The sequence below is a fragment of the Frankia umida genome (assembly GCF_023242945.1).
In the GTDB taxonomy this organism is placed as follows: Bacteria; Actinomycetota; Actinomycetes; order Frankiales; family Frankiaceae; genus Frankia; species Frankia umida.
This window is the reverse complement of the sequence record NZ_JALKFT010000008.1, coordinates 170,978-255,362: the sequence shown is the minus strand read 5'-3', so window position 1 is coordinate 255,362 and position 84,385 is coordinate 170,978. Positions and strand designations below refer to the sequence as shown.

Here is an 84,385-nt window from a genome sequence, read left to right as displayed (position 1 = left end):
CCGGCCTAGAACACGCTCAGACCGCGAAGCGGCCTTCCCGAGCGGGCCTTCACCCCCGGCCTGAAGACCGAAGCACTCGCCCGCAACTTGGTAGCCCCGTGGCCGCGCCGACCCACTCGTTCTCCGCCCGCTGGCCCCATCGGGCCAGTTCCACCACATCCACCACGCGGGCCAGTCCTGACCCGTCCATCGGCGGCACCGTCGGCGGCATGCGTGACGGCGCGTCGGGAGAGGTCGTGCCCTGTTGGCCCGTCCGGGCCAGGGAGAGACCCGCCACCGCCACCGCCAGTTCGAGTGCGGCGGACGACGACAGCCCGGCTCCCACAGGTATGTCGCTGGTCAACGCACCGTGCCAGGCAGTCAGGTCAACGCCCGCGGCGGCGAGCTGGACGACCATGCCTTCCACGTACCGGGCCCATCCGCTGGCCCGTGCGGAGGGTGGGGGGTCACGGGAGGCGGACGGGGCCGGGCGAGGCGTTGGACAGGGCGGCGACCTGGGCCATGGTCAGGCCGGACGGTGGCAGGGTCACCGCGCTGTCCCAGGAGGCCGACATCACCGTGCGCAGGCGGCCGGCGGCGTCCTCGGGGGTCATGTCGCGTGCGGGCTCGGCGAACATCTCGTAGCCGACGACGTGTTTGCGGATCGTCGGTGACCGTAGCAGCGGCGGGTAGACATGGGCGTGCAGCTGCCAGACGGTCTCGGGGCGCTCCGCCGCGCCGACCCTGGTCACGGTGGGATGCGGGCCGGGGGCGCCGTGCCATCCCATGGAGAACGGGAACGGGTAGTCGAACAGGGCGTCGTAGCCGGTGAGCAGGCGGCCGAGGACATGGGCGAGGCCGCTGCGCTGGGTGTCGTCCAGTTCGGCGAGGCGGGTGACGGGACGGCGCGGCAGCAGCAGGGTCTCGAACGGCCACATCGCCCAGTAGGGGACCACGACCAGCCAGTCCTCCTCGTCCAGGACGATCCGTTCGGCGGCGGCCGTTTCGGCGCGGATGTAGTCCAGCAGCAGCGACCGACCTGACCGGGCGTAGTGCTCGCGCTGGTGGGTGTCCTCGGCGGCGGCTTCGTCGGGCAGCGCGTCACAGGCCCAGACCTGGCCGTGCGGATGCGGGTTCGACGCGCCCATCGCCGTCCCGCGGTTCTCGAAGATCTGCACCCAACGCCACCGGCGGGAGAGCTCGGCGTCCTGCGCCGCCCAGGTCTCGACGACGGCGCGCACCTCGGCGTGGGACATGTCGACGAGTCCCCGGCCGTGATCGGGGCCGAAGCAGATGACCCGGCAGGTCCCGTGCGCGGGCGCGCTACGCAGCAGCCCGGACCCGGTGGGATCGACCGCGGGAACGTCGCTCGCCCGCGCGACACGGTCGACGCCAGCGACACCTTCCCGCCCGGCGGCGCCGTCGGACGTGCCGGGGCTGCCGGACGTGCCGGGGCTGTCGGAGGCGGCGGGGCTGTCGGAGGCGGCGAGGAGGGCTTCCCGCGCGACGACGCCGGGTGCCGGGACGGACCCGGTGGCGGAGCTGGTCGGCGCGGCCGATGGCGAGGTCGACGCCGGAGGCTGGGACGGGAGCGGGAGATCCTCGACGATGTGGCCGGGACCGGGGTCGGGGCCGGGGGGAGGCGTGGGGTTCGGTGCGGGCTGAAGCGCCGGGAAGTCGTTGGTGAAGACGTACGTGCCGCGGTAGTCGGGGTTACGGGCGCCACCGGCGCGTCGGTTGCCGGGGCACAGGTCGCAGTGCGGGTCGTGGGCGGCTGGCGACGGTAGGACGGGGGCATCCTGGCCGCCGTGCCACGGGCGGCGCACACGGCCCGGGGAGACCAGGACCCAGCGACCGGTGAGCGGGTTGAACCGCCGATGCGTGGTGTCGTCCATCGCTTGGACAGCCTGCCATGGCGGGCGCGGGCACGCGGGCCTGTGTGGACCACCCCGGCGGGTCGGCGCGGACGGTCCAGGCGCACCGGCCCGCCCGTACGACCCTCGAACGACTACCCCGGGAGTTCCCTCGACCACGATGTGCTCACCAGCTGACCGGATGGGCAGCCGTACCGCAACCGCGCGCCGAGGCCACGACCCCGGTGTGACACACCACGCAGCGCCGCCGGGCCGGTCCGGCGTGGGCCCTGCAACACGGATCACAGTGCACCCGGATCGCCGCCCGCCGGCCGACCGCACCCCCAGCCGGGTGGCACACCCCCAGCCGCGGGTGCGCCGGAGGAACCGGCCGGCGGCGGCACAGGTTCGGCAAAAACATAAACCTGAACTCAACTTCACCTCCTTACACTGGGGCCATGCTTCCCACCGACCTGATGACCGTCGGCGACCTGTCCGCACGAAGCGGCTTCGCGCCGTCCGCGCTGCGTTACTACGAGCGACAGGGCCTGCTGACCGCCACCCGCACCAGCGGCGGACAGCGGCGTTACGAGCGACACGTGCTGCGCCGACTCGCGTTCATCCGGGCGGCGACCGCGGTCGGCCTGAGCCTGGACGAGGTCGCCGCGGCGCTGGCCGCCCTCCCCGACTCCCGCACCCCCACCAAGGCGGACTGGACGGTGATCTCGCGCCGCTGGCGATCCCGGCTGGACGAGGAGATCGAGGCGCTCACCGCGCTGCGGGACGGCCTGGACGCCTGCATCGGCTGCGGCTGTCTGTCGCTGCGCCGCTGCCGGATCTCCAATCCGAACGACTGGGTCGGCGCCTACGGCTCCGGCGCCCGCGTCTTCCCCCCGGCGTTGCGCCGCGCGGGCCACGGCCACCACGGCGGCCACCGTCCGTCACCATTGCTGGGCGTCGAGCCGGCGGGCGAGCCGACCGGCGGGTGCTCCGACAGCGTCGTGGACGAACCGGCCTGCCACCCGAGCGATGAGTTGGACTGTGCGACCGCGGGCGATGTTCGGGCCGGCGCGACAGTCACCACGGCCGACGCGATACCTGACGGACCAGCTCAGGTGACTGAAACAGGCGAACCCGGCGGGATCCGCGGGGCCGGCGAAACGCCTTTTGTTGACCGGCGGCGGACCTGCACAAGCCAACAAGAAGATCACATTGCGAATTCGCCGCGACCTTGACACCGGACTGTCCAGGTCTCGAAACTTCCGGCCGGGATAGTAACCCGTACCCCCCGTCGGTGCACGATCTCCACGAGTCCGATAGGAACGAAGGTGGGGGTTCGGTCGTCCGAGGGTGACCGGTAACCGACGGACACACGTGAAACGGCCGGGCACAGGGACCTAGGAGGGGTCGTGGGGGATTCGTACGGCGCGGGGTGGTCGTCGGGAGGCGGGTCGGGCGAGTCGGGCGAGCACGCGGGCGACACAGGTCCGCTGGCCGCGTCCGAGGCGCCTCGCCCACTGCCCACGCGGACGTCCCGCCGCACCGGCCCGACCGGACCAGGCGGCGGGCTCGGCGCTGGACCGTCCGACAGTGGGATAGGGGGCGGGGCGGCCAGCCCACTGGGCACACTGACCGCGAGCGATCTCGGGGCGATCTCGGCGTCCGGGCCGGGCCTGGGCGGGATGCCTGGTGGTGGGCTGAACGGGATGGCGTCCGGGGGCCTGGGGACGGTGCGGACCCGGCGACGGCGTCCGATGATCGTCGGGCTTGGTGGCACGACCCAGCCCAACTCGCTCACCCAGTGGCTGCTCGCCGGCGCGCTGGGCACGATGGCGCAGGCCGGGGCGGAGACGCTGCTGTTCGGGTCCGGTGAACTCGATCTGCCGATGTACGCCCCCGAGCGACCCGAGCGCGGGCCGGGGGCACTGCGGCTGCTGGCCGCCGTCGAGCAGTGCGATGCGCTGGTCCTCGCGACGACCGCGCATCACGGCAGGGTCTCCGGTCTGGTCAGCAACGCCCTCGACTACCTCGACGATCTGCACGGCGCACCCCGCCCCTACCTCGACGGTCGGCCGGTCGGGCTGATCGTCACCGCCCCGAACGCCCATTCGGCGGGGACGGCGATGACCGCGTTGCGCTCGACCGTCCACTCCCTGCGCGGCTGGCCGACGCCCCAGGGCATCACCCTCGACACCTCGGCCTCCCCCACCATCGCCGACGCCGACGGCCGCCTCACCGACCAGACCACCGCGAACGCCCTGGAGACCCTCGTCGACCAGATCATGGGCTTCACCTACGCCTGGTCCCAGGTCATCTGAACCCGCCGCGGTCCTCGCCGCCCGCGGGCCCTGACGCGCCAGCGCCGGGGCCCGCGCCGGGTGCGCCGGTCGCACCGCGGAAGTTCACCCCCCTGATCGCGCGGGGATCGCGCCGGTCTACCGTGACGGAACCTCGGTGGCGCATCACCCGCTGCGTCATCCGGGGCTTCGCACCGTGGCCTCGGCGTGCCATCACATGGCGTGTGCGTAGCCCAGAGGTGCTACCCGCGACGCGACATCCGGTGCTCGACGCTCCTGTCGGGTTATCGAGGTAGTCAGATGTGTAGTCCCCGTAGGGGGCATCCCGGGCGCACGGTCGCTGCTCTCGGGCAGCGCGGCCAGGACACGAACGAGGAGGCGGCAGGGTGCGAGGACGATCCGGGCTGGGCAGGCTGGCCGTGACGGCGGTGGCCGCCGTTCTCGCGGCCACACTGGCCGCCTGCGGTGGCGGTTCCGGCTCGGACGGCTCGGCTGGCTCGAGTGGCTCGACGTCCGGTTCGGGCGGAGCCAAGGGCTCGCCGGTCAAGCTGATGATCATCGCGCCGACGGGTACCGCCGGCACCAACTATCCCGACATGGTCGCCGCGACGAAGGCCGCCGTGCGTGGCGTCAACGCCCGCGGCGGCATCGGCGGGCACCCGGTCGTCCTCGAGCACTGCAACGAGCGCAACGACGCCGCCACCGCGAAGAAGTGCGCCGAGCGGGCGGTGGACGAACACGTGCTGGCCGTGGTCGGCGAGATCAGCGGGTCCGGCGGGATCATGCCCATCCTGGCCAAGGCCGGCATCCCGTCGATCGGCTCGGCCGGTGTCTCCGCGGACGGTTCCGAACTCAGCTCGCCGATCAGCTTCGTCATCAGCCCCCTGACCTTCTACCCGGCGGTCTGCCCGAGCCTGCTCGCCAAGGCCGGCGCCACGCACATCGGTCTGGTCGGGTACGACCTCAGCGCCAGCGACCGTCTGATCACGATGGCCGTCGGTGGCGGCAAGGCGGTGGGCCACCCGATCGACCCGAAGATCCGTATTCCGATCACCACCAGTGACTTCGCACCGACGATCACCCAGCTGTCCCGCTCCGGCGCGGACGGTGCGGTCCTCGTCGTGTTCGACCAGGCCGCCTACGCCGTCATCGCGAAGTCCGGCCAGCAGGTCCGCACCTGCCACGCCGCCGGCACCCTCTCCCCGACCTTCCTGGCCACACTCGGCTCGGCCGCCGACCGTCTCGTCGTCGCCACCGCGTTCCCCGAACTCAGCCAGACCAGCCAGTACCCCGAGGTGGCCCGGATGGTCCGCGAACTCGACGCCGAGCAGGCCACCGGTGACGCCGACGCGGCCCCGGCCCTGCGCTCGAGCACGTCCACCACGGGCGCCTGGCTGTCCGTGCAGATCGCCGAGAAGGTCGGCAACCAGGTTTCCGGCGACCTGACCGCGGCGAGCCTGCTCGCCCAGCTGAACAGGACGAGGAACCTCGACCTCGGCGGCATCATCCCCCCGCTGGACCTGACGACTCCCACCCCGATCCCCGGAGCCGAGCGCATCTTCAACTCGACCCTGCGCGGCGCCCGCTGGGACAGTGCCTCGAAGTCCTTCGTCTCCCTGGGGAACGAGACCTACAACGGCCTCGACATCCTGCGCCGCGCCGCCGGCTAGCTCCCGCCCCGCCGCCGTCCTCGAACCGTCTCCTCCACCCGCACGGAGAGCACCGGGCGGCATCCCTCGCATCCCGCCCCGCAGGTGGATGGGTGGGTGGACGGTGACGTGAGGTGACGGTCAGGGTGTGTCGAGGGGCAGGTAGGCGCCGAGCAGCCGGTCGCGGTCGGCCTTCGCCTCGGCAGCCGTCCCGGACCAGGCCACCGTGCCGTGGCGCAGCACGTGGACCCGATCGGCGATGGCCAGGGCGCTGCGCACGTGCTGTTCGACGAGGACGACGGCGAGCCCGGCGTCAGCCGCGGCGCGCACGGCCCCGAGCAGACGTTGGACGATCTGGGGGGCGAGACCGAGGGACAGTTCGTCGGCGAGCAGGATCGTGGGCCGTCGCGCGAGGGCCCGGGCGAGGGCGACCATCTGCTGCTGCCCGCCGGAGAGCAGACCGGCCCGGCGGTCGAGGTGTTCGCCCAGTTCGGGGAAGATCCCCAGGGCCAGGTCGGGGTCGCACCGCCCGACCCGCAGGTTCTCCCGCACGGTCAGGCTCATCACGACCGAACGCTCCTCCGGCACCAGGCTCAGCCCCTGCCTGGCCCGTTCGTGCAGGGGCGCCCGGGACGGCTTCCCATCGATGTGGACGGCACCGCCCATCGGGACCAGGGCGCCGGCGAGGGCCAGCAGCGTCGTCGTCTTGCCCGCCCCGTTCGGGCCCAGCAGGGCGACGACCTCCCCCACCCGGACCTCCAGGTCAAGGTCCCGCACGACCGGCCCGGCCCCGTACCCCGCGGACAGCCCGCGGGCGGCCAGCATCACCGGCCGGCCGCTGATGTCAGCCCCGGCACCCCGGCCCCGGGACGCCTTCGCACCCGGGCCCGTGGCTCCGCGCGACAGCAGGCGGGCCATCAGACCTTCTCCACCCGGGTCGGCCTTGGCGACGAGAGCATCGCCGAGGAGACCGCACCCGACGAGGACGACGGACGGTGAGGGGTCGCCGGCTCGTCGGTACCCGGGTCGCCGAGATAGGCGGTGCGCACACGTGGGTCGGCGGCCACCCTGGCGGGTGGCCCCTCGGCGATCAGTTCGCCGGCGTCGAGCACCACGACCCGGTCGCAGACTCCCATGATCACATCCATGTCATGTTCGTTGAGCAGAATGCCGAGTCCCCAGTCGTCGGCGAGCCGGCGCAGCAGGGCTGCGACCTCGGCGCTTTCGGACTCGTCCAGTCCCGCGCACGGCTCGTCGAGCAGCAGCACCCCCGGTCCCGCGGCGACGGCGCGGGCGATCGCCAGCAGACGACGACGTCCGTAGGGCAGGTCGGAGACGGTACGCAGCAGATCGTCGCGCAGGCCGAAGGCGTCGATGGCGGCAAGCGCCGGCGCCGGCAGCGGACGTGACCGCGGCAGCACCAGATCGGTGAGATAGGCGGCGGCGTCGCGACGATCACTGGCAGCCTGGATGTTCTCCAGCACCGTGAGGTCGTCGAAGAGCTCGAGGTTCTGGAACGACCGGCTGATCCCGGCCCGGGCCCGACGATGCGCGGACAGCCGGTCCACCCTGATGTCGCCCAGTGTCATCGACCGCACGGTGGACGGCGTGTAGCCGGTGATCGCGTCGATCACCGTCGTCTTGCCCGCGCCGTTCGGGCCGATCATGCCGATCACCTGACCCGGTTCGACCCGCAGATCGACATCCCGCACCGCTGCCACCGCCCCGAACCGGACCGTGAGCCCCCACACCGACAACGTCGCCGGCTCCCCCGATCGGCCCCCCCGCCCCGACCAGCCCGCACCCGGCGACCCGGCCGTACTCACCGGGCCGGTGCCCTCGTCCGACCGGGGGGTGGGGCCGAGGGCGCGGTGCAGGCGGGTGGCGTCGGCGCGGCTGCGGCGTTCGGCGGCGCGCGGGACGAAGCGGTCGTAGAGCGCGGCGGCAGCGCGGGCGTTCTCCGGCGCCATCCCACCTCCGGAGCGGGACAGGACGACGACGAGGATGATCCCGCCGATCAGCGGCACGTACCGGTCCGGATGGGTCAGTACATGTCGCAACGCGCCACTGAGCAGGGCCGCGATGGCCGCACCGAGAACGGCGCCGAGCCAGAGCAGCGGGCGGCGGGCGCCTGGGCCGACCAGGCGGTGCCCCGCGCCCAGGCGGTACGCGGTGCGCGGATCGCGGTGCAGCGCCGCCATCCCGGCGAAACCCAGCAGGCCACCGACCGCGGCGAGCAGCACCCGAAGCAGCCATCCGAGCCGACTGATCCACCCTCCCAGCGCCATCCCCGCACGGGCCAGCAGGGCCCCGGGGGCGAGCAGCGCCCCGGTGAACGCGCCGCTGACCCACCCCACCCCGCCGACCACCGCGTAGGAGATCAGCAGGATCGACGGGAACGGCGCGAAGTTCCCATGGCCGTAGTCGATGTTGCCGTTCTCGCCGAACAGGTAGAACGCGTAGAGCACACCGCCGAATCCGGCGATCGCCGCCGAGAGCGCGAACGCGTACAGCTTGGCGCCGACCACGCTGATGCCCAGCGCCGCCGCGGCCCGCTCGTTGGTACGCACGGCGATGAGGCGGCGTCCGGCCCGGCCCCGGCGCAGGTTGGCCACCGCGAGCGCGACGAGCACGAACGCGACCACCGACAGGGTCGCGAAGCCCCGCGGATCACCCAGCGGGTCCAGCCGCACCCCCAGGAAACGCTGGTGGCCCACCACCGTCCCCTCCGGACGGGCCAGGTCACCGAACAGCGAGCCAAGCCCACCGGCCCCGTCGGGGGGTGGCGAGTGGTAGCCCCGTTGGAACAGCAGCGCGTCGACCGCCGCACCGAGGCCCAGCGTGACCACGGCCAGCTGGAGCCCCCGGGTGCGCAGTGCCGGGAGCGCGAACAGCAGTCCGACCAGCGCGGTCCCGGCGACACCGACGGCCATCGCCGCCTCCAGCGGCCAGCCACGGGTCGCCACCAGGCGTCCGGCGATCAGCGCGGCGATACCGGAGAAGGCCAGCTGCCCGAGCGAAAGCTGCCCGGTGAACCCGACCAGCACCACCACCGACAGCAGGATGAGCGCCCACAGGGCGTTCGCGTCGAGCGCGTCCACCCAGTCGGTGGGCAGCACCCACCACACCGCGGCGAGCGTGGCCGCGAGCACGACGGCGAGGGCGCGCGGATGGACCCGTCCACTGCCGAGCACCGGATGACGTTCGGCGACATGGCCCCGTTCGGGCAGGCCACGGCCACGCACCGCGAGGTAGAAGACGATGACGGCCAGCGGGATGGCCCGGTCGACGCCCCGCCAGAACGGGTGATGCGCCACCAGTTCGTACTGGGTCTCCACCTCGACCAGACCGAGGACGAGCCCGCCGACGAGCACCACCGGAAACGAGTGGAACCGTCCGATCAGGGCCACGGCGAGCGCCGGCACGATCAGCAGCAGCAGGTTCGCCGAGGACAGCGGGTTCTGCAGCGGCGCGAGCAGCACACCGGCGAGGCCCGCGAGGCCCGCGCCGACACCCCAGGCCGCGGCGGCCAGCGCGTCCACCGACCAGCCGAAGGTCTCCGCGGCCCGCGGGTTCTCGGTGGCGGCGGTCGCGGCGAGCCCCAGCGTGGTGAACCGGAACACCGCCCACAACGCCCCGACCAGCACCGCGACCGCGCCGAGCCGAACGAAGATGCTGACCTCGATGTCCGTGCCGGCCAGTTCCACGCTGCCGCGGGGCAGCACCGCCGGGGACGTTCGCACGGCGCCGGCGAACATCAGCGTCAACGAAGACTCGAGGATGATCAGTAGCCCGAGGGTCGCCATCAGCCGCAGCAGTGCCGTGGCCTCCCGCAGCGGGCGCATCACCAGGATGTGGAAGGCGACACCGATCGCCGAGGTCGAGGCCACCGCCAGCACCGCCGCGGGCAGCAGGGGCAGCCCCCATGGCCCGTGCAGCCCATGCAGGACGTAGGCCGACCAGGCGACCAGCGCGCCCTGCGCCATGTTGAGCACGCCGGCGCCACGGGCGATCACCACCACCCCGGCGGCGACCAGTGCGTAGAGCGCACCAGAACCAAGACTGAGCAGGGCGAAACCCATGACGTCGTCCACGACCGGTCCACATCTGCTCTGGACGCGTGCCTCCCGGCCGCGCCCTACCGTTATCCCCCGGCGGTTCCCCCCACCGCCGTATCCCGACCACGCCCGATCACACCAGGGCCTACCTGATCATGCCCGATCGCGCGTGGCCTGGTCGGGGCAGGTCGGCAGGAGACCTGGATTCCCGATCACGGCAACGGACGTGACGGTACGACCCTCCGAACGGGCCAGACAAGCAAACCGCCCACAACGGCGACCACGGACGGGGGCGCCCGGGCGGGCCATCCCCCGGATGGCACGCGCACCAGTTCGTAGGGTGTCGTCGCCCGGACCGGGGATGGTGATGCCGCTGTTCACCCGGTACACCTAGAAGGGACGGACGTGGCGCCTGCCCGGTCCGGCGGACGAGAGTGGGACGGATGACTGAGCTGGTGCCAGGCGCGAACGCGCCGCTGCCTCCGGGCCCCGTCCTGGTCCGCCTGCGCGGGCCGTTCGACCTGTGCGCGCTGGTCGTCTCGGTGAACGGCAAGGTCAGCGGCGACGACGACTTCGTCTTCTACAACCAGCCACGCACGCCCGGGGTCACCCTGGCCGACACCGAGATCACCATCGATCCGGCGGCGCTGCGCCCCGGCGCCGAACGCGTCGTGCTCGCGGCCAGCCCCAGGGACGACACCTCCTCCTTCGGCCAGCTACCGCCGCCCGTGGTGACCCTGCACAACCTGCGGGGGACCCTGCTGGTCCACTTCACCCCGCCGCCGCTGTCCCGCGAGACCGTTCTCACACTGGTCGAGATCTACCGCCGTGGGCAGGACTGGAAGGTCCGCGCCGTCGGCCAGGGCTACGCCGACGGGCTCGCCGGCCTCGCCCGCGACTTCGGGGTCGTGGTCGACGACGACGGTCGCGCCGCCGCACCCCCACCGGCCGCCCCGTCGCCCCCCGCGATCCGGCCGCTGTCGCCACCCCAGGCCCCGTCCCAGGCCCCGTCTGGTCCCGGGCCGGCGCCGACATCATCCGTTCGGATCCCACCCGGGATGGGGTCGCCGGGCGGGGCGCACCAGCCGGTGGGGTTCAGGTCCGGCGCGGCACCCGCCTGGCACGGTGGGGCGGCGTCGTTCGGCGACGGCCTCCCGCCGATGCTCGCCCAGGTCGTCACGCTGACGAACCTCGAACGCGGACGGGCCGGGCTCTCGGCGCTGAGCATCGACCCGGTGCTGACCGCGGCCGCCGACGGGCACAGCACCGACATGGCCAGACGCGGCTTCTTCGCCCACACCAGCCCCGACGGACGCACCGTCTCCGACCGGGTGACCGCGCTCGGTTACCGCTACTCCCGCGTCGCCGAGAACATCGCCGCGGGTCAGACGTCCGCCGAGGAGGTCGTCGCCGGCTGGATGGACAGCCCCGGTCACCGCGCGAACATCCTGCTGCCGCAGCTACGCGAGATCGGCGTCGGCTACGCCGTCGGCGGCGAACACGGCACCTACTGGACCCAGGTCTTCGGCACGAAGCTCTGACCGACCCCGACCCCAAGCGGTCCGGCCCAGGCCCAAGCGGTCCGGCCCAGGCCCGAGCGGTCCGGACCGGACCGGCCATGGCCAGGCCGGGTGACGAACGACGATCACCCGGCGATCGGACGTCCCCGCAGGATGACGAGCTCGGGGGCGGCGAGGACGCCCAGGTCGGCGCGGGGGTCCTCGGGGTAGACGACGAGGTCGGCGGGGGCACCCTCGGTGAGGGCGGGATGGCCCAGCCAGGCCCGGGCGGACCAGGTGGCGGCGGCGAGGGCCGCGTCGGTGGGAAGGCCGGCGCGGTGCAGTTCGGCGACCTCGGCGGCGACCAGCCCGTGGGGCAGGCTGCCGCCGGCGTCGGTGCCGACGTAGATGGGGATGCCGGCGTCCCAGGCGGCGCCGATGGTCTCGTAACGGCGGGCGTGCAGGTCGCGCATGTGCGCGGCGTAGGCGGGGAACTTCGCCTCGGCGCCGCGGGCGATGTTCTCGAAGGTGGCGATGTTGACCAGGGTGGGAACGATGGCGACGCCACGCTCGGCGAACAGGGGGATGGTCTGCTCGGTGAGTCCGGTGGCGTGTTCGACGCAGTCGATGCCGGCGTCGACGAGGTCGGCGAGCGCGGCCTCGGCGAAGCAGTGGGCGGTGACGCGGGCTCCGGCGGCGTGGGCGGCGTCGATGGCGGCCCTGACGACCTCCGGTGGCCAGCAGGCGGCCAGATCACCGAGGTCACGGTCGATCCAGTCGCCGACGAGCTTGATCCAGCCATCGCCGCGGGCGGACTGGGCGAGCACCTCGGCGACGAGATCGTCCGGCTCGACCTCGGCCGCGTAGTTGCGGATGTAGCGGCGGGTGCGGGCGATGTGCCGGCCGGCCCGGATGAGTCGCGGCAGGTCAGGACGCTCGTCGACCCAGCGGGTGTCGGCCGGGGAGCCAGCGTCCCGCAGGAGCAGGGCGCCGGCCGAACGGTCGGTGCGGATCTGCTGTTCGGCGGTGGGCTGGTCGACGGCGCCGTGCCCGTCGAGGCCGACGTGGCAGTGCGCGTCCACCAGGCCGGGTAGGGCCCAGCCGGTCACGGTCCGCACATCGCGGGCGGCGTCGCCGAGGGGTGCGGTGAGACTGATCCGCCCGCTGATGACCCACACCTCGTCGAGCGTCTCCGTCGGCCCGACGAGCACCGTCCCGCGGATGTGCAGCGTCGGTCCGTCCGCGATGGTGGACGCCCCATCGCTCGATGTCACCATCGCGCCTCCTCGGCCGACCGGGAGCCTGAGTCTGTCGGCTCCCAGTCTGCCCGCCCGGCAACCGAACAGGCCGACCGAGAGGCGCACCGAACACGGCGTCGCGTACAGGTCTAGACGTCGAGCTGGCCTTCGATGGAGCGCAGGCGATGACGGGCGAGGGCGAGATTCGAGCGGCTCTTGTCGAGCACCAGGTAGATGAAAAGGCCACGGCCGGAATGACTCTGCAACAGGCGGATGAGATGGTACTGGCGACCCAGGGTGATCAGGATGTCCTCGATCGTGTCCTGGAGGCCGAGGCTTTCCATCGTGCGCAGCTTTGCCCGGATCACCTCGGTGTTGCCGGCGGCGGCAATCTCCAGGTCGAGCGAATGGGGATTGCCAGCCGTACCGAGGGTCATACCGCTGGTGAAGTCGACGAGCGCGGCTCCGAGTGCGCCCCCGATCTCCAGCGTCTCCTTCAGTGCGATGTCGACACTGTTCATATCTCCTCCAGCTTGCCTAGGGTTGTTGGCTCGTCCGCCGTCGCCATCACCGGCAACCGTCACCAGGTCACGCGAACCGCGCGTCGACACACGTCCCCGCATCACAGTCCCTTGCCGACTAGAAAACGTCCGATCTCCGACTGCCAGGACGAAGTGTAGCCAACGACAACCGGAGCACACCAGACCGGAAGAAAAAGAAAAAGGGCGTGCGGACAGGAAGACAACACGCCCCTCCGGGCCGAATACGGAAAGTATCGTCCAACTATTGATCGACCAAAAAGAAAACCGGTCTCATGTGTTTCTCGAAGACCAATCAGATGCCTGATACAAAGCGGTAGTGGATTTCCGGGCAGCCCGTGGACGCCGATACCGAACCGTCCGGCCAGGGCCGACAGGCACCGTCTACGGGGTGATCGCCCGCTTCGTGGGTAGAAGCGCCGACATGGCCGATCGGGACGCACCGGAACGCCACACGACGGCGCCAGGACCAGTGCCGACATCGCCGCGGGCATCACGGGCGTCGCGGGCGTCGCGTCGGGTGCCACGGCGTGTGTCGCGTCGGGGGGCGTCCGCCCTGCTGGTGATCGTGAGCGCGGTGCTGCTGTGGACGGGCTGCGCGGACGGATCGTCCGCCGACGGATCCGCGGTGGCACCGGGAGCGGCCCCCCCGGCGGCCGGCGCATCCGGACGGTCACCGGCCGCGCGGCCAGCCGGGGACGGGAGCGGACGGTCCCGCGCGACCGCGCACGGCGATGATCCGGGGCCGGCGGGATCGACCGGGCAGCGGACCGACATGGCGCAGGAGCCGATGGGTGGGCGGACGTTGCTGCCGCACTACCGGATCGTCGCGCACTACGGATCGGTCGGCGGTGGGGCACTCGGCGTGCTCGGCGAGGGAACACCCGAGCAGGCGGCGCGACGGGTACTGGCCGCGGCGGCGCCGTTCGGCGCGGGTGATCGGCCGGTGCAGCCGGCGATGGAGCTGATCACCACGGTCGCGGCGGCCGCACCGGGTGCGGACGGGCTCTACAGCAGCACGCTGTCGGACGACGCGATCACGCCGTATCTGACGGCCGCCCGCGCGCACCGGATGCTGCTCATCCTGGATCTGCAGCCGGGCCGCGCGCGTTTCCTGGACCAGGCGAAGCGCTATGAGCGTTTCCTGCGGGAACCGGATGTCGGACTTGCCCTGGACCCCGAATGGAAGATGGGGCCGGGTCAGGTTCCCGGCCAGCGGATCGGCAGCAGCGATGCCGCCGGTATCAACGAGGTGTCCGACTGGCTCGCCGGGATCGTGCGCCACGACCGGTTGCCGCAGAAACTGTTCGCGGTGCACCAGTTCACCCAGTCGATGCTGCCGGACCGGGCGAACATCGTGGCCCGGCCGGAACTGGCCACCATCTTCCACATCGACGGCTTCGGCGCCCGCCCGGACAAGCTGGAGAAATACGCCCTGCTGCGCGCCGCGCCGCCGTTCTTCACCGGGGTGAAGCTTTTCCTCACCCAGGACTCGAACATCTTCAGCCCGGCGGAGACGCTCACCTTCACGCCCCCGCCGGACCTCATCACCTACCAGTAGAACATCGGATCAGCCGCGCCACCAGGGGCCGGTGATGGCGACGGTCAGGCCGTCCCCCTGGATGTTGGCGTAGAGCCATTTGCCGTCGGCGGAGAAGGTGGCACCGGCCCACTCGCTGTCGCTGCCGGCGTTGCGGGCCAGTGGGTAGGGGGTGCCGTCCGCGGACGGGGCGACCAGGTAGTTCTCGCCGTCGCCGTCCTCGCACAGCACGATCCCGCCGAACGGCGAGACGGTGATGTTGTCCGGCGAGTCGAAGCGTCCGCCGACCTCGAGGCGCAGCACCAGTTCGAGGGTGGCGCGCTTCGGGTCGAACCGCCAGACCTGCCCGGAGTGGTCGAGGGCCGCCCCCTCGGACACCTTCGCGTAGCTCGACACGAGGTAGATGACACCGCGCGACCAGAAGATGCCCTCGGCCTTCGGCACCCGGGTGACCTTGGCGTTGTCGAACTGGGCGCGCACCGAGACGGTGGTGGCGTCCGGGTCGGGCACGTCCACCCAGGTGACCGAGAGCCTGGTGCCGAGGTCACGCACGGCGGACAGATCCCGCACGGCCGGGACCTGCAACGCCTGCAGCTTCCCGCCGGCGCGCAGGCTCCCCGGCCCACCGTGCGCCCGCTTCGGCTGGAAGCGGTACACCAGGCCATAGGGCTTCGCGGCGTCCTCGGTCAGGTAGACGGTGCCATCGCGCGGGTCGATGGCGACGGCCTCGTGCGGGAACCGACCGAGCGCGGTCAGCGGCACCGGGGCGTCGTCACGCAGGCGGCCGAACGGGTCGACCTCGAAGACGTACCCGTGCTTCTTGGTGAGCCCCGCCTCGGACGCCGGGGTCGCCTCGGTCTCCTCGCAGGTCAGCCACGTGTTCCACGGCGTTCCGCCACCGGCGCAGTTGCGGTAGGTGCCGGCGAGGCTCGGGACGTGCCGCAGCAGCCGGTCCCCCGCGACGGTGAGGGTCGTCGTCCCGCCCGGGGTCGCCGGGTCGTAGACCAGCCCCGGGCGCTGCGGCACGATCGGGTCCTTCGTCCCCGGGGACAGCTCGTGGTTACGCACCAGGACGCTGCGCCCGATCCCCGCCGGGAACGCCCGCATCCCGTCGTGCGCGGCCGGCACGAGCCCGCCGCCGGGCCCGTCCAGGGTGTCCTTACCCGCCTTCGAGAACACCGTGTAGCGGAACCCCTTCGGCAGGTCCACCACCTTCTTCGGGTCCGCGACGAGCTCTCCGTACCCCTTGAACGCCGCCGGGGTCGCCGCGTTCGCCGTCCCCGCGAACACCGCGTCCACCGCACCGGCGAGCGCGAATCCAAGCCCTGCTGTCCCAGCTCCGGCCATCAGCTGTCGACGGTTGACTGACATGCGTCTCCTCCTCGTGGACGCCGCTGTCCCGTCGGCGCCCCGAGCGACGCTCACAGCCGAAGATGTCCGGAGATCAACGCCGACCGAAACGTCAGTACACGTCCAACCATCCGATCAGCGATCTCCCCGCCCGCCACCCGCCCCGCACCCCCACCAATCCGAACAAAACGGACGCACTCACACCCCACCGGCCACCGATCATCCTGGGCGCGGCCGCATGCCGAGGGTTGTTCGACCCCCTGCCGAGGGTTGTTCGGTGTGTCGAGGCCGAAATTCCCGATCAACCCTCGGCAGGAAGGGTGTTGGCTTCGGCGGCTCGGTGACGTGGCCGTTCAGGGTGCGCCGGGACGGGCGGCGAACTACCTGGTCGTGGTGATCTCGGAGCGGCGCCGGGGCTTCGCCGAGGGGCAGGGGCCGCGGGCCACCGAGGAGCCGGGGCCACCGACCGACGGCTCGTCCAGCGGGTCGAAGCCGCCGCCGTCCACCGACGGCAGGGGGCAGCCGGCGTCGGGGAGGTCGAGGCTCAGGGGGGCGGCGAGGGGGGCGTCGGAGTCGAGGGAGATCGCGGGGTCGGAGCCGGGGCCGCGCAGCAGACGGGTGCCGTCGGGGAGGTTGCCGGTGGTGGCGGCGTCGCGCAGGTACTCCCACAGGGCGCGTTGGAGTTCGACGGCGGCGCGGGTGGGTTCGACGTCGCGGCGGCGGGCCAGGCCGATGGTGCGTTGCAGGCCGGGTGGGGAGAACGGGGTGACCCGCATGCCCAGGCGCCGGGCGACCATGCTCGGGATGACGGCGCTGCCCAGGCCCGCGGCGACGAAGCCGAGCACGGCGTCCATCTCGCCGCCCTCGATGGCGAAGGTGGGGTCGAAGCCGGCCTCCCGGCAGGCGGTGACGGTGGCGTCGCGCAGGTCGTAGCCGCGGCGGAACATCACGAGCGGATGGTCGCGCAGGTCGGCGACGTACAGCGGCCGGCCGGTGACCAGTGGTGGCTCGTCCCGGGACGTCACGAGGACCAGGCTCTCGCGGATCAGCGGCGAGGTGGCCAGGGCCGGGTCGGAGCTCTGCAACGGCAGGATGATCAGGGCGAGGTCGAGGTCACCGCCGGCGAGGTCGCGGATCAGGTCGCGGGAGCCGCCCTCCTCGACGAGCAGGCGGATACCGGGGTAGCGCTGGTGGAACAGGCGTAGAACGTCCGGCAGGAAGCCGGTGCACAGGCTCGGGGTGGCACCGAGGCGGACCGTGCCGTGGCGTAGGTCCAACAGCTCGTGGACGCGCTGGCGAGCCGTCTCCGTGTCGGCGAGGATGCGGCGTGCGAGCGGCAGGAGCGTCTCGCCGGCGGCGGTGAGGCTGATGTTGCCGCGGGCGCGGTTGAACAGTGGTGCTCCCAGCTCCTGTTCGAGCGACCGGACCTGCTGGGAGAGTGAGGGTTGCGCCACATGCATGCGCTGCGCGGCCCGGGTGAAATGCCGGGTCTCCGCGACGGCGACGAAATAGGCGAGCTGGTGGAGCTGCACATCCGTCAGCGTAGCCCTCCATAGCGCCCGACTATGGACTCGAGCTTTATCATGTCTTGGACCTCTGCTGGCCACGGCTCTAGGGTGCGGGCGTGGCTGTAACAACCCCGACGCGACCGGCGCCCGCGGCACGCCCAGCGCGACCCGCTCGGTCCTCCTTCGCCCCGTTGAACTTCTGGCGTTCGACGATCGGCAAGAAGACCGTGATGGCCGTCACCGGCCTGCTGATGCTGGCGTTCCTGCTCGCACACATGCTCGGTAACCTGAAGATCTTCTATGGCCGTGATGATTTCGATCACTATGCCGACTGGCTCCGCACGATCGGGGAACCGGTCCTGCACGGAGCTTGGTATCTGTGGATCCAGCGGTTCGTCCTCACGCTGGCGGTCGTCCTGCACGCCGTCTCCGCCTACCAGCTCAGCCGACGCGATCTGAAGGCCCGTCCGGCCAAGTACGCCCACAAGCAAAGGGCGAAGGCCGGCTACGCCGTGCATGTCATGCGTTACGGTGGCATCACCCTGGCGTTGTTCATCATTTACCACATCCTTGACTTCACCTCGCTCACGTTGAACCGGCACGGAGTCGAGGGCGCCGCCTACGACAACGTCGTCTCGAGTTTCAGCGTGTGGTGGGTCACCGCCATCTACATCCTCGCGATGATCTTCCTGGGGCTGCACATCCAGCATGGTTTCTGGAGCGCGGCGCAGACGCTGGGGCTGAACCGGCCGAGTCGTGACCGGGCGGTGCACGGCATCGCCACGGGGCTCGCCGTGCTGCTCACCGTCGGATTCCTGATCGTTCCGGTGGCAGTCCTCGCCGGCCTGGTGGACTGAGAAGAAGGCTGATATGACGTTCTTCAAGCTCGGCGACGACATCGCCGACACGCGCGCGCCGGACGTCCCGATCGAACAGCGCTGGGACAAGCGCCGCTTCGACGCCAAGCTGGTCAACCCGGCCAACCGCCGCCGCCACTCCGTGATCATCGTGGGGACGGGCCTGGCCGGCGGGGCGGCGGGAGCGACCCTGGCCGAGCAGGGCTATCACGTCATCCAGTTCTGCTACCAGGACTCGCCGCGGCGTGCCCACTCGATCGCCGCGCAGGGTGGCATCAACGCGGCGAAGAACTACCGCAACGACGGCGACTCCGTCTACCGGCTGTTCTACGACACGGTCAAGGGCGGTGACTTCCGCGCCCGGGAGTCCAACGTCTACCGGCTGGCCCAGACCTCCACGCAGATCATCGACCAGTGCGTCGCGCAGGGCGTCCCGTTCGCCCGCGAGTACTCCGGTCTGCTCGACACCCGTTCGTTCGGTGGTGTGCAGGTCGCCCGGACGTTCTACGCGCGTGGCCAGACGGGTCAGCAGCTGCTGATCGGCGCCTACCAGGCGCTGTCGCGTCAGATCGACGCGGGCAACGTCGAGATGCACGAGCGCACCGAGATGCTCGACCTGATCGTCGTCGACGGCCGTGCCCGCGGCATCGTCGCCCGCGACCTGGTCACCGGGCAGATCTCCACCTACCTCGCGGACGCGGTCGTGCTCGCCACCGGCGGCTACGGCAACGTGTTCTACCTGTCGACGAACGCCAAGAACTCGAACGCGAGTGCGATCTGGCGGGCGCACCGGCGCGGCGCGTACTTCGCCAACCCGTGCTACACGCAGATCCACCCGACCTGCATCCCGCGGTCCGGCGAGTACCAGTCGAAGCTCACCCTGATGAGCGAGTCGCTGCGTAACGACGGCCGGATCTGGGTGCCCAAGAAGGCCGGCGACACCCGCTCCCCCGACCAGATCCCCGAGGAGGAGCGCGACTACTACCTCGAGCGCATCTACCCGGGCTTCGGCAACCTGGTCCCCCGTGACATCGCCTCGCGTGCCGCGAAGAACCAGTGCGACCTCGGTCGCGGTGTCGGCCCCGGCGGCCTGGGTGTCTACCTCGACTTCGCGGACGCCATCCGCCGCCTCGGCGAGGACAAGGTCCGCGAGAAGTACGGCAACCTGTTCGAGATGTACGACCGGATCACCGGCGAGGACCCGTACAAGGTCCCGATGCGGATCTACCCCGCCGTCCACTACACGATGGGCGGCCTGTGGGTGGACTACGACCTGCAGAGCACCATCCCGGGCTGTTTCGTCGTCGGTGAGGCGAACTTCTCCGACCATGGCGCCAACCGCCTGGGCGCCAGCGCGCTGATGCAGGGCCTCGCGGACGGCTACTTCGTGCTGCCGCCGATGCTCGGCAACTACATCGCCTCGAGCAAGTTCGACAAGGTCACCGAGGCCCACCCCGACGTCGTCGAGACCGTCAACGAGGCGACCGGCCGGCTCACCAAGCTGCTGTCGATCAACGGCGAGCGCACGGTGGACTCGTTCCACCGCGAGCTCGGCGAGATCATGTGGGACGAGTGTGGCATGGCCCGCAGCGAGGACGGCCTGCGCAAGGCGCTGGGCCGCCTGCCCGAGCTGCGCGAGGAGTTCTGGCGCTCGGTGAAGGTGCCCGGCACCGGGTCCCAGGTGAACCAGAGCCTCGAGCGGGCGAACCGGGTCTCGGACTTCCTCGAGCTCGGCGAGCTCATGTGCGTCGACGCGCTGCACCGCGAGGAGTCCTGCGGCGGCCACTTCCGGGTGGAGAGCCAGACCCCCGACGGTGAGGCCCGCCGCGACGACGAGCGCTTCGCCTACGCCGGCGCGTGGGAGTTCGGCGGCACCGGCGAGCAGCCCATCCTGCACAAGGAACCGCTGAACTTCGACTACGTCCACCTCGCCCAGCGCAACTACGCGTGACGGCGGGCGTGCACGACGTGGCAGCGACAGACTCCCCCTTCCTACCCGACCACGACAGCGAGAGCGCGAGGAGCGGAACGTGAAGCTCACCCTGCGGATCTGGCGCCAGGCCGGCCCGGCCGACTCCGGCCGCATGGTGGCCTACGAGGTCCCCGACGCCAACCCGGACATGTCCTTCCTGGAACTGCTCGACGTGCTCAACGAGCGGCTCACCCTCGAGGGCGACGACCCGGTGACCTTCGACCACGACTGCCGCGAGGGCATCTGCGGTGCCTGCGGTGTGGTCATCAACGGACAGGCGCACGGGCCGCGTGAGCGGACCACCACCTGTCAGCTGCACATGCGCGAGTTCTCCGACGGCGACGTGATCGACGTCGAGCCGTGGCGCTCGGTGGCGTTCGGCGTGGTCAAGGACCTCATGGTCGACCGGTCCGGCCTCGACCGGATCATCCGGGCCGGCGGCTACGTCAGCGTCAACACCGGCAGCGCCCCCGAGGCGCACGCCACCCCCGTGCCGAAGCCGATCGCGGACACCGCCTTCGACAACGCCACCTGCATCGGCTGCGGCGCCTGCGTCGCGGCCTGCCCGAACGGCTCGGCGATGCTGTTCACCTCGGCGAAGGTGACGCACCTCAACAGCCTGCCGCAGGGCGCCCCCGAGCGGTCCGAGCGTGTCCTCAACCTCGTCGAGGCCATGGACGCCGAGGGCTTCGGTGGCTGCACCAACACCGGCGAGTGCACCAACGCCTGTCCGAAGGGCATCCCCCTGGACAGCATCGCCACCCTCAACCGCGAGTACCTGCGCGCCTCCCTCGGCCGCAAGTAGGCACCCGCACGACCGCACCACCCGCACCACCCGCGCGGCTGACCGCCCCGGGGCCCGACCACCACACGGTCGGGCCCCGGGGCGGTCCCGTTTTCCACCCGGGTGGGGGTGCCGGGGAACTGTCGAGATGCGGGCACGACGGGAACGGACGGACAATAGGCAGGTGCAGGGGCGTAACGGGAAGGTGCCGGACCAGGTCGCCATCGTGGGCGGGGGGATGGTCGGGCTGTGTGTCGCGTGGTTCCTGCAGGAACGAGGGGTGCGGGTCGTCGTCTTCGACCGGGACCGGTTGACCTCGGGGGGCGAGCCGGCGGGGGCGGGGTCGTCGTGGGGGAACGCGGGCTGGCTGACGCCGGGGCTCGCCACACCACTGCCTGACCCGGCGGTACTGCGCTACGGGCTGCGGGTGCTGTGGCGCTCGGATTCACCGGTGTACGTGCCACCGGTGGCCGATGCGCGGCTGGCCCGGTTCGTCGCGGGGTTCGTCCGGCACAGCACGCATCGGCGGTGGCGCAGCGCGATGCGGGCGCTGGCCCCGCTGACCAGTACGGCACTCGAGGCGTTCGACGAGCTGGCGGCGGGTGGGGTGGACGCACCGACCCGGGCGGCCGCGCCGTTCCTCGCCGGCTACCGGGAACGCGCCGACCTCGACGAACTGCTGCGCGAGCTGGACGGAGTGCGCGCCGCGGGCCAGCTCGTCGACGTCGAGGTACTCGACCCCCTCGCCGCCCGCGATCTCGAACCCCTGCTGAGCGCGCAGGTCCGCCACGTCGCCCAGGTGCACGGGCAGCGGTACCTCGATCCGGGACGGTTCGTCGCGGCGCTCGCCGACGCGGTGCGTGCACGCGGCGGCATCATCCACGAGTCCACCCCGGTACACGGCGTCCACGCCGCGGGGGCGGGCTATGTCGTGGACACCGTCCCCACAGGGGACGGCTCCGCGGCGGACGGCTCCGCGGCGGGCGGACGGTTCGACGCGGTGGTGGTGGCGACCGGGGCATGGCTGCCGCGGTTGACCAGGTCCTTCGGGGTGCGGGTGCCGGTGCAGGCGGGGCGGGGATACAGCTTTCACGTGGCGACGCCGCGGCCGCCGGTCGGACCGATCTACTTTCCCGCGTCCAGGGTGGCCTGCACACCCGTCGGGGACGGGCTGCGCGTCGCCGGGATGATGGAGTTCCGCCGCCCGGACGCGCCGGCGGACCCGCGTCGCATCCAGGCGGTGGTCGAGGCGAGCCGTGGCCTGCTGGCCGGCGTCGACCTGGATGTACGCACCCACGAGTGGGTCGGCCCACGCCCCTGCACCCCGGACGGCCTGCCCCTGATCGGCCGGACGACCGCACCAGGCGTCTTCGTCGCCGGTGGCCACGGGATGTGGGGCATCACGCTCGGACCGGTCACCGGCAGACTCCTGGCCGAAGCGATCACCACGGGAACCCCCACCACGGACCTCGCCCCCTTCGACCCGCTGCGCTGAGCACCCCCACACCGCGCCACCCTCGCCGACCGCGGCCCGACCAGCATCGCGACCGAACAGCGACCCACGCGAGAATGGCCGCCCCCCGCATCAGTCGGGGGGCGGCCGGGTGGTCATCGCCGTGCGCCGCGGGACCGCAGGCTGCAGACGGCGCGACCAACGATCAGGGCCATGCCTGGCATGGCCGTCATGCGAGGGAGCCGACGAGCCGGGTGTCGGGTCAGGGACGCCCCGGGTCGGTACCAAGCCTGGTCAGCGACCGGGCTGGCAGGAAGCGCATCGGGTCAGGAACGGATCGGGTCAGGCTTCGGTGCGGGTGGCGGTGCCGGTGCTGGTGACGGCGATCCGGCGCCGACGGGCGGCTACCCGCAGCAGTGCTCCGCCGCCGAGCAGGGCGACGGCGATCGAGGCCATGGCCCCGGTCTGGACTCCGGTGAAGGGCAGGGTGCTGCCGGCCGGGGTCGCGGCCGCGCCGCCGACACCACCGACACCACCGGGACCGCCGCCAGCGCCGAACACACCGACGCCGACCCCCGCGACCACGCAGTTCGGACCGCCGTGGCCGTCACCATCCTTGTCCTTGTCCTTGTCCCAGTCCTTGTCCTTGTCCTTGTCGGAGTCCTTGTTCTTGTCGGAGAACCAGTCGCCGACCTGGGACAGCCAGTCCCCGTCCTTGTTCTCGGTGACCTTGTCCCCGGTCACCTTGTCCTCGTCGAGGCCGGCGGCCTGGGCCTCCTTCAGCCCGTCCTTTCCACCGTCCTTGACGTCCTTGACGTCCTTGTTGACGTCCTTGTTGACGTCCTTGCCGTCCTTGTTGACGCCGCCGAAGCAGCCTTCGTCGGCGACACCGCCGCCGCCGTGCTTGTCGTCGTCCCAGTCGTGGTGGCGACCGTCCTTGTCAAGGAAGCCACCGATGAAGTTGGCGACCCAGGCCGGGTCGAACGGCAGGCCCTCGATGCCGTTCTTGCCGAAACCGATGACGGTGACGGAGGCGTTGACGATGCGTGGGTCGATGTCGCTGCCGACCAGGTTCTGCTGGCCTGCGGTCGGGAAGTTCACCGGCACGGCGAAGCGTCCGGCCGCGTCGGCGATCACGGTGTTGATCAGCTCGCCGTTGATCTTGATGTTGACGGGGCGTCCCGGGATGAATCCGCAGCCGCTGAACACGACGCTCTCGCCGGCGAGCACCACGGACTTGCTGACGGAGCCCGGGCCGATCAGTCCCGAGCAGTTGGTGGGCGGGTAGGCCCTGTCGTCGCCGAGGATCGGCTTGTCCAGGATCGGCTTGTCCAGGATCGGCCTGTCGAGAGCCGGGCCGCCGATCAGCGACTGGCCGGCAGCCGCCTGAGCAGCAGCCGCCCGGGCAGCAGCCACCTGAGCGGGGTCCGGCTGGGTGGGGACCGGTTGGCCGAAGATGGGCAGGTGGACGTCCGGCGGGGCGACGACTGGTAGGTCGAGAGCCGATGCGGAAGCCGCCGGCAGGACGGCGAGTACCATGCCGCTGCCGGCCAGCACTGCGGCTCCGAGAGGTCGGAACTTCATACAGGCACTCCCTGCGGATGATCACGTCAAGTAGATGAACGATTGACGTGACGGAGAGTACGCAGGAACTACTCTCCGTGTCCATGACCTCAGGAGCTAGTTAGTAACTCTGCGTGACCATGGCGGGACGACCTGGACACCCTGGACGAGAAGTTCCTCGGGGACGGGAAGCGGCTGTGGACGGACAGCCACCACCGGCCCGGCATGCGGTTCGAGCACCTTGACCGTCAGGGTGCGGGTGACACCGCGGTCGAGAGTCAGATAGGTGGAGACGACCGGCAGGCCACTCTCGGTGCCGGCATCCATGCCGATGGCGTGGCCGTCCATCTGGGCGCCGGCGAACAGGCTGCCCCGTCCGGTGTAGATCGACAGCCAGATGTTGTTCTGCGCCAGGGGATTGCCGTTGGGGTTCGGCTCGTCCTCGCGGTTGCGGACGTAGGCCGACAGGCCGTCGGGGGCGGTGTTGGTCAGCTTGATCACGATGGTCACGGCGCCGCCGCCACCGGGCATTCGCTGAACCTGGTAACTGACTCTGCGTCGCAGCCAGTAGTCAAGCTTGCTCGCTGTCGCATTCTGCGTGACGACGGCGAGGTAGGGGCCGTCCCCGGTGGGCAGCGCGCCGCCCAACGCCGTCCCGGAAAGAACGTCCTGCTCGTCAGCGTGGTTGCTGGACACCAGCAGTCGTCCTTCGCGGGCGGCGCGGGACAGCGCGGTCAGCAGCTTCGGCGTGTTCCCACTGCCCGATTCCACCGCCGCGTAGGCGGCCTGGCCGACCTCGGCGAAGAAACGGTCGCGGCCGGCCACCGTCGGTATGCGCGCGTACACCTTCGACTCGACCAGATCGACCAGAGAACCGGCGGTCACCACCTCGCCGTCCGGCAACACCGCCGGACGACTCGCCGCCAGCAGATAGGCCAACGTGGTCGGATCGACACTGATCGTGCCGTCCACATCGATGCCGGTTCCGGCCCGGTACAGGCCGGTGTAGAGGCGGCCCGCGGTCGGGTAGTCGGGCGTCAGGTTCGCGTTCGCCCACACCCGGTCCGGCCAGAACGCGCCGTAGCGCGCCGCGAACGGGCCGTTCAGGGCCACCGCGGGGTTTGCCTGGGTCGGACCGCCGGGAAGCGATCCGTTACCGGCGATGTCATCCAGGGACAGCTCGCCTCGCCGCGCGGTGAGCAGGCCGAAACCGCCGATGATGCCACCGTTCGCCCGGGACTCGGCCGGGTTCTGCACGATCAACAGGTAGCGCCGCGTCCCCTGCGCACCCAGCATCGCCGGGCCGATCCGGGCCGCCAGCGCCACGCTGTCCAGGGCGTCGGAGAGGCTGGTGCCGCGCTGGATCACCTCGGCGCGGGCCGCGTCGACACCGCTGATCCGGCCCGTCCAGCCGCAGTGTGGGCTGGCCTGCGCGGCCGCCCGCAGCGCGTCGAGCGCCGCCGTCGCCCGCTGTGCCGGGACCCGGGCCGCGGCCAGCGCGTCCACGTTGATGCTCATCTGCCGCCGCAGCCGAGCCGGGTTGAGATCGTCACCGAGGTCGGCCACCGCGGGCAGTCCGGTCGCCGCCATCGTGTCGAACGCCCGCACGAGCTGGGCCGCCGAACGCAACGGGCAGCCCGCCCAGGGAACGTGCCCGAAGGCCGACCAGACCGGGTCGTCGGTCAGCGCACGCGCGGCCCGGGCCTTCTCACCGATCGCGGCGACCTGGGCGCTCAGCTGCGCCCGCGCCGGCAGGTCGCCCGCCAGCACCTGCTGCTGCAACACGGCGACACGCTCGCGCGCCTGGTCGAGCTGGGCCCGGACCAGCAGGGCGCGTACCCCCACCCAGCCGAGCAGCCCCACCACCACGACGCCGAGCACGATGGTGCCCCCGACCAGCCGGCGATGCCGAGCCCACCAGCCCGGCCCCGGCTCCCCCGGCCCCGTGGGGTCCTTCGGTTCGCCCGTGCGACGGTCGGCGCTGGGCTCCCGCGGCGTGCCGGGATCGTCCGTGGACGTCACCGGCGCCGCGGCCGCCCCGGGGACGGGGACCGCGGCGGGAACGGGGACGGGGATGGCTGAGGTGGTGTCCGGGGCGGTGTCCGCGCCGGGCTGACGAGGGATGGCCTGGGGCTCGCCCAGGTGGGTGTGCGGCGGCTCCAGGTCGGTGTGCAGCGGCTCCAGACGGGTCGCGCCCGGGTCGAGCACCCGCGTCGCTGGTGACGCGGGTGCTGGTGGTGCTGGTGGTGCTGGTGGTGCTGGTGGTGCTGGTGGTGCTGGTGGTGCTGGTTCCTGCGGTTCCCCCGAAGCCCGCGCCGTCACCGATCCGAGCCGGCGTCGGCGCCGGCCGGCCCGGTCGTGTGCGGGTCGCCGTCGGCGGCGTCCGGCCGGTCGCCTCGACCCGCAGCGGGCCGGGACCGCTCGGCCGACGTCGGCTTCGCCGCCACCCGGCCGGCCGGGATGCCGACCCGCGTGCCCGCGGCGGCACCGGCCGGCTGCTGCCTGGGCTGTTCGGCATCGATCGGTTCACGCGCGGACGGCACAGCGACCCCCGCCGCGGCACCTCGGCCACCGCCGGGCTGCCCCCCGCGGCCGGCACCACGCCGTCGTCCGCCAGCGGAACCCACCGCCGAACCGGCCTGGTCGGACCCGCGAGCCGCCCGCCCACCGGCCCGATGCTCGGCACCTTCCAGCTCGGCATCCTCCAGCTCGGCCGCGTCAGGATCGGCGGCCCTGGTGGTGTCGCTACCGGTGCTGTCGTCGGCGTCGAGGTAGGCGTCCCGCGTGCTGCGGATGCGGACGGCGGCCGCGTCCTCGGTGTCCGGGTGGGCGGGGGTGGCGTCCGGGTCGGAGCCGAACAGGGGGTAGCTCGTCCCGGACGGCCGCGACGGGCGTACGCCGGCCTCCGTGGCGGCCGAGCGACGGGCCCGTTCGGCGCCCCGGGTGTGCCGTCCATGCTGGACGTAGCTGCTGTACTGGCCGTAGTAGTGGGCGTCCGGACCCTTGGTCGGGACCATGTTCAGGACGGTGCCGACCACCCGGGCGTCGACGGCACGCAGCGCGTCGGCGGCCTGGCGCAGCTGCTCACGACGGGTCTTGCCGATCCGGGCGACGAGCAGGACGCCGTCGGCGCGGCTGGCCAGGACCGCCGCGTCGGTGACGGGCAGCAGCGGCGGGGCGTCGATGAGGACGAAGTCGAACCGGGCGTGCAGCACGTCGAGCAGATCGGCCATGTTGCGCGAGCCGAGCAGCTCACTCGGGTTGGGCGGGACCGGTCCGGAGGCGAGCACCTCGATGCGTCCGGAGCCGACCCGACCCTCGCCCCAGGGCTGTAGCACGTCGTCCAGGTCGGCGGCGCCGATGAGGACCGAGGTCAGGCCCGCGGCCGACTCGACGCCGAGGTAGGCGCTGAACGACGGGCGGCGCAGGTCGCCCTCGATCAGGCAGACCCGGTGGCCGCTCTGCGCCAGGCTGATCGCCAGGTTGCAGACGGTGGTCGTCTTGCCCTCGCCGGGTACCGCGCTGCTGACGATGATCGAACGCGGGTCGGCGTCGACGTCGACGAACTGCAGGTTGGTGCGCAGCTGGCGGAACGCCTCCGCGCGGGCCGAGTGCGGGCGGGCACTGGTGATCAGCGGATGCCGCGCGGTGTCCGCGTCAAAGATGATCATAGCGAGGTTCGGCAGGTCGGTGGCCTCCCGCGCGTCCTCCTGGCCGGTGAGGCTGGTGTCCAGGCGGAAGCGCAGGACGGCCGCGCCGACCCCGAGGATCAGTCCGAGCAGGATGCCCAGCGCGTAGTTGCGGGTGGGCTGCGGCGAGACCGGCGAGGTCGGCAGCTTCGAGCGCTCCCAGACACTGACCCGCACCGTCGGTGGACTCTCCGAGTCCGTGGGCGCCTCGATCTCGGCGACGGCGCGGGAGAACTCTGTCCCCACCGCGTCCGCGATGGCCTGTGCCTGGCGCGGGTCACGATCCTGGATAGTCGCCTTGAGCAGCACCGTGTCCGGCACCGCCGCTGCGATGATCTTCGAACGCAGCTCCTCCGGCGTGATGCGCAGGCGCAGTCTGTCGATGACCGCACCCGCCACCCGGTCGCTGGCGACCAGGTTGGCATAGGACTTCACGCGCTGCTGGGACAGCAGACCACCCTGATAGGCGGACGCGGCGCCGTCGGCGTTGTCCGGCGAGGAGACGACCATCGTCACCGAGGCCGCGTACACCTTCGCGGAGCGCCAGGTCAGCAGGCCCGCGAGCCCCCCGCCGAGAACCACGATGGCAAGTATGAGCATCCAGCTGCGGCGAAGGACGCGGACATAGTCGCGCAGTTCCACTCGTCGACCACCCTCCCGGGATGAACACCCCGACCACCCACCGTCATTGAGTACCCCCCCAACATACTCGGTGGGTAGTCATTCTTTTACTCTGCGTTACCCTTACTCTATGACCCCATGTGGAGACGTAGAGTAGACGGCGCGGTAGGTGCTCGGTGGACGGCGCACTTCGCGCGGCGCGTGTCGCGCCTGGAGCTGCGCCAGCGTGTCGGATTGCAGATCGCGCTCGACAGCCTGGCGATGGTCCTCGGACTCACCGCAGCGCAGATCGGACGGTTCGACTTCACCCTCGGCGCGCTGTCGAGCCTCGGCTTCTGGGTGATCTGCGCGCTGGCGGTCTGCCTGCTCCACTTCCTCGGCACCGCCCTGCACCTCTATCTGGGGCGCTACCGGTTCGGCGGCTTCGAGGAGATCCTCGGCCTGCTGGTCGCGGTGGTCGCGACGATCGTCGGACTCACGATCGTCATCGCCGCGTTCGGCTCGCCCCGGCCGATGCCCCTGAGCGTTCCGCCGCTGGGCGGCACGGTGACCCTGGTGGTGATGTTCGGGGTCCGGTACTCCTGGCGGCTCGTCGAGGAGCAGCTGTTGCGCCCCGACCGGGCCAGTGCCGAACCACTGCTGGTCTTCGGCGCCGGAGCCGGCGGCGAAAGCGCGCTGGCGGCGATGCTGCGCACCGCGGACAGTCCCTACTACCCCGTCGCGCTACTCGACGACGACCCGAAACTGCACAACCTGCGCCTGTTCGGCGTGCCCGTGCGCGGCGGACGGGAGGCGATCGCCGCCACCGCCGTCGCCAGTGGCGCCCGCACCCTGCTGGTCGCGATTCCGAGCGCGAACGCACACCTGCTGCGGGAGCTCACCAGAATCGCCGAGGACGCCGGGCTCGCCGTAAAGGTCGTACCCCGGGTCGCCGACCTGATCGACGGCCGGGTCGGCGTCGCCGACATCCGTGACCTCGACCTCGCCGACCTGCTCGGACGCCGCCAGGTCGCCACCGACATGACCGCCGCCGCGGGCTACCTCAGCGGCCGTCGGGTGCTCGTCACCGGCGCCGGCGGCTCCATCGGCTCGGAACTGTGCCGACAGATCTCCGCCTTCACCCCCGCCGAACTCATCATGGTCGACCGGGACGAGTCCGCCCTACGCGCCGTGCAGCTGTCGATCTCCGGGCAGGCGATGCTCGACGACGAGTCGATCGTGCTCGGTGACATCCGCGACGTCGACCTGATGACCCGGCTGTTCGAGCAGCGTCGCCCGCAGGTCGTCTTCCACGCCGCGGCGCTCAAGCATCTGCCACTACTCGAGCGCTTCCCCGGCGAGTCGGTGCAGACGAACGTCTGGGGGACGCTGACCATCCTGCGCACCGCCGCGGCCTGCGGCGTCGACCGGCTGGTGAACATCTCCACCGACAAGGCGGCGAACCCGGTCAGCGCCCTGGGCTACTCCAAACGGATCACCGAGCGTCTCACCGCGCACGTCGCCGCCGCCGCGACCGGCACCTTCGTCAGCGTCCGCTTCGGCAACGTGCTCGGCAGCAACGGCTCCGTACTGACCGTGTTCGCCGGCCAACTCGCCGGCGGCGGCCCCCTCACCGTCACCCATCCCGACGTCACCCGCTACTTCATGACCATCCCCGAGGCCGTCCAACTCGTGCTGCAGGCCGCCGCGCTCGGTGCGCCCGGCGAAGCCCTCGTCCTGGACATGGGCGAACCGGTCCGCATCGCCGACGTCGCCCGCCGTCTGGCCGCCCGCGAACCGCGTCCCGTCGACATCGTCTACACCGGACTGGTCACCGGCGAGAAACTGCACGAGGAGCTCTTCGGCGACGACGAGTCCGACCGGCGCCCGCACCACCCACTGATCTCCCACGTGGACGTGCCCGCGCTCGACCCCGCCGCCGCCCTCGCCCTCGATCCCTGGGCCCCCCGCACCGAGGTCCTCGCCGGTCTGGCCGCCCTGGCCCACCCCGCCATCACCCCCGCGCCCACGTCCGCCCCCACCCCGGCCGCCACGTCCGTCCCGGCTTCCGTTCCCGTCCCGGCCGCTGGGCTGATTCCCCGCCAGCCGACCCAGCAGCGCTCCGATCCGGCCCGTCCCACGACGCCGTCCTGACCGGCCACGGACTCCGCGTCACATCCGGCCTGGTTCGTCGCCTGAGAACGGCCGGCGGGCCCTCCCTGGTGAGTCCCGGCCTGGTGAAGTCCGGCCTGGCGAGCCCGGCCTGGTGAACCCGCCGGACGGAGACGTCCAGCGCGGACGGCGACGGCGCCAACGGATCGGGGGGACACCGCGCGCATGGCAGCGATAGGACCACCATGCGCGCACCTGCGGTTTCGCCATGACAGCCCGTGGCTGATCTCGTGGATGACAGGCGGAGGTCATCCACGAGAAGCGACCTACCGCGAGTCGGAACCCGGGGGTTCGGTGTCGGCGGTTTCGGCGGGATGGGCGGAGCGGGAGGAGTCGGCGGGATGGGCGGTGTCAGCGGAGCGGGCGGCGGGGACGGAGTGGGTGGGAGTGAGGCCGCGCTCGGTGTACCAGGCGACGGTGGCCTCGAGAGCGGTGGCGAGGTCGACGCCGTCGGCGTCGGGGAACAGCGCGCGCATCGTCGCGGTCGCGGCCTGCGAGTCACGGACGTCGCCGGAGCGCGGCTCGTCATGGCGGACCGGCAGGGCGCGACCGAAGATCCTCTCCAACTCGCGGACAACCGTGAGCAGTTCGGTCTGGGTGCCGAAGGCGATGTTGACCGGGTCCGGGTGGCTCAGGCGGCGTAGCGCCGCGTCGCACAGCAGGCCGGCGACCCCGGAGACGTAGGTGAAGTCGCGGGTCTGGTGGCCATCGCCGTGGACGGTCAGGGAGCGGCCGGCCAGCGCGGCCTCGATGAAGGCGGGGATGACCGCCGCGTAGGCATGTCCCATCGACTGGTACGGCCCGAACACGTTGAACAGGCGCACGGCGAGCACCGGCAGGCCGAAGCCGGCCCGGTAGCCCAGCGCGTAACCCTCCGCCGCGAGTTTGGAGGCGGCGTAAGGGCTGCGTGGCCGGCAGGGGGACGCCTCGACGCGGGGCAGGGTGCCGCCCGCGCCGTACACCGAGGACGACGAGACGACCACGACGTGGGTCTCGTCCCGCTGGGCGACGTCGAGGACGGTCAGGGTCCCCGTGGCGTTGACGGCGTGGGTGGCCATCGGGTCGAGCAGGGAACGTTCCACCGACGGCCGGGCGGCGAGGTGCACGATGCTGTCCGCGCCGAGGCAGGCCTGTTCGACCGTGGCCCGGTCGGTGATACTGCCGACGACCAGCCGCACGGGCAACCCGGCGAGGTTGGCCACCGCGCCCGTGCTCAGATCATCGAGCACGACCACCTCGGCGCCCGCCGCGAGCAGCGCCCTGGTCAGGTGAGCACCGATGAAGCCGGCCCCGCCCGTCACGACTACCTTCACCGATCATCACCCTTCGAGTTTGTAAGGATGCCAATAGTAGTCGGTTCGAGTCGGCGTCACCCACCACAACCACTCCGACACTCCGCTCCCCCCTTCGCCCCCTTTGCCACCCCCGCGCGACCGGCCGCCTACGCCTCCAGATTGACACTCTGCGTGTTGTGTTGATTGCAGAGAGTGTCGAATCTAGTGTGCGGCGAGTGCCAGGCCTTCCTCGACCACTGGTGATCGTGGGTGCCGGCGGATACGGCCGGGAACTGCTGGATGTGGTGGAGGCCGTCAACGCCACGCGCGCCCCGGCGCCCTACGCCTTCCTCGGGTTCCTCGACTTCCCCGGCGGCCTGATCGATGACGACGCCGCGCCGGACGAGGACTCGAAGGCCCTGGCCCGCCGCGGCGCGGAACGTCTCGGCGGCCTGGACCTGCTCGGCCGCCTCGACGCCGACTACCTGATCGGCGTCGAGGACGCCGCGGCCCGCCAGCGCATCGACCGGTACGCCTCGCTGAACGGACGGCGCCCGGCCACCCTCGTGCATCCCCGGGCGAACCTCGGCGGCGATGTCCGGCTCGGCCCGGGCACCATCGTGTGCGCGCTGGCCAGCATCACCACGAACGTGCGCACCGGCCGGCACGTCGTGGTCAACATCGCCGCGAGTGTCGCGCACGACTGCCGGCTCGGCGACTACGTCACCGTCGCGCCGGGTGCCCGGATCGCCGGCGGGGTCGCCGTCGGCACGCAGGCCTGGATCGGCGCCCAGGCGAGCATCGTCGGTCCGCGCCATGTCGGCGACCGGACCGTGGTGGGCGCCGGCGCCGTCATCACCGAGGACGTCCACGCGTCCACCACCACCGAAAACGCCAGCGGCACCAGGAACGCCAGCGGCACCGAAAACGCCAGCGGCACCAGGAACGCCAGCGATACCGGGGATGCCAGCGATACCGGGGACACCCCTGTCGCCCGGGGTCCCGGGGACGCCAGCGGCGTCGTGGACGGTCCGGCCGGGTCGTCCCGTTCGAACCGAGGGGTGCCCCCGGAACAGCGCGACGCGCCACTGGCCGGCTAGGCGGACGTTCGTGGATCCGGGGCTGGCGCGGTCAGGGTCCGAAGTGTGGTCGCTGGGCACGGTGATAGCCGCATGGGCGAGCACGGATCGGGGGGCGCCACCGCGCATGGCGGCGACAGGACCACCACGTGCGCGTCGGGTGGTTGCGCGGTGACAGTTCATCGAGGGCACGGACAGCGAAGATGGTCGAAGATCCACGAGAGGCGACCTGCGCCTCGTGCGCCCCGAAGGGCCGCCTGGGTGACCCCAATCCGTCGATTGAATGCCGTGAAAGGGTGGGTGACCGGGCACACGAGCGGCCTAGGATCGACTCGTGGATCGCTGGTTCAATCTGACAGGCTGCGACAACGTCCGCGACCTGGGCGGTCTGCCGACCGTCGACGGCTCCCTCACCCGCTATGGCGCCTGTCTGCGCGCCGACTCGGTGCAGATGCTCACCCCTGGCGACGTCAGCCTGCTGCGCGACTCCTTTGGGCTGCGCGCCGTCCTCGACCTGCGGGCCAAGGAGGAGGCGCTGCGCGAGGGGCGTGGTCTGCTCGCCGAGGAGGACGTCGCCTATCACCACCTGTCGTTCCTGCCCGGAGAATGGGTGATGCCGGACGATCCGCGTTTCCCCGCGATCGTGCGCGACCTCAGAACGCAGGACCGGGTGGAGCACTACCTGGACTACCTGCGCCTGGCCGGCCCCGCCGTCGCCACGGCGCTGCGGGTGCTGGCCCACTCGGATACCGGCCCCGCGCTGTTCCACTGCGCCGCCGGCAAGGACCGCACCGGCGTGCTGGCCGCGATGCTGCTGAGCATCGCCGGGGTCGAACGCTCGGCCATCATCGACGACTACACACAGACCAACGAGCGGATCGAACGGGTCAACGCCCGGCTGGCGGATCGGCCGTCCTACCAGCGCCAGATCAAGCCGGACAGCGCCGGGCAGCTGTCCTGCCTGCCAGAGGTCATGGTGGGCTTCCTGGCCGGGGTCGACGAAGGCTGGGGCGGTCCGGCCGCCTGGGCCCGCGCGTCCGGCGTCACCGAGGCGGAGCTCGCGGCCCTGCGCACCACACTGGTCGGCTGATCCGGTCCGGCGCGCCGCACCGGATCGCCTGGCCGGTGCCCGCACGAGCGATCATCGCCGTGGTGCTCACCGTCATGGCCCTGTCGACCTCGGTGGGTTGCGATGTGCTGCGCCGTAACCGGCACGTCCCCGCGGATCTGGTTCCCGTGTTCCAGGCCGCCGTCGCCCGCTACGGCGGTGGGCTCACCGCGGCTCAGCTCGCGGCGCAGGCCCGGGTGGAGAGCCGGTTCAACCCGCGCGCCGTCTCCCATGCCGGCGCCCAGGGGATCATGCAGTTCCTGCCCGCCACCTGGCGGGAGGTCGGCCTGGACGGCAACCAGGACGGGCGGGCCGATCCGATGGACCCGCACGACGCCATCCCGACCGCCGCCTACTACGAGTCGCGGCTGGCCAGACAGGTCGCGGGCCTGCCCGGGGACCGCATCTCGCTGATCCTCGCCGCCTACAACGCCGGCCCCGACGCGGTGCGCACCGCCGGCGGCATCCCCGACATCGGGGAGACCCGCCACTACGTCGCCCGCGTCCACGACTGGGCCAGCACCTACGCCGACCAGCTCTGACCCCCGACCAGCACCGACCCCCGACCAGCACCGACCGCCGGTCCCTCGCTCAGCCGACCCGCAGTTCCTGACCGGCCACCACGACCTCGTCCCCGGGGACGAGCTGACGCCCGCGGCGGCTCTCCACCTCGCCGTTGACCCGCACCACACCCCCGGCCAGCAGCCCCTTGACATCCGAACCGGCGTCGACCACGTCGGCGAGCTTGAGGAACTGGCCAAGCCGGATCGCGTCACCCTGAATACTCACGTCTCGCATCCCCCCAGCATCACCCATGGACGTCACCCCGCTGCCGGGGCCGCCCGTCCATCCTCGGTCCGTGCGCGCTCCACCGCGTACGGACTGGTCCCTCGACGTCCAGCGCGCCTGACAGCGGCAATCCGACCCGACCGGGCGCGGCTGAGGCATGCTGGCGAGCGTGGCAGGTATCCCCCCGGATGCGTCCGAGTCGCCAGCGCCCGACGATGCCAGACCGGCACCCGTCGAGCCGCCGGCCGGCGATGACCTTCCCGACCAGCGCACGGCGACGTCCCGCTCGCTCGGCGCCGGTCCGGCGAGCGAGCAGGCGGTGCGGCGGGTGGAGCTGGCCAGCGGGATGCTCGCCTCCCGCGCGGTCGCCCGGATGCACGAGGTGCTGCCGTGGTTCCCGGCGATGTCGGCACGGCACCGGGCCGGCATCCAGCTCGTCGTGCAGGCCGGGATCTCCTCGTTCGTCTGGTGGTGCCGGCGGCCGGAGCACGCGCGGGAGCTGTCCGAGGACGTCTTTCGGGTCGCGCCACGCGAACTGGTCAGGGCGGTGACGTTTCGTCGGCTGGTGGATCTCGTCCGGGTCGCGGTGGAGGCGATCGAGACCGAGGTGCCGAACCTGGTCGGGCCGGATGAGGAGCAGCGCCTGCTCGCGGACGTGCTGCGCTACTCGCGCGACATCGCCTTCGCCGGCGCGGTCGTCTACGCCCGTGCCGCCGAGGAGCGCGGTGCCTGGGACGCCCGGCTGGAGGCGCTCATCGTCGATCACGTGGTGCGGGGGGAGGCGGACCGGGCCCTGCCGTCGCGGGCCGCCGCGGCCGGGTGGCGCAACCCACCAGCCGTGACGGTGATCGTCGCTCGGGCCGGCAGCGACGCGCCGGAGGTGGTCGTCGACGAGGCGCACCGCCTCGCCCGGCTGACCGGCCTCGAGCTGCTGGCCGGTGTCCACCACAACCGCCTGGTGATGATCGTCGGGGGAACGTTCGCCACCGCGGACGACGGCATCGGACGACCCGAGGACGCCGCGGTCCTCATCCCGGCCGGGACCGCCAACGGCGGCGGCGCCGGCGCCGGCGCCGCCGCGGCGGGTGGCGGTGCCGGCGGTGCGGGCAGTGGTGGTGTCGGTGGCGGCGGCGGTGGCGCCGAGACAGGCGAGGCAGGCGCCGCGGCGGCCCGGCTCGCCGCCGCCGCCCGGCGGGGTACACCGAAGATCGAGGTGCGCACCGCGCTGGACGCGGCGCGGGCCCTGCTGCCGGTGTGTGAGCCGGGACCGGTCGTGGTCGGACCGGTGGCCACCGACCTCACCGGCGCGCCCCGCTCGGCGCGGATCGCGCTCGCCGCCACCGACGTGGTCGCGGCCTGGCCGGCGGCACCCCGACCGGTGCGGGCCCGGGCGCTGCTGCCGGAACTCGCCCTCGCCGGCGATGCCGACGCCCGCCGCTCGCTCATCGACGAGGTGTACGTACCGCTGCGCGACGCCGGCTCGCCGCTGCTGGAGACCGCCGGCGCCTACCTCGATTTCGGCTCCTCGCTGGAGGCCACCGCGCGCGCCCTCTACCTGCACACAAACACAGTGCGTTACCGTCTGCGGAAGGCGGCTGACGTCTGCGGTCTCGACCCCGCAGATCATCGGGAGCGGTTCATCCTGCATGTCGCGCTGGTCCTGGGGCGGCTGGACAGTATGTCATCTACAGGGCAGGTCTGACTTGTCCCACCGTCACGCACGCGGAGCACCGCACTGCGAAACCCGTCACATCCGGCGATTTCGCTGCTCTTTCCCGCGAAGGTGACCGATACGCGCAGCAGGAACGATGCACTTCGTCCTACTGATGAGTTTGTAGGACGTCTACAAAGCCCGGTCGACACATCGGTGAGTCGCCGCCAGCGACAAGTGGTCCTCGCGAAGGGTTAGGTAAACAGGTGCTCGCGATCCTCGCACCCGGCCAGGGTGCACAGACTCCCGGACAGCTTCGCGCCTGGCGCGATCTCCCCGGGGTGGAGGACAGACTGCGCTGGTGGTCAGCCGCGGCGGGCCTCGACCTGCTGGCGGCCGGCTGCGACGCCGGGGCCGAGACGATCCGGGACACCGCGATCGCCCAGCCACTGATCGTTGCCAGCGGCCTGGCCGCCGCCGAGCAACTCGGTCTGCCGCTTCGATCCCTGGCGGCTCCCGAGCACGGCGCCGCGATCCCGGACGTCGAGCTCGGCTCGCTGGTGCTGGCCGGCCACAGCGTCGGGGAGATCACCGCGGCGGTACTCGCCGGCGTGCTGACGATCGAGCAGGCGCTGGTGCTCGTGGCGCTGCGTGGACGGGCGATGGCCGAGGCATCGGCGCGCACGGCCACCGGGATGACGGCGCTGCTCGGCGGCGATCCCGAGGTGGTCACCGCCCGACTCGCCGAACTGGGCCTGACCGCCGCGAACCGCAACGGTGCTGGTCAGATCGTCGCCGCGGGCACGATGACCGATCTGGCCCGACTCGCCGAACAACCGCCCGCGGGGGTGCGGCTGCGCTCCCTGTCGGTGGCCGGCGCCTTCCACACCCACCACATGGCTGCGGCGCGCGAGACGCTGGCCGCGGTGGCCGGCGGGCTTCGTCCCGCGGCCCCGGAGGTGGCCATCGCGTCCAACGCCGACGGGGCGCTGATCGCCGACGGCGGCGAGCTGCTCACCCGGCTGGTCACCCAGGTCGCCGCGCCGGTGCGCTGGGACCTGTGCCTGGCCACCCTGCGCGAACGGGGGGTGACGGCGATCATCGAGCTGCCACCGGCCGGCACCCTGGCCGGGATCGCCCGCCGTGAGCTGCCCGGTGTGAAGATCCTCGCGGTGAAGTCCCCCGAGGACCTGAGCGCGGCCCGCGACCTCATCGCCGAGCACGCGGGCCCACCGGCCAGCGTGCCCGACGGGGTGCGACCACGCATCTCCGCCGAGGACGACGCGCTCGTCGGGAGGCAGGTATGACCGGCGCCAGGATGCTCGGGCTCGGGGTGTACCGCCCGGCCCGGCTGGTCACCAACGACGAGATCGCCGCGCGGGTCGACACCTCCAACGAGTGGATTCGTTCCCGCACCGGCATCGTGACCCGCCGGATCGCCGACGACGAGGAGACCACGGCCGTGATGGGCGCGGTGGCCGCCGAGAAGGCGCTGGCCTCCGCCGGTCTGACCGCCGACAGCATCGACCTTGTCATCGCCGCGAGCTGCACCTCCCCGTCGCAGATCCCCGGGGTCGGCCCGCAGATCGCGCACCGGGTCGGCGCGTTGCGAGCCGGCGCGTTCGATCTCAACGGCGGCTGCGCGGGCTTCAGCTACGCCATCTCCACCGCGGCTGACATGGTCCGCGGCGGCGGTGTGCGCCATGTGCTCGTCGTCGCCACCGAACGGCTCTCCGACTACACCGACTGGGATGACCGTTCCACGTGCATCCTGCTCGCCGATGGCGCCGGCGCGACCGTGGTCGGCGCCTCGGACACCGATGAGATCGGCCCGGCGGTGTGGGGCCACGACGGCTCCCGTCACGAGGCGATCCAGGTGCCCGGCGGCGGCGACAACCTGTTCCGGATGTCCGGCCAGTCGGTGTTCCGCTGGGCCATCTCGCTCGTACCGGCGGTGCGGGAGGTCTGCGAGCGGGCCGGCGTGGCACCCGAGCAGCTCGCGGGTATCGTTCCGCACCAGGCCAACCTGCGGATCGTCGAGGCACTCGCGACGGGCATCGGCGCCACGAACGCCGCCGTCGCCCGCGACGTCGTCGACTCGGGCAACACCTCCGCCGCGAGTATTCCGCTGGGGCTTGCCCGCCTGCTCGACGCCGGCGAGATCCGCCGCGGCGACCCGGTCCTGCTGTTCGGTTTCGGCGCCGGCCTGACCTACTGCGGTCAGGTCGTGCGCTGCCCATGACCAGCACCACCACCCTGACCCCGACCCACGTCCCGCGGCCAGCGCCCGCAGCGGTCGCCTGACCGCGAGCGCACCCGCCAGACCCCACTGCACAGGAGGCACCACCATGTCCCAGGACATCCTCGCCGGTCTCGCCGACATCCTCGAAGAGGTTGCCGGCGTCGACCCGTCGGACGTCACTCCGGACAAGACCTTCATCGATGACCTGGACGTCGACTCGCTGTCGATGGTCGAGGTCGTCGTGGCCGCCGAGGAGAAGTTCTCGGTGAAGATCCCGGATGATGACGTGAAGTCCCTCAAGACCGTCGGCGACGCCGTGTCGTACATCCAGCGGGCGGGTGTGGCGGCATGACCACCACCCCCAGGCAGGTCGTCGTCACCGGCCTCGGGGCAGTAACTCCCCTCGGTGGCGATGTCGCCACAACGTGGGAGGGGCTGCTCGCAGGCCGCTCCGGCGCCCGACGCATCACCGAGGACTGGATCGACGAGCTCCCGGTCCAGATCGCCGCGCCGTTGGCGGCCGAACTCCCCCTGGGCCGGGTGGAGGCGCGCACTCTCGACCGCAGCCAGCAGATGGCTCTGGTCGCCGCCCGGGAGGCGTGGGCCGACGCCGGCACCCCCGAGGTCGACCAGGAGCGCCTCGCGGCCTGCGTCGCCTCCGGCATCGGTGGGGTGCTGACGCTGCTCACCCAGCACGACGTGCTGCGGGAGAAGGGACCGCGACGGGTCTCCCCGCACACGGTGCCGATGCTCATGCCCAACGGCCCGGCCAGCACGATCGGGCTCGCGTTCGGGGCGAAGGCCGGGGTACATGCCCCGGTCAGCGCCTGCGCTTCGGGCTCCGAGGCGATCGCGCTCGGCCTGGACATCATCCGGGCCGGGCGTGCGGACGTGGTGATCGCCGGTGGCACCGAGGCCGCGATCGCCGCGCTGCCGATCGCCGGCTTCGCGCAGATGCAGGCGCTGTCCCGCCGTAACGACACCCCGCAGACCGCGTCGCGACCGTTCGACAAGGCCCGCGATGGTTTCGTGCTCGGCGAGGGCGCGGCGATCGTCGTGCTGGAGGCCGCCGAGCACGCGACGGCCCGAGGCGCCCGGGTACACGGCGTGCTGGCCGGCGCCGGGATCAGCTCGGACGCCTACCACGTCGCGGCGCCCGACCCCGAGGGCGCGGGCGCGGCCCGGGCGGTGCGAGCGGCGCTGCGTTCGGCGTCGCTCACGGCCACCGACGTCGTGCACATCAACGCGCACGCCACGTCGACCCCGGCGGGCGACCTCGCCGAGGCCGTGGCGCTGCGCTCGGCGATCGGCGACCACATCGACCAGGTGGCCATCACGGCCACCAAGTCGATGACCGGGCATCTGCTGGGTGCGGCCGGCGCGGTCGAGGCGATCGCCACGATCCTCGCGCTGCGCGAACGGATCATCCCGGCGACCCGCAACCTCGACGCGCTCGACGACGAGATCGCCCTCGATGTCGTCGCGGTCGACAACCGCACGATCACCCGTGGCGCGGCCCTGTCGAACTCGTTCGGCTTCGGCGGCCACGACGTCTGTCTGGCCTTCACGGTGTGAGGGGCCGTGCCGGGCGGAGCATCCCACCGCCCGGCACGGCCTGCCGCCGACGCCGCGGCCCACCGGCCCACAGCGCGACCGAGACCGCCGCGGCCCGCCCCGACCTCCTCCGCCACCCAGCGCTACCTATCGCCGTGACGCGGGCAGTTCCCTGTTGGCACGGCCACACCCAGCCCACGGGCGGGTGCCCATCGTCGCCGGACCGTGAACCGACGGGAACCGGCGAGCAGGCCCGGACGGTCGCCCGTCGACCTTCCGCCGATTCCAGTCCGACGCCGTCCAGGCAAGGAGACGCACGGTGAGTCTGTCCACACTCGACCGAGTCGACCCACGCACGCCCGAGGCTCGGCTCGCCCGGTTCTTCGACCCCGACACGCTGTCCGTGTTCGCGGCCACCGACCGCAGCGGCGTGGTCGCCGGCCATGGTCTGGTCCGCGGCAACGAGGTCGTCGCCTTCGCGACGGATCCGACGGTACAGGGTGGCGCGATGGGGCGCGACGGATGCGCCCGCATCGTCCACGCCATCGAGTCCGCGGTGCGCCTGGGCTGCCCGGTCGTCGGTATCTGGCACTCCGGCGGCGCGCGGCTGCAGGAGGGCGTCGCCTCGCTCGACGGTGTCGGGCGCATCTTCGCCGCCACCGTCCGCGCCTCCGGGCGCATCCCCCAGCTCTCACTGGTGCTCGGTGCGGCCGCCGGTGGCGCCGCCTACGGCCCGGCGCTGACCGACATCGTCATCATGGGGCCCGAGGCCAAGGTGTTCGTCACCGGCCCGGACGTGGTCCGCTCGGTGACCGGCGAGGAGTGCACCGCCACCAGCCTCGGCGGCCCGGAGGTGCACTCCAAGCGCAGCGGGGTCGTGCACGTGACGTGCGACTCCGAGGAACAGGCGATGGAGCGCACCCGGGAACTCGCCGAACTGCTCGCGGACCAGCGCGACATCGGCGAGGTGCCCGACCGCGAGCTCGCCGACCTGCTGCCCGAGAACCCGCGCCGGGCCTACAACGTGCGCCCGCTGGTCAGTGCGGTGCTCGACGGTGAGGGTGTCGAGCTGCACCCGAAGTGGGCGCCGAACATCGTGACCACCCTCGGCCGCCTCGGTGGGCGCACCGTCGGTGTGGTCGCGAACAACCCGCTGCGCCGCGGCGGCTGCCTGGACTCGACCTCCGCGGAGAAGGCCGCCCGCTTCGTGCGCATGTGCGACTCCTTCGGGGTGCCGCTGGTCGTGCTCGTGGACGTGCCCGGCTACCTCCCGGGGGTCGGCCAGGAGTGGGAGGGCGTCGTGCGCCGCGGCGCCAAGCTGCTCTACGCGTTCGCCGAGTGCACCGTGCCGCGGGTCACCGTGGTCACGCGCAAGTCCTACGGCGGTGCCTACATCGCGATGAACTCCACCTCGCTGGGCGCCACCGCCGTCTACGCCTGGCCGAACGCGCAGATCGCCGTGATGGGCGCCGAGGCGGCCGTCGGCATCCTGCACCGACGCACGCTCGCGGACGTGCCGGCCCAGCGGCGACCCAGCGTGCTCGCCGAGCTCACCGAGGAACACGAGCGCACCGTCGGCGGGGTGGACCGCGCCGTCGAGCTCGGCGTCATCGACGCGGTCATCACACCCGGCAACACCCGCGGTGTCATCGCCTCGGCCCTGGCGGGCGCCCTCGGCGACGCACGGGCGCACAAGAACGTGCACGGCAACATCCCGCTGTAACGGCCCACGGCTGCGACCTGGCCCGGACCCGAGTGGGCCCCGCCCGACCCCCCTGCCCCAGGGGCCGCGGCGGCCCGAGCACGCTCCGCCAGAACCAGCTCCACCACACCCCGACCCGCCAGGCCAGCGCCTGGCTCCACGGCGACGGCCTCATTCGTCCGCCAGTTGCACCCAGGTGCGCACGACACCGCCCATCTGACGCGGATTCATCCACAACGCCGCCCGGGCGAAGATCGGATCCGCCCGCCGCGCCCTCTCGAGGCGCGCGGGCTCCACCGCCGGCGCGATCGCCCGCAGATGCTCGAAGCTGATGTCGCCGGCGCGAAACGCGCCCCCGGTCGCCGGCAGGGCCCGCGCCGCCCGCGCGACCAGCAGAGCCGAAACCGTCGTCGGATGCACCAGCCGACATTCACGCCGCAGCCAGGCCACCGCCGAACGGGCACCGTCGGCCCGCCACAGCTCGCGCCGATCGAACTCGGCGAGCGCCCGCGCCCACAGCGCGTCGGTCGCGTCGACCAGCCGCCGCAGCTCGACGACCAGCGCCGCGACCTCCGCATCGGGGAGCTCGCTCACCTCGGCTGCGACGACGCCCACCAGCATCGCCTCGACGTCGATCATGGCTGACCACCTTCCCGTGGACCCGGCGCACGAGCGGGCCGACAGCCGCCGCCCACACGATCACCATCACCGGCCGCCGCCATCGACCCGAAACCGAACACATGTTCGGATGATAGGCCACACTTCCAGGCATGCCAAGGGATCCCGCGCGGCATAATATTTACCTGACATGAAATAACGATCGCGCCAGCGGCGTTCCCGCTGCTGGAGGTGCATGGATGGTGCCGCAGGTGGACAGTCCCGGTCGGCCGTCGAGTACGACGACCCCACCCGCCACAGCGACCCTGCGGGTGATCTCACCGCCGCAGGCCTGCCCGCCGCTTCCGGCGGACCCGCCGCAGGAGGCGATGCCCCCGGTAGCGGTGGCCCCGGTAGCGGTGGCCCCGCCACCGGTGCCGCCGGCCTGCGCGCCCCCCGCGGCACCGGCAGCACAGCGGGAGCAGTCGAACAGCACGTTCGCCGCCCTGCGCGTGCGTAACTTCCGGCTGTTCATCGCCGGCCAGCTCGTCTCGTTGTGCGGGACCTGGATGCAGACGATCGCGCTGGGCTGGTTGGTGCTGTCGCTGGGCGCGTCAGGAACGGCGTTGGGGCTGGTCACGGCCGCGCAGTTCCTGCCGGTGCTGCTGTTCGGGCCCTACGGCGGGGTGATCGCCGACCGGTCGGACCGGCGGCGACTACTGATGATCACACAGACCGGATCGGGGCTGGCCGCACTCACCCTGGGCATCCTGGACCTGACCGGTTCGGCCCGGCTGTGGATGGTCGCTGCCACGGCCATGCTCATCGGGCTGTGCAACGCGGTGGACAACCCGACCCGGCAGACCTTCGTGCAGGAGATGGTCGGGCCCGAGTATCTGCCCAACGCGATCACCCTCAACTCGGTGACCATGAACGCGGCCCGGATCATCGGGCCGGCGCTGGCCGGGGCGATCATCCTGGGCATCGGCACCGCGGGCTGCTTCCTGTTCAACGCCGCGTCCTTCGGCGCGGTACTGATCGCGCTGCGCCGGATGAACACCGCCGAACTGCACGCCCGCACGCCCGTGCACCGGGCCCCGGGGCAGCTGCGGGCGGGGCTGCGCTACGCGTGGCGGACCGGGACGCTACGCGTCCCACTGGTCATGATGATGGTCATCGGCGCGCTGTCCTACGAGTTCCAGGTGGTGCTGCCCCTGGTCGCCCGCGAGACGTTCGACGGCGACGCGGCGACCTACAGCCTGATGACCGCGGCGATGGGTTCGGGCGCGGTGGTCGGCGGGCTCGCCGTCGCCCGACGGCGACGAGTGGGCGTACGACCCCTCGGCCTGATCGCGGCTGTGTTCGGCGGCGTGCTGCTGCTGGCCGCGATCGCGCCGACGCTGCCCGTGGAACTCGCCGCCCTGGTGCTGGTCGGAGCGGGCAGTGTGGCGTTCATCTCGACCGGCAACGCCACCGTCCAGCTCGCCGCCGACCCGGCCATGCGGGGTCGGGTGATGGCGCTGTGGTCGGTGGCGCTGCTCGGGTCGACGCCGGTGGGTGGGCCGATCGCCGGTTGGGTGGCCCAGTCGTGCGGGCCGCGGGCGGGTCTGGCGCTCGCGGCGGTCGCGGCGTTCGTCGGCGCGGGCTACGCGCTGCTCTCCCTGCGTTCCCGCTCGTCGACGGACCCGGCGGCACCGGCCGCCCCTTCGGCCTGACGGGCACCGTCCACCTGACGGGCACCGTCGGCCTGGCGGGCGGCGGCGCGGCCGAGTTCCGGCAGTCGGTGCACCTCCCGGGTCTGACCACGGTGGGCGCTGACCGCGTTGGAGTGGTAACCCTCGAAGACGGACAGGAAATCCGGCTCCCGGTAGCGACGGCCGTCCACGGTGGGGCCGAGCCCGCCCTCCATGATGGCCTCGACGTCCTCACCAGTGATCGTCTTGTGTTGCTCCAGGGCATGGGTGAGCGCCAGGATCTCCCGCCGGTTGTCCTGCAGGACCACCTCGGTGCGCTCGTAGAGTTCCCGCAGCTTGGACTCGATCTGCTGGCCGAAGGGACGGTCCGCGTCCAGCGACAGGCTGCCCATCTGCTGTTCGAGCATCGCCAGCCGGGACGAGAGCGTGTCGCCCATCGCCGCGGACGACAGGTAGCTGGCGACCAGGGTGGTGGCACTGCGCAGGTCGCCGCCGACACCGACGGTGTTGTCCCCCTCGAAGAACATCCGCTCACCGACGAGGGAGGCGAGCGAGACCATCACCTGGATCTCGATCTCGGACTTCCACATGAACATCCGGTCCTCGACCGCGACATGGGCGACGAACCCGCCGACCCCGCCGCGCCGCTCGATGGTCGCGAGGTCGATCACCCGACCGCGCTGCATCCGGTAGGCGACGACGGCATGGCAGGCCTCGTGCAGGGCGATGCTGTGCCGCTCCTGGTCGATGTGCTCGTGGTCGTCGGCGAGGCCGTACTCCTTGATCACCCGGGCGCGCAGCATGTCCTGCCAGGTGATCGCCTCCCGGCCGTCCTTGACCGCCTGGACCAGCGCCTCGTTGACGGTGTCCTTGATCGTCGCGCCGGTGGCCTCGGGACTCATCACCGCCAGCCGGTCGACCTGCTCGGGGGTCAGTTCGTGGCGCACCTTCGCGAGGTATCCCTCGAAGGTGCGCACCCGCCCCTCCTTGCTCGGGTAGCCGACCTTGTACTGGCGGTCGATGCGGCCGGGGCGCAGCAACGCCTCGTCCAGGGACTGCGGCATGTTCGTCGCCATCATCACCAGGATGCGGTACTTCGGCGGTGGCTTCGGGCGCATCCCGAGGGTGCGCCGCACGACCCGGTTGAAAAAGCCGCGGGGCTTCTTCAGCCCGGACATCTCGGCCAGCAGCGCCTGCAGCGTGCCGTCGAACCCGCCGCCGCCCCCACCGACCACGAACTGCTCACGGGCCGTCTCGCGGCCGATCTCCGCCTGAGCCGCCGCGCTCAGGTACGACAGCCCGTTACAGCCCGGTCCGGCCGTGTGCCCATCGGCCAGCGACCGTCCAAGCGGGTGGGACGAACGGGACGGCGAGGTGGCGGCCGGCATGCCCTGGCGGGCGAACCAGGAGCGGGCTCCGGTGCCGACACCGCCACCACCGAAGTTGCCGCCGAGACCACCGCGGCTGCCGAGTGTGTCCGCCTCGTCAAAGAAGACGATCACACCGCCGTAGCGCAGCGCGAGCTTACGCAGCTTGCGAAACAGTGATTTGACCTTGAGCAGGCCCACACCGACGAACATCGCCGAGAACGCACCCGGATCGACGAAGACGAACGGCTTGCCCGTCTCACCGGCCACCGCCTCGGCGAGGAGGGTTTTGCCGGTACCGGGCGGGCCCCACAGCAGAATGCCGCCGGGCACATGGCCACCGCGACTTTCGATCTCCTCCGGGCGTTCCAGATAGAAGACGTTCTCCCGGACCCGGCTGACAACGTGGTCCTGGCCCCAGACATCCGCGAAACGGGTGGTGATGTCCTCGGGGAAGTACGTCTCGACGCCGCCCTTGGACAGGAACCAGAACATCACCACGAACTGGCCGACGACCAACAGCATCAGCAGGACGATCTGCAGCACCATGGGAATCGCGTGCCACAGATCGCTGGGGATGTTCACCAGCGCGTCGAAGACCGAGGTGTGCGACAACCGGGCGTAGACGAACAGGGCCAGGGCCAGACCCGCGATCCACTTGACCGCCCGGGACAACCGGAACCGGTTCCAGTCGTTGATCGTCAGGAATCGCCGCTCCAGCCGACCGAACACCCGCTCGGTCCAGAACACGTAGTAGGCCGACCAGCGTTCGCCGACGAACATGTGCACCTGGCGCAGCACTTCCATGCCGAGCAGGACCAGCACCCAGGCGCTCCGGCGGGCCTGGATGCGAAAACCGTCGCTCCAGGTCATCAGCGGATCGTCGGAGACCTCCGCGGCGACCACGAACAGGAAGACCGCGCCGAGCAGCAGCAGGAACTTCGACCGGTCCCACAGCGACAGCCGGCGGCGCCGGGGTCCCTGGGGGGACTCCTCGTCGCGCGAACCGGGGCCCGAGGCCGGCGGGCCGGCCAGCGAGGACGAGCCGCCCGAGGGCCGCGGGCCGGGATCGGGGAGATCAGGGAGATCGGTCAGGTCGGTGATCCGGTCTGCGTGGTCCATCACGCCCATCCCTACTGCCCCTGGTCCGTGGGCTTGATCGTGAAGGACTTGGCCACGTCGCCGATCTGTGCTCCGTGCTGGGCGTAACACAGCGACGAGCACGCGAGAATGAGCTGGTAGAGCACCGCCTGGCCGTTGTCGAGCAGGCTCGTCTGGTCGATCGTCACCAGACCGGCGTCGGTCCTGACCTGGTAGACCAGATGCACGCCGTGCACGCCGTCCTTCTTGTGCACGACCTCGTCGGCGAGCAGCAGGAAGCTCGGCTCGAGTCGGGCGCCGTAGGGATCGGTGCGCACCGCCTGTTCCTGGGCGGCCTGGGCGTCGTCGACCGAGAGCACGAAGTTGCGCAGGTCGTTGGTGGACACCGCGTTCGCCTCCTCGGGCAACAGGTGGCGCACCTGTGCGAACCCCTTGGGGGCGGCCGCGTCCGGAACCAGCAGCCGGGTGGCGTCAAAGCGGGCACCGGCGTCCAGGCCGACAACCCATTCGCGTGACATCAGTCCGCGCAGCATCTCCGGGCTGACGTTGCGGGCGTCGATCCCGAACAACGCCGGGCCGGGCATCTCCTGGTGGCTCCAGCTATTCGGGACCCGCAGAAACGCACCGTCCTTCTTGTTTGTCACATACTGGTAACTTGGCGAGCCGCAGCCGCCCGCCGCCAGCAGCACCGTCGCCACTACGCTGAGCAGCACGAAAGTGGCGTAAACGGATGTTCGGCGCGGACTGGTCGTCCGGCGTCGAGCCTCCACGGCAAACCTCCAGCCTGGCGAGGTTGAACACATGGTGCGCCGTCGGGCCATGGTCCTTCGCATTCCTGGAAAGTGTGGCCCAGAAGGCCGCCAGTGCGCACAACCTTCACCAGAAAGGGTGACCGGCCGTACCCTCCGCTGTCGTCGGGCTGGCGATACCCGGGGCGCACGGGCCGAATCCGATCACCATGGGTGGTCGGACGTACTCACCCATGCCGAGGGAGTGCGGGCGGGAGCACGCGAGGGAGCGGCTGACCGACAGGGGGTACCCGACAGGCGGGTACCCGGCACTGTCGGTGTCCGGCACACTGGTGGTATGGCGCACTATCGGCGCGGTCGTAAGGTTCCGGCGCTTCGTCCCGGCCGCCGTCATCTCGTCGGCGGGGTCACCGTGGTGGCGGTGTTCGCTCTGGTCGGGCTCTCCGCGTGGAACCCGGTCGTGGCGCTGCCCGCGCTCGGGGTGATCGTGGTGCTCGGGGTGGTCGACTGGGCGATCGTCACCGCCGCGCCCGGCAGTGCGGAGCTGCCCTCCGGCCCGGCCGCCTTCGTCGGCGACGAGCCGGACTGGGACGCCAGCATGGACACACCCACCCAGGTGCTGCCCCGGCTGACCTTCGGCTACGCGCGCGGCGGCGGCGACGGTGAGGCGTACGAGGAGCCCGACCACGACGCGGTGCACACGATGGCGATCGACATGCGTGGCTACCTGGACGAGGCCGGTCCCGGCCGGATGGGCTGAGTCGCCCAGCCGCGGGCCCGCGCCACGTCCGCGTCATCGTCGCAGTCCAGGCAGGTACGGGCGTCGGCATGGACGGCGGCCACCTCCCGTCCGGTGGACGGGGTTCGGCCGGCGAACAGGGCACGCACCGGTGCGCCGGCGGGATCGGCGGGCAGCGCCGCGCGCAGGCGGGCCGTGCGCCACACCGCGGCGAGGTACTGCGCCCGGCCAGCCGGATCGACCAGGACGGCGACGTCCACCCCGGGTTCGCCCGCCGCGCGGCGCAGCGCCCTCAGCACGTCCTCGGTGACGAACGGCAGGTCGGCGGCGAGAACGGCGACGAACGCGGTGTCGACGGCCACGAGCCCGGCGGCGATCGCGGCGAGCGGGCCGCCTCCGGGCGGGTCCTCACGACACCAGTGCACCGTGGTCGCGGATCCGGCCAGGTCACGGCGGGGGCCGACCACGATCCGGCGGCGTGCGGCGACGGTGGCCGCCAGCACCCGGTCCAACAGCGTCGCACCGCCGACCACGACGGCCGGCTTGTCCCGTCCGCCGAGCCGGCGGGCGGCGCCACCCGCGCAGATCAGCGCGCTCCAGTCGCCCGTGTCCACGTCCCCGGGCCGGCCGACCGTCATCGACCCACTGGCGTCATCGACCCACCAGCGTCATCGGTCAGCCGCCGATGGCGGACATCGGCCGGTCGGGTTGCTGGAAGTCGGGTGCGCCGATGCCATGACCGGCGTGTTTACCCCAGACCGCGGTCCGCCAGCGGCCGGCGATCTCCTCGTCGCTGGCACCGGCACGCAGCGCGGTGCGCAGGTCGCTCTCGTCCCGGGCGAACAGGCAGTCGCGCACCTGCCCGTCCGCGGTCAGCCGGACCCGGTCGCAGGCCGCGCAGAACGGGGCGGACACCGAGCCGATCACCCCGACCTGGCCGGGACCGCCGTCCACCTCGAACAGTTCGGCCGGCGCACTGCCGCGACCGGGCCGGGGCCGCAGCGTGAACTCGGTGCGCAGCGCGGCGAGGATCTCCTCGGCCGTCACCATCTCGGCGCGGCGCCAGCCATGCTGGGCGTCCAGCGGCATCTGCTCGATGAACCGCAGCTCGTACCCGGCCGCCAGCGCCCAGCGCAGCAGGACCGTGGCCTCGTCGTCGTTCACCCCGCGCAGCAGCACGCTGTTGACCTTGACGGGGGTGAGTCCGGCGGCGGCCGCGGCCCGCAGGCCGGCCAGCACATCCTCGAGACGGTCACGACGGGTGAGGGTGACGAAGCGGGACGCGTCCAACGTGTCAAGCGACACATTCACCCGGTCCAGACCGGCGGACCGCAGCCGCGCGGCGAGTTCGGCCAGGCGCAGGCCGTTGGTGGTGAGCGCCAGGCGCGGCCGGGGACGCAGGTCGGCCAGCCGGGCCACCAGGCCCACCAGGCCGGGGCGCAGGGTCGGCTCACCGCCGGTGAGGCGGACGTCGGTGACGCCCAGGTGTTCGACGGCGATACCCACCAGACGCACCACCTCGTCGTCGGTGAGCAGGTGCGGGCCCGGCAGCCAGGGCAGACCCTCGGCCGGCATGCAGTAGGTACAACGCAGATTGCACCGATCGGTCAGCGACACACGCAGATCGGTCGCGATCCGCCCGAAGGTGTCCACCAGCCGCACCAGCCCAGCGTATAGAGGCCCGCATCCCGGCTCGGGGAGGCGGTTCGGCCCTACGGCACCGCTACAGCCGCCGGTCGGGCGGCTCGCCGCGACCGGGCGGGCGCCGCCAAGGTCCACCGGCCTGAGACACTTGTCCTCTCGCACGCCATCGGTACGGGAGGGCTCGGTCATGCAGGTCTTCGGGGTTGACGTCGGGGGGAGCGGCATCAAGGGCGCGCCGGTCAACGTCGAGGACGGAACGCTCGCCGCCCCTCGGCACCGGATCGCCACGCCGCAGCCGGCGAGTCCGGACGCGGTGGCCGCCACCGTCGCCGAGGTCGTGAGCCACTTCGACTGGTCCGGGCCGGTCGGTGTCGCGCTGCCCGCGGTGGTGAAGAACGGTGTGGCGCTGACCGCGGCGAACATCGACGACACCTGGATCGGTACGGACACGGTGGCGGTGCTGTCCGCCGCCTTCGCCCAGGCCGGGATCGATGCCACCTCGGTGCCATCCCCGCCGGCGCCGGCCACCGCCGCGTCCGACATCACCACGGTCAACGACGCCGACGCCGCAGGCATCGCGGAAATGGCCTTCGGTGCCGGCCGCGACGTCAGCGGACTTGTGATCATGACCACGTTCGGGACGGGCATCGGCACCGCGCTGTTCCTGCACGGCCAGCTGCTGCCCAACACCGAACTCGGGCATCTGGAGATCCACGGGCACGACGCGGAGACCCGCGCCTCGGACGCCGCCCGCGAACGCGAGGACCTCTCCTGGGAGAAGTGGGCCAAGCGGGTCGGCCGCTACCTCGGCACGCTCGAGGCGCTGCTCTGGCCCGACCTCATCATCATTGGTGGGGGTGTGAGCAAAAAGGCCGACCGTTTCCTCGATGCCCTCGAGATCCGGACGAAGGTGGTACCCGCCCAGCTGCAGAACGAGGCCGGCATCGTCGGGGCGGCACTCGCGGGCCTCGGCGACCAGACCCGGCCACGTCCGAGCGCACGTCCCGCACGTCGACGTGGCCCCGCCACCCGCCCGCCGGGCGGTCGCCGTCCCTAGGACCATCCGGCCTTCGCCGGCCCAAGCGGACCGGCCCGACCCGGTCAGACTTCGCGTGTCGCCCGCCGACAGCCGCCCGAGTGGCCATATCGATGGCAGGCTGTCATCTACCGGGACGCACTCGCCGAAGGCGGGTTCCGGTGCGTCCTGTCGAGCTGCCCGCTGGGACGGCCCCCGCTGTGTGTCCCGCCTCGGGGGCGATCCGACGGGCACGGCTGTCCGCGCGGGCGGGGCACATCGGTGGGGCAGGGCACGGCTTCATGAGATCAGGAGGCGCCATGCGTGAGCTGCGGGCGGTCGCACTCAGCGAGGACGGCGGCTATCTCGTGCTGGCGGACGCGGCCGGGCGGACCGACGGTGAACAGTTCCGGGTGCCGGTCGACGACCGGCTCCGGGCCGCCCTGCGCGGTGTACGCCGCAGCGAGGTCCGCACCGAGAGCGCGCTGACCCCGCGCGAGATCCAGGCCAGGCTGCGAGCCGGTGAGACGGCCGCCGAGGTGGCCCGGGCCGCGGGCATCCCGGTGGAACGGGTGGAGCGGTACGAGGGGCCGGTGCTGGCCGAGCGGGCCCGTGTCGTCCAGGAGGCCCGCGCCGCCCTGCTGCCGAAGGATCCCGGTGGCGGCCCGGGGCGTCCCCTCGGCGAGGTCGTGGACGCCCGTCTCGTCGTCGCCCAGGACAACCCTGCCTCCGCGCAGTGGGACGCCTGGCGTCGCGTCGACGGCATCTGGCTGGTGCAGCTCACCTCGGAGAGCCGGTGCGCGCGCTGGACGTGGGACCCGGTCGTGCGTCGGGTACGTCCGCACGACGACGCCGCCCGCTCGCTGGTGGCCCCGGAGATCGTCGAACCACCGGCACCGCCCGTGGCACCGATCGCTCCCGCGGCGCCCGCCGGGCCCGCGCCACGAGCCGGCGCCCCGGCCCTGACCCTCGTTCCCGACCAGGGCCATCCCACGCAGGGCCATCCCAACCAGGGTTCGGGCAACGCTCCCGCCCGGCTGCCGGAACCCCCCGCTCCCCGCGCCCACCCCCAGCCCGCCGCCGCCCAGCGCTGGGAGTCGACCGCGGTCGACCCGGCCCAGCCCACCGCGCCCGCGGCCGCGTACGAGCCGCCCGCTTCGCCGCGCACCAACGGTTACCTCCCCACCGCGGCGGGCATGCGCCCCGCGGCCGGCCCCGCTGGCCCGCCGGTGGCACTGCCCGGGGCCGCGTCGACCGAGCGGCCCACGGTGGTCGCTCCCCGGCCAACCAGCCGACCGGCGGCGCCGGCGGCCTTCGGCGGCACCGGCGTGCGCCCCGCGGCCTCCGGCCCGGCGCCTGTCCGTTCGTATCCACCCGCGGCCGACGCGGGATACCCCACCGCCGGTGCCGACGGCCGCACCGAGGCAGCCGCCGGGCAGACCTATGGGCAGGCACCGACAGCCGCGCCGGACCTCACCCACGGTTATCCGCCGTCCGACAGCCACTACCCTGACCGCGCCCCGGCGGCCGCGGCCCACCCGGACGCACGGCGCTACGAGCCGACCCGTGGCGACGAGCCGACCCAGCGATACGAGCCGGCACAGACCTACGAGACCGCCGCGACCTTCGAGCCGTCCCAGGCGTATGAGCCGGCCCAGCCACAGCGGCCAGCCCAGACCTACCAGCCGGCCCAGACCTACCAGCCGGCCCAGACCTACCAGCCAGCCCAGACCTACCAGCCGGCCCAGCCACAGCGGCCGGTCCAGGCCCACGAGCCGGCCCAGACCTACGAGCCCGCCGCGCAGGTCCCGGTGGCTCGGCCGGTCGAGGGGGCGCGGTCGCCGGAATCCGAGTCCTCGTGGGCTCCGGCGGGTGCCCAGGACGCACCGGACGCGGCCGAGCTGTCAGCGTTCGAGGCCGCGACCCACACGGGGCCCGCGCAAGGCTCCACAACGCAGCCAGAGGCCGCGGCTGCCGAGGCCCTACCTGAGGAGCCGGAGTCGGCGGATTCGACCGCGGATGGCCAGATCAGCCGCCCCGAGCCGCAGGCGCCGCGGCGGACGGCCGCCAGTCGGGTCAGCTCACTGCCGCGCAACACCGGGCGCCGGGTGCCCACCGCCCCGGTGACCGCCCGACCGGCCGTCCCGAATCCGGCCACGCCGGTACCGGCCACCCCGGTACCCGCCGCTCCGGCCGCCAGCGCCGCACCGGCCGTGGTGGGCAAAGCGGCCGTCGCCGCCGCGACCCGCCCCAGCCAGCCAGCGGAGAACCCTCGGGCCGCCGTAGCCCAGGCCGGCCGGTCGACTGTGACTTCCACCACGCCGACGCCGTCGGGGTCGGTCAGCCCGGGCGCGGACCACGCCGCCGAGGCTCCGACTTCGACCGCCACGCCGGCCGCCGCCCACGCCGAGGAGCGGCTCGCGAGCGCCGCAACGGCCACCACGGCGGCGGGTTCGGCTGCGGCCGAACCGGCGGACGCCTCGGCGGATGACTCCCCCGCCGCGTCGGCCAGCGGCGATCCCGCGCCATCAGAGGCCCCGGCCCCGGCCGGCGGGCGCCGACAGGCCGGAAACCCCGCAGCCACCAGCCGGAAGCCTTCCGTTACCCAAAAAGACGGCCCGAGCACGGAAAGCGGGGACGACGCGAACACTGAGAAGCCAAACGGACCCGGTGCGTCACGAGGCCGTCAGAACAACGGCACCCGTGGGGGAGATCGCCCCGCAGGCGGTCGACGTGGACGCAAGTCAGTGCCAGCATGGGATGACATCGTGTTCGGTGCTCGACGGACCTGAACTTCCGGCGACGCCGAAGCGAGAACAGCCCGCGGGGGCAGAACCCGCCGCGGGCACCACGCCGCTCTGGATGCAAAGACGCCACGAGAGCCGGCTGTGAGTAAACCGTCACATGGTCAGCCGGAACGTCTGACCGCCTAACACAGTTGGAGTAGATGTGACAGGGACTACCACGAAGCCGACGCTGACCAACCTCGATCGTTGCGACCGGTGCGGTGCCCAGGCATACGTGCGGGTGGTGCTGCCGGGCGGCGGAGATCTTCTGTTCTGCCGCCACCATGCCAAGTCTCATGACTCCAAGCTGCGCGAGATGGCGGTCGAGTACCACGACGAGACCGACAAACTCACCGTTTCCTGACACCTCCGTCAGATTTCCGAAAGGGCATGTCACGGCGCCGTGACGTGCCCTTTTTACTGCCCGGAGCACGGGTCGGCGAAGCGGCCAGGCCGCGACTGACCGGGTTCCGGGACGGCGCCATCTCGCTGGCAGGCAGACTTCTGGGCCATCGTCCGGGTGCCGCGGGCCGGCCGGCACCCTACCAGGCCATACGGTGGCACTGTGGCCGTCAGCGGTAGTGGCCCGCCCACCTCGGTGGCGGATGACCGAGCACGCCGTGCCTCGGTACTGCTGCGGCGGGCGGCGAGCGCTGGTGCCACACCCGGGCTGGTGGCGCAGGCGCGCCGCGGCCGGGTGGCCGCGGAGGACAAGGTGCGCCGCAGCTCCATGTACCGACGCCTGGACGGGCAGCGGCAGCGGGTACCCCGCCGTCCGTTCCGGCTCGCCCGGCGCACCATGTCCAACGCCTGGCGGCACCGGGTACTGGGCCTGGCGGCCGAGGCCGGATTCTGGCAGCTGCTCTCGCTGCCACCCCTGCTGCTGTCGTTGCTCGGCGCCCTTGGCTATGTGGCCGAGGCGATCGGCCACAACTCCCTCGCCAGCATCCGCACCAGCATCCTCAGCGGTGCCGGCGACCTGCTCACCGAGTCCGTCGTCGACGAGGCGGTGCGCCCCACCGTCGACGAGGTGCTCTCCCGCGGCCGCCCGGATGTGATCTCCATCGGCTTCGTGCTGTCGTTGTGGACCGGTTCGACCGCCATGGCGACCTTCGTCAACACCATCACCATCGCCTACGGTCAGCGGGACCTGCGATCGGCGGTCCGCAGCCGGCTGGTGGCGCTGGGCCTGTTCATCGCGCAGGTGACCAGCGGCGTGATAATCCTTCCGGCGCTGGTACTCGGCCCGGAGATCATCTCCCACATCCTCGACGCCGAGCGGCACCCGGTCGTCGACCGCCTGCTGACCCTGCTGTTCTGGCCGGTGGTGGGCCTGGTCGCGCTGACCATGCTCACCTCGCTCTACCAACTGTCCCTGCCGGTGCGTCGCCGCTGGTGGCGAGCCCTGCCCGGAGCGTCCCTGGCACTGGTGTGCTGGCTGGTCGGCAGCTACCTGCTTCGGCTGTACCTGGAGTTCGTGTTCAGCCACGAGCTGGTGTACAGCTCGCTCGGTTCGCCGGTGGCGGCGCTGCTGTTCTTCTACATCACCGCCCTGGCCGTCCTGCTCGGCGCCGAGCTCAACGCCGCGCTGGACGAACGCCGCCGGCTCGAGGCCGACCCCGACCCCGACACCGGCCCGGATGCCGACCCGGGCACCGGGTCCGGTCCGTGCGGGCCGTCCGAACCGCCGAGGGCGATCGGACCGACCCTTCCGTAACGATTCAGTAGGTGCAGCCAGCTGGTGCGGCGCCGGCCGCCGGGGCGTCCGCGGCCACCACGGAGGCCGCGAGCGGACGCGTCCAGCCGACGGGCACGGCCGTGCGCGACCCCGTTCCCACGGCAGCCCCACCGGAACCGCCAGCCCCGGAACCACCGGGGACGACCGACAGTGCTCCCGTTGTGCCCTGTTCGGATGTCGAGCCACCGAAGGGCTTCAGAAACGTGGCGAGCGTGGCCGGATCGGGCAGCAGCACGCTCTGCCCCGCCCGGGTGGACGCCACCGCCGGCACCGTCGCGAAGACCACGCCACCGGAGCCGATGGACTGCATCCGCAGCGCCAGCAGGCGCAGATCCGCCAGCGACGTCCCGTCATCGAGGGTGAGCGCCGCGGTCGCCGCGTCCACCACATTGATCATCCGGGACGGGTTGAGCAGCGTGTCACTGGACGAGATCCGCTTGAAGATCACGCCGAGGAACTGCTGCTGGCGGCGAATCCGGTCGAGGTCACTTTCCGGCAGGCCGTAGCGCTGCCGGACGAAGGCGAGCGCTTGGGCGCCGTCCAACCGGTTCTCGCCGACCTGGCCGGAGAAGCCGGAGAAGCGGTCGTGCAGGTTGTCGAAGCCGCGGGCCTTCAACTCGGTCGGGAGCTCCCTGATACAGACGGTGACGCCACCCAGTGCGTCGGTCATGCCCTGAAAGCCAACGAAGTCGATCTGGACGTAGTGGTTGACCCGAATCCCGGTCAGCGTCTCGATCGTCGACACCAGCAGGGACGGCCCGCCGTAGGAGAAGGCCGCGTTCAGCTTGGAGCGCTGCGCCGCGTGGTCGGTGCCGCGGGCGTCGGTGTACGCGGGGATGGTCACCCACAGGTCGCGCGGGAAGGAGATGAGCGTCGTGGAACCGTTCGCGTCCAGATGCGCGAGGATCGTCGTGTCCGAACGCTGACCGTCGGTCTGGCCGAAGGCTCCGTTCGTGCCGGCCCGTGAGTCGGACCCCACCAACAGGATGTTCTGCGTTCCGCCGCCAGCCGCTGACGGACGGTCGGCACCGGAACCAAAGCGCAGCGCCACGTGGCTCACCCGGCCGTCGTAGTGGCGCAGCACCGACCACCCGGCGGTCGCCAACACCAGCACCACCATGGCCATCGCCGCGGCGACAACGGTGACGACGCGGCGCACGCCGTCCAACCGCTGGGCGGGTTCGGCGGCCGGTTCGGGTTCACGCGTTCCGGGCCGGTCGACGACGGGCCGGTCGATCCTGGTCGGCGGGATCGCGCCGGCCTGTCGGCTGTCGGGATACCGGTCGGCGTCGCCGACACGGCCATCCCAGCCGCGCTGGCCAGCGCGGCCGTCCCGGTCGCCGCGCGCATCCGGGTACCGCCGGGTGGGCGGGCCGGCGGCCGGCGGGCGGCGTTGTGGCTGCCGCCCCGCGGGCCAGTTCTCGGCGGGCGGAACCCGGCGGGGGTCACGTCCCGGCGGGGTGCGGGGAGCACGGTCACGCGCCCCGGGATCCCGGGGCGCCCCACCCCTGGGATCGGGCGCACCTCGGCCCGGGCGATCCCCTCGGTCGGGCTCGGGCGGGCCATCCCGATCCGGCCGATGCGGAGGCCAGGTCATGGCTGCGTTTCCTCCCTCGCCCACCGGGCCTGCTCAGCTGAGCCGGTGGCCATCCGTACCGGTGCGGGCGGCGCCGGCACGGGCACCGACCCTCGGTGCTGCGCTCGTTCGGCGGTGCCGGACCACGTACCAAGCGGCAGCGGACGAACGGAACACTCCAGGACACCTTCTCACCGATCCCGCGGCCAGGACACCATGTCCGCTGGGCCCGCCTGTCGCCTGACCGACGCAGGTGTGTCCGCCAGGCCAGATCGGCAACCTCCGGACCATCGCCCACGATCGGGCGGCGCTCTCCCACCACCGGCCCACGGCAACAGGAAGCGCGTATGCGCGGCGATGGGACGATTCGTACCGAAAATGCAGCACCCTGCCATCCGGGCCACGTCGACAGTTCCGACAACTAATATCGAGGACCAGATTTTCGCGGCACACCGGAACATCGTCCGCGCCGGAAGCCCACCCGTCCTCCCCCACCGCGCCCACACCACACCCCACGGACACCAGTCAACAATTGGCGACAGATAGTAACGAGATGAGAGATTGCTCTGATCTCCGACAACCCGCCGCAGGTCCGTGTTCACCAACCCGTGGTCGCCGACCGAATTGTGTGCCCTCGCGAGCCAGGAAGGGCGGCCACCACGATCACCGCGCACGTGAGCAGCCCCACTACCCAGGTAAGAGGAGCACTACCCCGGGAAGCCGCACCGCCCTACCGTTATCCGTATGAGTGGCCAGCCTGACGAAAGCACACCGGCGCAGCGCGGCACGGGGGTACCCGAGGCCGCCCCGACCGGACGTGACGAGAACACCAGCACCGCCAACGGAGCGGATTCGACATCATCTCCTGGCACCGGCCAGCCGGCCGTGGATCGCGATTGGGTGCCCGGCACCGGGCGGGAACCCGGTCAGGTCAGCCACGATGAGGAACCGCATGCGGCGTTCCAGCGATTTATGGCGACCAGCTGGGCCCCCCAGGACAACGCTCTGCCATCCCGCGATGACTGCGCTCCCTACGCGGCGAAACGCCGTGCCTTGTTGGGCACCCGGTTCCCGACGGATGCGCTGGTGGTACCGACCGGCGGCCTGCGCGTCCGGGCAAACGACACGGATTATCCTTTCCGTCCGGGAAGCGACTTCTTCTGGCTGACAGGTTGTCATGAACCGGACGCGGTACTGGTTCTGCTACCGAACGCGGCCGGCGACCACCAGACGACGCTGTATGTCCCCGGCCGGTCGGACCGCTCCAGCTCCGCGTTCTACGCCGATCGCCGTTACGGCGAACTGTGGGTCGGGGCCCGGCCAGGGGTGCGCGAGACCCAGGCGGCGTTGGAGATCGAATGCCGGCCCCTGTCCGAACTCGGCGACGTCCTTGCCCGGCTGGCACCACGAAACACCAGGGTGTTGCGGGGAATCGACCCGCTCGTCGATCGCTCGGTACTGCGCTGGTCGGCGGACGGCTCGTCGGTCGATCGCGATGCCCAGCTCGCCCAGGTGCTTTCCGAGCTTCGTCTGGTCAAGGACGACTTCGAGCTCCTGGCCCTCGACGACGCCGTCGCGGCCACGGTGCGCGGCTTCACCGAGTGCGTGGGAGAAATCGGCCATGCGATGACGCTGCCGAACGGGGAACGCTGGCTGGAGGGCACCTTCTGGCGCCGGGCCCGCGTGGATGGCAACGACGTCGGATACGGCTCGATCGTCGCGTGCGGACATCATGCGACAACGCTGCACTGGGTCCGCGACGACGGGCCGGTGCGGGCCGGTGAACTGGCCCTGCTGGACATGGGGGTGGAGGGACGTTCCCTCTACACCGCCGACGTCACCCGTACGCTGCCGATCACCGGCCGGTTCACGCCCGTGCAGCGGAAGGTCTATGACGTCGTACTACGCGCGCAGCAGGCCGGGATCGAGGCGGTCCGGCCCGGGGCGTCGTTCCTGGATCCGCACCGGGCCGCGATGCGGGTCATCGCCACGGCACTCGAGGACTGGGGGCTGCTGCCGGGCGGGGCGCAGGCGTCGCTGTCCGACGATCCGCAGGCGCCGGGGGCCGGTCTGCACCGGCGATACACCCTGCATTCCACCTCGCACATGCTGGGGCTGGACGTCCATGACTGCGCCCAGGCACGTGATGAGGCCTACCGGGAGGGGACGCTGGCCGCCGGGATGGTGCTCACCGTGGAGCCCGGCCTGTACTTCCAGCCGGACGATCTGACGGTCCCACCCGAGCTGCGTGGCATCGGGGTGCGGATAGAAGACGACATCCTGGTCACCGGCCATGGAAGCCGGAACATGTCGACCGCGCTTCCGCGAACAGCGGAAGCGGTCGAAAACTGGATGGGTCAGCACCTGCCGAACTGACGGAACGAACAGAGCCGGCGACAGCCCGCGTCAACCCACGCGGGCGGCGGCACATTTTCCTGCCACACCGGCCGTTCCTGCCACACCGGTCGAGCCGGTGTGGCAGGAACACACCCTGGAAAACCTGACTGGCAGGTCCAGGGCCAGCGAGGCGCGCGACCCGCGGTCGAATACCGCGGGCGCGACGGGTACTACGAGGTCCACTGCTTCGAGCCTCGACCCGGAAAAGTGGGCAAGGCCGGGATCAGTGAGCCTTGTCGTACGCCTCGACGATGTTGGAGGCGATACGGCCACGGTCACTCACCGTGTATCCGTTGCTGCGCGCCCACTCACGAATGTCAGCGGTGCGGTCGGTTCCACCGGTACGCCGCGAAGCGGTACGCACGCCACGGCGGGTGCCCGCCGCGCGACCGCCGGAACGGCGTGCCGCGGTGACGAACGGAGCCAGGGACTCGCGCAACTTCGTCGCGTTCTTCTCCGACAGGTCGATCTCATACTGCGCACCGTCGAGTCCGAAGCGGACAGTCTCGTCGGCCTCTTCTCCACTGAGATCGTCAATCAACGAGACGATGGTCTTCTGAGCCATGCCACTCTCCTTCAGGTCAGCGAACCGCAGAACTCACGCGTCTAGTATTACCACGAGAACACCAGGAACTGTCACGCGCGGATGGACGGAGTCGCGAACTCGGGCCACCGAACACCAAGACACGGTCTTGCGCTCGGCGGTGTGGCGCTCGGAGTGCGCAACCCAAAGCCGGGCGCCAACGCCGGCCCGATAGGAAGTGATCATGTTCTGCGAATCACACCTTCCGCGCCGAAACGCGGACCGCAAGCGGACAGTTGGGCGACCGTCGACCGCCCGGCGAGCATGCCCGCCGACCTTGGGACACCGATCGTGTTCGTCTACCGACTCCGCGGACGATTGCCAGGCAATCGACGGCCATGAGCCGGTCGGTACTTTGGGGCGCCGGCGCCGGGAGGGGAACCGACCGGTACGAATGCCTTTGGAGATCGGCGCGGTGGATGAGTACGCCTGATTCCGGCGCGGACCCTATGCCTGCGCGCACGGAGGAGTACCCACGGACGTGGGTGTTGGACGCCGCGAACGTGATTGGCGCGGGCGCCGATGGCTGGTGGCGCGACCGGCCAGGTGCCGCCCGGCGGCTGCTGGCCGCCATTTCGGCGTGGATCGACAGCCCGCCCGGCGGGAGCGGATCGCCGCGGGTGCTTCCCACTCGGATCGTCGTTGTTCTGGAGGGCGCGGCCCGCGCCGGCCACCCGGCCGGTCCGGTCGCCCGATCCACCGGCCCGGGCGACGCCAGCACCGGAAGTGACGTGACAGGTAGTGCGGACGTGACGGGTGGTGCGGTGGGGGCCGGCGGGAAATCCCCGACGGCTCCCGTGGCACGGCCGATCCTCGAGGTCGTCCACGCGTCCGGTCACGGGGATGACGCCATCGTGGCCGCCGCCCGCGAGGCCGGCCCGGAGGTCCTGGTGACCACGTCCGACCGTGCCCTCGCCGAGCGGGTGCGGGCGTTCGGCGCCCGGACCCACGGTGCGCGGTGGCTACGCGACACGATCGGCCTGTGAACAGATCAATCAGGACATATCAGGATTCTGACGGCGTCCCGGCGGACAGCGCCCGCGAGTTCACCGGGTATTCGCGATGGCCGGCCGCGGAGCCCTGTACGACGTTCAACGCCGCGGGGAGCACACAAACCCTGGCATCGGTCAGCTGGTGGCCATACGGCCTTGCTGGAGGCCTTTACCGTCATGGGAGCCGACGACTTCGACAGGGGTGCGACCGGGCGGCTTCTGATCACCCGTGGTCAACCGGGCGTCCCGTCATGGTGATACCCGAGACATCGGGGCGGTCCCGCCGCCAGCCGCGCCGGCACCGAGCGGAGGCCACGGCGATTCCCAGCCGGTGACGGCGCGATTCCCGGACGGCGACGGCACCACCGCGAGACGGTGCCGGCCCGGCTTCGGGGTCGCCGCAGGGCGGCTTCGGGGTGGGGACGGAACGGGCCTTCTCGGGATGGGGACCGAGCGGCTCTCAGACGGCGGCGGAGACGGCTCGCCGACGCGACGGTGGGCCAGCCGTCAACCGGGCGGAATAACGCCCGGCGGCCACGGAGACGTCCAGGGGAATGCCGAAGCAGTCCGACAGTCGTGCGGCGGTGAGCACCTCGGCCACCGGCCCGGCGGCCCGGACCTGGCCGCCGCGGACCAGCAGGGCATGCGTGACCCCCACCGGAATCTCCTCGACGTGGTGGCTGACGAGCACCGAGACCGGGGCGGCGGGATCGGCGGCGAAACGGGTCAGCCGGCGCAGCAGCGCCTCCCGGGCGCCGAGGTCGAGCCCGGAGGCCGGCTCGTCCAGCAGAAGCAGTTCGGGATCGGTCATCAGGGACCGGGCGATCAGCACCCGCTTGCGTTCGCCCTCGGACAGCGTGCCGAACCGCCGATCGCGTAGTTCCCGGCAACCGAACTGGGTGAGCAGCGTCGCGGCCCGGTCGAGATCGACCTGGTCGTACTCCTCATCGGCGCGGCCGAGCACCGACCAGCCCGCCGTGACCACCGCGTCGAGCACCCGCTCCTCGCGCGGAGGCGTCTCGACCAGCGCCGGACTCACCACACCGACCCGATAACGCAGGTCGAGCAGGTTCACGGTGCCCAGGCGATGGCCGAACAGCTCCACCGAACCGGCGGTGGGAAACAGCCGCCCGGAGGCGATCTGCAGCAGCGTCGTCTTGCCCGCCCCGTTGGGCCCGAGCACAACCCAACGTTGCCCGGCCGACACCTCCCAGCTCACGTCCCGCAGCAGGAAAGTCCCGTCGCGCACGACGTTGACGTGGTCAAGGCGCAGCACCGCGTCCGACATGACCCTCACGTTACGCGACCCGCTCCACCCCGCGGCGGCAGGTCAGCTCCGACCCCGCCACACCGGCCCGCACTCCCGATCGGACCACCTGCCCGTGCCCGACCGGGCCGCCCAGCCAGGCTGTCAGCCGGGCTGGGCTGTCAGGCCGGGCAGGGCGGGCCGCTCAGCCGGCTGCCGGGTCGACGAGATCGATCTCCGCCCACACCACCTTGCCGTCGGCGATCGGTCGCACGCCATGGCGCACGGCGAGCCGGGAGACCAGGTCAAGCCCGCGTCCGGCCTCGTCGTCGACGGCGGCGAGGCGCCGCCGGGGCAGCCGTCCACCGCCGTCCGCGACCTCGACGACCGCGCGCGACCCGAGCATCCGCAGCCGCACGCTCAGCGGCGGTCGACCGTGGCGAACGGCGTTGCTGGCCAGCTCCGAGAGCACCAGCACGACGACGTCCACAAGCTCCCGGTCGAGCCGGGACTCCTCCAGTGTCAGCCGGGCCTGGGCGCGAACGGCACGTAGCCCGTCCGGACCATCCACGTTGACGTCGAGCAGGGTGGGTCCGGCCACCGGGTCGGCGGCCAGCCGGGCGAACAGCAGCGCCACACCCGGATCGTCCGGCGCCGGCTGGCCACCGCGCCCCAGGCCAGCGCAGGCCGACTCGACCAGCGCGGCCAGCGCTATGTCGGCGCCATCACCCATGCGGGCCAGTACCGCGGCCAGATCCGACACCCCGGCGTCGGCGTCGCGTCCGCCCGCGCGGACCAGTCCGTCGGTGAACAGCGCGAGCAGATAGCCCTGGCCCAGTCGCACGGTGTACTCGGTGGGGTCGGCCGACACCCCGTTCTCGGCGCGAGCCGCGCCCAGCGGCCCACCGACGGCCATGTACAGCCGCGAGACCAGGCCGTCGGGTGCCACGACCAGGGGCGGCGGATGCCCCGCACTGGCCAGCGTCAACACGCCCGTGTCCACCTCGGCGATCGCGTACAGGCAGGTGGCGGACTGCGCGTCCGGCGCGTCGGCGACCACCGCGTGCAGCAGGGCCAGCACCTCGCCTGGAGGAAGATCCAGCCGGGCGCCGGCCCGGGCGGCGGCTCGCAGCTGGCCCATCGTGGCGGTGGCCGCCACGCCCTGGCCACGGGCCTCCCCGATGACCAGCGCGACCCGGCCGGCACCCAGATCGATCACGTCGGACCACTCGCCGCCGGCGTCGCCGTCCCCGCCGCCGGCCAGGTAGCGGGCCGCCACCTGCAACCCGGCGGGGGCGTTCGGGTGACCACCGCGCAGGGTGTCGCGCAGGCGGGCAGCGCCGCCGATCGCGGCCCGGTCACGCTCGAGGCGTTCCAGGGCCACGCCGGCGCGGGCCGCGAGTTCGCCGAGGAAGACCAGGTCATCGTCGGTGTGGGGGGGTTGGGCCGCGGTGCGGGTGAGGGTGATGACCGCCGCGGTCCCCGCCTGCCCCGGCACCGCCAGCGCGACGGTGGTGTGCGCGTCGATCTGGCGCAGCCAGCGGGCCGTGTCGGCCGGCGGCTCCCAGTCGTCGGTGGCGTGGGTGACGATCCGTGCGGTGGCGGTCGCGGCGACCTCCCCCAGCGGGTGGGACGCCACGGCGAGCGCGGCCGTCCAGGCCGCCCGGGCCGCGTCGGCACCGGCGCCGGCGCCGGTCTCCACCAGCAGCGGCACCAGCCTGGGCGGCACGTCCCCCGGGGCGGTCGCCGCGCTCTCGGCGCAGGCCGCACCCCCGACCGGGGCGGCACCGGTTCCACGTGTGTCCGGGCTGGCATCCGCGGTGACCAGGTGGATCGCGCAGACCTCGGCGACCTCGGCGGCGAGCAGCCGTGCGAACGCGCGCAGGACCGTGCGGGCGTCGCCGGCGGCGGACACGGTCGCGGTGGCCCGGGTCAGCAGGTCCAGCCGGTCGTCGGCGGACTGGCGGGCCTCGCGTTCTGCCTGGGCGACATCGAGCGCACCACGTCCGGCCTCGGCGGCCACGGCGAGCCGGTCGTACGCGCCGGCCCGTCCGACCGCCCGGGCGGCGGCGGCCGCGACCGCGTTCAGGTAGGCCCGCTCGGCCGGGGTGAACGTCCGCGATGTCGGGAACCCGAAGGTGACCACGCCGATCGGCGCCCCGTCGGCGGGGACCAGCGGCAGCAGCGCCCAGGCCTGCTCACCGGTGGCCGCGACCGAGTCGGCCAGCCCGGACACGGGCCAGCGCTCGAGTAGTTCCTGCTGGTCGGACAGGAACAGCGCCCGGCCGCCGCGGACCACCTCGGCGATGGGATGCACCGCGCCCAGCGCGACGTCCGGCCACGACCAGGCCCGGCTGCCACCGCCGGGTGGACGCAGAAAGCGCAGTTCGTCGTGGTCCGCGTCGATCAGGGCGACGCCACGCGCCTGCGCCTGCACGGCCTGGCCGCCGGCGTCGAGGATGGCGGTGACCACCTCGTCGACGGTGTCGGCACCGGCCAGCGCGACCGCGAACCGGCTGCCGGCCTCGAGGCGATCGTCGGTAGCCGCCACCTGCCGCGCGGCCTCGTCGGCCAGCCGCTGCGTCGCCGCCGCCTGATCTTCGGCGGTCTGCACCCGTTGGCTGGCCGCGGCCGTCTGGTCGGCGGCCTGCTCGGCCTGGCGTTCCGCGGCCACCGCACGGGATTCGGCGGTCCGCGCCCGTTCGTCGGACTGTTCGGCCCGCAGATCGGCGGCCTCCGCGCGACCGACCGCCGCCTCGGCGCGCTCGTCGGCGGCCTGCGCCCGCGTCTGCGCCTCCTGCACCCGCTGGTCGGCCGAACTCGCCTGTTCGACGGCGGATCCGGCCTGCTCCTGGGCCGCGGCGAGCTGTGCCGCCGTCTCCTGGGCCTGGCGCCGCACGGTCTCCAGCTGCCGTTGCGCCTCGTCCACCTGTTCCTGGCTGGACGTCGCCTGCTCCTCGGCGATGCTCGCCCGCTGCTCGGCCGCGTCGACCCGCTGCTCGGCGGTGTCCGCCCGCTGCTCGGCGGTGTCGGCCCGCTGCTCGGCGGCATCGGCCCGGCTCTCAGCCGCGTCCGCCCGGCTTTCGGCCGTCTGTGCCCGCCCGAGTGCCGCCTCGGCCTGCTGGCTGGCCTCGGCGCGGCTGGCCTCGGCGGCCCGCGTCGCGCTGAGATCACGCACCAGCCCCAGCCATTCGACCGGACGGCTCTCACCCAGGGCCACCGGCAGCACCCGCGCCAGCATCGTGGGCGCCGGAGCCGACGGTGTCGGCCCGCCCGTGGACGCGGCGCCATCAGCGCCGCCCGTGCCACCTGTGCCGCCCGCGGCGGAGTCGTCCGGCCGTACCGGGGCGGGTGCCAGCCGGAACTCGGCCTCGAACGGGGCGCCCTGCTCGAGTGCGCGCTGCCAGCGGCGGGCGACCTCGTCACGGTCGTCGGGATGCACACCCGCGAGCCATCCGGTACCGGCGAGTTCGCCCGGATGCTGGCCGGTCACCGACCGCCAGGCGGGCAGATCCACGTCGAGGCCGCTCTGGGCGGTCGCGTGGAACACATCGCCCCCGCCGGATTCGGCCACCGCCCGGTAGCGGGCCTCGGCCTGCCCACGGTCATGCTCGGCCGCCCGCACACCGGTCACGTCCACCGCGACGAAGGCGAGCCCGACCGGGCCGAGCTGCGGATCGCTCACCGGGAACCAGCTGGCCGACCAGGTCCGCGTCGGCGCGCCCGCCCCACCGGCGACACCCACCTCCAGGTCGATCACCGCCTCGCCGCTGCGCAGTGCCCCGGCGACCAGCGCGTCGAGTTCCTGGCCGGTGTCACCGAGCACCTCGCTGACGGTGCGTCCCAGATGCTCCCGGGCCGGACGGCGATCGAGGCGGGCCAGGCTGTCGTTGACCCGAACGAACCGGCCGGCCCGGTCCAGCAGCGCGAGCCCGACCGAGGCCCGGGCGAACAGGACGTCGAGCAGCGCGTACGCGGCGATGGCCGGGTCCACCGCGCCGGCGCCGCTGGCCGCCGCCGTCCCCCGCCCCGGACCGCTCCCACCGGCACCACCCACACCACCGACAGCGCCCACCGCCTGCCCACCAGCACCGAGGTCACCGCCGCCGAGGAGGTCAGCGCCGTCTCGCGACACCATCGGCCATCCCGGCGGCAGGACGGGCACATCCCGACCGCCGGCGCGGCCGGGCCCGGTGGGCGACGAGGCGGCCGACGAGGAGGAGGCGGCCGCCGCCGCTGACGCCGCGGCGGAGATCGAGGGCGCCGCCACCGGATCCGGCTCGGGGTTACCCACGGGCACCCGTCCGATCGACCCCGGACCGGGTCCCCCGGACCCGATCACATCCATGGCCCGAACCGGCCATCCGGGCTCGCGGTGGGGACCCCCGAATGCTCCGGAAGCCGGCCAGACGGGGGGCTGCTCGGAGTGCGGCGACGTCATGGGAGACGATTGTGGCCGGTGTGACCATGTTGTGCAGAACCGCCCCAGGTCGGCGCCGGTCCGGCGGCGGGCGGCAGCGCCTCGGGCACGGGGCGCCGCGGGTTGACGGTGGGCGCCGCGCCCTCCTCGACCGGCAGGGCCGGCGTCCAGAAACGACGTGGCCCGACGTCTGCCCGGGGTACCGACGGCCCGATGACGATCTCGGTGGACAGCACGGTCAGCCCCACCGTCGACACGACGACCGGATCGAGCGTGAGACTGACCACGTCGGGCAGATCGTCGGCCAGCCGCCCCACCCGCAGGAGCAGATCCTCGAGCGCCGCGACGTCCAACGGCTGCGCGCCGTGATAGCCGAGCAGTAGTGGTGCGGCCCGCACCGTGCGGACCAGTTCGGCGGCGTCCACGTCGGTCAGCGGCAGGATGTGATGCGCACGGTCACCGAGCAGATCGGTGGCGGGACCGGACAGACCGAAGGACACCAGCGGTCCGTAACGGGGATGTTCCTCCGAGCCGACGACGACCGGCACCCCCGCCGGCGCCATCGGCTGCACGGCCAGCGGCGACCCCGGGCCGAGCTGGGCCCGCAGCGACTCCCAGGCACCACGCACGGCGGCCGCGTCGGCCAGGTCCAGGCGCTGGCCGCGCAGGTCGGGCCGGTGGCGGTAGGGCTGGGCCAGCGACTTGAGCACCACCGGGTACCCGAGCGCGTCGGCGGCCGCCACCGCCTCCGTCGCCGAGGTGACCACCGGCGCCGCGAGCACCGTGATGCCGTAGAGGGCGAGCAGCGCCGCGGCCCGCTCGTTGGAGAGTCGCCGGGACGCGCCGGGCTCACCGACCGGCGCGGCGACCTCGGGCGCGGCGAGCACGGCCCGGACGTCCTCGGCGCGTGTCGGCAGGCCGGGCAGGGTCGGCACGACACCCCCGGGCCGGGACCGCCACTCGGCGTAGCCGACGACGCGGCGTAGCGCCGCCACCGCCGCCTCCGGGGACGGGTAGGCGGGGACACCGGTCAGGCTCTCCGGGAGCGCGACCCCGCGCATCGCGGCCAGCACCGGCACCTCGATCCGCCCGACCGCCCGGGCCAGTCCGTCCAGGGCCGAGGTGGGTGAGGCGACGGGAAGCTGCACCACCGCCACGATCAGCGCGTCGGCCCGACCCGCGGCGTCGACCAGAGCGGCGGCGAACATCGCCGGGTCGCCGTCGGCGGGCAGCAGCACCTCCTCGGCGTGCAGGCCCGCGGCACCCGCGGCCCGTGCGGTCAGGCGCACCAGGGCCCGTGAGTCCCCGACGACACACACCCGCCGACCGGCAGGCAGCGGCTGCGCGGTCACCAGCAGGGCGACGTCGAAGGCCTGGGAGAGCCGGTCGACGCCGATCACACCGGCCTGGCGCAACAGGGCGTCGTCGAGCACGGAACGTCCCGAGTAGACCGTCACCACCGGCTTGCGCCGGCCCACCCGGCGGGCGAGGCGGACGAACTTGCGCGGGTTGCCGAACGTCTCCAGGTGCATGATCACCGCGTTGGTGGCGTCGTCCTCCTCCCAGTACTGGAGCAGGTCGTTGCCGCTGACGTCACCGCGGTCACCGGCGGAGACGAAGCCGGAGAGCCCCACCCCGCGTGCCGCCGCGGTCTCGATGATCGCCCCGCCGAACGGACCGGACTGCGCGTAGCAGCCGATCCGACCGGCCGGCGGCATCCACGGGACCATGCTCGCGTTCAGGCCGGCGCGCGGGTTCTGCACACCCATGCTCGCCGGCCCCACCACCCGCATGCCATCGGCGCGCGCCTCGGCGACGAGCATCTCGTCGGCGGCGTCGTCGCGCTGGTCGGTGATCACCACGATGCCCCAGACGCCGGCCAGCCCGCAGGCCGCGACGACGCCGGGCACCGCCCCCGGCGGCACGCACACCACGGCCAGGTCCACCGGCCTGGGCACGTCGGCGATGCTCGCGAAGGCCCGGATGGAGGCGACCGAGGTTCCGGCGGCCGCGGCGGCGGGGTTGACCGGGTACACCGGGCCGTCGAAGCCGCCGGCGAGCAGATGGCGCAGCACCGCGTTGCCGACCGATCCGGTGGAACGGCCCGCCCCGAGCACGGCGATCGCCCGTGGATGCAACAGCCGGCGGATGGAGGCCGCCTCCGCCCGGTGCTCGCGGGCCCGCATCACGTCGACGGACCGTTCGGTCGGCGTGATCTCGAACGACAGCCGCACCGCGCCGTAGTCGAACGTCCGCGCCACCGTGTAGCCGGCTTCGATGAACACCCGGATCATCTGCCGGTTCTCGCTGAGCACGTCCGCGTCGAACCGGCGCACCCCGCGGTCACGCGCGGCGGCCGCCAGGTGCTCGAGCAGGATCGACCCGAACCCACGGCCCTGCTGGTCGTCCTGGACCAGGAACGCGATCTCGGCCTCACCCGGCCCGGACGCCGCCCCCTCCCAGTGCGCGAGTGCGACCAGATCGTCGCCGATCATCGCGACGAGGGCGCCGCGACGACGCTGGTCGACCACGGTCATCCGGTGGATGTCCTCGTCGGTCAGGGATCGGCGGGCGGCGAAGTAGCGGTAGTAGATCGTCTGCGGGGAGAGTCTGGTCCAGAACGCCCGTAGCAGCGGCCCGTCCGAGGGCAGGATCGGCCGGATGTGCGCCGTCCCGCCGTCGGTCAGGATGACGTCGGCTTCCCATTCGGCCGGGTAGACCACCGGCGGTACGGGGTCGCTCACCGGTCGCGCGACGGGTCGAGGCCGTGCAGCGGCAGCACCTCGAGGCGGGTCCGGGCGACCGCCCGGTCCAGCGGGCTGTCCGGGTCGCCGTCACCGGCGTCCCAGGGCCGGTAACGTACGCTCGCGCCGTCCCCGAGGGTGCGCGGCATGCCGTTGACGGAGCCGACCGACTCGAGGCCGGTAGCCGCCCGGACCCGTTCCGGCGCGGCGGCGCGCCACTGCATCGGGAGCACCTCGTTGGGTTCGAGCGGATGGTGCGCGGCGATCGCGAGCAGCTGCGTCCAGGCCCGGGGCACCACCGCGTCCAGCGCGTACCCGCCGCCGCCGCAGGCCAGCCAGCGGCCCTCGCACAGATCATGGGCCAGCGTGTGCAGCGCCTCGTAGGAGGCACGCTGCCCGTCCACCGACAGCTCCAGATCGGCCAACGGATCGAGGCTGTGGGTGTCACAGCCATGCTGGGTGACGAGCACCTGCGGCCGGAACGCGCGCAGCAGCACCGGCACGACCCCGGAGAACGCGCGCAGCCAGCCCGCGTCGCGGGTGCCCGCCGGCAGCGCGACGTTCACGGCGCTGCCCGCCGCCTGCGGCCCACCGGACTCCTCGGGGAATCCGGTGCCGGGGAACAGGGTGTGCCCCGACTGGTGCAGCGAGATCGTGAGCACCCGCGGGTCGTCGTAGAACGCGGCCTGCACACCATCGCCGTGGTGGACGTCGATGTCGACGTAGGCGACCCGGTCGACGCCGGCCGACAGCAGCCAGGCGATCGCGACCGCCGGATCGTTGTAGACGCAGAAGCCGCTGGCCGCCCCGGGCATCGCGTGGTGCAGCCCACCGGCGATGGCGACCGCGTGCCGCGGCGGGCCACCCCACACCGCCCGGGCGGCGTCGAGCGTCCCACCGGTGATCAGCGCCGCGGCCTCGTGCATCCGGGCGAACACCGGATTGTCACTGCCGCCCAGCCCGAAACGGGCGGCGAGGCGGGCGTGCACCGGCTCGGGGGCGACCCGCACCGCGGCGACATAAGCCGGATCATGGACGAGTTCGAGCAGGTCGTCGGGTGCGAGGCTGGGGGCGGCCACCTGCACCCCGGCAGCGTCGAGCACACCCAGCTGCCCGGCCAGATCCATGGTCAGGCCCAGTCGCACCGGGTGCAGCGGATGCTGCGGCCCGAAGTCGTAGCGGGCCATCGCGGGATCCCAGGCCAGCAGCGTCGGCACCATCACGCCTCGACGGTAGCCCCAACGGGCGTTGTCGGGCAGCCGCACGCGGACGGTGCGGGCCGTCGGTGCGGCCGGCGAGGGCGGCGGGCGAGGTGGGTCGGGGGCGCGCACGCCGGCCGCCTCGCCGTGCGCCCGACGGAAATACCCTAGGGTCATTGCCCGTGGCAGCTGACGGATCAGTACCGCTCACAGCGACGGCCGACGGGGAGGCCCACCAGCCCGACGCCCCGTCCCGGACACCACTGGGCGCACCGCTGTGGCGTCCCTCCCCCGAACGGGCCAGGCAGGCGGTGGTGACGCACTACCGGGACTGGCTCGCACAGGAACGCGGGGTCGTCCTCGACGACGACGCCGCCCTGTGGCGATGGTCCGTCGACGAACTCGGCGCCTTCTGGGAGTCGATCTGGGAGTTCTGCGCCGCCGTCGGTGACCGCGGCCCGGGTCCGGCACTGGCCGACCCCGCGATGCCCGGCGCCAGCTGGTTCCCGGGCGCTCGGGTGAACTACGCCGAGAACGCGCTGACCCGCCGTGGCCCGGCCGCCGCCCTCATCGGCGTGCGCGAGGACGGCGCCACCGCCGTCGTGTCCTGGGACGAACTGCGCCGCCAGGTCGCCCGCGCCGCCGCGGGGCTACGCGCCCTGGGCGTCACCGAGGGCGACCGGGTCGGCGCGGTGCTGCCGAACACCGTCTACGCCGCGGTCGCGATGCTGGCCACGGCGAGTATCGGCGCGGTGTGGGCGTCCTGCTCCCCCGAACTCGGCCCGACGGCGCTGGCCGCCCGCCTGGCCCAGATCTCGCCCACGGTGCTGGTGGGCGTCGACGGTTACAGCCACCGCGGCCGCGCCTACGACACGGTGGGGGCGTTGGCCGCCGTCGCCGCGGAGCTGCCGGACCTCGCCGCGACGGTGATCGTGCCCTACCTGGCACCCGACGCCTACACCCGCGCCCGGGAGGCCGGTGTGGCGAACCTGCTCACCTGGGACGAACTGCTCGCCACCGACCCCGGCGAGCTCACCTTCACCCGCGTCGCCTTCGACACCCCCCTGTGGATCCTGTTCTCCTCGGGTACCACCGGCCCGCCCAAGGCCCTCGTCCACGGGCATGGCGGCATCCTGCTCGAACATCTCAAGGTCCTCGCCCTGCACCTGGACGTCGGCCCGGACGACCGCTACTGCTGGTTCACCACGACCGGCTGGATGATGTGGAACTTCCTCATCTCCGGTCTGCTGGTCGGCGCCACCGTGGTGCTCTACGACGGCGCGCCGGGCTATCCGACGCTCGGCACCCAGTTCGGGCTCGCCGAGGCGCTGGAGCTCACCGTGCTCGGCACCTCCGCCGCCTATCTGCACGCCTGCCGGGACGCCGGGCTGGTACCCGGCCAGAACGCGGACCTCTCCCTGCTGCGCACGATCGGGTCGACCGGCTCGCCGCTGTCGCCGTCGGGCTACGCGTGGGTGTACGACGCGGTGCGCGCGGACGTGCTGCTGTCCTCGATCAGCGGCGGCACCGACGTGTGCACGGCGCTGCTGGCCGGCCTGCCCACCCAGCCGGTGCTCGCCGGGGAGATCAGCGGCCGGGCGCTGGGCTGCGCCGCCGCGGCCTTCGACGCCGCGGGCACACCGCTGGTCGACGAGGTCGGCGAGCTCGTGGTGACCGCGCCGATGCCGTCGATGCCGGTGGCCCTGTGGGATGATCCGGATGGCGACCGGCTGCGGGAGACCTACTACGCCACCTATCCCGGGGTCTGGCGGCACGGCGACTGGGTCCGCTTCACCGCCACCGGTGGGGCCGTCATCGAGGGGCGTTCGGACGCGACGCTGAACCGGCACGGGATCCGGATCGGCGCCGCGGAGCTCTACGAGGTCGTCGAAGCCCTCCCCGAAGTGATCGACAGTGTCGCCGTGGACGTCTCGGACGCCGCGGATGACGCCGGGCTCCTGCTGTTCGTGGTGCTCGCCGAACCCGGGCTGACCGAGCGGACCGCCGAGCGGATTCGCACGGCGCTACGCACCGAACTGAGCCCCCGACACGTGCCCGACGAGATCATCGAGATCGGCGCCGTGCCACGCACCCACACCGCCAAGAAACTCGAGGTTCCGCTCAAACGGCTGCTCACCGGCGTGCCGCTGGCCGATGTGGTCAGCCTGGACGCGGTGGCCAACCCACAGGCGCTGGTGGCGTTCGCGTCGGCGGCCGCCGCCCGCCGACGGGGCGTCCGGCCGGCTCCCCCGCGGTAGCCGGCCGGGCGGCAGACAAAAAGCCGGATCTTCGCTGCTGATCAGCGAAGATCCGGCTGCCATCGGTCTCCCGGCGCCGCGGTCACCCTCCACCGCGGTTTCGGGCGGGTGCCACCCGAGACCTCGAACGCGTGCCCGCCACAGGGCGGGGATCACCTCGACCGCCGGCGGGGGGTGGCGCCGGCGGTCGGCGATCAGTCGAGGAACTCGCGCAGCCGGCCGGCGACCGCGGGCTTACGCAGCTCGCGCAGCGTGTCCCGCTCGATCTGGCGAATGCGCTCACGGGTCAGCCCCAGGCGGTTCCCCACCTCGGCCAGGGTGTGCTGCTTGCCGTCGGCCAGACCGAACCGCAGGCGCATCACCTCCCGCTCCCGCGGGTTGAGCCCACCGAGCACGTTGTCGATCTCGTCCTGCATGGCGCCGTAGGAGGCGGCGTCGGCCGGCGAGGTCGCGTCCGAGTCCTCGATGAAGTCACCGAGCACGGAGTCGCCGTCGTCACCGACGGACGTCTCCAGGCTGACCGTGTCCTGCGCGTAGCGGCGCAGTTCGACGACCTGCTCGATCGGCATGTCGAGCTCGAGCGCGAGCTCCTCGTCGGTCGGTTCGCGACCAAGTGTGGAGACGAGCTGGCGCTGCAGCCGGGTGATCTTGTTGATCTGCTCGACCACGTGGACCGGGATGCGGATCGTGCGGGCCTGGTCGGCCAGCGCGCGGCCGATGGCCTGGCGGATCCACCAGGTCGCGTAGGTCGAGAACTTGTAGCCCTTGGCGTAGTCGAACTTCTCCACCGCGCGGATGAGGCCGAGGTTGCCCTCCTGGACCAGGTCCAGCAGGGTCATCCCGCGACCGCTGTACTTCTTCGCGACGGAGACGACCAGGCGCAGGTTCGCCGAGACGAGCTGCTGCTTGGCAGCGTGCCCGTCCTTGACAAGCAGGGCCAGATCCCGGCGGAGATCCGCGGGGAGCTCGGGAACGGCCTCCAGCTTGTGCTCGGCGAACAGGCCGGCCTCGACCCGCTTGGAGAGCTCTACTTCCTGAGCGGCGTTGAGCAGCGGCACCTTGCCGATCTCGCGCAGGTACATGCGCACGAGATCCGCGGTGCCGGCGTGCTCGGCGGTGGCGCGGGTGGCGGCGGTGACTTCGTCGGCCGCTTCGCCGTCCTCCTCCTCGAGGAGTTCGACGCCAGCCGCGTTCAGCCGCGCGATGAGCGCCGGGAGCAGCTCGAGGCCGATGTCGGCGGCCTCGAGGGCGTCCCTCAGCTCGGAACGACTGATCTCGCCGGCCTCGCGACCGCGCGCGATGACATCGGCGACCGCGCTCACGTCAAGCTCGTCGATGTCATCGGACACGGCCGCCAGAGAGCGGCTGGTAGAGGTACGGGCAGAGGTGGCGGACCGGCGAGTACGCCGCGGGCTACGCGGGCGGTTCTCGTCGGTACGCTCGGCAAGGTCCAGGGCAGGCAGCGTCATCAGTGGCAAATCCGATGGTCGGTGCGGGTGGGACGTCTGTTTCCGTGCACAAGGGAGGCAACGAACGATGCTGCGGAACCATTCCCTGTGCAGGGCGCACCCGGACATCAGCGATCGCCGGGCCTACCGGCAGTGTAGACCCTGGCCTTCGAGACGCTGAACCCGCTGTCGCGAAGACTACCTGTCAGATCCCCTCGTGTGGCGTGTTCAGCGAACTATCTTGACCGTCTTGCGTGCCCGGACCCCCGTCGCGACCCCACATCTTCAACGAAGAGTAGTCCCATAATTACGGATGGCGAGAAATTTACGGCGACTGCCGCGCGCGCCACATTTCCGGTTCGCTACCGCCATCGAGCCGCTCCGGCGCGTGCGCCCCACCACAAGGTGCCGACAACTCCCCCGGACGGCGACCCCCACCCGGGCGCGCCCTCGCACCGTCCCAAAACTGTCCCGCCGCTGTCCCGGTGTCGTCCCGCGACCGTCTGGTCTCAGCATGTCGTCGGCGTGTCGGCGGCGCCACCCGAACCGGCCACGGTCCGCACCCGCCCAGGTAATGCGGGCCACACCCGGGGCGGCCTACCAAGGTGCACAGGGTGTGACGGCTACTCTCACACGATGGTTGCACCCAGCCTCCCGGCAGAGCTGGCGGCGCTACGCGAGACCGCGGTCTCGGTGCTGCGCGGCAACGACCTCGGCGACGTGACCCGGCCATCGCCGACGTTGTATCCGCACCAGTGGCTCTGGGACTCGTGTTTCATCGCGATCGGGCTGCGCCATCTCGACCCCGACCGGGCCGCGGCCGAGATCCTGTCGCTGCTGCGCGGCCAGTGGCCCAGCGGCATGATCCCCCACGTGATCTTCGCCGAGACCACGGACTTCTACCACGCCGGCCCGCAGCGCTGGCGCTGCGACCGGGTGACGACGACGGCCGGCGGCATGCAGAGCACCGGCGTCACCCAGCCACCGATGATCGCCGAGGCGGCGGTGCGGGTGGGCGAGGTGATGACCGGCTCCCAGCGGGCCGCGTTCTACCGCGCGCTCTACCCGGGGCTGCTGCGCTTTCACCAGTGGCTTTACGACGAGCGCGACCCGGACGACGACGGGTTGGTGGCGCTTGTGCACTCCTGGGAGTCGGGGATGGACAACACCCCGACCTGGATGGAGATCACCCGCCCGGCCGCACCACTGGGGGTCCGGGTACTGCGCCGCGTCAACGGCGACGACGCGCTCGACGCGCTGCGCCGCGATTCCAAGGAGGTCCCCCCGGACGAACGGCTGACCTCCGGCGACCTGTTCACGCTCTACCGGATCGTGCGCGAGCTGCGCCGATCCCACTACAACTTCCGCGAGATCCGGCGCACCATCGTCCCACTGGTACAGGACGTGGCGTTCAACGCGATCCTGGTCCGGGCGAACGAGCATCTGGCGACGATCGCGGCGGAGATCGGCGAGGTCATCCCGCCCCGGCTGCGCCGCTCGATCCGCCGTTCCCGCGAGGCCATCAGCCAACTGGCCGTGGACGGGCTTTACTACAGCCGCGACTTTCGCACCCACACACTGTTGCGGCACGAGACGATCGCCGGCCTGCTACCGCTGTACGCCGGGGTCGTTCCCGACGACCGGGTCGACGCGATGGTCAAGATGATCAGCTCGCCTCGGTACTGGTCGCGGTTCGGTGTGGCCAGCGTCCCGGTGGACGACCCGGCCTTCCTGCCTCGCTGCTACTGGCAGGGCCCGGTCTGGGTGAACATGAACTGGCTGATCGCCGACGGCCTGGAGCGTTACGGCCGCCTCGACGCCGCCGACGACCTGCGCCGCAACACCGTCGACGTGATCGCCGCGTCCGGTGCCATGTACGAGTACTACTCCCCCCTGGACGGCTCCGGCGCCGGCAGCAACCGCTTCTCCTGGACCGCCGCCCTGCTCATCGACCTGCTCGCCACCCAGCGCTGACTCGCCCACCCGCAGGTCTGAGCGTTTTTCTACAGGTCGGCCCCGCCGAGTCACTGCTGCGACCCGGCGGCGCGACGGCCCGGACATGACGCTGGTCGGCCGTCAGGATCGGCTGCCCGGGGACAGGCCCCGGGCAGCCGCGCGAGGACAGGCAGCGCTCAGCTGCAGCCGCTGGTGGAGCCGCACTGCTCGCAGACGTAGCAACTGCCGGCCGGGCGCATCGTCACACCGCAGGTGAAGCACAGCGGGGCGTCGACGACCGTCTGGGCGATCAGCGACTCACCGGGCGAAGCGAGACGCAGTTCCCGGGCCACGTACTCCGGCCCGTGCCCGTTCGCGTGCGCCACCCCGTTGCTGTGCGCGGTCGGGGTGGTCGGGGTGGTGGACGGAGCCTCGGTCACGATTTCCGGTGCCACCGCGGTCGGGGCCTCGTCGACGGGAGCGGCCGGGACGACGGAGGCGCCGTACTGGCCGGCGACGGCACGGGTGCGCTCGGCGGCGGTGGAGATGCCGAGCTCGGCGCGATGGTCGGCGTCGAGGTAGTCCAGGGCCAGGCGACGGAACAGGTAGTCCATGATCGACTGGGCGATCCGGACGTCCGGGTCGTCGGTCATGCCGGCGGGCTCGAAGCGCATGTTGATGAACTTGCTGACGTAGGCCTCGAGTGGCACGCCGTACTGCAGGCCGATGGAGATCGCGATGGCGAACGCGTCCATCACACCGGCCAGTGTGGAGCCCTGCTTCGACATCTTGATGAAGACCTCGCCGAGGCCGTCGTCCGGGTAGGAGCCTGCGGTCAGGTAGCCCTCGGCGCCACCGACGGCGAACGACACCGTCTGGGACGGGCGGGTCTTCGGCAGGCGGCGGCGCACCGGCCGGTACTCGACGTCGGCCGCGAGGGCGACGGGTGCCGCCTGCACGGCGCCCGCACCGGTCCCGGACGCGGCGGCGCTGGCGCTGGCGGCGGCCGCGTCCCGCCTGGCGCCCCTGACGTCCGTCAACGGCTGGCCGACCTTGCAGTTGTCACGGTAGATGGCCAGGGCCTTGAGGCCAAGCCGCCAGCCGGCGAGGTAGATCTCCTCGACCTCCTCGACGGTGGCCGTCGAGGGCATGTTCACCGTCTTGGAGATCGCACCGGACAGGAACGGCTGCACCGCGGCCATCATCCGGACATGCCCCATCGGGGAGATCGCCCGCTCGCCGATCGCGCAGTCGAACACCTCGTAGTGCTCCTGGCGCAGACCCGGGGCGTCGACGACGTGCCCGTGCTCGGCGATGAACTCGACAATCGCCTCGATGGTCTCCTCGGTGTATCCCAGGGCGCGCAGCGCCGCCGGCACCGTCTGGTTGACGATGCGCATGCTGGCACCGCCGACCAGCTTCTTCATCTTGACCAGGGCGAGGTCCGGCTCGATACCGGTGGTGTCGCAGTCCATCGCGAGACCGATGGTGCCGGTCGGGGCGAGCAGGCTGACCTGGGCATTGCGCCAACCGTGCTTGTCACCGACGGACTGTGCCTTCGCCCACTCCCTCGACGCGGCGGCCAGCACGCGGGTGTCCTCACCGTGCGCGGCGCGGACGGTGTCACTCGCGGCGGCGTGCTTGCGCACGACCCGACGGTGCGCGTCGGCGTTGCGGGCGAACCCGTCGTAGGCGCCGACGATGGCGGCGAGCTCGGCGGAACGGCGGTAGGCGGTGGCGCTCATCAGCGAGGTGATCCCCGCGGCGAGCGCCCGTCCGCCGTCGGAGTCGTACGCCCGGGCGCTGGCCATAAGCAGCGCGCCCAGGTTCGCGTAGCCGATACCGAGCTGCCGGTAGGCACGGGTGACCGTGGTGATCTCGGGCGTCGGGAAGTCCGCGAAGCAGATCGAGATGTCCATCGCGGTGATGATCAGTTCGACGGCGGCGACGAACGCGTCGGCGTCGAACGTCCGGTCCGGGCGCAGGAACTTCAGCAGGTTCAGCGACGCCAGGTTGCAGCTGGAGTTGTCCAGGTGGACGTACTCGCTGCACGGGTTGGACGCGCTGATCCGGCCCGTCTCCGGGCAGGTGTGCCAGTCGTTGATGGTGCCGTCGTACTGGATGCCCGGGTCGGCGCAGCCCCAGGCCGCGTCGGCGATCGTGCGGAACAGCTTCCTCGCGTCGATCGTCTCGATCGTGCGGCCGTCCAGCCGGGCGCGCAGGGCGAAGTCCTGACCGTCGACGACGGCGTTCATGAACTCGTCGGTGACCCGCACCGAGTTGTTGGCGTTCTGGTACTGCACCGAGGCGATGTCGCGCCCACCGAGGTCCATGTCGAAGCCGGCGTCGCGCAGCGCCCGGATCTTGTCCTCTTCCCGGGCCTTCGTCTCGACGAACTCGACGATGTCCGGATGGTCGACGTCCAGCACGACCATCTTGGCGGCCCGCCGGGTCGCCCCACCCGACTTGATCGTCCCGGCCGACGCGTCGGCGCCCCGCATGAAGCTCACCGGCCCGGACGCGGTGCCCCCCGAGGAAAGCAGCTCCTTCGACGAGCGAATCCGCGACAGGTTCAGCCCCGCCCCCGACCCTCCCTTGAAGATCAGGCCTTCTTCCCGATACCAGTTGAGAATCGACTCCATCGTGTCATCGACCGAAAGAATGAAACAGGCCGACACCTGCTGTGGTGCCGAGGTGCCGACGTTGAACCAGACCGGCGAGTTGAAGCTGAAGACCTGGTGGAGCAGCATCCAGGCCAGTTCGTGCTCGAAGATCTCGGCGTCGGCGTCACTGGCGAAGTAGCCGTGCTCCCGTCCGGCGGCGGTGTAGGTGAGCACGACCCGGTCGATGAGCTGGCGCAACGAGGACTCCCGGACCGGCGTGCCGATCGCGCCGCGGAAGTACTTGCTTGTCACGATGTTGGAGGCGTTGACCGACCAGAAGTCGGGAAACTCCACCCCGCGCTGCTCGAAGTTGACCGAGCCGTCCCGCCAGTTGGTCATGACGACGTCCCGGGACTCCCAGGTGACCTCGTCGTACGGATGGACCCCGGCGGTCGTCCGCGAACGGCGGATCCTCAGCCCGGACGGCCTGGCCGCCGCCTTGCTCGCCTTCGTGCCGCGGCTTTCGGTCATGACGCTCCTCGTGGTGTTCTTGTGCTCGTCGGCGCACTGCTTTTCGGCGCGGGCCGGCTCGCCATGACGCGGCGGCCGCGCTGTGTCTGAGATGCCCGCGCACCACCGACCGCGGCGGCTACTCGGCCGGCATCCCCGGACGGGCGGGCCGTAGCGGCATGGCGAATCGGGGCATACGGGATAAATCCACGTCGGCGGGGTCAGGTCGTCCCAGAACTCACCGGGGCGGACCGGCGTGGCGAGGTCGTGCTTCCAGAACTCGAGGTACGAGCGATGCGGGCCGCGGCGCGGTCAGCCGTGCTCGGCCGCGACCTCGATCAGGGGACCGGGCGCCCGCGCGCCGCCGCCCGGCGGGCCGGCGCCGTTCGGGCCGGTGCCATGGAGCGCGGAACGGGACGAGCCCACGCCGAACGGACCCTCGCCCGCCGGCTCGGCGGGACTGGCCGGGTGGGCGGCCTCGCGGCGGGAGGTGGATGTCTCCGCCCGCAACGCCGAGATCGCGTTCTCGAAGTCGGTGAGCGACTCGAAGGCGAGATACACCGACGCGAACCGCAGGTAAGCCACCTCGTCGAGCTCCCGCAGCGGGCCGAGAATCGCCCGGCCGATCGCCTCGGCGGGAACCTCCGCGGAGCCCGCGGAGCGCACCGCGTCCTCCACGCGCTGCGCGAGCAGGGCGAGATCGTCATCGCGCACCGGTCGGCCCTGGCAGGCCTTGCGCACGCCGGCGACCACCTTCGCCCGGCTGAACGGCTCAGCCACCCCGCTGCGCTTGACCACCCGCAGCGAGGCCTCCTCCATCGTCGTGAACCGACGCCCGCACGACAGGCAGGAACGCCGCCGGCGGATCGCCGAGCCTTCTTCGGCCTCCCGACTGTCGACGACGCGACTGTCCGGATGCCGGCAGAACGGGCACCGCACGCGTTGACGCCTCCTCAGCCCGGACCGGCACGACCACCCTCGACGCCACCCTCGACGCACCAGATGTTGTGCCCAACCCTAGCGCACCACACCATGACTGGGGCAACAACCCCCCGCAGTGCCACGCTGGGACACCCGTGCGCGGATGGTCCGCAACCGTCCGCGAGCACCGCCGCGCCGGCCGGGACCGTGGGATACCGGCAGGTCACCGCGACAACCGGCCGGCCGCCAGGCCGAGGACTCAGGGTGTTCGACCCGTCGGGGGTACCCGGCCGCCACGCCCCACCACGACTGACACAGCCCGCTCCAGCCGGCGTTCGCGACCGCGCCGACCTCATTCCAGCAGCAGGAACTCACCGGGCACGAGATCGGGCGAGGACAGGTGGTTGACCCGCATCAGCCGGTCGACCACGACCCCGGTGTCGGCATCGGGATCGAGCGCGACGGCGATCTCCCGGAGGGTCTCCCCCGCCACGACCAGATGCCCGCGCCGCGGCTCATCCGCCCGCACCAGCGACGCACGCGGCACCATCACCATGAGCGCGGCCGCGACACACAACGCGATGACCGCGACGACGACCACCCGACCCCGCCGGGTCAGCCGCAGCGGCGGCTCGGCGCCACCCCCGACCCGGGAACCCGCCACGACCCCGGATGCCGCCACGGCTCCGGAAGCCCCCACCGTGCCCCGGAACCCCATGGACGGATGGCACGCCCACCCGCCGGCGCCACCGCGCCGCTGGGCCCGCACCACCGCCAGATCGACGACCCGTGTCGCGTGGTCCACACTCACGACAACCTCCCGGAGCGAGCGGACAGGAGCCGGTTACGAACTCCCGTTCGATCGAACTACTGGTCGATTGTGACACGGACCCGCGGGGAGAGGAAGAGACACGCTCGAACAGACGTTTGAGATTCCGCGACCGTCCGGTTACCGTCAAGACGATCAGGTGTGGACCGGACGATCCCCCCCGGTCGCGGACACTGCACGCCGTGGCGAGGCTGGGCACCCCAGGTGACCGGCGATCGCGTGGAATCACGGTCCGCGATCCGGGGTTGCCATCCGGCCACTACGCGGTATGCGACGAGGAGAGCGGTAAGCGATGACCACCCAAAGCAGGGGAACGCGCCGAGGCGGTGCCCGCGGCAACGTGCGGCCCTTCCCGGACAACCCCGCGGACGCGCCCGGACTGACCCCCCGGCAGCGCAAGGTGCTCGAGGTCATCCGGGCGGCCGTGGAGCGGCGCGGATACCCGCCCAGTGTGCGGGAGATCGGCGAGGCCGTCGGGCTCACCAGTACCAGCAGCGTGGCGCACCAGCTGAAGATGCTGGAGGAGAAGGGCTACATCCGGCGCGACCCGAACCGGCCGCGGGCGATGGAGGTGCTCGGCGCCGACCGCCCGCGCCGCGCCGGTGGCGGTGGGAGCGCCGCGACGGTGGTGCCGGCGTTCCCCGGCGAGGCGCCGGCCGCCCCCGGTGCCGCCAGCGATCCGCAGGCGACGTACGTGCCCGTGCTCGGGCGGATCGCCGCAGGTGGGCCGATCCTGGCCGAGCAGGCCATCGAGGACGTCTTCCCGCTGCCGCGGGAGATCGTCGGCGAGGGCACGCTGTTCCTGCTGCGGGTCGTCGGCGAGTCGATGGTGGGCGCGGCGATCTGCGACGGCGACTGGGTGGTCGTGCGCCAGCAGCCGGTGGCGGACAACGGCGAGATCGTCGCCGCCATGATCGATGGCGAGGCCACGGTCAAGCGCCTGCGGGTGCGCGACGGCAAGGTGTGGCTGCACCCGGAGAACCCGAGCTTCAGTGACATCCCGGGTGAAGGCGCGTCCATCCTCGGCCGGATCGTCGCGGTGCTGCGCCGGGTCTGACGGGCGATGGCCGGCCGCCTGGGGGCGGCCGGCCAGTTCGGGTGGAGGTCAAAGCCGGGGTGCCCGGCCCCCGCTCAGGCGCGGAACATGTCGAGATCCGCGGCGAGCGCCGGTGAGACCCGAGCCGTCAGGCGCGTGCCGTCACCGGTGTGTTCCTGACTCAGAACCTCGCCGATGGCGTGAATCCGCGAGACGAGGTCACCCCGCGTGTACGGGAGCAGGACCGTGAGTTCCACGTCCGGATGTGGCACCCGCAGGCTCAGGGCCTCGACGAGCGCGTTGAGGCCGTCTCCGGTGCGCGCGGAGATGAACACCGCGTCCGGGGCGAGCTGGCGCAGTTCGGCCAGCACCGTCGGTTCGGCCGCGTCGACCTTGTTGACGACGATCAGCTCGGGTACGCCGCCCGCGTCGATGTCGTTGAGGACCTCCCGCACCGCCGAGATCTGCCCGGCCGGATCCGCGGCGGAGCCGTCGACCACGTGCAGGATGAGATCGGCATCGGCGACCTCCTCCAGAGTGGAGCGGAACGCCTCGACGATCTGGTGCGGCAGGTGACGGACGAACCCGACCGTGTCGGTCAGGGTGAACGCCCGCCCGTCGGGCAGGGTCGCCCGGCGCACGGTGGGGTCAAGGGTGGCGAACAGCGCGTCCTCCACCAGCACTCCGGCACCGGTGAGCCGGTTGAGCAGCGAGGACTTGCCGGCGTTGGTGTAGCCGGCGATCGCCACCGACGGCGCCTCGCCGCGGCGCCGCGACGAACGCTTGGTCTCCCGCACGGTCGACATCTCGGCCAGGTCACGACGTAGCCGGGCCATCCGCGCCCGCAGCCGACGCCGGTCCGTCTCGATCTTGGTTTCACCGGGGCCGCGGGTACCGATCGGTGCCCGACCACCGCCGCTGGCGGCGGCCCGGGACATGGATTCACCCCAGCCACGCAGCCTCGGCAGCATGTACTGCAGCTGGGCGAGTTCGACCTGCGCCTTGCCCTCTCGGGACGTGGCGTGCTGGGCGAAGATGTCGAGGATCAGCGCCGTACGGTCGATCACCTTGACCTTGACGATCTCCTCGAGCTGGCGGAGCTGGCCCGGGGTGAGCTCACCGTCGCAGATCACCGTGTCGGCGCCGGTCGCGGCGACGACCTCGGCCAGCTCCCGCGCCTTGCCCGAGCCGACGTAGGTCGCGGCGTCCGGCCGGTCGCGGCGCTGCACGAGGGCGTCGAGGACGGCCGAACCCGCCGTCGTGGCCAGGGCCGCGAGCTCCGCCATGGACGCCTCGGCCGCCCGCAGCGAGCCCGACGTCCACACCCCGATGAGCACGACCTGCTCCAGTCGGAGCTGCCGGTACTCGACCTCGGTGACATCTTCGAGTTCGGTCGCCAGGCCCGGCACGCGGCGCAGAGCCACGCGATCCGCCAGGTCGAAACCATCACCCGAATCGGCGAAGAAACCAGAAAGCGCCGCCGTATCGTCGTCGGCGAGTTCGATGAGTGATCTGTCCATAGTGGACGCATCCAGGGCGTCGGCAGGAAGTGTCATACCATCCGTTCTCAACGCGGCCCGCTGCCGCGGCATTCCGCGTCGCTTCGTTTGGCCAGGTCACGCGCGTGTGCGGCGACCATCGGAGGGGCTGCGCGACCCGCGTACCGCGGGCGGCGGTCGTCCTTCCGTCGTCTGCCAGGGTCCCACGCCGACGCGGCGATCGCGAATGGTTTCGGGCGGATCTCCGGCGGTGTTCGATCCCGGTCGATGCTCTGTGCTAAGCCGCCGGTCGGCCGAGATGGCGCGTAGCGTCGGGCTCGTGTATCGCGAGCGCCGCGCCGTCGGGCTGCCGGCCACCGTCTGGATCGCCCGATCGGACCGGCCCGATCGGGCGATCCACGCCGGCCCGGGCGGTCAGGTCGGCGAGGCGCACCGGGTGCTTCCCGACGGCGGCATCGACATCATCTGGAGCTCGGATGGCCGGCTGATCGTCGCCGGTCCGGATACGGCCGCCACCGTCGTGCCCTGGGCATCCGGGGTCCACCACGTCGGCGTCCGGTTCGATCCCGGTCACGGTCCGGCCCGGCTGGGCACCCCGGCCGCGGCGCTGCGCGACGGCCGGATCGACCTGGCCGCGCTGTGGGGCGACGGCCCGGCCCGGCGGCTCGCCGACCAGGTCGCCGCCGCCGGGCCGCCGCCCGCGGCCCCGGGGGGGGGCCGCCCGGCCGCCGGGGGCGCCCGGGGACCCGCTGCGGCGGGG

General features: G+C 72.2%; 60 protein-coding genes. 31 read left to right on the top strand and 29 right to left on the bottom strand.

The window, feature by feature from the left end; all coding sequences use genetic code 11:
• Positions 1–49 precede the first annotated feature (49 nt).
• Positions 50–397 carry a GHMP family kinase ATP-binding protein gene (locus MXD59_RS11060; RefSeq protein ID WP_283096671.1) on the bottom strand — a complete coding sequence of 116 codons (348 nt, stop codon included), beginning with the start codon at positions 395–397 and terminating at the stop codon, positions 50–52.
• Between the two features lie 49 nt (positions 398–446).
• Positions 447–1,874, bottom strand: a complete 1,428-nt coding sequence (gene galT, locus MXD59_RS11055; RefSeq protein WP_248812491.1) for a galactose-1-phosphate uridylyltransferase — start codon at positions 1,872–1,874, stop codon at positions 447–449.
• A 416-nt stretch (positions 1,875–2,290) separates the two neighbouring features.
• Between galT and soxR the strand changes: the two genes are divergently transcribed.
• The 3 genes from soxR (at position 2,291) to MXD59_RS11040 (ending at position 5,799) form a co-directional block, all read left to right on the top strand.
• Positions 2,291–3,067 carry a redox-sensitive transcriptional activator SoxR gene (soxR, locus tag MXD59_RS27765; protein ID WP_504858350.1) on the top strand — a complete coding sequence of 259 codons (777 nt, stop codon included), beginning with the start codon at positions 2,291–2,293 and terminating at the stop codon, positions 3,065–3,067.
• Positions 3,068–3,241: 174 nt separating this feature from the next.
• Positions 3,242–4,150 carry an NADPH-dependent FMN reductase gene (locus MXD59_RS11045; protein WP_248824590.1) on the top strand — a complete coding sequence of 303 codons (909 nt, stop codon included), beginning with the start codon at positions 3,242–3,244 and terminating at the stop codon, positions 4,148–4,150.
• Positions 4,151–4,515: 365 nt separating this feature from the next.
• On the top strand, positions 4,516–5,799 hold the full coding sequence (locus MXD59_RS11040; protein ID WP_248824589.1) for an ABC transporter substrate-binding protein: 1,284 nt from the start codon (positions 4,516–4,518) through the stop codon (positions 5,797–5,799).
• Between the two features lie 120 nt (positions 5,800–5,919).
• Here the strand turns inward: MXD59_RS11040 and MXD59_RS11035 are convergent, their stop codons facing one another.
• Entirely contained in the window at positions 5,920–6,696 is a 777-nt protein-coding gene (locus MXD59_RS11035; protein WP_372512031.1) for an ABC transporter ATP-binding protein, read from the bottom strand.
• Positions 6,696–9,872: an ABC transporter permease subunit gene (locus MXD59_RS11030; RefSeq protein WP_248824588.1), complete on the bottom strand. Its 3,177-nt coding sequence runs from the start codon at positions 9,870–9,872 to the stop codon at positions 6,696–6,698. The genes MXD59_RS11035 and MXD59_RS11030 overlap by 1 nt, the downstream gene beginning before the upstream one ends.
• A 407-nt stretch (positions 9,873–10,279) precedes the next feature.
• Here MXD59_RS11030 and MXD59_RS11025 point away from each other — a divergent pair, with 407 nt between their 5' ends.
• Positions 10,280–11,377, top strand: a complete 1,098-nt coding sequence (locus MXD59_RS11025; RefSeq protein WP_248824587.1) for a CAP domain-containing protein — start codon at positions 10,280–10,282, stop codon at positions 11,375–11,377.
• A 104-nt stretch (positions 11,378–11,481) separates the two neighbouring features.
• Here MXD59_RS11025 and MXD59_RS11020 read toward each other — a convergent pair whose 3' ends face one another.
• Together MXD59_RS11020 and MXD59_RS11015 are read right to left on the bottom strand one after the other, a co-directional pair.
• Entirely contained in the window at positions 11,482–12,612 is a 1,131-nt protein-coding gene (locus MXD59_RS11020) for an amidohydrolase family protein (protein ID WP_248824586.1), read from the bottom strand.
• 110 nt (positions 12,613–12,722) lie between these two features.
• Positions 12,723–13,094 (bottom strand): hypothetical protein, encoded by a 372-nt coding sequence (locus MXD59_RS11015; protein ID WP_248812497.1) that lies wholly within the window; start codon positions 13,092–13,094, stop codon positions 12,723–12,725.
• Positions 13,095–13,632: 538 nt separating this feature from the next.
• On the opposite strand from MXD59_RS11015, the gene MXD59_RS11010 reads away from it, so the two are divergent.
• Positions 13,633–14,673, top strand: a complete 1,041-nt coding sequence (locus tag MXD59_RS11010; RefSeq protein ID WP_248824585.1) for a hypothetical protein — start codon at positions 13,633–13,635, stop codon at positions 14,671–14,673.
• A gap of 9 nt (positions 14,674–14,682) precedes the next feature.
• Here MXD59_RS11010 and MXD59_RS11005 read toward each other — a convergent pair whose 3' ends face one another.
• Positions 14,683–16,023, bottom strand: coding sequence for an alkaline phosphatase PhoX (locus MXD59_RS11005; RefSeq protein WP_248812499.1), 1,341 nt, complete (start codon positions 16,021–16,023; stop codon positions 14,683–14,685).
• A 359-nt stretch (positions 16,024–16,382) separates the two neighbouring features.
• The gene (locus MXD59_RS11000; RefSeq protein ID WP_248824584.1) at positions 16,383–17,534 is read right to left on the bottom strand and encodes a LysR family transcriptional regulator; all 1,152 of its coding nucleotides are present in this window, start codon (positions 17,532–17,534) and stop codon (positions 16,383–16,385) included.
• Positions 17,535–17,701: 167 nt separating this feature from the next.
• On the opposite strand from MXD59_RS11000, the gene MXD59_RS10995 reads away from it, so the two are divergent.
• The 4 genes from MXD59_RS10995 (at position 17,702) to MXD59_RS10980 (ending at position 22,618) form a co-directional block, all read left to right on the top strand.
• Positions 17,702–18,367, top strand: a complete 666-nt coding sequence (locus MXD59_RS10995) for a succinate dehydrogenase cytochrome b subunit (RefSeq protein ID WP_372512033.1) — start codon at positions 17,702–17,704, stop codon at positions 18,365–18,367.
• A 13-nt stretch (positions 18,368–18,380) separates the two neighbouring features.
• Positions 18,381–20,318 carry a fumarate reductase/succinate dehydrogenase flavoprotein subunit gene (locus MXD59_RS10990; protein WP_163550416.1) on the top strand — a complete coding sequence of 646 codons (1,938 nt, stop codon included), beginning with the start codon at positions 18,381–18,383 and terminating at the stop codon, positions 20,316–20,318.
• Positions 20,319–20,397: 79 nt separating this feature from the next.
• Entirely contained in the window at positions 20,398–21,144 is a 747-nt protein-coding gene (locus tag MXD59_RS10985) for a succinate dehydrogenase/fumarate reductase iron-sulfur subunit (RefSeq protein WP_163550417.1), read from the top strand.
• Positions 21,145–21,361: 217 nt separating this feature from the next.
• A complete protein-coding gene (locus MXD59_RS10980) occupies positions 21,362–22,618 on the top strand; it encodes an FAD-dependent oxidoreductase (protein ID WP_248824603.1) in 1,257 nt (418 codons plus the stop codon).
• 300 nt (positions 22,619–22,918) lie between these two features.
• Here the strand turns inward: MXD59_RS10980 and MXD59_RS10975 are convergent, their stop codons facing one another.
• The 3 genes from MXD59_RS10975 to MXD59_RS10965 all read right to left on the bottom strand — a co-directional run bounded on the left by MXD59_RS10975 (position 22,919) and on the right by MXD59_RS10965 (position 28,470).
• The gene (locus MXD59_RS10975; protein ID WP_248824583.1) at positions 22,919–24,160 is read right to left on the bottom strand and encodes a hypothetical protein; all 1,242 of its coding nucleotides are present in this window, start codon (positions 24,158–24,160) and stop codon (positions 22,919–22,921) included.
• Between the two features lie 96 nt (positions 24,161–24,256).
• Positions 24,257–26,347: a DUF4012 domain-containing protein gene (locus MXD59_RS10970; RefSeq protein ID WP_248824582.1), complete on the bottom strand. Its 2,091-nt coding sequence runs from the start codon at positions 26,345–26,347 to the stop codon at positions 24,257–24,259.
• Between the two features lie 110 nt (positions 26,348–26,457).
• Complete coding sequence (locus MXD59_RS10965) at positions 26,458–28,470, bottom strand: polysaccharide biosynthesis tyrosine autokinase (protein WP_248824581.1); 2,013 nt, start codon at positions 28,468–28,470, stop codon at positions 26,458–26,460.
• 117 nt (positions 28,471–28,587) lie between these two features.
• Here MXD59_RS10965 and MXD59_RS10960 point away from each other — a divergent pair, with 117 nt between their 5' ends.
• Positions 28,588–30,582: a nucleoside-diphosphate sugar epimerase/dehydratase gene (locus tag MXD59_RS10960; protein ID WP_248824580.1), complete on the top strand. Its 1,995-nt coding sequence runs from the start codon at positions 28,588–28,590 to the stop codon at positions 30,580–30,582.
• Positions 30,583–30,866: 284 nt separating this feature from the next.
• Here the strand turns inward: MXD59_RS10960 and MXD59_RS10955 are convergent, their stop codons facing one another.
• Complete coding sequence (locus tag MXD59_RS10955) at positions 30,867–31,913, bottom strand: NAD-dependent epimerase/dehydratase family protein (protein WP_248824579.1); 1,047 nt, start codon at positions 31,911–31,913, stop codon at positions 30,867–30,869.
• A 197-nt stretch (positions 31,914–32,110) separates the two neighbouring features.
• On the opposite strand from MXD59_RS10955, the gene MXD59_RS26380 reads away from it, so the two are divergent.
• The 3 genes from MXD59_RS26380 (at position 32,111) to MXD59_RS10940 (ending at position 34,603) form a co-directional block, all read left to right on the top strand.
• Positions 32,111–32,974, top strand: a complete 864-nt coding sequence (locus MXD59_RS26380; RefSeq protein ID WP_308301689.1) for an LbetaH domain-containing protein — start codon at positions 32,111–32,113, stop codon at positions 32,972–32,974.
• Positions 32,975–33,287: 313 nt separating this feature from the next.
• Positions 33,288–34,043: a tyrosine-protein phosphatase gene (locus MXD59_RS10945; protein WP_248824578.1), complete on the top strand. Its 756-nt coding sequence runs from the start codon at positions 33,288–33,290 to the stop codon at positions 34,041–34,043.
• A gap of 74 nt (positions 34,044–34,117) precedes the next feature.
• Positions 34,118–34,603: a lytic transglycosylase domain-containing protein gene (locus tag MXD59_RS10940; protein WP_248824602.1), complete on the top strand. Its 486-nt coding sequence runs from the start codon at positions 34,118–34,120 to the stop codon at positions 34,601–34,603.
• A 49-nt stretch (positions 34,604–34,652) separates the two neighbouring features.
• Here MXD59_RS10940 and MXD59_RS10935 read toward each other — a convergent pair whose 3' ends face one another.
• Positions 34,653–34,859 (bottom strand): RNA-binding S4 domain-containing protein, encoded by a 207-nt coding sequence (locus tag MXD59_RS10935; RefSeq protein WP_175084788.1) that lies wholly within the window; start codon positions 34,857–34,859, stop codon positions 34,653–34,655.
• Positions 34,860–35,019: 160 nt separating this feature from the next.
• Between MXD59_RS10935 and MXD59_RS10930 the strand changes: the two genes are divergently transcribed.
• The 6 genes from MXD59_RS10930 (at position 35,020) to MXD59_RS10905 (ending at position 42,020) form a co-directional block, all read left to right on the top strand.
• A complete protein-coding gene (locus MXD59_RS10930) occupies positions 35,020–36,552 on the top strand; it encodes a PucR family transcriptional regulator (protein WP_248824577.1) in 1,533 nt (510 codons plus the stop codon).
• Positions 36,553–36,767: 215 nt separating this feature from the next.
• Positions 36,768–37,808: an ACP S-malonyltransferase gene (locus tag MXD59_RS10925; protein ID WP_248824576.1), complete on the top strand. Its 1,041-nt coding sequence runs from the start codon at positions 36,768–36,770 to the stop codon at positions 37,806–37,808.
• Positions 37,805–38,743, top strand: coding sequence for a beta-ketoacyl-ACP synthase III (locus tag MXD59_RS10920; protein ID WP_248824575.1), 939 nt, complete (start codon positions 37,805–37,807; stop codon positions 38,741–38,743). The genes MXD59_RS10925 and MXD59_RS10920 overlap by 4 nt, the downstream gene beginning before the upstream one ends.
• A 106-nt stretch (positions 38,744–38,849) precedes the next feature.
• The gene (locus MXD59_RS10915; protein WP_163548692.1) at positions 38,850–39,095 is read left to right on the top strand and encodes an acyl carrier protein; all 246 of its coding nucleotides are present in this window, start codon (positions 38,850–38,852) and stop codon (positions 39,093–39,095) included.
• Positions 39,092–40,318 (top strand): beta-ketoacyl-ACP synthase II, encoded by a 1,227-nt coding sequence (gene fabF, locus MXD59_RS10910; RefSeq protein WP_248824574.1) that lies wholly within the window; start codon positions 39,092–39,094, stop codon positions 40,316–40,318. The genes MXD59_RS10915 and fabF overlap by 4 nt, the downstream gene beginning before the upstream one ends.
• A gap of 298 nt (positions 40,319–40,616) precedes the next feature.
• Positions 40,617–42,020: an acyl-CoA carboxylase subunit beta gene (locus MXD59_RS10905; protein ID WP_248824573.1), complete on the top strand. Its 1,404-nt coding sequence runs from the start codon at positions 40,617–40,619 to the stop codon at positions 42,018–42,020.
• A gap of 150 nt (positions 42,021–42,170) precedes the next feature.
• Here the strand turns inward: MXD59_RS10905 and MXD59_RS10900 are convergent, their stop codons facing one another.
• Positions 42,171–42,638 (bottom strand): DUF222 domain-containing protein, encoded by a 468-nt coding sequence (locus tag MXD59_RS10900; RefSeq protein ID WP_248824572.1) that lies wholly within the window; start codon positions 42,636–42,638, stop codon positions 42,171–42,173.
• A gap of 230 nt (positions 42,639–42,868) precedes the next feature.
• Between MXD59_RS10900 and MXD59_RS10895 the strand changes: the two genes are divergently transcribed.
• On the top strand, positions 42,869–44,311 hold the full coding sequence (locus MXD59_RS10895) for an MFS transporter (protein WP_248824571.1): 1,443 nt from the start codon (positions 42,869–42,871) through the stop codon (positions 44,309–44,311).
• Here MXD59_RS10895 and MXD59_RS10890 read toward each other — a convergent pair.
• Positions 44,242–46,788 carry an AAA family ATPase gene (locus MXD59_RS10890; RefSeq protein WP_372512028.1) on the bottom strand — a complete coding sequence of 849 codons (2,547 nt, stop codon included), beginning with the start codon at positions 46,786–46,788 and terminating at the stop codon, positions 44,242–44,244. The genes MXD59_RS10895 and MXD59_RS10890 overlap by 70 nt on opposite strands.
• A gap of 2 nt (positions 46,789–46,790) precedes the next feature.
• Positions 46,791–47,444: a hypothetical protein gene (locus tag MXD59_RS10885; protein WP_248824601.1), complete on the bottom strand. Its 654-nt coding sequence runs from the start codon at positions 47,442–47,444 to the stop codon at positions 46,791–46,793.
• Positions 47,445–47,844: 400 nt separating this feature from the next.
• Between MXD59_RS10885 and MXD59_RS10880 the strand changes: the two genes are divergently transcribed.
• Complete coding sequence (locus MXD59_RS10880; RefSeq protein WP_248824569.1) at positions 47,845–48,267, top strand: hypothetical protein; 423 nt, start codon at positions 47,845–47,847, stop codon at positions 48,265–48,267.
• Here the strand turns inward: MXD59_RS10880 and mobA are convergent.
• Together mobA and moaA are read right to left on the bottom strand one after the other, a co-directional pair.
• Positions 48,231–48,884, bottom strand: a complete 654-nt coding sequence (mobA, locus tag MXD59_RS10875; protein WP_248824568.1) for a molybdenum cofactor guanylyltransferase — start codon at positions 48,882–48,884, stop codon at positions 48,231–48,233. The genes MXD59_RS10880 and mobA overlap by 37 nt on opposite strands.
• Before the next feature lie 37 nt (positions 48,885–48,921).
• Positions 48,922–49,908 carry a GTP 3',8-cyclase MoaA gene (gene moaA, locus MXD59_RS10870; RefSeq protein WP_248824567.1) on the bottom strand — a complete coding sequence of 329 codons (987 nt, stop codon included), beginning with the start codon at positions 49,906–49,908 and terminating at the stop codon, positions 48,922–48,924.
• Positions 49,909–50,077: 169 nt separating this feature from the next.
• On the opposite strand from moaA, the gene ppgK reads away from it, so the two are divergent.
• The 4 genes from ppgK (at position 50,078) to MXD59_RS10850 (ending at position 55,408) form a co-directional block, all read left to right on the top strand.
• Positions 50,078–50,947 (top strand): polyphosphate--glucose phosphotransferase, encoded by an 870-nt coding sequence (gene ppgK, locus MXD59_RS10865; protein WP_248824566.1) that lies wholly within the window; start codon positions 50,078–50,080, stop codon positions 50,945–50,947.
• Positions 50,948–51,225: 278 nt separating this feature from the next.
• Positions 51,226–53,697: a septation protein SepH gene (gene sepH / locus MXD59_RS10860; RefSeq protein ID WP_248824565.1), complete on the top strand. Its 2,472-nt coding sequence runs from the start codon at positions 51,226–51,228 to the stop codon at positions 53,695–53,697.
• A 157-nt stretch (positions 53,698–53,854) separates the two neighbouring features.
• Positions 53,855–54,055, top strand: coding sequence for a DUF7455 domain-containing protein (locus MXD59_RS10855; protein WP_163547434.1), 201 nt, complete (start codon positions 53,855–53,857; stop codon positions 54,053–54,055).
• 201 nt (positions 54,056–54,256) lie between these two features.
• On the top strand, positions 54,257–55,408 hold the full coding sequence (locus tag MXD59_RS10850; protein WP_248824564.1) for a YihY/virulence factor BrkB family protein: 1,152 nt from the start codon (positions 54,257–54,259) through the stop codon (positions 55,406–55,408).
• 4 nt (positions 55,409–55,412) lie between these two features.
• Here the strand turns inward: MXD59_RS10850 and MXD59_RS10845 are convergent, their stop codons facing one another.
• Complete coding sequence (locus MXD59_RS10845; protein ID WP_248824563.1) at positions 55,413–57,026, bottom strand: LCP family protein; 1,614 nt, start codon at positions 57,024–57,026, stop codon at positions 55,413–55,415.
• 723 nt (positions 57,027–57,749) lie between these two features.
• Here MXD59_RS10845 and MXD59_RS10840 point away from each other — a divergent pair.
• A complete protein-coding gene (locus MXD59_RS10840; RefSeq protein ID WP_248824562.1) occupies positions 57,750–59,381 on the top strand; it encodes an aminopeptidase P family protein in 1,632 nt (543 codons plus the stop codon).
• Between the two features lie 244 nt (positions 59,382–59,625).
• Here the strand turns inward: MXD59_RS10840 and MXD59_RS10835 are convergent, their stop codons facing one another.
• Positions 59,626–59,967, bottom strand: a complete 342-nt coding sequence (locus MXD59_RS10835; RefSeq protein WP_163547432.1) for a histone-like nucleoid-structuring protein Lsr2 — start codon at positions 59,965–59,967, stop codon at positions 59,626–59,628.
• A 467-nt stretch (positions 59,968–60,434) separates the two neighbouring features.
• Here MXD59_RS10835 and MXD59_RS10830 point away from each other — a divergent pair, with 467 nt between their 5' ends.
• Entirely contained in the window at positions 60,435–60,971 is a 537-nt protein-coding gene (locus MXD59_RS10830) for a hypothetical protein (protein ID WP_248824561.1), read from the top strand.
• Positions 60,972–61,437: 466 nt separating this feature from the next.
• Here MXD59_RS10830 and MXD59_RS10825 read toward each other — a convergent pair whose 3' ends face one another.
• From MXD59_RS10825 to MXD59_RS10810, 4 genes are all read right to left on the bottom strand, one after another.
• Positions 61,438–62,265, bottom strand: coding sequence for an ABC transporter ATP-binding protein (locus tag MXD59_RS10825; protein ID WP_248824560.1), 828 nt, complete (start codon positions 62,263–62,265; stop codon positions 61,438–61,440).
• A 163-nt stretch (positions 62,266–62,428) separates the two neighbouring features.
• On the bottom strand, positions 62,429–66,517 hold the full coding sequence (locus MXD59_RS10820; RefSeq protein WP_248824559.1) for a SpoIIE family protein phosphatase: 4,089 nt from the start codon (positions 66,515–66,517) through the stop codon (positions 62,429–62,431).
• Positions 66,518–66,660: 143 nt separating this feature from the next.
• Positions 66,661–69,387: a bifunctional acetate--CoA ligase family protein/GNAT family N-acetyltransferase gene (locus MXD59_RS10815; protein WP_248824558.1), complete on the bottom strand. Its 2,727-nt coding sequence runs from the start codon at positions 69,385–69,387 to the stop codon at positions 66,661–66,663.
• A complete protein-coding gene (locus tag MXD59_RS10810; RefSeq protein WP_248824600.1) occupies positions 69,384–70,607 on the bottom strand; it encodes an acetoin utilization protein AcuC in 1,224 nt (407 codons plus the stop codon). The genes MXD59_RS10815 and MXD59_RS10810 overlap by 4 nt, the downstream gene beginning before the upstream one ends.
• A 242-nt stretch (positions 70,608–70,849) precedes the next feature.
• Between MXD59_RS10810 and MXD59_RS10805 the strand changes: the two genes are divergently transcribed.
• Positions 70,850–72,844: an acetoacetate--CoA ligase gene (locus MXD59_RS10805; RefSeq protein ID WP_248824599.1), complete on the top strand. Its 1,995-nt coding sequence runs from the start codon at positions 70,850–70,852 to the stop codon at positions 72,842–72,844.
• A gap of 194 nt (positions 72,845–73,038) precedes the next feature.
• Here MXD59_RS10805 and MXD59_RS10800 read toward each other — a convergent pair whose 3' ends face one another.
• Entirely contained in the window at positions 73,039–74,313 is a 1,275-nt protein-coding gene (locus tag MXD59_RS10800; RefSeq protein WP_163547427.1) for an RNA polymerase sigma factor, read from the bottom strand.
• Between the two features lie 615 nt (positions 74,314–74,928).
• Between MXD59_RS10800 and MXD59_RS10795 the strand changes: the two genes are divergently transcribed.
• Complete coding sequence (locus tag MXD59_RS10795) at positions 74,929–76,266, top strand: amylo-alpha-1,6-glucosidase (RefSeq protein WP_248824557.1); 1,338 nt, start codon at positions 74,929–74,931, stop codon at positions 76,264–76,266.
• Between the two features lie 158 nt (positions 76,267–76,424).
• Here the strand turns inward: MXD59_RS10795 and MXD59_RS10790 are convergent, their stop codons facing one another.
• The 3 genes from MXD59_RS10790 to MXD59_RS10780 form a co-directional block, all read right to left on the bottom strand.
• Entirely contained in the window at positions 76,425–79,361 is a 2,937-nt protein-coding gene (locus MXD59_RS10790; protein ID WP_248824556.1) for a vitamin B12-dependent ribonucleotide reductase, read from the bottom strand.
• A 291-nt stretch (positions 79,362–79,652) separates the two neighbouring features.
• Positions 79,653–80,279, bottom strand: a complete 627-nt coding sequence (gene nrdR / locus MXD59_RS10785; protein ID WP_248824555.1) for a transcriptional regulator NrdR — start codon at positions 80,277–80,279, stop codon at positions 79,653–79,655.
• Positions 80,280–80,613: 334 nt separating this feature from the next.
• A complete protein-coding gene (locus MXD59_RS10780) occupies positions 80,614–81,072 on the bottom strand; it encodes a LysM peptidoglycan-binding domain-containing protein (protein WP_248824554.1) in 459 nt (152 codons plus the stop codon).
• 310 nt (positions 81,073–81,382) lie between these two features.
• Between MXD59_RS10780 and lexA the strand changes: the two genes are divergently transcribed.
• Complete coding sequence (gene lexA, locus MXD59_RS10775) at positions 81,383–82,147, top strand: transcriptional repressor LexA (RefSeq protein WP_163547422.1); 765 nt, start codon at positions 81,383–81,385, stop codon at positions 82,145–82,147.
• Between the two features lie 74 nt (positions 82,148–82,221).
• Here lexA and hflX read toward each other — a convergent pair whose 3' ends face one another.
• Complete coding sequence (gene hflX, locus MXD59_RS10770; protein WP_248810878.1) at positions 82,222–83,682, bottom strand: GTPase HflX; 1,461 nt, start codon at positions 83,680–83,682, stop codon at positions 82,222–82,224.
• 262 nt (positions 83,683–83,944) lie between these two features.
• Between hflX and MXD59_RS10765 the strand changes: the two genes are divergently transcribed.
• Positions 83,945–84,385: DUF6597 domain-containing transcriptional factor (locus tag MXD59_RS10765; RefSeq protein WP_372512027.1), on the top strand; the 441-nt coding region annotated here is incomplete at its 3' end.

Excerpts from the sequence above, each read along its gene's own strand:
- MXD59_RS11060 (WP_283096671.1), bottom strand. The coding sequence starts at position 397 with ATGGTCGTCCAGCTCGCCGCCGCGGGCGTTGACCTGACTGCCTGGCAC.
- galT (WP_248812491.1), bottom strand. The coding sequence starts at position 1,874 with ATGGACGACACCACGCATCGGCGGTTCAACCCGCTCACCGGTCGCTGG.
- soxR (WP_504858350.1), top strand. The coding sequence starts at position 2,291 with ATGCTTCCCACCGACCTGATGACCGTCGGCGACCTGTCCGCACGAAGC.
- MXD59_RS11035 (WP_372512031.1), bottom strand. The coding sequence starts at position 6,696 with ATGGCCCGCCTGCTGTCGCGCGGAGCCACGGGCCCGGGTGCGAAGGCG.
- MXD59_RS11025 (WP_248824587.1), top strand. The coding sequence starts at position 10,280 with ATGACTGAGCTGGTGCCAGGCGCGAACGCGCCGCTGCCTCCGGGCCCC.
- MXD59_RS11020 (WP_248824586.1), bottom strand. The coding sequence starts at position 12,612 with ATGGTGACATCGAGCGATGGGGCGTCCACCATCGCGGACGGACCGACG.
- MXD59_RS11015 (WP_248812497.1), bottom strand. The coding sequence starts at position 13,094 with ATGAACAGTGTCGACATCGCACTGAAGGAGACGCTGGAGATCGGGGGC.
- MXD59_RS11005 (WP_248812499.1), bottom strand. The coding sequence starts at position 16,023 with ATGTCAGTCAACCGTCGACAGCTGATGGCCGGAGCTGGGACAGCAGGG.
- MXD59_RS10990 (WP_163550416.1), top strand. The coding sequence starts at position 18,381 with ATGACGTTCTTCAAGCTCGGCGACGACATCGCCGACACGCGCGCGCCG.
- MXD59_RS10980 (WP_248824603.1), top strand. The coding sequence starts at position 21,362 with ATGGTCGGGCTGTGTGTCGCGTGGTTCCTGCAGGAACGAGGGGTGCGG.
- MXD59_RS10975 (WP_248824583.1), bottom strand. The coding sequence starts at position 24,160 with ATGAAGTTCCGACCTCTCGGAGCCGCAGTGCTGGCCGGCAGCGGCATG.
- MXD59_RS10960 (WP_248824580.1), top strand. The coding sequence starts at position 28,588 with ATGTGGAGACGTAGAGTAGACGGCGCGGTAGGTGCTCGGTGGACGGCG.
- MXD59_RS10940 (WP_248824602.1), top strand. The coding sequence starts at position 34,118 with ATGGCCCTGTCGACCTCGGTGGGTTGCGATGTGCTGCGCCGTAACCGG.
- MXD59_RS10935 (WP_175084788.1), bottom strand. The coding sequence starts at position 34,859 with ATGCGAGACGTGAGTATTCAGGGTGACGCGATCCGGCTTGGCCAGTTC.
- MXD59_RS10920 (WP_248824575.1), top strand. The coding sequence starts at position 37,805 with ATGACCGGCGCCAGGATGCTCGGGCTCGGGGTGTACCGCCCGGCCCGG.
- MXD59_RS10915 (WP_163548692.1), top strand. The coding sequence starts at position 38,850 with ATGTCCCAGGACATCCTCGCCGGTCTCGCCGACATCCTCGAAGAGGTT.
- fabF (WP_248824574.1), top strand. The coding sequence starts at position 39,092 with ATGACCACCACCCCCAGGCAGGTCGTCGTCACCGGCCTCGGGGCAGTA.
- MXD59_RS10900 (WP_248824572.1), bottom strand. The coding sequence starts at position 42,638 with ATGATCGACGTCGAGGCGATGCTGGTGGGCGTCGTCGCAGCCGAGGTG.
- MXD59_RS10890 (WP_372512028.1), bottom strand. The coding sequence starts at position 46,788 with ATGGGCGTGATGGACCACGCAGACCGGATCACCGACCTGACCGATCTC.
- MXD59_RS10880 (WP_248824569.1), top strand. The coding sequence starts at position 47,845 with ATGGCGCACTATCGGCGCGGTCGTAAGGTTCCGGCGCTTCGTCCCGGC.
- mobA (WP_248824568.1), bottom strand. The coding sequence starts at position 48,884 with ATGACGGTCGGCCGGCCCGGGGACGTGGACACGGGCGACTGGAGCGCG.
- ppgK (WP_248824566.1), top strand. The coding sequence starts at position 50,078 with ATGCAGGTCTTCGGGGTTGACGTCGGGGGGAGCGGCATCAAGGGCGCG.
- sepH (WP_248824565.1), top strand. The coding sequence starts at position 51,226 with ATGCGTGAGCTGCGGGCGGTCGCACTCAGCGAGGACGGCGGCTATCTC.
- MXD59_RS10845 (WP_248824563.1), bottom strand. The coding sequence starts at position 57,026 with ATGACCTGGCCTCCGCATCGGCCGGATCGGGATGGCCCGCCCGAGCCC.
- MXD59_RS10840 (WP_248824562.1), top strand. The coding sequence starts at position 57,750 with ATGAGTGGCCAGCCTGACGAAAGCACACCGGCGCAGCGCGGCACGGGG.
- MXD59_RS10835 (WP_163547432.1), bottom strand. The coding sequence starts at position 59,967 with ATGGCTCAGAAGACCATCGTCTCGTTGATTGACGATCTCAGTGGAGAA.
- MXD59_RS10830 (WP_248824561.1), top strand. The coding sequence starts at position 60,435 with ATGCCTGCGCGCACGGAGGAGTACCCACGGACGTGGGTGTTGGACGCC.
- MXD59_RS10825 (WP_248824560.1), bottom strand. The coding sequence starts at position 62,265 with ATGTCGGACGCGGTGCTGCGCCTTGACCACGTCAACGTCGTGCGCGAC.
- MXD59_RS10810 (WP_248824600.1), bottom strand. The coding sequence starts at position 70,607 with ATGGTGCCGACGCTGCTGGCCTGGGATCCCGCGATGGCCCGCTACGAC.
- MXD59_RS10800 (WP_163547427.1), bottom strand. The coding sequence starts at position 74,313 with ATGACGCTGCCTGCCCTGGACCTTGCCGAGCGTACCGACGAGAACCGC.
- MXD59_RS10795 (WP_248824557.1), top strand. The coding sequence starts at position 74,929 with ATGGTTGCACCCAGCCTCCCGGCAGAGCTGGCGGCGCTACGCGAGACC.
- MXD59_RS10790 (WP_248824556.1), bottom strand. The coding sequence starts at position 79,361 with ATGACCGAAAGCCGCGGCACGAAGGCGAGCAAGGCGGCGGCCAGGCCG.
- lexA (WP_163547422.1), top strand. The coding sequence starts at position 81,383 with ATGACCACCCAAAGCAGGGGAACGCGCCGAGGCGGTGCCCGCGGCAAC.
- hflX (WP_248810878.1), bottom strand. The coding sequence starts at position 83,682 with ATGACACTTCCTGCCGACGCCCTGGATGCGTCCACTATGGACAGATCA.